Below are 115,343 nucleotides of genomic sequence, written 5' to 3'. Positions count from 1 at the left end.
CAGCTTGCGCGCCAGCTCCTCGGAGGGCTGCCAGGACGGCTCGACCGAGCGGCGCGCGGTGATGGCGGCGCGCAGGTCCTGGAGGCGGCCCGCCGTGAACAGGTCCCAGAGCGGCGCCTCCTCGGGCGGGCTCGGCTGCAGGCTGTCGAGGTCCTGCGGCTCGGTCCAGCCCGGATAGAGCCGCTTGAGGCGGGCGATCTCCGCCTTCACCCGGGCGGTCTGCTTCTGCGAGGCGTAGTAGCGGAGCGCACTCTCGTCGACCATGCCGGGGGTGCGGGAGGTCTCGGGATCGACCATGATGGCGGGCGCGCGCACGCCGTCGCCGTAGACGACCCGCGGGACCCCGGCCTCGGGTGCCTGGGCCAGCGCAGGGGCGGCCGCGAGGAGGAGGACCGCCGCGAAGGGGAGGGTGCGGCTCAGGATTTCAGGCATTGGGGAGTGCGCATCCGGGCCGCGACCAGGGCGAGGAGGTGGAGCGTCGTCGGGTAGTAGTTCTGCCCGTCCTGCACGCTGCGCAAGCTTGCGGGCAAGGGCGTGCCGTCCTGGGCGCAGGCGACAAGGGCCGGGAGCGCGGTGTAGCCGGGCTCGGTCAGCCACTCGACCGGGCGGCCGTCGCGGGTATCGACGATCGGCAGGCGCTCGCGGTCGATCCCGCCCCACAGGGTCCGGAACGGCGCGTAATCCTCGGGCCGGCCGACGCCCGCCCAGGCGAGGTAGAGCGGGATGCGGATGGCGTTGTAGGAGAAGAGCGGCGGGAAGCCGTCGGCGGGGCGAAGCGCCTCGTCCCTGGCGGAGATCCACTCGGTCGGCAGCGCGCTCGGGCCGAAGCGCGAGCGGCGCAGGATCTCGACGCCGCTGCGGATCACCGCGGCCCAGTCGTATTCCGGCGCCACGAGGCCGAGCCGCTGGAAGGCCGGGAAGACCCAGTAGGAGAGGTTGACCAGCGGCCCGTCGGCCCGGTCGCGGGCGGCGAATCCCGATACCGCCGGCAGCACCAGCGGCCCGGGGGCGGCGCGGAACAGGATCGTCTTGCGGCCGAACTCGACGGCGATGCGCCGCGCCGCGGTGCGGTAGGACGGCTCGCCCCAGGCCTCCGCCGCCTCGGTCAGCGCCCAGGCGACCAGGATGTCGCCGTCGGTGGCGTTGTTCATGTCGGCGACCGCCGGGCGGTGGTCCGGCGCCCAGCGCCAGGCCAGGAGTTCGTCGGAGCGCACCATCAGGTTGGCGCGGGTCCAGCCCCAGATCCGCTCGAAGGTGGCGCGGTCGCCCGCCGCCACCGCCAGCAGCATGCCGTAGCCCTGGCCCTCGCTGTGGCTGATGAAGCCGTTGGCGGTGTCGACGATCCGGCCCTTCTCGGTCACGAACCGAGCCCGGTAGGCGCGCCAGCCGGCATCGTCCCCGAGGCTGCCGGCGAGCGCCGACCCGGCGGCGCGGCCGGGCGCCTCGCTCGCGGGCGGGGGCAGGCTCGGCACGGCGACGGCGGGGGGCACGGCGGTCGGCCCCTCGCCCTGCGCGACCTGATCCTGCGCACCGTCGGGCGCCTGAACGGCCTGCGGCGGCTGGATGGCCTGCGGCGGCTGGGGGCCCTGCGCCCGTCCGGGCCCGGCGGCCAGCAGCAGGGACGCCGCACAGGCGAGGGCGGGGAGGCGGCTCATCGGTTCCTCCGGCCGAGCTGGCGCACGAGGCTCGTCGTGGCGAGCCCGAGGCAGAGCGCCATGACCAGCGTCATCGCCACGTAGGCACCGGGATTGAGGGAGAGCCAGGCGGCCGAGACCAGCCGCAGGTTCGCCAGGCTCCGGGTCTGCGTCTCGATCAGCCCGACGCGCTGGGGCTGCACGGTGCCGAGGCTGCCGTCCGAAGCGTCCAGGAAGGCGGCCTGGCCGGACAGGCCGGTCCAGACCGACGGATCGACGAGGCAGGAGACCGAGGCCTTGAGCATCGAGGCGTTCGGGGCGGTCACCAGCACGGTGCCGTCGGCGAGCCGGCCGCCCGCGCCTTGCGCGACGATCAGCGAGGCGCGGGGATTGAGCGGCACGGCCTCCGGCGCCGGCCCGCCGGCAAGCCGCAGCACGAGGTCGCGGGCCTCCGCCGCCCGCTGGACGAGGCCGGTCCAGCCGTTGGCGAGCACCGCCGGGACGCTGAAGCCGCGCGCCGACTCGTCCCAGCGCGCCACCAGGTCCGCCTCGCTGTCGGGGGGCGCCTCGGCGGGCTCGGGTGCCGGGGCCGGCGGGACGGCTTGCACGGAGGCCTGTTGCGATGGGGCCGGCGCCGCGGTGCGCAGAGGCGCGGTGACGGCCGGCAGGGCGCAGCGCATCGGCAGGTTGCGGCGCAGGCGGTCGAGGGTGACGACGCCCTCCGCCCCGAACGGGCCGGGGGTGGCCACGGTCTCGGCCCGGCCCTCCCAGATGCCCCGCACCCGGCCCGGATCGAGGCCGACCGCCTCGAGGGCGGCGGGGGTCAGCGCCCGGACCGGCGCGACGACGAGGTGGGCGCCGCCCCCCGCCTCGCGCTCGTCGCCCGCGACCTCGAAGTCGATCACCCGGCCGGCCGCGACGGCGAAGCGGGCCGCCAGGGTCGCGGCGGCGGAGGCCGAGTCGCGGTCGGGGGTCGGCAGGACCAGGCGCGGGCGCGGGCCGGCGGTCGAGAGATCGGGAGCCAGGAACGGCACCGCCCCGGCCTTGACCGCGGCGAGATCGGGGCTGCGCACGGCGCGGGCCAGCGCCGGGATGTCGATCCGGGTGCGGTCGAGGAACAGGAAGCGCGCGCGCTTGGCGCCCGGCGCCAGGGTGTCGCAGGCCCGGTCGGCGGCGGTGGGGAGCTGGGCGCTGATCTCGACCCGGTTCAGCCCCGGCCGCCACAGGCTCAAGGGGAGCGGGATCGCGCTGTCGGAAAACACCTCGCCGCGGCTGTAGGGCAGCGGCACGCTGGCGGCGTTGCGGCCGTTGATGTCGACGACGATCCGGGCGCTCGGTTCCAGCCCCGCCGCGTAGCCGCCGGCGAGGTGCAGCATCACCTTGCCGTAATCGGCCGGGACGAAATCGGCCGGGAACTGGACGGCGAAGCCGACCCGCAGCAACCGGCCGTTGAACTCGCGGCTCGTCACGCCGAGCTGGTCCAGGGTCAGGCTCTCGCCGCCGCGCACGGGCAGACCCCGCGCCAGCTCGGCGAGGCGCAGGCCCGCCGGCGTGCCGGTGTCGTCGCCCGACGCGGCAAGCTGGGCGATGGCCCGGCGCACGTCCGCCGCACTCGCGCCGGCGACGACGAGGATCGGGGCGCGGCCGGCCCGGGGCGCCAGCAGGGCGACCCGCGGGCCGGTGATGGGCCGAGTTCCTCCAGCCCTTCCGTGCCGCGGATCTCCGCCGCGGTGCCGACGACGAGGGTGACGCCGGCCCGGCCGGTGAGGGCCGGCCCGAAGCTCACCGCCGGCCCGGCGAGCCGCCCGACCAGGGCCAGGGCCTGCACGGCGCCGATCATCCGCTCCAGCCGCTCCGGGCTCGGCCGCTCCGTGAGCAGCACGCCGATCGGCAGCGCCCCGCTCTCGTCGGGCTCGATCGCCGCCAGGGTCTTGAGGTCGAGGTCGCCGGCCTGCGCCACGACGAGGCCGGAGCGCGACGGATCGATCTGGGTCCAGAGTTCGTAGGTGGCCTCGGTCGAGCAATCGACCCGGTGGCGCTGGCTGGCCGCGAGGGTCACCGCATTGTAGCCCGACTTGAGCAGGCCCTCGGGGATCGGCAGTTCCACCACCTTCACGGCGCCGGGCGCCTGGATCCGGGTCCAGCCGACCTTGGTGCCGTTGACGCTGCCCGACAATTCGGACGCCTCCGGCGCCACCGAGATCGCCGACAGGTAGGAAACCCGCAGCTTCGCCGTTCCCCTGGCCTGGGCCTCGGTCAGGAAGACGGGGAAGTGCAGCGCGTCCTCCTCGCCGGCCAGGCGATAGCCGCGGAAGCCGGCGGGAAACCGCCGCGCCGCCGCGACCGTCGCGGCGACCGGCATGGGGCGGCGGGCCGGGTCGGCCTCGGGGTGGGGCCCTGGGGCGCCTGGCCCTGAGGTACCTGGCTCTGGGGTACCTGGCCCTGGGGAGGCTGCGCTCCGGGCGGTCGCGGCGCCGGCCGCATGGTCTCGCCGCCGGGCGGCAGGGTCAGGCGCTCGGCCGGCCCGGTGCCGAGGAAGCTCTGGGCGAGGGCGGGGGTGGCGAGGAGGCAGGCGATCAGGAAGGCTGCGACGGCTCGAACCGCGCGCTTCTCCCCAACCAGGGGTTCCGGGTGAATCCGTGATCGGTCGAACCGATGGCAGAACCGCTCAGGAGAAGGCGCGGCTCCTCTCCTCTCCCCGTGGGCGGCAGGGCTGTCCGGGGAAAGATTGAGGCGCGAGTTTTCCCCTCTCCCCGCGGGCGGGGAGAGGCCTTCACCCCCCTCGTCGGGGGTGAAGGGAGCCCGCAGGGCGAGGGTGAGGGGGTGTCTCAGGACGAGGCTCTTCCGGAACCTTCCCCTCACCCTCGCTCCGGCTGCGCCTCCGCTCACTTCATCGACGACAAGGTCGATGAAGTCCTCTCCCCGCCCGCGGGGAGAGGAGGATTTCCCGCTCCTCTTCTTTTCCCCGGACAGCCCTGCCGCCCGCGGGGAAAGGAGAGAACCCACACCGGTCACACAGCGACGATCGACCAAGCGGCGCAGCATCATCCCGGCCTCACGCCGCATCGGTGCGTTGGGTGCGGGCGGCGAGCGCGCGGTCGTTCTCGAAATCGAGCATCAGGCGGACCCAGTCGCCCTCGGCCTCCGGCTCGGCGTGCGGGGAGGTCTGGGTCTGAGCCTGGGGTTGTGGGGGCGGGGACACGGGTGGCTGCGGCTGCACCTGAGGGTGGATTTGAGGTTGGGTCTGGACCTGGGGACGCACCGGGATCGTCGGCCGCGTCCGCGGCGCGAGGGGCGCCAGCGGCAGGTCGACCGGCGGCAATGGGGAAGCCACGGGCGCGGGCCCGTCATAGACCGGGGCCGCCTCCGGCGCCTCGACCGGGACGGAACGGGGCCCCTCGCCGGCGAACGCGTAGCGCAGGGCGCGGAACGGCTCGACGAGCCCCCACCAGACGAATTGCAGCGTGCCGGTGAACAGGTCCTTGTGGCGGCGCCGGCGCAGCTGGAACCGGCGCATCGCCTCGGCATCGCCATACATCAGGCCGGCGAGCGCGACGTAGTCCGGCGGCCGCAAAGTCCCGAAGGCGAGGCGGCAGACCGCGTCGGCCCCCGACCGGGTGACCGGGCCGAGCACCACCGGCAGGGCCCCGGCGGGGCGCGCCCCCGCCACCGGCACCACCGTGAGCGTGCCGGGAACCGGGCGGTGGCCGGCGCCGGGGGCGAGGGCGGCCGCCGGCATCCGCACCGTGCAGGCCTCCGCCGAGACCCGCTCGATCGCCACGTCCACGGCCCGGCCCGCGAGGCTGAGCTGGCCGCGGCGGGCAACCGCGAGCGAGGGCGTGCGCTCGATCTGCCGGCGCTCGGCGCAGACCCCTAGGGCCGCCCCGGCGGTGAGCAGGTTGAACAGGTTCCACAGGCCCACGACCAGCATCAGGTTGGTCACGCCGGGCTCGAACGCGTAGCGCCAGGCCGCGACGAGGCAGCCGGTGAGCAGCAGGCCGTAGACGGCGAAGAACGGCAGCGACAGCGCCGACAGGTGGTCGTGGTCGAGGGTCGCGCCCTTGTTGGTGACATTGAAGGTGGGCTTGCGCGGCGACCAGATCACCGAGACGATCGCCTTCGACAGGTACAGGCCCTGGACGTACTCGTACAATTCGGAGACGAACGGCCAGCGAAACTTGCCGTAGACGTAGTTCTGCATCATCAGGTTGATGACGATGTAGGTCGCCGTGTAGGCGATCGATTCGTCGACGCTGGCGACGAAGATCTTCAGGTCGAAGAAGATATGAAGCAGCGGCGCGAACATGAAGACGAGCCGCGGCACGGGAAAGAACCAGAACGTCATGCTCGACAGATAGGCGAGCTTCTGGATCGGCTTGAGCCCCTTCTGCAGGGCCGGGTTCTTGAGCAGCAGGATCTGGAACATGCCCTGGCACCAGCGCGAGCGCTGGCCGATGAAGTCGGCGAGCGTGTCGGGCTGGAGGCCGGCGATCAGCGGCTTGTCGACATAGGCGCTGGTCCAGCCGCGGGAATGCAGCTCGAAGGCGGTCTCGCAATCCTCCGTGATGGTGATGCCGGCAAATCCCCCGGCCTCGTCGAGGGCGGCGCGGCGCAGGAGCGCCGCCGAGCCGCAGAAGAACGAGCCGTTCCACTTGTCGAGCCCGGCCTGGGTCACCGCGTAGAACATCTCGTTCTCCGACGGCATCCGCTCAAAGGTCCTGAGGTTGCGCTCGATCGGATCGGGATTCAGGAAGGCGTGCGGGGTCTGGACCAGGAAGAGCTTCGGATCCTCGGAAAAGTAGCCGACGGTCTCGGCGAGCAGCGAACGGAACGGCACGTGGTCGGCGTCGAGCACCAGCACGAGGTCGCCGGTGGCGGCGGAAAGCCCGTTGTTGAGGTTGCCGGCCTTGGCGTGCTCGTTGCGGGCGCGGGTCAGGTAGCGCGCGTCGAGGTCACGGCAGAGCGCCTGCAGGTCGCGCCGCCGGTCCTGCGCGGCCTGCGCCTTCGCGGGATCCGGGTCGGCGCATTTCTGGTCGGTGCCGCCGTCGTCGAGGAGCCAGACGGTCAGCTTCTCGGGCGGGTAGTTCATCTGGCGCGCGGCGGCCAGCGTCATCGCCAGGATGTCGGCATCCTCGTTGTAGCTCGGCACGAAGACGTCGACGCAGGGCAGGTCGGGCGCCGGGACCGCGGCGGGCGGGCGGCGCCGCAGGGGCTCGGCGTTGATGATCAGGCTGACGAACAGGATGAAGACGCAGTAGAGTTCGCACAGCAGCAGCAGCAGGCCGAAGCCGAAGCTGACCGGATCGCCCGGCGAGGGCAGCGTGTCGGTCACCCGCCACAGGATGTAGCGGAGCACCACCAGGCTGCCGACCGCCAGGAAGACGAAGCGCGTCCGCGGCCCGTCGAGGACGAGCCAGAGCGCGGCCATCGCCACCATGGCGGCAAGGCTCATCGCGAGCTGGTTCTGGGTGCCGACGGGCTGGCTCAAGAGGGCGAGACCGGCCGCTGTCGTCCCCATCCAGGCCAGCCATCGCAACGCCCGCACCACGCTCACCTCTCCGGAATCTTCAGATCCTAGGCCATCGGATTGTGTCCATTTCTCGTTACGAAAACCTGATTTCCACCAGCAACTCAAGCCGAAATCGATCGCAAAATCATGCAAAAAAGTCGCATTTGGACACAAATTAAGAAAGTTCACTTGACGCAGATCATCCGCACGCTAGTCAAATTGCGCGAATGATTTGGTGAACAGCCTGTCGGCGCGACCGGTGGATGTGGAATGCCTTCACCTGACAACCCTGCGGAAACAGAACCGCGATTGCTTGGTCGAGCATGACGGGCGGCTGCCTGTCCGGCGCAGGTCTTCGGGTCCGACGGCGGCGCGAAACGCGCGTCGGGCGGCCCGCGCTCCGTCATGGACGGCCAGGCCTTCATGCGAGATCGTCGGGCGAATCAGGATGGGGAGGCCGATACCCTCGACCCGCATCGGCGCGCGGCGAGGCTGGATCGGCGGCGCCACGTGCATCGCGGCGATGCAGCGCGCCCTGTCGCAGAGGGCTGCTCATCCCGGAGCACGATCGCGGCATCGTCCTGCATGGATTCGACGACGCATCGATCACGCCGCCGACGGAGCGACCCCGTTCTACGGCGGTCGAGACCACGCTGTCCTCGGGACGATGGACGCGAAACGCCGCTCGTCTCGGGCGATCGCCGACGAGCCGGCACCGTTCGCGGTGCCCGCTTCCGGCATCGAGACCAGTCTGCCGGAGGCAGCCCCCAGCACCGGGGCCGGTCGGCTAGAGCACTTCACGATCGCGCTGCAATCGCGAAGCTCTCTAGGTCGTTGATTTTGCCGCATTTTCTGCGACGAACCGGTATCCACTTCGTCGGAACATGCTCGAGGCCGGCGAGCGGGAGCGATCTCGGCTTCCCGATCGACGGTCGAGCGGGGCGCAGGCGCCGGATCGTCAGAAATTCGCCCGCGCCTCGATGCTCGAATAATAGCCCGAGCCCTGGACCCGGTCCTGCACGTAGCCCGCCGCCAGCGACATCTGCACCGGCCCGAACTTCACGCCGGAGAGGTGGGCGCCGATCCGGTACTGGCGGAAGAAGTCGTCGCCGAGGAAGAGCGCCTCGGGGCCGAGATAGACCCCGTCGGCGACCATGTAGCCGACGCGCAGGCGCGAGTAATAGGCGTTGAACTTGGTCGAGTAGGAGCCGTAGGCCGACACCATGGTGCGGTCGGTCGGGTTGGCGTAGAAATTGGCGGCGACGCGCAGGCCGATGCCGGTGCCGACGACCGGGTTGCCGGGATCGACCACCGAGAGCTGGTTGCTGCGCACGTTGAAGCCGATGAAGCCGGCGAGCGCCGCATCGCGCCACACCCACTCGTAGCCGGCCATCGCCGAGCCTTCCTGCTGGTAGCCCGTCACCCGCGAGGCGACGGCCTGGCCCGGATAGGAATAGGTGCCCCGATGGCCTCGACCCGCACCCGCGGGCCGCTCTGGCTCGGCGAGCCGGCGAGCGGCGCCGTCACGGTGACCGAGCCGAAGGCCGAGCTGTTCGAGGTCACGCTGGTCGAGCCGTCGACGGCGACCGCCCAGCTGTCGTCGACCGCCTGTGCCCGCGCGCCGGTATACCAGTCCGCATCCGCGGCCGGCGCCCGGAGATCCGCCGCCCGCAGGGTCCCGGACGTGGCGAGAACGGCGAGGCCCGCGCCACAGACGAGGCGAACCGCTTTACATTGACTCGAGGCAATCAACGCCGCCTCCACACGAGAACACAGACACTCTGTGCACTGGTTTATGCGGGCGGACGGTTAAATTTGGCTTGCCTGTCCCGAGAATCGTGCCGGCAAATTTTACCGATCGGGGAGAACCCGGCTCGCGCCGCTCAGGCGGCGCGGGCGGCGAGCACGGCGGCGAGGTCCTCGCGGCGGAACGGCTTGTCGAGCTGGAGGAAGCGGCGGGCGGCGGCGGGCAATTGGCCGTGCGGGCTCGCCAGGATGACGCGCAAGGCCGGATGGCGCTCGACCACGGTGGCGGCGAGCTGGAGGCCGGTCATCACCGGCATCGCCTGGTCGGCGATCATCGCGTCGAAGGCGGCATCCTGCGCGAGCAGCGCGAGGGCGTGCTCGCCGGACGCCGCCTGGACCACGGCATGGCCGAGCTCGGCCAGGGCCTCGACGAGGCTGGCGCGCACCAGGCTGTCGCTCTCGACGAGCAGGATGCGCAACGGCGCCTGCGGCGCCGGCCCGGCAATGGCGTCGAGACGGGAATCGGCGCGGCCCGCCCCCTGGGCGCCCGCTTCCGCAGGGTGCGCCTCGGAGGGGCGCGCGTCCGCGCGCAGCCACGCCTCGGCCAGGAACGCCTCCTCGCCGCACCCATCGCTCAGGACGCGCCAGCCGCCGCCGGCGGCGCGGAGCAGCCGGCCCACGGTCTCGAGCGCCTGGAGGCCGGGCCGCGCGGCGGCGCCCGCCGGCCGGCGGCCGCTGGCGAACAGCACCCGCAGGACCGCCCCCTCCGGCATGCCGGCGACCGGCGGCGCCTCGGCCGGGTGCTCGGCCGCCCCGATCGCGAAGCCGTGCAGGCCGAGGTCGCGGACGTGGAAGGCGAGGTTGAGCAGGACGAGTTCGATCAGCCGCTCGCCGCAGGCCGCCGGCGGCAGGTCGGCGGGGATGCGGGTGACGACCGGGGCGTCGCGCAGGACGTTGGCCTGGAGGAAGGGCAGGAAGGCGGCTACGGTCGCGGCGAGGTCGGACGAGGCCAGTTCCGCCGGGGGCTGATCGGCGGCCATCTCGCCGCCGCGCACCAGGCCGAGCAGGCGCCGGGTCAGCGCCGCCCCGCGCTGGGCGCCCGCGAGCGCCGCCTCGGTGAGGGCGGCCTGCCGCGGATCGAGGCCGGTCTGGCGCCGCAGCACCCCGAGATTGATCAGCACCACCGTGAGCACGTCGTTGAAATCGTGGACGATGCCGTCGGTGACCCGGCGCAGGACGAGGTTGCGCCGCCGCTCGTTGGCGCCGGACGGCGTGTCGGCGGCCTCGCCCGCGCGGATCGTCCGGCTCAGCGCGTGGATGCGGGTCCGGCCGGCGGCGTCGCGGCCGCGCAGGAACCGCAGCAGCAGGCGCCGCTCGGACTCCGGCACCGGTCCGCGCAGGCGCATCACCACGTCGTGGGGGCCGTCGGCCCCGAGGGCCGCCGCGAGCGCGAGGTCGAGGAGCGGGCGGTCGATCGCCTCGAACCGGGCGGCGAGGTCGGAGAGCGTCGCGACGCGGTCGGCCCCGGCCAGGATTCCGGCCCCGTCGGGATCGGACCACACGACCTGCCGGGTCTCGGGGTCGATCTCCCAGCAGGTCCAGCCCGACATCGCCTCGAAGGTGTGCAGGCGGCCCCGCACCCGGTCGAGGCCGGTCCCGGCCCCGGCGAGGCGGGCGTCGAGGCTCTGGGCCCGGTCGCGGACGCTGCCGGCGATCGCCGCGATCTCGCGCACCCGCGAGACCGGCGCCGCCGCCCCGTCGCCCTCGGCCTCCTCGGCGAGGCGGCGCAGCCGCGACGAGACCCGCCCGCCGAGGCCGTAGCCGAGGGCGCCGGCACCGATCACCAGGGCGAGCCCGAGGGCGATGAGGCGCGGGTCGGGCCCGGAGGCGGGCCGGCGCGGGAGTTCGGGGGCGGAGGCGGTGACGAGCCAGCCGGGGCTGGCGATGTCGCGGCTGCCGCGGGTCGGCGCGGCCTCGTGCGGGTGGGGATCGCCGGCGGCCGGCAGCGACCCGACCAGCGCCCGCCCGTCGGCGCCCGCCACCGCGAAGCGGATCCCGTCGCCGGCGGCCAGCGCGCGGCGGACCCGCTCGCCGAGGCCGTCGAAATAGCCCGGCGCGGCCCGCAGCACGATCCGGTCCGACCGGCCGGGGAGGCCGAGCGCCAGGGTGAGGGCGAAGGGCGCGTCGGCGGAGCCGGCCGCCACCGCGACCTGGGCGTCGCGGGGCTGCGCGTTGCGGGCGAGCGCCCGGTCGCCTGGCATCCCGCCGGGCCCGCCGGCGGCGCGCAGGGTCCCGTCGGGGGCGATGAGGGTCGCGGCCCGGTAGCGCGCATTGAGGGCGAGCCAGTCCTGCAACCGGCCGGAGCGCCACGCATCGGACAGGCCGGGATCGTCGAGGCGCAGCAGCAGGGCGGCGTTGCGGGCATCGTTGATCGAGGCGCTGAGTTCCTCGTCGAGGGCGTCGGCATAGGCCCGCGCCGCCTGGCCGAGGGTCTGCGCGAGGGCCGGCCGCTCGGTCGCGGCGGGGTGCGAGGCCCCGGACAGGGCGCCGCCGAACCAGGCCAGCCCGAAGGCCGCGGCCGCCACCGAGGCGAGCTGGGCCGCGTTCAGCACCTTGAGCGAGATCCGGACCGAGTCCAGCATGAACGGGTTCCACGGCGCACACGCGGACCGGCTCGGAACCGGCACGGGCGCCCTGCAACCTGGGCCGATTCATGGTTAAGGCAGGGTTAACGGTGCGGGCCACCGCTCCCGGAACTCGTTCGACTTGCTCGACCGTGTCGACACCCTCCGCGTCATTCCGGGGCCGCGAAAGCGGAGCCCGGAATCCAGAACCGCGGATGGTTTAGGAAAAGGCGGATCGTGTTCCGCTCGATCCTGTTCCACCTGAGTTTCTGGATTTCAGGCTCCGCTGCGCGGCCCCGGAATGACGCCGTGGATTTGAAATGGAGAGGCCAATCGACCAGCCTCTCTGGCTTCGGAGATCTCACCGTTCTCTCGGATTCGTCCTCGGACTGACGTCGACCGTCGCATCGACGCACATGCGCAAGACCGCCTTGCCGGTCTCGAAACCGCCGGCACGGAACTGCTCGATCGCTTCGGTCAGCAAAGCGTCGCGGAAGTCGGCATCTCGCTCGGCACGCGCCTTGATGGTGTCCTTGACGCTGCGGGTCAGGGCCATGACCTCTCCTCGAACTCTGACATCCTGTCGGAAAACGGCCGGTCTACGCCTCCCGCTCCGCCCCATCCGCCGCCCCCAGCATGAACCACACCAGGGCCGCGGTCTTGATCGAGAACGGCGAGTCGCTGATGACGAGGAGCAGGCAGAGATAGATCGCCATGGCGCAGCGCAGACGCCAGCCGTCCGGGTTGCGGGCCGGCATCAGGGTGAACAGGCCCCAGGCCACCAGCGCGCCCGCCACCCCGATCTGGGTCAGGGCGTAGGCGTAGCCGGAATCCGCCAGGAAGAGCTTGTCGGGCAGGATGCCCCAGACGCCTGCGGGCGGCAGCGAGGTGACGAGGAGGGCGGCCCAGAGCAGGCGGCCCGCCATGTCGTTCTGCCAGGTCACCTGCATGCTCTCGAAGCCGTAGACCGCGAGCGCCAGCAGGATCGTGAAGGGCAGGGCGAACCAGAGCAGGCGCGGCAGGCGGTATCCCACCAGCATCGCCCCGGCGATCGCGACGCAGACATACGCGCCGAAGCGGGCATCGGCCAGGATGATGGTGATCGCCGCGCAGAGGAACAGCCAGGCCCGGCCCCGCATGGTGCGGCGGTAGAGCGCCCAGGAAAACAGCACCGCGCCGAAATTGCCGGCCGAGACCGGTTCGAGGAAGACCGAGGAGACCCGGTGCGGCCCGAGGAAGGGCAGGATGGTGCGCGAATCCGGCCGGATGCCGCTGGTGAACAGCGAGCCGGTCAGCTCGTTGATCTCGGAAGGAGACATGCTGCCGCGGGCAACGTAGTAGCGCACGATGTTGAAGTATTGCTGGTAGACGTCGAACAGGCCGTACTCGAACAGGCCCATCACCACCACGATGACGCCGCTCGCCAGCACCGCCCGGTCGGCGCTGCGCAGGTCGGGCGAGCGCCTCCCGAGATTGTAGAACACGACCGGGATCAGGAAGTCGCGGATGCCCTTGACGTCGGTCGAGCCGCGCAAGACCACCAGCAGCAGCCCGTAGGTCACGAGCCCGGCGAGGATCAGCCAGGGCCCGGGGCGCTCGTCGAGGGCAAAGCCAAGGGTGAGCGCGATGATCGCCACCTCGGCCCCCATGACGGTGCCGCCCGAGACCGGGAAGCCGGCGGTGTTGAGGAAGCAGAGGGCGGCGTTGAAGACCAGCGCGCCGATCAGCACGGCGAACGCGACCCGCCCCTGGTAGGGTGCGCGCCAGTCGGCGGCCGGCAGCGTGGCGGCCGGATTCAGGCCGGCCGTCACGCGGTCCGCACCCGGCCGGGCACTTGGCCGGCCACTTGGCCAGGAGCTTGGCCGGCACCTTGGCCAGCGACTTGGTTGGGGATTTGGCCGGCACCTTGGCCGGCCGCCGGCCGCGCCGGCACCTGCCGGCGCAAGGGGGAAACCCGCCGCGCCTCGACCGTGACGAGGCCGAGCAGCCCCTGCGCCCGGAAGCGGCCGGCGCCGTCGAGGGTGTCGAGCAGGCGTTCCAGGCGGGTGCGGGTCATCCGGCCGGGGGCGACGACGAGGAGGATCGCGTCCGAGGTCTCGGGGATCGACAGCCAGGCATCGCCGCGGGCGAGGTCGCGCTCCGCCACGATGAATTCGGGCCGGGTCGTCCGCTCCGTCCCGCGGGCGGGATCGAGCACCGCGAGCCGGCCGCGGACCGGCGCGTCGGTGCGCGGGCCGTCGCCGAAGCCGAGACGGGCATAGGCCTGGTCCGGCACCAGGAGGGCGGGCTCGCCGAGGCGGATCAGCAGGTCGGTCAGGATCTCCGCCGCGTTCAGGCGCTCGGGCGCGAGCCCGTCGGACGCCACCGTGACGACCACCGACTGGCCGCGGCCGGCGAATCGGGTGCGCAGCTCGCGCGCCGCGGTGACCAGGGCCTCCTCGGCGCTGGTGCCGCGGCCGGCCCGGCGCGTCCGCTGCAGGCGGGCCCAGACCGGTGCGGCGGCCCCGAAGCCGGCGACCGTGGTGATGTTGCCGCGCCAGACGTCGTAGAGGAAGCCGAGGATCAGCCCGAGCACGGCGCCGAACAGGCCGGCGGCCACCACCACGATCGGGGCGGGGGTATCCGAGGGCTTGAGCGGCGCGGTGGCGCGCGACACGATCTGCGAGTTGCTCGGGTTGATCGATTGCTGCTGCTCGAGGTCCTTCGTCCGGTCGAGGACGAGGTTGTAGGTGCGCCGGATCGCCTCCGCCTCGCTCTCGAGCTGGCGCAGGCGGATGCCCTCCTGGTTGCTGCTGGTCTGGTTCTGGATCAGCCGCTCGGCGCGGGCGCGCAGCTGGCGCAACGACTCCTCGGCCCGGCGCTGGTCCTCGTCGATGGTGCGGCGGATCCGGTCGGCCTCCGCGGCGATCAGCCGGGCGGTGGCGGCGCGCTGCGCGGCGAGCGCGATCATCTGCGGGTGGCTCGGCCCGAGGCTGCGCGACAGCGTCGCGAGTTCCTGGAGGGTCTGGGCGTACTGGGTGCGCAGGGAGACCATCACCTGCGAGGTGTCGGCCTCCGGCACCGCCTGGACCTGGCCGTCCGGCACGCGGAGCGCGCGCACCACCTCGCGCCGGGCCGACAGCCGGGACAGGTTGGTCTCGGCGGCGGTGATCTGGGTGTAGAGGTCCTTGAGCTGCTGCGACACCAGCAGCCCGGCATCGCCCGAGCCGATCAGGCCCTTCTCGGCCCGGTAGCGCTCCACCGCCACGTCGGCCCGGTTGAGCTGGGCGCGCAGGTCGCCGGCCTGGGTCAGCAGCGCCTCGTTGGCCCGGCGCACCGCCGAGACCCGGTCGCGGGCGCCGGTCTCGAAGAACTGGGCCGCGATGGTGTTGGCGATCTCGGCCGCGCGCCGCGCATCCGGATAGGCGACGGTGAGCTGGAAGTTGAACGAGTTGTCGACGCGCTTCACCACGATGCGCTTGCGCAGGGCCTCGAGCGCCACCACCTCCGGATCGGCGCCGGGCGGCATACCCTTCATCAGCACCGGATCCTCGGCGAGGCCGAGCTTGGCGATCACCGGATCGAGGAGCTTGGTCGAGAGCAGGATCAGCCCCTGGCTCTCGAGGTTGGCGAAATCGAGCGGGGCCGGGGCGTCCTGGCGCGACAGGCCGCGCCCGACGATCTGGAGCGCCTGCGGGTCGATCAGGAGCTCGACCGTGGCGCGGTAGGTCGGCACCTGCCGCAGCGCGTAGAGGCCGCCCAAGGACGCCATCACGCCGGCGCTGGCGACGATCCAGACCGCGCGCCGGCGCGCCGATCCCCACAGGTCGGCCAGCGTGCCGCCGGTCCTGCGGGTGGTGGCCGCGGCGGACTCTGCCGTCGACATCTCGTGCCCCTGCCTCATGCGACTTCCGATCGACGATCCGGAGATCAACTCCGCTCATCTGTCACGCCGGCCGGAAAGCGGGTTCCCTCGACACTCGTTCTCGGTGGGGACCGCTTTTCGACCATCCCTGATCAGGCAGGGCACGGACAGGAACTTAGTCGCAGGTCGGTTACCGATCCGGCCGCCGATCCGACCGCCGGGCCATGCCAAACTGAGACAGGTCCGGGCGTCAGCGCACCATCAGGGTCGCGCCGTCCGCCGGGACGGGCTCGGCGGCCGCGGCGAGGCGGGCGTCGTTGCGCCGGAACCAGGCGAGGGCGGGGCGCTCGACCAAGCGGTAGGTGAGGGCGGCGAGCGGCACCGTGGCCGCCACCAGGGCGGCGGCGACCGCGAGGTTGGCGGGCCCGGAGCCGAAATCGAGGAAGCGGTCGTGCCCGAGGATCACCGTGCGCGGCAGGCCGATGCGCGGCTCGGCGGCGTGCATCACGGCCGTGAAGACCTGGATCACCGGCAGGTGCAGCAGGTAGATCGAGAACGACCACCGGCCGAGGGCCTGGGGCGCCCGAGCCCGGGCGAGCCCCGACGCTGCGCCGCCCTGGTGCGAGAACAGCGCGATCGCGGCGGCGAAGACCAGGCTCGCGCCGTAGCCGAGCGGCCCTTGGGGCAGCGCCAGCACCAGGGCCGGCAACACCACGAGAGCCAGGATCTCGGCTGCGGTCGCGGCGGGGCGCGGCAGGCGGACCAGGTCGCGCAGGCGATAGGCGAGGCAGCCCAGGAACAGGTCGAACAGGCAGCGCAGGATGCCCCAGTTCTGGATCGCGAACAGCGTGCGCGGGCTCACCCACCACAGGGCGAGCGCGCTCAGGGCCGCGAGCCCGGCGAAGGCGAGGCGGGCCCGGGGGCCCACCGCCAGCACGGTCGCGGCCAGCACGATCGAGGCCCAGAACTCGACCGCGATGCTCCAGGACGGGAAGTTCCAGCTGTAATCGCCGAAGGTGCGGAAGTTCTGCAGGAACAGCAGGTTCGTGACGATCTCGATCGGGCGGTGCGCCGCGCCGAAGGGCGGCGTCGCGGCGGGCAGGCCGGGATGGTGCGACAGAACCAGGAATCGCACCGTCTCGATCACGACCAGAAGCCCCAGGGTGAGGGCGTGGAGCGGCCACAGCCGGCCGAAGCGCATCAGCACGAAGCGCAGGACCTGCCGGCCGCTCGCCAGCCGGTCGCCATAGGCGTGCAGCAGCACGAATCCCGACAGCACGAAGAAGATGTCGACGCAGACTTGCAGGTTCGGGAACCAGGCCTGGTGCTGCAGCGGATGGGCGAGCGGCATGTGGAAGAACGCCACGGCCAGCGCGCAGACGCCCCGCCCCGCATCCAGCGCCTCGAACCGCCCCGACCCAACCCGTCCGCGCATGGAAGCCACCCGTGCCGTTCTCGAACAACCTCGTCCCGTCCGGGCACGCCGCCCGGGACATCGCCCCTGTCGCCGCAGGATCGATGCCGGGCGAGACGCCGAGGGACATCCCCGGTCAGCCCGGGCGGCAATGCTGGCTGGTATTGGTCGATTCACCAGCAGCACCGATTGCGTTTGATTTCCGGCCTGTATCTGTCTAAGCAAGAGAAGCAGAGAACGAGGTCGAACGATGGCGTCCACCCAGGAAATCCGGACGATTCTGGCCCGCCACGGCAACCTCGCCCGCACCCTCGACCGGCTCTCGGACGACGCGTGCCTGTTCGACAACGGACTCGACTCGTTCGGCGCGGTCCAGGTGATGATGGACCTGGAAGAGCATTTCGGCCTCGAGTTTCCGGAACACCTGCTCAGCCGCGAGATCTTCTCGACCGTGCGCAACATCCAGAGTTTCGTGTCGGGGCAGGTGGTGCGCAAGGCGGCGTGAGCCGGCTCGACTGGCGCAACGACATCACGACATTGCCGATCGTCTCGACGCCGCGCGGCGTGGTCTAGATGACAGGGCGCACAGCGGTATCCGGAAGTTTGAAAGCAGCCAAATACTCGTGATGTCCCGAGAGCCCGTTTGGTCCAATCATCCTGTCGATCCGGCACTGACATCGCCGCTTCACTGCGTCATCCTGGGGCTCGGCGCAGCCGGGAACCAGGGATGACGGTGGAGGGTTCGAGTTCGATTACCCGATCAAACAGACCCTGAGCCGGATCGAACAGGATTTTCAGCTCAAGACTTGAGGCGGCCGAGACTGTCCTACCCTCCCACCTCATCCTGAGAGCCTGTTTGAGCAGGATTTCTACCCAATATTTGAGGCAGATGGGATCATCCTACCCGCTAACCTCATCCTGAGGTGCGAACGAAGTGAGCCTCGAAGGAGGGCTCCAGGGATCGCAGAGGCTTCTGGAGCCCTCCTTCGAGGTCAGTCGATCTGTGATCGACTAACACCTCAGGATGAGGTGGAATGGTAGGATTTCTCCTGATTTTTCTCAGTTTTTGTCAAATCACGCTGCTCAAACAGGCTCTGAGGTGCGAGCGTAGGGAGCCTCTAAGGAGGGCTCCAGAAGTCTCGCGACCCCTGGAGCCCTCCTTCGAGGTCAGTCGATTTTCAATCGACCAACACCTCAGGATGAGGTCGTGTGTGGGATCAATCAAGCAGGTTCCGAGAACGCCGAACCCAAGACCTCCGGCCTCATCCCGGGTTCTCGTCTGCGACGAGCCTCGGAACGATCGCGAGAGCATCGATTCCCCGCTCAGTTGAACTTGCCGCTCGCCGCCGCGCCGTCCGGCCCGGTGATCTGCACCACGCCCTTCGGGTTCGCGCCGAGGGCCACCTCGGCCTCGCCGGCGAGTCCGGCTGCGGACGGGACCAGGACCACGCGGGCCGGCTTGCCGCCGACGACCAGGATCGCCGTCCCCTTGAAGCCGGCCGGAGACACCGCCTTCTCCTTGGCGTCGTAGATCGTGACCTCGACCCGCCGGTCCTTGGTCACCAGTTCGATGTGATAGGGGCCGGCCTCGACCAGGCGCCCGCCATGGTGCCCGGTGCCCTCGTGGGCGCAAGCCTTGTGAGCGCAGACGGGCAGGGCGAGGGCCAGGGTGCCGGCGGTGAGAATCTTGCGGATCGGCATCGTGTCGGTCTCTCTTGCGGTGAGGGGATCAGTAGAGGTCCGCCGGCGCGGCGCCCGTCGGTGCGCCCGCCGGCACGGTCTCCCGCGCCGCCATCAGGCGCTCCAGGGGGCGGCGGCCGAAACGCAGGATCAGCACCGGCGTCAGCAGCGCGTCGAGGAGGGTGGCAGTGACGAGGCCGCCGAAGATCGTCACCGCCACCGGGTGCAGGATCTCCTTGCCGGGGCTCGCGGCATCGTAGAGGAGCGGCACCAGGGCGACACCGGCCGAGAGCGCGGTCATCAGCACCGGGGTCAGCCGCTCCAGGCTCGCGCGCACCACGAGATCCGGCCCGAACGGCACGCCCTCGTGCAGCGCGAGGTTCAGGGTGTGGCTGACCTTGAGGATGCCGTTGCGGGCCGCGATGCCGGTGAGCGTGATGAAGCCGATCATCGAGGCGACCGAGAGCGGCTGCCCGGCGAGCCACAGGGCGGCCACCGAGCCGATCAGCGCCAGCGGCACGCTGCCGAGGATGATCAGCGCCAGCCCGCCTGAGCGGTAGCGGCTGGTGAGCAGCGCGAAGATCAGCCCCAGCGAGACCAGCGACAGGGCGCCGATGGTGCGGCTCGCCTCCTCCTGCGCCTGGAAGGTGCCCTCCAGGCTGGCGAAGGCCCCCGGCGGCAGGGTCTCGGCGGCCACGACCTTGCGGATCGCCGCGATGATCGCCGCCATGTCGGTGCCGGGTACGGTGTTCGCCATCACGACGAGGCGCCGGCGCCCGTTTTCGCGCAGGATCTGGTTCGGGCCGTCGGTCTCGCGGATGTCGGCGATTTGGCGCGCCGGCACCCAGCCGGACGGCGTCTCGATCAGGAGGTCGCCGAGACCCGCCGTGGTACGCTGCGCCTCGGGCAGGCGCAGGACCACGTCGAAGCGGCGATAGCCGTCGACCACCGTCGAGACCAGGCGTCCGTTGGAGAGCCGGCTGATCTGCTCGACCACGGCCGCCGGCTGTACCCCGTAGAGCGCCGCCCGGCCGTAATCGACGCGGATCTCGAGCTGCGGGATCCGGGTCTGCTTCTCGACCTGGAGGTCGGCGAGGCCGGGGATCGCCCGCATCCGCTCCTGCAACGCGGCCGCCGCCCGGCGCAACGCATCCAGGTCCTCGCCGAAGATCTTGAGGGCGATCTCGGCCCGGACGCCGGACAGCATGTGGTCGAGCCGGTGCGAGATCGGCTGGCCGACATTGACCGAGACCGGCAGGACGGCCAGCCGCCGGCGGATCTCGGCCACCAATTCGGCCTTCGGCCGGCCGCCGCCTTTGAGCGCCACTTCGAGGTCCGAGGAATGGACGCCCTCGGCATGCTCGTCGAGCTCGGCCCGGCCGGTGCGCCGTCCGACCGCCGCGACCTCGGGGATCTCCATCAGCAGGCGCTCGGCGATGGCGCCGACCCGGCTGCTCTCGGTGAGCGAGATGCCCGGCGTGAAGGCCATGGTGACGGTGAACGAGCCCTCGTTGAACGGCGGCAGGAAGGCCCGGGGCAATTGCGAGGCGGCGATCCCGGCGCCGACCACGAGGGCGACGACGGTGCCGACGAGCAGGCGCTGGTGGCGGAAGACCACTGCCAAGGCGGCGGCGTTGGCGCGCTTCAGCGCCCGGATGAAGCGGCTCTCGTGCTCCTCCAGGCTCTTGAGGCCAGGCAGCAGCCAGGAGGCGAGGACCGGCGTGAGCGTGATCGAGACGACCAGGCTCGCCAGGATCGACACGATGTAGGCTTGGCCGAGCGGCGCGAAGAGCCGCCCCTCGATGCCCGAAAGGGCAAAGAGCGGCACGAAGACCAGCACGATGATCGCGGTCGCGTAGACGATGCCCGAGCGCACCTCGTTCGAGGCCGCCACCACCACCTCGAAGACCGAGCGCGGATGTCCGGCGGCGCGGTTCTCGCGCAACCTCCGGAAGATGTTCTCGACATCGACCACCGCGTCGTCGACGAGCTCGCCGATCGCGATGGCGAGCCCCCCGAGCGTCATGGTGTTGATCGACAGACCCAGCAGGTGGAACACCAGGGCCGTCGTCAGGATCGAGACGGGAATCGCGGTCAGCGAGATCAGGGTGGTGCGGAGGTTCAGGAGAAACAGGAACAGCACGAGCGCCACCACGGCGATCGCCTCGACCAGGACCCGCTCGACGTTGCCGATCGAGGTCTCGATGAAGTCGGCCTGCCGGAACAGGATCTTGTCGGCGGAAATGCCGGCCGGCAGCGAGGGCGCGATGTCCTCGAGCGCCGCCTCGATCGAGCGGGTCAGCGCCACCGTGTCGACGTCGGGCTGCTTCTCGACCGAGACGATCACCGCAGGCTTGCCCTGGTAGCCGCCCTCGCCGCGCTTGGCCTTGGCCGCGAAGGAGACCTCCGCCACCTGCCGCAGCCGCACCGGGGCGTTGCCGGCAGCCCCCACCACGAGGTCGCGCAGATCCTCCAGGCTCATCGTGCGGGCGATGTTGCGGATCAGGTATTCGCGCGAATACTGGTCGGTGAAGCCGCCGCCGGCATTGGTGCCGAATTGCTGCAGGGCCGCATCGAGCTGGGCATTGGTGACCCCGAGCGCCCGCATCGCCGCCGGGTTCGGGGCGACGCGGAACTGGCGCACCTCGCCGCCGATCGGGATCACCTGCGCCACCCCCGGCACGGTGAGGAGCCGCGGGCGCAGCACGAAATCCGCGGTCTCGCGCAATTCCATCGGCGAGAGTTTTTCCCCCGTCACCGCGATCAGCAGCACCTGGCCCATGATCGAGGAGACCGGGCCCATCTGCGGCGTCACCCCGCGGGGCAGCTGGTCCTGGACCAGGGCCAGGCGCTCGGCGACCTGCTGGCGGTTGCGGTAGATGTCGGTGCCCCAGGCGAACTCGACATAGACCACCGACAGGCCGACGCCGGAGACCGAGCGCAGCCGGGTCACCCCGGGCAGGCCGTTGAGCCGGGTCTCGATCGGGTAGGTCACCATCTGCTCGACCTCCGGGGGCGCGTAGCCCTCGGCCTCGGTCATGATGGTGACGGTCGGGCGGTTGAGGTCGGGAAAGACGTCGACGGGGAGCCGGGTGAGGCTGAAGGCGCCGTAGAGCACCAGCACGAGGGCCAGGGCCAGGACGAGCAGGCGGTTGCGCAGCGACTGCGTGACCAGGAAGGAGAACATCTTTTCGTGTCTCCCTACCGGACCTGGTCCAGGAGCTCGGCGCCCTGGACCACCACGCGGGTGCCAGGGCTCACCCCGGCCTCGACCAGCACCCGCGTGCCGTCGAGGGGCGCGACCCGCACCGGCTTGGCCTCGTAGCGCTCGGCGCCCGTATGGGCGTAGACCACGTCCTGGCCGTTGGCGGTGCGCACCACGCTCGCCCGCGGCAGGGCGAGGCCGTGCTGCTCGGCATCGGTGGCGGCCAGCACGGTGACGAACTGGCCGACCCGCAGGCCCTCCGTGCCGCCCTGGATCGCGAACTGCACGGGAATCGCCTGGTTGCGGTCGGCGAGCCCCGCGCCCTGGTAGGCGAGCGGCAGGGTCCGGCCGTCCGCCATCCGCGCGGTGGCGTCGGCGGCGGGCGTCAGGGCATCGAAGCTCAGGGCCTCGACCCAGAGCCGTTCGGGGTTGACGATCTGGAACACCATCTGGCCGGACGCGGCCATCTGGCCGGCCACCGCCGCGGCTTCCGCGATCACCCCGCCGACCGGGGCGGTGAGGACTTCCGGCTCCTGGCGGATGCGGTCGAGGGCAGAGCGGCGGTCCTTGAGACCCTTCAATTCGTCCTGCGCCTCGTCGAGCTGGACCTGCGAGACCGCGCCGCTCGGGCTGAGCTTCAGGTAGCGGTCGACCCGGCGCTGGACGATGGCGATCTGCTGGTCGAGCTCGCCCTGGCGCTGGCGCATGTCCGACAGGTCTACCCGCTGCACCGGCGGGGTGACCAGGGCCAGCGCCTCCCCGGCGCGGACCTTGGTGCCGAGCCGCGGGAAGGTGCCCGAGGGCGGCGGCGCCAGGCGGCCGCCGACCGAAGATTGCACCACGCCGCTGGCATTCGGGTCCGGGATGATCCGGCCGGGCAGCGACACGGTGCGCCGGAAGGCGCCCTCGGCCGCGACCTGCGTGCGCAGGGAGAGCAGGCGCTGGGTCGGTTTGGGCACGAACACCGCCCCGTCGCCGAGGCGCTGGGCGAGGTCGGCGGGCGAGGCCACGAAGGCCGCGCGGGTCTCGGGATGCCCGCCGTCATGGGCGAAGGCGGTGGCGCCGAGCACCAGGGTCGCGGCCAGCAGCAGCACGGCGAGGATGGCTGCCCGGCGCCCGGCCCGCATCAGCCCCATGGCGGCGAGCCCCAGGGCGAAGCCCCCGGCGGCGGCGAGGCCGGCGCCTGGATCGCGGGCGGCGATCCGCTCGGTCAGGCCCTCGGTGAGCCGGTGCAGCCAGCCTTCGGTCTCGTGCGCAGTCTCGCGACCGGCGTCGTGGGCGGGCTCGGCGGGTTTCGGCAGCGCGACGCTGAGCGGCAGCACGTCCACGTCGGCACCGGCCGTCACCGTGACGACGAGATCGAGGTGATCCTCCTTCGGATCGCGCGTCGCCAGCCAGGGCGCGGGCAGGCGATAGCTGCCATCGGGGGCGGGTTCGGCGGTGGCGGGGCCGGCCGGCGTCTCGACCTCCAGGGTGGCGTCGGTGATCGGTTCAGCCGTCGCGAAGCGGTCGAGATAGAGCACCAGGGCGTCGCCGCGGGGGATCGCCACCAGCTCGAAGGCGGCAGAGGAGGCCTCGCCCCGCGGCGCGATGGTCTTGGAGACCGGCGGCTGTGGCGCGCCGTGGTCGTGGCCCTCATGGGCCTGGGCGGAGAGGAACGGCAGCGCCAGGAGGGCGAGCGCCGCGGCCAGCGCACGCGGCGCGGCCGGCAACCGGAACGGGGACATGGGGTGAGTGAACCTTCGCGGACGGACGTCTGGAAGCGCCCGCGGGCAGCCGCCGTCAGGGCGGCGCGCCGGCACGGGACGCGGGCGTCAGGCGAAGGGTCGTGGCGGACGGGCGGGGGAGTCCGGAGCGATGCCGGAGGGCACGAGGTCCTCGTCGGCGATCAGGCGGCGGGCCGGGGTGAGAACCGGGAACGCCGCCAGGCTGTCGGGCAGCAGGCCGGGCACGCAGCAGGAGGCGCCCATCAGGCAGCACAGCCCGTTGCAGGGCCGGGCGGCGGGCGCCTCGTCCGGGTCGATGGCGGTCAGGCGCGGGCCTTGCGCGATGGTGCGCGCCTCGGCCAGCGTCAGCGCCACCGCGGCGGGTGCGGATCTCTCGACATGGGCGTGACCCTGGTGGGCATGACCTTGATGAGCCTGCGCCGAGGAAACCCCGACCACCGACGCGCCGACGCACGCGGCGATCAGCACGATCACCACGGCCATGAGGCGCGCGAGGGGACGGGGCAGGGTCATGGTGAAACGATACCAGATTCGGGCCCGGAAGGAAGCGGGGGGAGCGTCGGGCTTCGGCCCGGCATCGTCTCGAAGCCTGTTTGGCTGATCGGCGGATCCTCTCCCATCCGCGACCTCATCCTGAGGTGTCAGTCGATTGAAAATCGACTGACCTCGAAGGAGGGTTCCAGGGATCGCAACGGTATCTGGAGCCCTCCTTCGAGGCTCCTTTCAGTCGCACCTCAGGATGAGGTCGCGGGCGGGATGAAGATCCCTCGCGATCCCGATCTCTCGACTCGAACCGGCTCTCACCCCGGCCCCTTCGTCTTGTCCGGATACCGGCACAGGTCACTGATCGCGCAGCGCCAGCATTCGGGCTTCCGCGCCTTGCAGGTGTAGCGGCCGTGCAGGATCAGCCAGTGATGGGCGTTGAGGCGGTAGGGCTCGGGCACGATCGCCTCCAGCCCCGCCTGCACCTTGTCGGTGGTGCTGCCGGGTGCGAGCGGGATGCGGTTCGAGACCCGGAAGATGTGGGTGTCGACCGCGATGGTCGGCTCGCCGAAGGCGACGTTGAGCACGACGCTCGCGGTCTTCTTGCCGACGCCGGGCAGCACCTCCAGGTGCTCGCGCGCCCGCGGCACCGCGCCGCCATGCTCCTCGATCAGGATGCGCGAGAGGGCGATGACGTTCTTGGCCTTGGTGTTGAACAGCCCGATCGTGCGGATGTGGTGGCGCACCACCTCCTCGCCGAGCGCCAGCATCGCCGCCGGGTTGTCGGCGCGGGCAAACAGCGGCGCGGTGGCGAGGTTGACGCTCTTGTCCGTCGCCTGGGCCGACAGCACCACCGCGACGAGGAGCGTGTAGGGGTTGAGGTATTCGAGATCGGAGCGCGGCTCGGGATTGGCGGCGCTCAGTCGCGCGAAGATCTCCCGCAAGGTCGCGGCATCGACCGGCTCGGGCGTCGTCGCCCGGGCGGTGAGGGGCTTCACCAGTCCCGCCTTGGCAGAACCCGCCTTCGCGAGGCTCGGCTTGGCGAGCCCCGCCTTGGCAGGTGCGGTGATTTTGTCGGGGGCGGCCTGCTTCCGGCGAGTCATGGGTGCCTTATATTGGGCCGATGGCAAGCGGCAAGGCACCGGACGACGCAAGGACGCGGCACCCCTACGGGCGCGACCCGGACGCGATCGAGCGCCCGGTCTTCTCCGCGACCATCCGGCCGCATTGCTCGCTGTCGCGCCTCGGCTTCCGGGTCGTGATGGTCGCCTGCGGCGGCGTCGCCCTGGTGACGGGGATCGCCTTCCTGCAGATGGGGATGTGGCCGGTCACCGGCTTCTTCGGCCTCGACATCGCCGCCCTGTGGCTGGCCCTCACCCTCAACGCCCGCCGCGGCCGCTCCTTCGAGCAGGTGGTGATCAGCCAGATCGAGGTGCTGGTCGCCCGCGTCAGCCATCGCGGCGAGCGGGCCGAGTGGCGCTTCAACCCGCTCTGGACCCGGCTGCACAAGGTCGAGGACGAGGAATACGGCTTGCTGTCGCTGTCCTTCGTGTCGCGCGGGCAGCGGGTACTGGTCGCGCGGGATGCCTCGCCGACGGAGCGGCAGGCGGTGGCGGATGGGCTGACGCGGGCGCTCGCGGAGGTCAAGAAGGGGTATTAGAGAAACACTGTCGCGCTTGTGACCACCGGGCGGGTGCTCATGCTGACATGGCTACTTCTCGGCTGTTCCTGTATCTTGCTGCTCCAACTCGTCTTTCCACCGCAGACACAGGCGATGCTGCGCGAGTGGGAGACCAAGAACGGCCTGGAGATCGTCGCAGCGCAGCGCCGCAACAATCCATGGACGCTCAAATGGGGCTGGGCATCAGGGGCTCAGAAATTCGTGTCGGTGCTGGTCAGGGACACGCATACCGGCGAACGGTCGGAGATGGTTTTGTGCCTCGGGCATATGATCTTCGGATTGAGAGCAAAACGAGTGCGGATCTGCGAGATCAAACCAGTCGCGCACCCGAGCCTGCCTGCGAAGGTGGTTAGCTAAACCGTCGAGATCCACGAAGCGACATATCGGCAAGAGGCATAGCCCCGCTAATCGGGCGAGATGCTTACCCTGGGCCGTCTTCCGACCCGCCCCTTGATTGGCTGGCGCAACCACTCCGCCAGCTTCGTATATCGCGGTTTCACCCCACCCCGCACCGCGATCGCCACCGCGCGGGACTGCGCCACCAGCACCACCAGCCGCTTGCCGCGCGTCACCCCCGTATAGAGCAGGTTGCGGGCGAGCATCGTGTAGTGCTGGAGCGCCACCGGGATCACCACGGCGGGGTATTCCGAGCCTTGCGACTTGTGGATCGTGATGGCGTAGGCCGGGCTCAGGGCGTCCAGTTCCCCGAACGGCCAGGTCACCTCGCGCCCGTCGAAGCCCGCCACCAGGAGGGCCTCCTCGGGATCGACCCGCAGCACCACCCCGAGATCGCCGTTGAAGACCTCGCGGTCGTAGTCGTTCTGTCCCACCATCACCCGGTCGCCGGGGGCGAAGACCCAGCCGAAGCGCTCGACCGAGACCGGCGGGTTCGGGTTCAGCACCCGCTGGAGCGCCTGGTTGAGGTGGCGGCTCCCGAGCGCGCCGCGGGTCATCGGGCAGAGCACCTGCACGTCCTTGACCGGATCGAGGCCGAAGCGGCGCGGGATGCGGCGGGTGACGATCTCGACCAGCTTCTCGGCCCCGGCCTCGGGATCGTCGATCCCGACCACGAAGAAGTCGCCGTCCGGCGTGTCGGCGCCTTCCGGCATCCGCCCGGCATTGATCCGGTGGGCGCTCGCGACGATCCGGCTCTCGGCGGCCTGGCGGAACACCTCGGTGAGGCGTGCGACCGCAAAGCGGCCGGACTCGATCACGTCGGCGAGCACCCGGCCCGGCCCGACCGAGGGCAATTGGTCGACGTCGCCGACGAGCCAGAGGGCGGCGTGGCGCGGCAGGGCCCGGGTCAGCGCGTTCATCAGCGGCACGTCGATCATCGAGGCCTCGTCCAGCACCAGCAGGTCGCAGGAGAGGGGGCTGTGCTCGTTGCGCTGGAAGCCGCCATGCTGCGGGTCGATCTCGAGCAGGCGGTGGATGGTCCTGGCCTCGCGGCCGGTCTGCTCGCTCATCCGCTTGGCGGCACGCCCCGTCGGGGCGGCGAGCAGCACCGTGGCCTCCGCCGCGTCGAGCATCCGCAGGAGCGCGTCGAGGGTGCTGGTCTTGCCGACGCCGGGGCCGCCGGTCATCACCGCGACCTTGGCGTTCATCAGCGTCGCGGCGGCCGCGCGTTGCGAGGGCGAGAGCGGGCGGCCGGTCTCGCCCTCGACCCGCGCCAGGGCCGCGCCGGCATCGATCTCGTCCCAGGGCAGGGGCGCGTCGTCGAGGGCGACCAGCCGCTCGGCAATCGTCCGTTCCGCCGCGTGCAGGCCGCGCAGGAACAGGTGCGGCACGTCGGCAATCGTGTCCATCACCACCGACTCGCCGCCGATCTCCTCGACGAGGGCGGTGCGCAGGAGGCCCGCCTCCACCGCCAGCAATTCGGCGGCGCGGGCGATCAGGTCCGGCACCGGCAGGGCGCAATGGCCGTCATCCATCGCCGCCTGGAGCGCGTAGGCGAGGCCGGCGCGCAGGCGCTCGGGGGCGGTCGGCGGCAGGCCGAGCTTGGCCGCGATGGCATCCGCGGTGCGAAAGCCGATGCCGCGCACGTCGCGGGCCAGCCGGTAGGGATCCTCGGTCATCACCTGGACCGCATCGGTGCCGTAGGTCTTGAAGATCCTGACCGCCCGGGCGGTGCCGACGCCGTGGGCATGCAGGAAGACCATGATCTCCCGCACCACCTTGTGCTCGGCCCAGGCGGCGGTGATCCGGGCGGCGCGGGTCGGGCCGATGCCGGAGACCTCGGTCAGGCGTTCGGGCTCGGCCTCGATCACCGCGAAGGTGTCGGCCCCGAAGGCCTTGACGATGCGCTTGGCCATTTCCGGGCCGATGCCGCGCATCTGGCCCGAGGCGAGGTAGCGACTGATGCCGTCGACGCCGGTGGGAGGGGTCGCCGCCAGGGTGTCGGCACGGAATTGCAGGCCGTGCTCGCGGTCGCTGACCCAGGCCCCGGTCGCGGTCACCCACTCGCCCGCCGCCACGGCGGGAGCGTGGCCGATCACCGCCACGAGGTCGCGCCGGCCCCGCGCCTTGACCTTCAGGACGCAGAACCCGCTCTCGGCATTGTGGAAGGTGACGCGCTCGATCGACCCGGCGAGGGCGTCGGGCGAGCGGGAGGGCGGGGGAGCGAAGGCGGCCATCGGCGCCCGTGAAGATCGGAAGGGGGCGGGGAGGCTGCAAGGGTGATGGCGGGGTGCGTGTCGTCGTGACCGTTCCGAGCCGCTTACATCCTCCTCCCACCCTCAACCTCATCCTGAGGTGTTGGCCGATCGAAGATCGGCTGACCTCGAAGGAGGGCTCCAGGGATCACCGAGACTTCTGGAGCCCTCCTTCGAGGCTCCTTTCAGTCGCACCTCAGGATGAGGTCGAGGGTGGGATCGTCGAGTCGGGCAGAAGCCCGAACGATGTCGAAGCGCCTCCTCTACCCCTCCCGCTCGAAGATCAGGTTCAGCCGGGTCTGGGCGATGCGGCGGTAGCCGTGGCGGGTGAGGAGGGCGGAGAGGTCGGTCTGCCACAGGTCGGTGCCGTCCTCGACGATGAGGAGGCGCGGGTACAGGGATTCCGGCGCCTGGCGCAGGAACGGCTCGAGGATCAGGTCCTCGGCGCCCTCCACGTCGAGCTTGACCGCGTCGATCCGGGTTAGGCCCTCGCCGCGCACGAGATCGAGGAGGGAGACCGCCGGTACCCGGATCGCCGCGCCCTCGTTGGTGCCCACCACCTTCAGGCTCGATTCGCCGCGGTTGCGCGGATCGACGAACAGGGTCATCTCGCCGGTCTTGTCGGCCACCGCGCAGGCCACCGCCTTGACGCTGCCGAACGGGTTCTGGGCGATGTTGTAGGTCAGCTTGTCGAAGATGTCCGGCTGCGGCTCCACCGCCAGGATCCGCGCGCCCGGGCCGGCGGCGGCGGCCACGAACAGCGCGTAGGCGCCGATATTCGCCCCGATATCGAGGAAGACGCAATCCGGCCGCATCCGCTCGCGCAGGATCCGGCGCTCCAGCGGATCGAAGAACTGCGGGGTGAAGAGCACCTTCTTCTCGCAGTTGTTGTTGTAGGGGTGCAGCCGCATGCGGGCGCCGTAGCGCTCGACGTCGAGGGGCCGGCCGCGCAGCAGGTGGATGGCGGAGCGGCGCAGGAACAGGGCGAGGCGGCGCGCGCCCCAGTTCGCGTCGGGCAGGCGCTCGGTGCGTGAGACGATCCAGCGCACGAGCCCGGCGGGCGCGTAGCTGCCGAAGGGAGGGGTGGTCTGTGTCATCGGGCCTGTTCGACCCCGCGTGGAGGCGAGGTGGGAGTATCGTGGCGCGCCTCATGCCACCCGCAGGCGCAGCCGGCAATGATGGCACGCGGGATCAGGCCAGCGGGCCCGGGATCGCCAGTTCGGCCTCCTGGGTCAGCCGCGCCTCGTGCCGGCGCACGAACAGCCACAGGGCGATGCCGCCGAACACCACGACGGCGAGGAGCGTGAGGCCGATCGGCCCGACGACGTGCTCGATCGAGCGGCCGCACAGATAGGCCCCGAAGCCCATCAGCGAGGCCCAGGCGATGCCGCCGGCGGCGTTGAACAGGAAGAAGCGGCGGGCGTCGAACTGGTTCACCCCGGCGAGCAGGGCCGCATAGGCGCGCAGCATCGCGGTGAAGCGGCCGAAGAACACGATCTTGCCGCCGTGGCGCCGGAACAGGTACTGGCCGAGCTTGAGGCGACGGTGGTCAAGGGCGATCTTCGCCCCGTGCTTGAGCAGCAGCGGCATGCCCCAGCGCCGGCCGACCCAGTAGCCGAGATTGTCGCCGATGATGGCGGCGGCGGCCGCCGCCAGCACCACGAGGCCGATGCGCAGGTTGCCGGTGGAGCCGGCATAGACGGAGGCCGAGATCAGCGCGGTCTCGCCCGGCATCGGCACGCCGGCGCTCTCGAGGGTGACGATCAGGAAGATCGCCCAGTAGCCGTAATGGGAGATCAGGTCGGCGACCGGGAGGTCGTGGAGGAAGTGCATCGGCGTACCGTGGACGATCGAACGACGGCGGCGCCATGTCGCGCCCCGATTCCCGGAGATAAGGGCTTCGATCGTGGCACTTCCAGGGCAGGTCTCGCGGGGCAACGTCAGGGTGGCGTTCAGCAATCGTGAGGCAACATCGTCGTCGTACTGGCGACGCATTGCCGTGCGGAATGGGCTTGGCCGTGCGGAATGGGCCGGAAGGGCGCCTTGGCGGATGTCTTGCCGGGGGCGACGTGCCACAGGCGCGGGCTCGCACCGGCGGCACGACATGAGAGGCGTCGCGGGGGGCGCGGCAGGTATACCGGGCTCGGTGGGGCCAGGGTTGGTGGTGTCAGGTCCGGGTTGTCCAAAGCGATGAACGAGTTGTCTCCCATCCGGACCGACGATGCGGTCGAGGCGCCACCCCGCCGGCGCGGTCGCGGGCTCGCGTGGCTGATCGTGCTGCTGGCGCTCGCCGGCGGCGGGTACTGGGCCTGGCGCATCTACTTCCCGGACGGGTTCAAGCGCCCCGAGACGCAGCAGGCCGGAGCCGGCCGGCGCGGCGGGCGCCGCGGCGCGGGCGGGGAGGGGCCGCAGGCGGTCGGCATCGCCACCGTCCAGAAGGGCGACATGCCGGTGGTGCTGTCGGGCCTCGGCACCGTGACGCCGCTCGCCACCGTGACGATCCGCTCGCAGGTGAGCGGCTACCTCACCCAGATCGGCTTTCGCGAGGGCCAGACCGTCAAGGCCGGCGACTTCCTGGCCCAGATCGACGTGCGGCCCTACGAGGCGTTGCTGGCGCAGTACCAGGGCCAGCTCCTGCGCGACCAGGCGTTGTTGCAGAATGCCCGCCTCGACCTCGCCCGCTACCAGACGCTCAACCGGCAGGATTCGATCTCGAAGCAGAACGTCGACACGCAGGCCGCGACGGTCAAGCAGTACGAGGGCATCGTCGCCTCCGACCAGGCGCAGATCGACCAGCAGAAGCTCAACATCTCTTACGGCCGCATCACCGCGCCGGTCGAGGGCCGGGTCGGCCTGCGCCAGATCGACCAGGGCAACTACGTCACCGCCGCCTCGACCGGCATCGTCGTCGTCACCCAGCTCCATCCGATCTCGGTGCTGTTCACCCTGCCCGAGACCGTGCTGCTGCGGGTGATGGACCGCCTGCGCGCCGGGGCCACCCTGCCGGTGCGGGTCTTCGACCGGTCGGACACGACCGAGATCGCGCGGGGCAACCTCGATACCGTCGACAACCAGATCGACGTGACGACCGGCACGGTGAAGCTGCGGGCGCTGTTTCCCAACAAGGACGACCGGCTGTTTCCCAACCAGTTCGTCAATGCCCGCCTCGACGTGGATACGGTGCGCGACGCGGCGCTCGTGCCGGCGGCGGCGGTCTTGCGCGGCACGCCCGGCACCTACGTCTATCTCCTGACGGGCGAGGACAAGGTCGCGGTGCGCACCATCGAGACCGGCGAGAGCGACGGCGTGCGGACCGTGGTGACCAAGGGACTGGCGGTCGGCGACCGGGTGGTGGTGGATGGGACGGACCGGCTGAAGGACGGGGCGTCGGTGCGCGTCACGGGAGGTCGGCCGGAGAAGGCGGCCGGGCCGGAGGCGCAAGCGAAGCCGGCGGAGGGGGAGGGCGCGGCTGCCCCGGCGCGCCAGGAGGGTCAGCGCCAGGAGGGTCAGCGCCCCGAGGGCGAACGCCCGCATCGCCGCCGGCAGCAGAGCCAGAACCCGTGACCATGACTTGGCGTACCGCTCATAACCGTCCCCCCTCTGCGCTGACGTATTCACACATCTCGCTACGAGTGATTCCCCTTTGCAAGGTCGCGCGCCTCTCCTCCCCCTTGTGGGGAGGAGTTGGAGGTGGGGGTGGTGCCGGAGAAGTCTCAATGGTGCCTCCTGCACCACCCCCACCCCTAGCCCCTCCCCACAAGGGGGAGGGGAGAGCGCCAGCTGTTACAGTGAGTTGGCCTCCAAAAAAGAAGTTTGAATCCGCCAGCCCCTCTGCGGGGGTGGGAGAGGGGAACCACGCTTCCGGAGAGGTCGCGCCCTTCATGCAGGGCGCCTCCTGGATCAGTGTCGCGCTGCCCCTCTCCCGGCTCGCTCCGCTCGCCACCCTCCCCCACAGAGGGGGGAGGGTTAGGGGCGGCGCGCCCTACGCCGGAACCGCCCGATGAACCCCTCCCGCCTGTTCATCCTGCGCCCGGTCGCGACCACGCTGCTCATGCTGGCGATCCTGCTCGTCGGCATGATCTCCTATTTCAACCTGCCGCTCTCGGCGCTGCCGTCCGTCGACTACCCGACGATCCAGGTCCAGACCTTCTATCCGGGAGCGAGCCCCGAGGTGATGACCTCGGCGGTGACGGCGCCGCTGGAGCGGCAGTTCGGCCAGCTCGCCAACCTCAACCAGATGACGTCGCAGTCCTCGGCCGGCGCCTCCGTCATCACGCTCCAGTTCAACCTCGATCTCGGCATCGACATCGCGACCCAGGAGGTCCAGGCCGCGATCAACGCCGCCGGCAACCTCCTGCCCGGCGACCTGCCGGCGCCTCCCGTCTACGCCAAGGTCAACCCGGCCGACGCGCCGATCCTGACGCTGGCGCTCACCTCGAAGACCCTGGCGCTGACCCAGGTCCGCGACCTCGCCGAGACGCGGCTGGCGCAGAAGATCAGCCAGGTCTCGGGCGTCGGCCTCGTCTCGATGGCGGGCGGGATGCGGCCGGCCGTGCGGGTGCGCTTCAACGCCTCGGCGCTCGCGGCCTACGGCCTCAACATCGACGACCTGCGCACCACCATCAACAACCTCAACGTCAACACCCCGAAGGGCTCGATCGACGGGCCGACCCAGTCCTTCACCATCAACGCCAACGACCAGATCCGCGACCCCAACGCCTATCGCGACGCGGTGATCGCCTACCGCAACGGCGCGCCGGTGCGGCTCTCGGCGGTGGCCGAGGTGGTGGAGGGGGCGGAGAACACCCAGCTCGGCGCCTGGATGGACACCACCCCGGCGGTGATCCTCAACATCCAGCGCCAGCCCGGCGCCAACGTCATCGCGGTGGTGGACCGGATCAAGGCGCTGCTGCCCCAGCTCCAGGCGACCCTGCCGGCGGCGATCCAGGTGACCCCGCTCACCGACCGCACGGTGACGATCCGCGCCTCGGTCGAGGACGTGCAGTTCGAATTGCTGCTCGCCATCGCGCTCGTGGTGCTGGTGATCTTCCTGTTCCTGCGCTCGCTGCCCGCGACCCTGATCCCGAGCTTGTCGGTGCCGCTGTCGCTCGTCGGCGCGCTGTCGGTGATGGACCTGTGGGGCTTCTCCCTCGACAACCTGTCGCTGATGGCGCTCACCATCGCGACCGGCTTCGTGGTGGACGATGCGATCGTCGTCATCGAGAACATCGCCCGCCACGTCGAGGAGGGCGACAGCCCGATGGAGGCGGCGCTCAAGGGCTCGCGCGAGATCGGCTTCACCATCATCTCGCTCACCGTCTCGCTGCTCGCCGTCCTGATCCCGCTCCTGTTCATGGGCGAGGTGGTGGGGCGCCTGTTCCACGAATTCGCCATCACGCTCGCCGCCACCATCGTGATCTCGGGCGTGGTCTCGCTGACCCTGGTGCCGATGATGTGCGCGCGGCTCCTCCGCCACGAGGCCCCCCAGGCCCGCGCCGCCGGACGCCTGTCGAGCGCAGGGCGCCTGTCGAGCGCAGGGCGCCGGCTGATGGAGGGCGGCATCGCATTCTACGGCCGCACCTTGCGGGGCGTGCTCGCCCACCAGTGGCTGACGCTGCTGGTGGCAGTGGGCACCCTGGTGCTGACCGTCTACCTCTACGTCGTGATCCCGAAGGGCTTCTTCCCGGTCCAGGATACCGGCCTCATCCAGGGCATCACCCAGGCCGACCAGACGGTCTCGTACGGCGCCATGGCCGAGCGCCAGCAGCGCCTGGCGGCCGAGATCCTGAAGGACCCGGACGTGGTCAGCCTGTCGTCGTTCATCGGCGTCGACGGCCAGAACGTGACGCTCAATTCCGGCCGCTTCCTCATCAACCTGCGCCCGCGCGAGGAACGGGCGGAGAATGCGAGCGCGATCATCCGGCGGATCGCCGCCCGGGTCGGCGACGTGCCGGGCATCGCTTTGTTCATGCAGCCGGTCCAGGACCTCACCATCGACACGGCGGTGAGCGCGACGCAGTACCAGTTCATCCTGGAGAACCCGGACCCGGCCGCCTTCGACACCTGGGTCCCGCGCCTCGTCGATCGCCTCAAAGCAATCCCGGATCTCGCCGACGTGGCGAGCGACCGGCAGGCGAGCGGGCTGTCGGCCTACATCACCATCGACCGGGCCACGGCCGGCCGCTACGGCATCACCCCGGCCTCCGTCGACAACGCGCTCTACGACGCCTTCGGCCAGCGCATCATCTCGACGATCTTCACCCAGTCGAACCAGTACCGGGTGATCCTGGAGGCCGATCCGGCGCTGCATCGGACGCTCGATTCGCTGCAGCGGATCTACCTGCCGTCCTCCACCGCCACCAACGGCCAGGTGCCGCTCACCGCCATCGCCCAGGTGAGCGAGCGCCGCGCGCCGCTCCTCATCAGCCATCTCGGCCAGTTCCCGGCGACCACGATCTCATTCAACCTGGCGCCCGGCGCCTCGCTCGGGCCGGCGGTGGCGGCGATCAAGGCGGCGGAGCGGGAGATGGGGATGCCGGACAGCTTCCGGCTGATCTTCCAGGGCTCGGCGCTCGCCTTCCAGGCCTCGCTCGACAACACCCTGTTCCTGGTGCTGGCCGCCATCGTGACGGTCTACATCGTGCTCGGCGTTCTGTATGAGAGCTTCGTCCACCCGATCACGATCCTCTCCACGCTGCCGTCCGCCGGCATCGGGGCGCTGGCCGGGCTGATGGTGTTCGGGCACGACCTCGACATCATCGGCATCATCGGCATCGTTCTCCTGATCGGCATCGTGAAGAAGAACGCCATCATGATGATCGACTTCGCGCTCCAGGCCGAGCGCGAGGAGGGGATGACTCCGCGGGACGCGATCTACGAGGCCTGTATCCTGCGCTTCCGCCCGATCCTGATGACGACCTTCGCGGCGCTGTTCGCGGCGATTCCCTTGATCCTCGGCACGGGGACCGGCTCAGAGCTGCGCCAGCCCCTCGGCATCTCGATCGCCGGCGGGCTGATCGTGAGCCAGATCCTGACGCTCTACACGACCCCGGTGATCTACCTCGCCTTCGACCGGCTCGGGCGGCGGCTTTCCGGCAGGCGCGACAGCGGGCTCGCGCCCGGGGAGGCGGTGCCGTGAGGGTCGCGACGGTCGCGCGCATGAACCCTCCCCCCTCTGCGGGGGAGGGTGCCCCGCGGATGCGGGGCGGGAGAGGGGACGACGCTTCCGGAGAGGTCGCGCGTGTCCTGACAGGCGCCCTCCTCAGCATCGTCGCGCTGCCCCTCTCGGCGGGACTTCGTCCCGCTGCGCTCACTGCGTTCGCCACCCTCCCCCGCAGAGGGGGGAGGGTTCACGGCGGCGGCGCGCCCAGGGCCGCCCCGTGAACCTCTCCGCCCCCTTCATCCTGCGCCCGGTCGCCACCACGCTCCTCACCCTGGGCGTGCTGCTCGCCGGGCTGTTCGCCTTCGTGCGGCTGCCGGTGGCGCCGCTGCCGCAGATCGATTTCCCGACCATCCTGGTCCAGGCCTCGATGCCCGGCGCCAGCCCCGACACCATGGCGACGACCGTGGCCGCGCCGCTCGAACGGCGGCTGGGCCAGATCGCCGACGTCGACCAGATGACCTCGACGAGTTCCGTCGGGCAGACCCGGATCGTGCTGCAATTCGGGCTCGACCGCGACATCAACGGCGCCGCCCGCGACGTGCAGGCGGCGATCAACGCCGCCCGCGCCGACCTGCCCACCGCGCTCCGCACCAACCCGACCTACCGCAAGTTCAACCCCGCCGACGCGCCGATCCTGATCCTCGGCCTGACCTCGAAGACGCTGAGCCCCGGCGCGCTCTACGATTCCGCCGCGACGGTGCTCGCCCAGAAGCTGTCGCAGCTGGAAGGGATCGGCAACGTCGATATCGGCGGCTCGTCGCTGCCGGCGGTGCGGGTCGAGCTCGATCCCAACGCCCTGTTCCATTACGGCATCGGCCTGGAAGGCATCCGCGCGGCGCTCGCCAGCGCCAACGCCAACTCGCCCAAAGGCGCGATCGAGGCCGGCGAGCGGCGCTACCAGCTCTACGCCAACGACCAGGGCCGCAAGGCCGCCGACTACCAGGACATCGTCGTCGCCTACCGCAACGGGGCCGGCGTGCGCCTGCGCGACGTCGGCCAGGTGGTCGACGGCGTCGAGGACCGGCGCAACCTCGGCCTCGTCAACGGCCAGCGCGGCGTGCTCCTGATCGTCTACAAGCAGCCCGGCGGCAACGTCGTCGAGACGATCGACCGGTTGAAGGCGGCCCTGCCGCAGCTCAAGGCGGCGTTGCCCGGCGACACCGAGCTGATCGTCACCGGCGACCGCTCGCTCACCATCCGGGCTTCCTTGGCGGAAGCTGAGCGCACGCTGCTGATCTCGGTCGGGCTCGTCATCCTGGTGGTGTTCGGCTTCCTGCGCTCCGCCCGCGCGACGCTGATCCCGGCCGTCGCCGTGCCGATCTCGCTGGTGGGCACCTTCGCGGCGATGTGGCTGTGCGACTACAGCCTCGACAACATCTCGCTGATGGCGCTGATCATCGCCGCCGGCTTCGTCGTCGACGACGCGATCGTGGTGCTGGAGAACATCCAGCGCCACGTCGAGGACGGGCGCTCGCGGATCGAGGCGGCGTTGCTGGGTGCCCGCGAGGTCGGCTTCACGGTCCTGTCGATGAGCCTGTCGCTGATCGCGGTGTTCCTGCCGATCCTGCTGGCAGGCGGCATCATCGGGCGATTCTTCCAGGAATTCGCCGTCGTCCTGTCCCTGGCGATCCTGATCTCGCTGATCGTCTCGCTCACCACCACGCCGATGCTATGCGCCCGGTTCCTGAAGCCCGAGGTGCACGGCGCCCGGCCGGGCCTGCTGGCGCGGGGGCTGGAGGGCGCGTTCGAGGGGCTCTTGTCGGGCTACCGCGTCACCCTCGACTGGGCGCTCCGCCACGGCGTCATCGTGATGCTGGTGCTGCTCGGCGCGGTGGTGCTCAACGTCTACCTCTACGTGATCGTGCCGAAGGGGTTCTTTCCCCAGCAGGATACCGGCCAGATGATCGGCGGCATCCAGGCCGACCAGCGCATCTCGTTCCAGGCGATGAGCGCCAAGCTCCGGCGCGCCACCGCCATCGTCCAGGCCGATCCGGCGGTGGAGAGCGTGGTCGGCTTCACCGGGGGGCGCGGCACCAACTCGGCCAACGTGTTCGTCGGCCTCAAGCCCCGGGACCAGCGCGACCCGATCAGCGACGTGATGACCCGCCTGCGGCCGAAGCTCGCCGCGATTCCCGGCGCCCGGCTCTACCTGTTCCCGCGCCAGGATTTTTCGATGGGCGGGCGCCAGAGCTTCTCGCAGTACCAGTACACGCTGCAGGGCGACACCAGCGAGGAGCTGTATACCTGGACCCCCAAGTTCCTGGAGGCGCTCCAGAAGGACCCGACCTTCACCGACGTGACCTCGGACCAGCAGCAGGGCGGCCTGGAAACGCGCCTCGTCATCGACCGGCCGACCGCCTTCCGCTACGGCCTGACCCCGGACCAGATCGACAATACCCTCTACGACGCCTTCGGCCAGCGTCAGGTCTCGACAATCTACAACCCGCTCAACCAGTACCACGTCGTGATGGAGATCGCGCCGCGCTACCTCGACAACCCCGAGACGCTGAAGCTGATCTACGTCTCGACCTCGGGCGCGCGGGCCCGCGGCTCGGCCACCACCAACGCGGTCGCCGGCACGGTGGCGAGCGCCGCGACGGCCCCGACCGACGCGACGAGCGCGGCCGCCGCGGTCGCGACCGATTCGGCCCGCAACGCCGCCACCAATTCCATCGCGGCGGCCGGCCGCTCCAGCGCCTCGTCGAGTGCGGCGGTGAGCAGCAACAAGGAGACGATGGTGCCGCTCGCGGCCTTCGCCAGCTTCGAGACCGGCTCGACCCCGGTCCAGGTCAGCCACCAGGGCCTGTTCGTCGCCACCACGCTGTCGTTCAACCTGGCGCCGGGCAAGAGCCTGAGCGACGCCACCGCGGCGATCGACGGCCACATGCGCGACCTGCGCCTGCCCGCCACCATCCACGGCGAGTTCGCCGGAGCCGCCAAGAGCTTCCAGTCCTCGTCCTCGCGCCAGCCGCTGCTGATCCTGGCGGCGTTGCTGGCGGTCTACGCGGTGCTCGGCATCCTGTACGAGAGCTGGGTGCATCCGCTCACCATCCTCTCCACCCTGCCGTCGGCGGGGATCGGGGCGATCCTGGCGCTGATGCTGGCCGGCGAGGAGTTCGGGGTGATCGCGCTCATCGCCGTCATCCTGCTCATCGGCATCGTGAAGAAGAACGCCATCATGATGATCGACTTCGCCCTCGACGCCGAGCGCACCCGCGCCTTGAGCCCGCGGGAGTCGATCCGCGAAGCCTGCCTCTTGCGCTTCCGCCCGATCATGATGACAACCCTGGCCGCGCTGCTCGGCGCGCTGCCGCTGATCTTCGACGGCGGCGAGGGCTCCGAGCTGCGCCGTCCCCTCGGCATCGCCATCGTGGGCGGCCTCATCGTGAGCCAGGTCCTGACCCTCTACACCACCCCCGTCGTCTACCTGTACCTCGACCGGTTCCGGCTCTGGGTCGGCCGCCGCCGGGGCTCCGCCACGCGGGCGCTGCCGGCCGAATGACCTTCTTCCACACCTCATCCGTGCCGTTGGCCGCGGACGCGCGCCTGAACCCTCCCCCCTCTGCGGGGGAGGGTGCCCCGCGGCGCGGGGCGGGAGAGGGGACCGCGACGCTGTTCCAGGTGGCGCCCTTCATCGCTCGCGCGACCTTTCCGGAGGCGTCGTCCCCTCTCCCGACCCCTGCTGACGCAGGGGCCACCCTCCCCCGCAGAGGGGGGAGGGTCGGGTGGGCGCCTGTCCGCCTCGCGGCCACGGCCATCCTTCCCATCGCCCTCGCCGGCTGCCTCGTCGGCCCCGACTACACCCGCCCCACCGTCGAGACCCCCGCCGCCTTCAAGGAGGGCGGCGCCCGGCCGATGCCGCCGCGCAACTGGCGGCCGGTGCGGCCCCTCGACGAGGCGGAGCGGGGCGACTGGTGGCGGGTGTTTCGCGATCCCACCCTCGACCGGCTGATCCGCCTGATCGACGTCGACAACCAGAGCCTGCGCGCCCAGGTCGCCGCCTACCGGCAGGCCCGCGCCCTGGTGCAGGAGGCCCGCGCCCAGCTGTTTCCCACCGTGCTCGGCGCCCCCGCGATCAGCCGCGCCAGCACCGGCGGCATCGAGCGCACCACGCTGTCGCTGCAAGGCTCGGCGACCTGGGAGCCCGACCTGTTCGGCCGCGTCCGCCGCCTGATCGAAAGCGACGTCGCCGCCGCCCAGGCCAGCGCCGCCGACATCGCCTCGGTGCGCCTCGCGCTCCAGACGCAGCTCGCGATCGCCTATTACCAGCTGCGCTACCAGGAATCGCTCCAGAGCCTGCTCGAGCGCACGGTGCAGGCCTACCAGCGCTCGCTCACCATCGCGCAGAACCAATACAATGCCGGCGTCGCCGCCCGCTCCGACGTCATCACCGCCCAGACCCAGCTCCAGACCACCCAGGCCAACGCCATCGCGGTCGGGCTGCAGCGGGCGAACCTGGAGCACGCCATCGCGACGCTGATCGGCCGTCCACCGGCCGAGGTGTCGCTGGCCCGCGGCAGCCTGCCGTCGCGCCCGCCCAACGTGCCGGTCAGCCTGCCCTCCGACCTCCTGGAGCGCCGGCCCGACATCGCGCTCGCCGAGCGGACCGTGCAGTCGCAGAGCGCCCAGATCGGCGTCGCCGTGGCGGCGTTCTACCCGACCGTCACCCTGTCGGCGAGCGGCGGCATCGCGGGCGATCCGGCGCGCAATTTCTTCGCAGCCGCCAACACGTTCTGGTCGGTGGCGGCCTCGGGGTCTCAGGTGCTGTTCGACGGCGGCGCCCGCACGGCGGCGCTCCAGGCCGTCGAGGCGGCCTACGACGCGGCGGTCGCCAATTACCGCCAGACCGTGCTCACCGCCTTCCAGCAGGTCGAGAACGGCTTGGCCGGCCAGCGCATCCTCGCCCGCCAGCAGGGCGCGCAGGAACTAGCGGTGCAGTCCTCGCGCCGGGCGGTCGAGATCGCGCTCAACGAGTACCGCGCCGGCACCCAGAACTACACCACCGTCGTCACCGCCCAGGCGCTGGAGCTCAACAACGAGGTCACGGCGCTCCAGGTCCGGCTCAACCGCTTCACCAACGCGGTCTCGCTGATCGGCGCCATCGGCGGCGGCTGGGACACCAGCAGCCTGCCGAGCGGCGAGGCCTTGAAACAGTTCACGCCGCTGCCGATCGATCGCGGCCAGGCGCCGCGGGTGGACGAGTGAGGGACAGTCCATCTGCTGGATGATCCTAAGACCGTGCGCGACGAATCCGACACCCACCGCGTCATTCCGGGGCCGCGCAGCGGAGCCCGGAATCCAGAACCGCAGGACATTCAGAACAAAGCGGATCGCGTTCCGCTTTATCCTGTCCCAACTGAGTTTATGGATTCCGGGCTCCGCTGCGCGGCCCCGGAATGACCCTGTGGGTGTCAAATCGGTGAGGGCCAGTCGACAATCGCCAGGGTCGAGGGCAAACCGCCGAATCACCCCCGCCGCACGCCCCGGTTCCCGCCCGCCGGGGAATGCCCTAAACCGGTCCACCGGCGCCTCGCCGCCCATCCCGTGAGCCGATGACCGACCCGCTCCTCTCCGTCCAGGACCTCTCCGTCGCCTTCCGCCAGGGCGGGCGCGAGACCCGCGCCGTCGATCGCGTCTCCTTCGCCATCGCGCCGGGGGAGACCGTGGCGCTCGTCGGCGAATCGGGCTCCGGCAAGTCGGTGACGGCGCTCTCGATCCTGCGCCTCCTCGACGGCACGGTGCCGGAGGGACACATCCGGTTCAAGGGCCGCGACCTGCTGGCGCTGTCCGAGCCCGAGATGCGGGGGATCCGCGGCGCCGACATCACCATGGTGTTCCAGGAACCGATGACCTCCCTGAACCCGCTGCACCGCATCGCCGAGCAGGTCGGCGAGGTGCTGCGGCTGCACAAAGGGATGAGCGGCGAGGCGGCGCGTGCCCGCACCCTCGAACTCCTGAACCTCGTCGGCATCCGCGACGCGGACAAGCGCCTCGGCGCCTATCCGCACGAGCTCTCGGGCGGGCAGCGCCAGCGGGTGATGATCGCCATGGCGCTCGCCTGCGAGCCCGACCTGCTGGTCGCCGACGAGCCGACGACCGCGCTCGACGTCACCGTCCAGGCCCAGATCCTGTCGCTGCTGGCCGACCTGAAATCGCGGCTCGGCATGGCGATGCTGTTCATCACCCACGATCTCGGCATCGTGCGCCGGGTCGCCGACCGGGTCTGCGTGATGCTGCAGGGCCGCATCGTCGAGACCGGCCCGGTCGCCGAGGTGTTCGCCAATCCGCAGCACGAGTATACCCGCCGCCTGCTTAACGCCGAGCCGCGGGGCCGCGGCAACCCGGTGCCGGACGGGGCGCCGATCCTGGTCGAGGCCGGGCCGATCCGTGTCCATTTCCCGATCAAGACCGGCCTGCTCCGGCGCACCACCGGCCACGTCAAGGCGGTGGATGGGGTGGCCGTGAGCGTGCGCGAGGGCGAGACCGTCGGGGTGGTGGGCGAATCGGGCTCGGGCAAGACCACTTTGGGCCTCGCCATCCTGCGCCTCATCGCCTCGCAAGGGCCGGTGGTCTATCTCGGCCGGCGCATCGACGGGCTGTCGGCGGGCGCCATGCGGCCCCTGCGGCGCGAGATGCAGGTGGTGTTCCAGGACCCCTACGGCTCGCTCTCGCCCCGGATGTCGGTGGCCGAGATCGTCGCCGAGGGGCTGGAGGTGCAGGGCAAGGGCCGCACCGAGGCCGAGCGCCGGGAGATCGTCGCCCGGGCGCTGACCGATGTCGGGCTCGATCCAGCGGCGATGGACCGCTACCCCCACGAATTCTCCGGCGGCCAGCGCCAGCGCATCGCGATCGCCCGCGCCATGGCGCTCGATCCGCGCTTCGTCGTCCTCGACGAGCCGACCTCGGCGCTGGACATGTCGGTCCAGGCGCAGATCGTCGAGTTGCTGCGCGACCTGCAGGCCCGGCGCGGCCTCGGCTACCTGTTCATCAGCCACGACCTCAAGGTGGTCCGCGCGCTCGCCAACCGGGTGATGGTGATGCAGGGCGGGCAGGTGGTGGAGGAGGGCGCGGCGGAAGACATCTTCTCCCGGCCCCGCACCGACTACACCCGCGCCCTGTTCGCCGCCGCCTTCGACCTCGCGGCGGCGCCGACCGGAGCGGTGCGCGAATGAGCCGGGCGCTCCTCATCGTCCTCGATTCCGTCGGCATCGGCGGCGCGCCGGATGCCGACGCCTTCGGCGACGCGGGCGCCGACACGCTCGGCCACATCGCCGAGGCCTGCGCCCGCGGGGCCGGCGACCGGGCGGGCCTGCGCGGCGGCCCGCTGCACCTGCCGCACCTCGCCGCCCTCGGCCTCGGGCTCGCCGCGCAAGGCGCGAGCGGGCGGATCCCGCCGGGCCTCGCCCCGTCCGGGCCGGTCGGAGGCGCCTACGGCCACGCGGTCGAGAGCGCGCAGGGCAAGGATACGGTGTCGGGCCACTGGGAGATCACCGGGGTGCCGGTGGATTTCGCCTGGGGCCATTTCCCGGCGACGCGGCCGGCCTTCCCGCCCGACCTCATCCGGGCGCTGATCGCGGAGGCCGGGCTTCCGGGCATCCTGGGCGATTGCCACGCGTCGGGCACCGCGATCATCGAGGAACTGGGGGCGGAGCACGTCCGGACCGGCAAGCCGATCTGCTACACCTCCGTCGACAGCGTGTTCCAGATCGCCGCCCACGAGGAGGCGTTCGGGCTCGACCGGCTCTACGACCTCTGCACCATCGCCCGCCGGCTCTGCGACCCCTGCCGCATCGGCCGGGTGATCGCCCGGCCGTTCATCGGCGATGCGACCTCCGGCTTCACCCGCACCGCACACCGGCGCGACTACGCCGTGCCGCCGCCCGGCGACACGCTCCTCGACCGGCTCGAGGTCGCCGGCCGGCCGGTGGTGAGCGTCGGCAAGATCGGCGACATCTTCGCCCATCGGGCGACCGGCCGCGAGATCAAGCCCGGCGGCAACGACGCCTGCCTCACCGCCGCTCTTACGGCGCTCGCCGACCTGCCCGAGGGCGGTCTCGTGTTCGCCAACCTCGTCGAGTTCGACACCGAGTACGGCCACCGCCGCGACGTGCCGGGCTATGCCGCGGCCCTGGAGCGCTTCGACGCCAGGATCCCGGAAATCAGGGCGGCGCTCAGAGGCGGCGACCTCTGCCTCGTCACCGCCGATCACGGCAACGACCCGACCTGGAGCGGCACCGACCACACCCGCGAGCAGGTGCCGGTCCTGGCCTTCGGGCCGGGCATCGCGCCCGGCCCCCTCGGGCGGCTCGGCTTCTCGGCGATCGGCCGGATGGTGGCGGACCATCTCGGTCTGGCCGAGGCCAGCTTGGCGGCACTCCGGCCGCTCGCGTAATACCAACGGTCGTTGGAAACGACCTTTGGTTCCGTTCTCGAATTTTCGTCAAGCCTCTGGCTTGGGATAGACAATTCGAGATGGCTCAATGGCCCGATGCGTCAGCATCTTGGGCCATTGGTATAAGACAGGCTCGTTCGCGCCACCGGAGACCTCGCGCCTTGACCATGACGGCTCCCGGCAATCTCTCGGTCGACGCGCCTGCGCCCGGCGCCTACGCGCCGCCGGTGCCGGCCCTCGCCGAGCGGGTCGGCTGGCTCAAGCTCCTCGGCGCGTTCCGGCGCAACACCCTGGAGGCCCTGCCCCGCGCCTGCCTCGACACCCCGGCGGTGACGGTCCCGCTGCCAGGGGGCGGCCGGATCGTGCTGCTGTCGACGCCGGCCGGCGCCCGCCACGTCCTGCTCACGGCGACGGAGGATTTCCTGCGGCTGCCCGCCGGGCGGCGGGCGATCGGGCCGATCGCCGGCAACGGCCTGGTGCTGGCCGACGGCGAGGCCTGGCGCCACCAGCGCAAGGTATTGGCCCCCGCCTTCACGCCCCGCACCCTGCCGATGATGCTGCGCTTCGTCGCCCGCAGCGCGGAGGAGTCCTGCCGCCGGCTGGAATCCGGCCTCGGCGCCCCGGCCGACCTGCGCTCCGAGATGCAGCGCGTCGCCCTCGACATCGCCACCACCTCGATGTTCTCCCTGGAGACCGGAGCGCTCGGCACCGAGATCCGCGCGCTGGTCTCCGGCTATCTCGACCGGCTGGGCCGTCCGACGATCGCCGATTTCCTGCTGCCCCCCGGCTGGCCGACGCCGTCGAGCCCGCGCCGGGCGCTGTTTCGCCGCCGCTGGCTCGGGACCGTGCGGGCGGTGCTGGCGGCGCGGCGGGAGCAGGGCCCGGCCGGTGCGGCCCGGGACCTGTTCGACCTCCTCGTCGAGGCGCATGGCGACGCGCCCGGGGGGCTGCTCGCCGACGAGGTCGGCACCCTGATCGTCGCCGGCCACGAGACCACCGCCTCGACCCTGTTCTGGGCCTGCACGCTGCTCGCCCGCGAGCCGGGCCTGCAGGATGCCCTCGCGGCCGAGGCCGTCGGGCTCGACCTGTCGGAGGAGGGTGCGAGCGCGGCGCTGCCGCATCTGCGTCTCGCCAAGGCGGTGGCGCAGGAAACCCTGCGGCTCTACCCCCCGGTCTACGTCATCCCCCGCCGCGCCGCCCGGGCGAGCACGGTCGAGGGGACGACGATCCCGGCCGGCAGCATCGTGATGATCCCGACCTGGGTGCTCCACCGCAACCCGCTCTGGTGGGAGCGGCCGGAGGCCTTCCAGCCCGGCCGCTTCCTCGACGGTCCGGAGCCGGACCGCTTCGTCTACCTGCCGTTCGGCGCCGGCCCGCGGATCTGCATCGGCGCGCAGCTCGCGCTCGCCGAGGCGACCCTGGTCCTGGCGCGCCTGATGCGCGACCTTCGGCTCTCCCTCGACGGCGACCGCCCGGTGCTGCCGGTGGCGACCACGACCTTGCGGCCGGACCACGTGCCGCGCTTCCATCTCGAACGCCGCACCGGTTGAGCCTGCCGCGGGCGAAAAAATGCTCTATGGGCTGTGCAGGTGGCCGGCCCGGCCCCGCGAAGAGACACGAACACGGTGCGACCCTGGCGCAGTGACCCGTCCGACCGGCGCGGCTACCATCACGGCAACCTCAAGGAGGCCCTGATCGAGGCCGCGCGCCGCTTCATCGCGGAGCGCGGGATCGGCGGCTTCACCCTGGTCGACGCGGCCCGCCTCGTCGGCGTCTCGCCGGCGGCGCTCTACCGCCATTTCCGCGGCCGCGAGGCCCTGCTGGAAGAGGTGGCCGAGCGCGGCTTCACCGAGCTGGCCGAACGCCTGGCCCGGGCCCTGCGCGGCCCCGGCACGCCGCTGGAGCGCTTCACCCGGATGGGGGAGGCCTACCTGACCTTCGCCGAGGAGGAGCCGGGCTACTACGCGGCGATCTTCGAGGCCCGGCCCCTCGGGCCCGACGGCTGCGCTCCCGCCCAGGCGCCGCGGGACCGCGACGCCTTCGGGCTCCTGGTCGAGGCGCTGCGGAGCACCTTTCCCGATGGATTCTCGGGGAGCGTCGATCCGCGCTTCGTCGCGCTGGAAGTCTGGGCCTTGTCCCACGGCATCGCGACGCTCGCCGCCGCCGGCCGGCTGCCGACCGGGCCGGGCCTGCCGACCAAGTACGACCTCCTGCGGGCCGGGGTGGTCGCCATGGTGCATGGCGCGACGGCGCGGGCGGGGTAGGGGCTTGGGCAGGGTCCCCTTCGGCGTCCTCGACGGAATTCATACCCACAGGGTCATCCCGGGGCCGCGCAGCGGAACCCGGGATCCATAACCGCTGACGATGCAGGGTGAAGCGGAGCGGATCCCGCTTTTTTCGTCTCCGTCGCGGTTATGGATCCCGGGTTCTCGTCTTCGACGAGCCCCGGGATGACATGGAGGGTTTCAACTCCGTGATGAGCGACCAATCAGCCGCTCAATGCCCCGACGCCAGCGCCGCCCCCGGCTTGTCGTGGGTGCCGAGCTTCTCGACCAGCGTCGCCGAGGCGGCGTTGAGGCCGACGATCTCCACCGGCACCGCGTGGTGGCGGAACTTCAGCACCACCCGGTCAAGCGCATTGACGGCGGTCAGGTCCCAGAAATGGGCCTGCGTCAGGTCGATCACCACGCGCTCCAGATCCTCCTCGCGGAAGTCGAAGCCGGCATGGAAGGCTTCCGCCGTGGCAAAGAAGATCTGGCCCGTCACCCGGTAGGTGCGGGTCCGGCCCTCGCGCGAGGAGGCGACGGCGAAGAACCGCGTGACCTTGTGGGCGAAGAACAGCCCGCTCAACACCACGCCGAACAGCACGCCCTTGGCGAGGTCGTGGGTGGCGACCACCACCGCGACGGTGCCGAGCATCACGATGCTCGACGTGGTCGGGTGGGTGACGAGCGTACGGATCGAGCGCCACTGGAAGGTGTTGATCGACACCATGATCATCACGGCGACGAGCGCCGCCATCGGAATCTGCGCCACGTAGGGACCGAGCACCACGATCAGGAACAGCAGGAAGGCGCCGGCCCACAGGGTCGAGAGCCGGCCGCGGCCGCCCGACGAGACGTTGATGACCGACTGGCCGATCATCGCGCAGCCGGCCATGCCGCCGAACAGGCCGGCGGTGACATTGGCGAGCCCCTGGCCGGCACATTCGCGGTTCTTGTTCGAGGTGGTGTCGGTGCGCTCATCCACGATCGCCGCGGTCATCAGGCTCTCGAGCAGGCCGACCATGGCCAGCGTCAGCGCGTAGGGCAGGATGATCCGCAGGGTCTCGAAGGTCAGCGGCACCTGTGGCAGGGCAAAGCTCGGCAACTCGCTCGGCAGGGCGCCCATGTCGCCGACGGTGCGGATGCCGAGGCCGAGGCTCATCGACAGGGCGGTGAACAGCACGATCGTCACCAGCGCCGAGGGCACGGCCTTCGTCAGGTAGGGCAGGCCGTAGATCAGCGCGAGCCCGGCCGCGGTCATGGCGTAGACGACAGGCCCGCGGCCGATCAGCTCCGGCATCTGGGCCATGAAGATCAGGATGGCGAGCGCGTTGACGAAGCCGGTGACGACCGAGCGCGAGACGAAGCGCATCAGGTTGCCGAGCTTGAACGCGCCCGCGGCGAGCTGGATCAAGCCGGTCAGGATCGTCGCCGCGAAGAGGTAGCCGAGGCCGTGATCCTTCACCAGCGTCGTCATCACCAACGCCATCGCGCCGGTGGCGGCCGAGATCATCGCCGGGCGCCCGCCGGCAATGGCCGTGACCACCGCGATGCAGAACGAGGCGTAGAGCCCGACCTTCGGGTCGACCCCGGCGATGATCGAGAAGGCGATCGCCTCCGGGATGAGGGCGAGGGCGACGACGGTGCCGGCCAGAATTTCGCGCGTGACGTCGGGCGCCCATTCGCGCCGCAGGCGGACGAGGTTCATGGAATCTGAGCTTTCGGATGGAGGCGCGACGGCGCGCGCGAGGACGATCCGCCGCGCGAGGCGGACGGGCAAGACGGACAGGCGTGGAAAGAGGACGCGGGAGAGCGGGGCGCTACGGCGGCGTGGGCCGCGAGACCTGAATGGCTCGATCCTGCATCATGGATCCGTGCGTACACGGGTCTTCGCTGCGGTGCAACCGGGCGAGGGGATTAAAGTCGCGACGGCTGGGCGCAGGGTTATCGGGAACCAACCAAGACGAGGATGGCGCGGGTTTCACCCTCCCCCCTCTGCGGGGGAGGGTGCCCCCACGGAGTGGGGCGGGAGAGGGGACACCGCTTCCGGAGAGGTCGTGACCGTCATGAAGGGCGCCCGCTGGAGCAGCGTCGCGCTGCCCCTCTCCCGGCTCGCATCCGCTCGCTACCCTCCCCCGCAGAGGGGGGAGGGTTCGGGCGTCGTGCCATCAAGAAAAAAGCCCGCCCCTCGGCGGAGGGGCGGGCCTTGTCATTGCGGAGCGTCGTCCGACACTCAGGCCGGGATCAACGGGTCCTTTCGCGCCGCATTCTCCGGCACCCCGTCCTTCGCCTTCTGCTTAGGCGGCGGGCCGAGGAAGGCCGGGACGATGAAGAAGGCGGCCACCAGGGTGAAGAACAGCGACAGGGCGAGGAGCTTGCCCATGCTGGCGGTGCCCGGATGGCTCGACAGGACCAGCGAGCCGAAGGCGGTGCCGGTGGTGAGCGCCGAGAAGAAGATCGCCCGGGTCAGGCTCGAGGCCAGCATGTCGGCGACGCCGGCCCGCCAGGCGATCACGTAGTAGATGTGGAAGGCCACGCCCACCGCCAGCATCAAGGGCAGCGCGATGATGTTGGCGAAGTTCAGCGGCATGCCGATGAGGTAGAGCGCCTCCAGCGTCCACAGCGTGGCGAGCACCAGCGGCCCGAGCGCCATGGCGACGTCCCAGGGGCGGCGCAGGGCCACCGACAGGATGATGAAGATCGAGAGCAGCGCCAGCAGGCCCGCCTCGATGAAGGCGCCGAGGATGGTGTGGCTCGACAGGGTGGTGGCGACCGGCGCGCCGGTGGCGTGGGGGGCGACGGTCAGGACTTCCTTGGCGAAGCGGCGCTGCACCAGGTTGTCGTTCGAGTTGCCCTTCGGCTGCACCTCGATCCGGGCCTTGCCGTCGGCGGCGATCCACTCCGAGCGGATCTGCTTGGGCAGGTTCTCGAGCGTGACCTTCTCCGGCGCGAGCAGGCCGCGCAGGCGGGTGAGCAGGACCTTCAGGTTCGGCACCACCGCGGCGGCGGCGGCCTCGCGCACGGGGGGCTCGGCATTGGCCAGGCGGTCGAGGGTGTCGGTGAAGCCCTGGATGGTGGCGAGCGGGCCGGAGGCGGCCGCTCCCTGGTCCTTCGACCCTTGCGCGATGCCGCGCAACGCCGTGACCGCGTTGCGGATCGCCGTCACCACCTCGCGGTCGGTCGGCGGGGGAGCGACGCGGGGCGGGTTGAGGACGGGCCCGAGCACCTGCGCGGCGTCCTCGATCGTCGCGAGCTTCTGGTCCTGGTCGGCGGGCACGAAGGTGTTGATGTCGATGACCCCGGCGACCCCCGGCAGGGCCGTCAGCTTCTTGACCATCGGGTCGATGGCGTCGCGGTTGGGCACCACCACGTCGATCGAGTTCGGGCTGGTCTTCGGGTCCTTGGCGAGGTCGAGATAGGTCGCGACCGATTCCACCTTCGCGCTGCGCAGGTGCATCGGGTTCGAATCGAAGGGCAGCCAGTAGAGCAGGGGCAGGCCCGCCACCGTGACGACGCCGGTGAGCACCAGGACCAGCTTGCGGTGCTCGAGGATCCAGTGATCGACCGAGGCCATGCTGGCGGTGCCGACCTCCTGCTTCTCGCCCGGCGGCCGCAGCACGGCGATCAGCGCCGGCAGCATGGTGAGGGAGAACAGGTAGGCGACGATCATGCCGACGCCGGCGATCAGGCCGAGCTCCGACACCCCGCGGAAGTCGGTCGGCAGGAACGAGAAGAAGCCGGCGAGCAGCGACACCGCGGCCAGCGTCAGCGACCAGCCGACGCCGCGGGCGGCCGAGCGGATCGCCCGTTCGAGATCGCCCTCGGAGAAGCGGTCGGCGCGGTAGCGCACGGCGAACTGGATGCCGAAATCGATGCCGAGACCGACGAACAGGGCCGCGAAGGCGACCGAGATCGGGTTCAATTCGCCGACCATCAGGAGGCCGAGCGCCGCCGTGACGATGAGGCCGGCGAAGGTGGTGACGAGCACCGCGACGACGAGGCTGCCCGAGCGGAGCGCCAGCCACAGGAACAGCACGATGGCGCCGCCGGTGACCGAGTAGTTCAGCGCCGCGTCGTCGGCCAGCGTCGCGAACTCGTCGTCCGCCACCGCGACCTGACCGGTGAGGCGCACCCGCACCCCGTTGGCCTCGGTCAGGCCGAGGCTGCGGGCGGTCTCGCGGATGAGCTGGCTCGCCTTCTCGCCGGGCTGGAGGGCGTCGTAGTCGAGCACCGGCTGTGCGATGACGAAGCGGCGCAGGTCGCTCGGCTCCGCCTTGCCGCCGGCGAGCAGCAACTGCCAGGAAAGCTGGGCCCGCTCGCCCTTGAGCACCCGGTCGAAGACCTCCTTCATCTGGCCCATCGGGCCGACGAGATCCTCGGGCTTGGCCTGGCCGGCCTTCACCCCCTGGGCGCCCATCACCATGGCCTGCATGATGCCGCGCAGGGACGGGTCGGCGGCGAGCGGCCCGAGCAGGCCCTGCTGCTGGATCAGCCGCTCCGTGGTCTGGTCCAATTCCTTCTGGGGCATCAGCAGGAGGCCGTTCTTCTCGAAGAACGGCCCGCCATCGGGCCGGTAGACGATCGGTAGCAGGTCCTTGTGGGTCGAGAGGGCCTGGGTCAGGCGGGTCGCCGCCTCCTCGGCCTGTTCCGGCGTCTGCCCGTCGACCACCATGACGAGCAGGCTGCTGCGCTGCGGAAAGATCTTCTCGAACTGGATCTCGTCCTGGCGCCACGGCACGTCCGAGGTGATCAGGCGCTCGACGTCGGTGTTGATGCGGAAGAGATGCGCCGCCGTGACGGCGCTCGCGACGGTGAGCAGCAGCGCGGCCACGAGGACGAGCCAGCGCCGGTGTACGGAAAACGCCACGAGCCGTTCGATCACGATGCGAAGCCTGCCTCTAGCTCGCGGGCCCTGCGGCGGCCCGGTGGAATCCTGACGATCGGCCCGACGGCCCTGCCACGGCGATCTCCCGTGCAAGGCGCCCCTTGCCGAGGCTTCCCTTGCAGAAGCGATCCTGCAAGGACCGCACCGGCCGGGACCAACATAGCGCGCGGGGTGGCGACGGCCATGGTCACGGGGTGCATCGGCGTCACGGCAACGCTCCGGGGAACGTCCGTGGCGCGCTAGGTAATGACCCGCAGGCCCGATTGCAACGCATTGGCGCGAAACGGATCCCCGATCCGGCCGGCCCGCGCCGGCCCCGTCCCCCGAGCAGGCTCGGCTTTACGCCGCCGCCGGCCGCACCGTAGATCTCGCGACCGGAAGGGCCCGGCCCGGCAGGGACGGGGCCCGAGGGCGTCGTCGCGAGGGGAACGGGTGGCGGCAGAGCGGGAAACCGGGATCGACCTCGTGCTGGCCCAGCCGCGGGGCTTCTGCGCCGGGGTGGTGCGGGCGGTCGACATCGTCGAGCGGGTGCTCGCCCGCGGCGATCCCGCGGTCCATGTCCGCCACGCGATCGTCCATAACGGCCGCGTCGTCGCCGATCTCGAGGCTAAGGGCGCCCGCTTCGTCGAGAGCCTCGACGCGGTGCCCGACGGCGCCACCACGATCTTCTCGGCCCACGGCGTCTCGCGGGCCGTCGAGGCGGAGGCCGCCCGCCGGGGGCTGGCCGTCGTCGACGCGACCTGCCCGCTCGTCGCCAAGGTCCACGCCCAGGGCCGCCGCTACGCCGCGCAGGGGCGCACGGTGATCCTGGTGGGACATGCGGGCCATGCCGAGGTCGAGGGGACGCTCGGGCAGATCGACGGCACGGTCCATCTCGTCGGCAGCGTGGCGGACGCCGAAGGCCTCGACCTGCCCGCCGGCACGCCGCTCGCCTACGTCACCCAGACGACGCTCGGCGTCGACGACACCCGGGCGATCATCGCGGTCCTGCACAGGCGCTTTCCCGACCTCGTCGGGCCCGAGACCCGGGACATCTGCTACGCGACCCAGAACCGCCAGGCCGCCGTGCGGGCGCTCGCCGAGGTCGCCGACGCGATCCTGGTGGTCGGCGCGAGGAACTCCTCGAACTGCAACCGCCTGCGCGAGATCGCCGCCGAGACCGGCCGGCCGAGCCACCTCGTCGAGGGGGCGGAGGATCTGGAGCGCCTCACCCTAGACGGCGTGCGCACGCTGGGCCTGACCGCCGGCGCCTCGACCCCCGAGGTGGTGATCGCCGAGGTGATTGCTGCGCTGCAGCGTCGCACCCCCGTGCGGATTTCCACGCTTCCGGGCGTTATCGAGAGCGCGAGCTTCCCGCTCCCGTCGAGTTTGGGCCACAGTTAGGCCGATACGCACCCAGCCTGGACTCTTTCGAACCTAGCTTGCTGGAAATCCGCCACTTTTCGGGCTAATCAGCCCGCTTGGCACAGCACTCGACACGAACCACGACACAAGGAGCCTTGGTCTTGGGCATTCCTCTCCGGTACGTCGCGAAGATCGGCGGCTACATCCTCAAGCAGCACCTCACCGGCCGCAAGCGCTACCCGCTTGTCATGATGATGGAGCCGTTGTTCCGGTGCAATCTCGCCTGCGCAGGCTGCGGCAAGATCGACTATCCGGACGAGATCCTCAACAAGCGCCTTCCGGTCGACGAAGCTCTCGAGTCGGTCCGCGAGTGCGGCGCACCCGTGGTGGTCATCGCCGGCGGCGAGCCGCTGCTGCACAAGGACCTGCCGCAGATCGTCGAGGGCATCATCGCCCAGAAGAAGTTCGCGATCGTCTGCACCAACGCGCTGCTCCTCGAGAAGAAGATCGCGCAGTACAAGCCGAGCCCGTATTTCACCTGGTCGATCCATCTCGATGGCGACAAGGAGATGCACGACCAGTCGGTGTGCCAGCGCGGCGTCTACGACAAGGCGGTGGCGGCGATCCAGAAGGCCAAGGAGATGGGCTTCCGGGTCACGATCAACTGCACCTTCTTCAACAACTCCTCGGCCGACAAGATCGCGGACTTCTTCGACAGCGTGACCCGGATGGGCATCGACGGCATCACCGTCTCCCCCGGCTACGCCTACGAGCGCGCCCCCGACCAGCAGCACTTCCTCAACCGCCGGGCCACCAAGGACCTGTTCCGCGGCGTGTTCCGCCTCGGCAAGGAGAAGGGCCGCGAGAAGTGGACCTTCCAGCAGTCGGGCCTGTTCCTCGACTTCCTGGCCGGCAACCAGACCTACCACTGCACGCCGTGGGGCAACCCGACCCGGACGGTCTTCGGCTGGCAGAAGCCGTGCTACCTGCTCGGCGAAGGCTACGCCAAGACCTTCAAGGAGCTGATGGAGACCACGGACTGGGATTCCTACGGCACCGGCAACTACGAGAAGTGCGCCGACTGCATGGTGCATTCGGGCTACGAGGCGTCCTCGGTGGTCGACTCGGTGAAGAAGCCGTGGAAGCCGGTGATCTATGCGCTCCGCGGGATCAAGACCGAGGGCGAGATGGCTCCCGAGATCTCCCTCGAGAACCAGCGCCCGGCCGAGTTCGTGTTCTCACGCAACGTCGCGCAGAAGCTGTCCGAGATCCGGGACGCCAAGGCCGACGCCAAGAAGCGCGCGACAGCGGCCTAACGAGGCGAAGGCCGCCGACGAGTCGCGGGCGAGGCGCACCAGCCCGCCCACGCTCGCCGACCGGCGCGCCAGAGCCGACAGGACGGCGAGGATATCGGGCTCGCCGTCCGGCTTGAGGGCCTTGGCGATCGCCGCCGGCAGGGCGCGGTCGGCCGGGTCGCACACCACCCTGACGGCGCAGAACGGCAGGCCGTGGAACTCCGCGAAGGCCGCCGCGACCTGCGACTCCATGTCGACCGCGGCAGCCCCGGTCTCGGCATGCAGGACCGCCTTGGCATGCGGCGACAGCACCGCCGCCTCCACCCCCGCGACATCCGCCTGGATCACCCGCCCCGGCGCGTCCGCCAGCCGGCGGGCGAGCGCCGCGACCACCTCCGCATGCGCCGCGAAGCGCCGCCCGGCCGAGACGACCCCAGTCGCCACCACGACGTCGCCGGGCACCAGGGCCGGATCGAGCCCGCCGGCGATGCCGATGCTCATCACCGCCCGGCAGCCCGGGCCGCTGCGCCCCTTCAGCACGTCCCGCAACCGCTCCGGATTGCCCCCGGCCCCCACCGTCGCCACGCCCGGCCCGGCGGCCAGCCGCGCCTCGCGGGCCAGGCCGGTCACGGCCAGGACGGGATGAGGCCCGTTCGGACCGGTGGTGTCCTCGACGACGATCATGCGGGGTCCTGAACTCTCGATGGGGGCAGGAAATGGGGGCATGCGGTGGAGCATCCCTCATACCAGAGCGGATGAGGCGGTCCTGTGGCGCCGTCGACACGGGCGCGGCTTCCGGCCGGTGCCGTGCCCGATGGGACTGGGCGGTCGCGGGTGGGGAAGCGGCGCGGCGGCAGGCATGGCGCCGGCGGGCGATCGCCCGGCCTGCCCGATTGCGTGCAGGATCGTGCCATCCCGCGATCGACAGGGCACGATTGTGCTTGTCGGGCCGGGCCCGCCTCGGCTATGACCCCGACCGGACAGAAAAAAGGCCGCCCTTGCGAGGCGGCCCGAAGTCTAGGGAGGAAACGCCCAAAGAGGGCTGCACCGCCGCGACGCCATCGCTGCGGTACGACTCCGTTCTCTCATGCTGCAGCGCACAAAGCAATCGGTTTGCAGCGCAAAACGGCCATGCTCGAAGCACATGGGTGAGGCTACGCCGCGGGGCCGGCCCGATCAGCGCCGGATGTCCATCTTCCGCAGCCCCCGGACGGTCAGCAGGACGGCCATGACGGCGAAGGGCGCCGCCCCGATCACGGCCGCGATCGGCTCCGACCCGAGCAGCGCGGCGAGCCCCTTCACCAGGGCCATCAGCAGCAGGAACCCGCTGACGCAGGCAAAGAGCAGGATCGCGCCGCCCCACAGGGTCCAGCCCGAGACGACGCGGATGATCCGGTCGACCTCGTCGGAGAACAGCGTGATCTCCTTGACCGCCAGGCTGCTCGCGAGGCGCATGGCCTCGACGACCAGCCTGATCGTGCTCACCTGCCGGTCGGCCCGCAAAGCTCACGCTCCCGCCTCGCCGCGACCGGGCATCGGTTGCGGCGAGCGAAAACGCCCGAGCTTGAGCGTCGTTCCCGGATCACCGTCCGGGAGAGGGCGCGGGATCAGGCGGGCTTGAGCGGGCAGCTCTGCCGGGCCAGCAGCCGCCAGTCGCCATCCTTCAGCCAGACCTGCATCACCGCGATGTAGGAGCGGCCGGTCTCGCCGTTGGGCAGGATGTCGGCGCCGTCCCAGACGTGGCGGACCGTGGCGGTGTCGCCGACGATCTGGAACCACGGCTCCGAGAAGGTCAGCGACTTGTAGTTGGTCTTGCCGGCGAGGCTGGCGATGAACTGGGGCCTGGTCTCGATCTTGCGCCCGCTCGAATGACCGTAGCTGAGCTGCGGGTGGGTGAGGGCATCGAGCGCCTTGGCGTCGCCATCCACGATCGCGACCCGCAGGGCCTCGAGTTTTTGGGCCACCGCCTCGGTCCCGTCCGCGGCCCGGGCCGCGCCCGATCCGAGTATCGGGGCCGCCATCGCCCCCATCGTCATGCCGGCCAGCAGGACGCGCCGCGAGCAGGTCTCGGTCCGTTCCATGGTCTTCCTCCCGTCCGTGCGGTCACCGGACGGGTTGATCCCGGCGGCGCCGCAGGCGAGGGAGCTTAGCGCGGTGTCCCGGTTCAGGCCACCGGGCCGGCACGGTCAGGAAATTGAGCTTCGTTTCGAGAAAACGAAATCGCCCAGGCTCTGCGCGATCGAACCCGACAGACATCGGACCCACCGAGTCATTCCGGGGCCGCGAAAGCGGAGCCCGGAATCCGGAACCGCTGAGAGTTCAGAAGAAGGCGGATCCGATTCAGCTTGATCCTGTCTCACCCGAGTGTCTGGATTCCGGGCTCCGCTTTCGCGGCCCCGGAATGACGAGGAGGGGTCAAGACTGTCGATCAGGTCGAACAAACGCTCAGTAACCCTGCCGCGGGGCGCCGCCCGCGTCGCGGCCCGACGCGGCACTGGCGGCATCCAGCTCGCCCTGGCAGGGCGGGCTGACGCTGGCATAGTTGCGGCGCAGGCAGCGCTCGATGCGCCGCGTGTTGGGAACGTCGGCGGCGCACAGCGTCATGGCGTCGGTCATGCAGGCCAGGCGCTGCCGCTCGGTCCCCTGAGCACTCGCGCCGGTGGGCGCGAGGAGCAGGACGGCTCCCGCCAGGGCGGCGGCGCAGATCAACGGCAACGACATTCGACCTCTCCGGCTCTTCCAGGCGGGTCAACACCGAACCCGGCATTCCGGTTCGCGGCAAAGCTGGGTTGCGTTGCCGGAAGGGCAGAGGCGAGGTTAGGTGTGGATCACCCGCCCATAGGCGTCGAGCACGCTCTCGTGCATCATCTCCGAGAGCGTCGGATGCGGGAAGACCGTGTGCATCAGCTCTTCCTCGGTGGTCTCGAGGGTCATCGCCACGACGTAGCCCTGGATCAGCTCGGTCACCTCGGCCCCGACCATGTGGGCGCCGAGCAGCTGGCCGGTCTTGCGGTCGAAGATCGTCTTCACCAGGCCGTCGGGCTCGCCGAGCGCGATTGCCTTGCCGTTGCCCGCGAAGGGGAAGCGGCCGACCCGGACATCGAAACCCTGCTCCTTGGCCTTGGCCTCGGTGAGGCCGACGGACGCGATCTGCGGCTGGCAGTAGGTGCAGCCCGGGATCTTGCCCTTGTCCATCGGGTGGGTGTGCAGGCCCTTGATGGTCTCGACGCAGAGCACGCCCTCGTGCTCGGCCTTGTGGGCCAGCATCGGCGGGCCGGCGACGTCGCCGATGGCGTAGATCCCCGGCACGCCGGTGCGCCCGAGCCCGTCGGTGGCGACGATGCCGCGCTCGATGGTCACGCCGAGCTTCTCCAGGCCGAGATTCTCGATGTTGCCGACGACGCCGACCGCCGAGATCAGGATCTCGGCCGTGATGCCTTGCGTCTTCCCACCCTCGGTCTCGACCGTGGCGGTGATCGCGTCGGCGCCCTTCTCGACCTTGGTCACCTTGGCGCCGGTGAGGATCTTAATGCCCTGCTTCTCGAAGCGCTTGCGGGCGTGGGCGGCGATCTCGTGGTCCTCCACCGGCAGGATCTGCGGCAGCAACTCCACCACCGTCACCTCGACGCCCATGGTGCGGTAGAACGAGGCGAACTCGATGCCGATCGCGCCCGAGCCCATCACCAGCAGGCTCTTGGGCATCTTTTCCGGGACCATCGCCTCGTAATAGGTCCAGATCTGGCGTCTGTCCGGCTCGATGCCCGGGATCGCCCGCGGCCGGGCGCCGGTCGCCACGATGATGTGCTTGGCTCCGTAGGTGCCCGCGGCCTTGGCGCCCTTCGGGGCCTCGGCGCGCTTCGTCTCCTTGACCACGACCCGGCCGGCTTCGTTGCCCTTCGGCGCTGCCTCGATCGTCGCCTCGCCCCAGATCACGTCGACCTTGTTCTTCTTCAGCAGCATGCCGACGCCGCCGTTGAGCCGGCTCGACACGCCGCGCGAGCGCTTGACGATCGCCGAGATGTCGAACCCGACATTGTCGGCTGAGAGGCCGTAATCCTTGGCGTGCTGCATGTAGTGGTAGATCTCGGCCGAGCGCAGCAGCGCCTTGGTGGGGATGCAGCCCCAGTTGAGGCAGATGCCGCCTAAGTGCTCGCGGTCCACCACCGCCGTCTTGAAGCCGAGCTGGGCTGCCCGGATCGCCGCCACGTAGCCGCCGGGACCGGCGCCGATGATGAGGACGTCGTAGGTGTCGGACATTCAGGTCTCCGGGGAGGGCGGGGCAGCCAAAGCAGCGATGATCGTGTCGAGGGTGTTGTCGATCGCGCGAATGACATCCGCATTCGAGAAGCGCAGAACCCGGAAGCCTCGCGCTTCGAGGGCGGCCGTGCGCGCGGCATCATAGGTTTGCTGATTGTGAAAGCCGTGCTGGCCGCCATCGACTTCGACGATCAGCCGGGCTCCGAGACAGCAGAAATCGGCGATGTATGGTCCGAGCGCGACCTGCCGGCGGAAGTGCGATCCCTCGACCGGCAACCGGTGGCGCAGATGCCACCACAGCCGCTTCTCGGCTGGCGTAAGGGCATGCCGCATGACCTTGGCGTTCGCTTTTGCCCGCGGTGATGCCGACTGATCGGGCGATCCGTTCCAGGGCATGGAGCAATCACTTCCGCTGATCGGGACGAAAGTAGAACGCCTTCCCCTCCCCCTTGTGGGGAGGGGCTAGGGGTGGGGGTGGTGCCGGAGAAAGCTCAGCGGTGCCTTCTGCACCACCCCCACCCCTGCCCCCTCCCCACAAGGGGGAGGGGAAAGTGCTACACCAACATACCCATCGGGTTCTCGATCAACCCCTTGAAGGCCGCGAGCAATTCGGCGCCGAGCGCCCCGTCGACCACCTGGTGGTCGCAGGAGAGCGTCACCGTCATCGCCTGGACCACCGCGGGGGCGCCGTTCTTCGCCACCACCCGGGCCTCGCCGGCGCCGACCGCCAGGATGGTGCCGTGGGGCGGGTTGATGACCGCGCCGAACGACTTGATGCCGAACATACCGAGATTCGACACCGCGGTGGTGCCGCCCTGGTACTCCTCGGGCTTGAGCTTCTTGGTGCGGGCGCGAGCGGCGAGATCCTTCATCTCGGCCGAGATGGTCGAGAGGGTCTTCTGCTCGGCGCGGCGGATCACCGGGGTGAACAGCCCGCCGTCGATCGCCACTGCGACGCCGACATCGGAGTGGCGGAAGCGCAGGATGCGGTCCTCGGCCCAGACGGCATTGGCCGCCGGCACCCGCTGGAGCGCCAGCGCGAGCGCCTTGATGACGAAGTCGTTGACCGAGAGCTTGAAGGCCGGCTTGCCGTCCTTGTCCTTGGAGGCCCCGGCATTGACCTGCTCGCGCAAGGCCAGGAGCGCGTCGAGCTCGACGTCGAGGGAGAGGTAGAAATGCGGGACGGTCTGCTTCGACTCGACCAGGCGCTTGGCGATGGTCTTGCGCATGCCGTCGAGGGGGACTTCCTCGAAGGAGCCCGGCTCGAACATCCCCATCACCTGCTTGGCGGTCATGCCGGAGGGCGGGGCGGCGGGCTTCGGGGCTGGTGCGGGCTCGGGCTTGGCGGCGGGGGCCTCCTGGGCGGCGGCTTGCGGGGCGGGCTTGGCCGTCCCACCGGCCGTCCCTTGGCCCGTTTCCTTGGCCGTCCCGGCCTCGATGGCGGCGCGCACGTCGCGCTCGATGATCCGGCCGTGCGGGCCCGAACCCGTCACCGCACCGAGGTCGAGGCCCTCCTGCTTGGCGATGCGGCGGGCGAGCGGTGAGGCGAACAGGCGCCCGCCCTCCTGCTTGCCGGCCGCTGCCGGTCGCGCGCCCTCCGGCGCGGTGTCGACCCGCTCGTACGACATCGTGCCGCCGCCGGGCGTCTCGTTGCCGGCGGGCGCCCGGGGCTTTCCGCCCTCGGCCTTGCCGCCCTCCGTGTTGCCGGCCGGCGGCGTCTCGGCCTTCGCCGCCTTGTCCTGCCCGTTGCCCCCGGCCGTCACGCTTTTGGGGTCCTCGCCCTCCTCGGCGATGAGGGCGATCAGGTCGTTGACCGGCACGTCGGCGGTGCCCTCCGGCACCACGATCTTGGCGAGCACGCCCTCGTCGACCGCCTCGACCTCCATGGTCGCCTTGTCGGTCTCGATCTCGGCCAGGATGTCGCCCGACTTGACGGTGTCGCCCTCCTTCTTGAGCCACTTGGCGAGGTTGCCCTTCTCCATGGTCGGCGAGAGGGCGGGCATCAGGACGTTGATCGGCATGGATTCAGGTCTCGGCGTGAGGAGGGGCGGCCGGATCGTCAGGAGGCGAAGCCTCAATGGGGAAGAGATCGTCGAGCGGAAACGGGGCGGCATCGAAGGGCGGCAGCACGACGTCCCCACCCCGCGCCACGGTGCCGAGGAGCAACCAATGGTCACCCACGAGCGCAAAGCCTTCGAGGACACCGTTGGCGGGATCGAGCAGCCAGAGGTGACCGACGCCGAACTCGGCATAGATCCGCCGCTTCGGCCCGCGGTCGAGCCGAGTGGTGGACGGGGACAGGATCTCGCAGACCCAGTCGGGCGGAGTCTCGATGAAGGCGGTCTTCGGAATGGCCGGCAAGCGTTCGAGGTGCCAGCCAGCCAGATCGGGCACGACCACATGAGGCCCGAGGTGAAGCTCGGGCTCGATCATGAAGATCCAGCCGCCGGGGCCACCGCGCCCCGGGAGAACGGGCGATCCAGTTCACCCGACAGCCGCGCCGACGCGATGCTGTGCAGCGGCCGCGGCCGCGGATGGGTCTCCAGCACCCCATCGACGATCTCGGCCACGAGGTGGTCCGGCACCGCCTCGAGGTCGGCATAGGTGGCCCAACGCGGCGCGGCCTCGGCCATGGGGAGCCTCAGTTGAAGCTCTCGGGATCGAGGCTCTCGGCCTCCATCCCGGCGCGGATGCGCGCGAAGGCCTCCTCCTCGGACATCTCGGTCTCGCGGGCATAGACCACGGCCGCCTGGCGGGCGAGGTCGATGAACAGGCGCCCCCAGGTCGCCGGGTCGTCGAAGGAGCGGCGCAGCGCGATGCTCACCGCCCCGTCGACCACGGCGGCGCGCAACACCTCGATCCCGCCCTGCTCAAGGGCGTCGGGCGGGATGTCGAGGGCCTCGAAGCGGGGCGCGTCGTCGGTCATGTCGCTCACCGGTAGCAGACGGCCTTGGCCGCCTCGATCACCTCGGCGACGTTCGGCAGGGCGAGCTTTTCGAGATTCGCCGCGTAGGGCATCGGCACGTCCTTGCCGGTGATGCGCAGGACCGGGGCGTCGAGATAGTCGAAGGCATCGACCATCAGGCGCGCGGCGATCTCGGCGCCGACGCCGGATTGCGGGAAGCCTTCCTCCACGGTGATGCAGCGGCCGGTCTTCTTCACCGAGGCGACCACGGTCTCCGAATCCATCGGCCGGATGGTGCGCAGGTCGATCACCTCGGCCTCGATTCCGGCTTCCGCGAGTTCGTGCGCGGCCTTCAGCGCATAGGTCATGCCGATGCCGAACGAGACGATCGTCACGTCCTTGCCCTCCCGATGCACCTTCGCCTTGCCGATCGGCACCGTGAAGTCGTCGAGCTTCGGCACCGGGAACGACTGGCCGTACAGGATCTCGTTCTCGAGGAAGACCACCGGGTTCGGGTCGCGGATCGCGCTCTTCAGGAGGCCCTTCGCGTCGGAGGCGGTGTAGGGCATCACGACCTTCAGGCCCGGCACGTTGGAGTACCAGGCGGCGTAGTCGTGGCTGTGCTGGGCGCCGACCCGGGCCGCCGCGCCGTTGGGACCGCGGAACACGATCGGGCAGCCGAGCTGGCCGCCGGACATGTACAGGGTCTTGGCCGCCGAGTTGATGATCTGGTCGATCGCCTGCATGGCGAAGTTGAAGGTCATGAACTCGACGATCGGCCGCAGGCCCGTGAACGCCGCGCCGACGCCGACGCCGGCGAAGCCATGCTCGGTAATCGGAGTGTCGACGACGCGCTTCGCGCCGAATTCCTGCAACAGCCCTTGCGTGATCTTGTAGGCGCCCTGGTACTCGGCGACCTCCTCGCCCATCACGAAGACCTTGTCGTCGCGGCGCATCTCCTCGGCCATCGCGTCGCGCAGGGCCTCGCGGACGGTCTGGGTCACCATCTCGGTGCCCTCCGGGATCTCGGCCATCGCCGGATCCTGGCCGCGATTGGTGATGACGGCCGGCGAAGCCGGTGTCTCGACCGGCTTGTCGTCCTCGGTCTTGGCGGCCGGGGCGGGGCGCTCGGCCTGGCCCTCGGCGTGCATGTCGGGGGCAGGCGCCTTCTGGCCCTCCTGCCCGCCCTTGCCGTTCGGCTTCGAACCGCCCGCCTGGACACCCTTGGGGTCCTCGCCCTCCTCGGCGAGCACCGCGATCGGGGTGTTGACCGCGACGTTGTCGGTCCCGTCGGCGACCAGGATCTTGGCGAGCACGCCCTCGTCGACCGCCTCGACCTCCATGGTCGCCTTGTCGGTCTCGATCTCGGCCAGGATGTCGCCGGCCTTGACCGGGTCACCCTCCTTCTTGAGCCACTTCGCGAGCTTGCCCTGCTCCATCGTCGGCGAGAGGGCGGGCATCAGGATGTCGGTCGGCATGGGGGACTCTGTCGATCCGGGAGAGGGGCGCGCCGGGTCGGGCGCCGGCCAGGGACGAAGCCGTCCGCGCAGGGGCGGGCGGCCGGGGGCGTCGGAGCGGCGCGGTCAGAGCAGGATGTCGGTCCAGAGCTCGGACGGATCCGGCTCGGGATCGCTGGTGGCGAAATCCGCCGACTCGTTCACGATCTCCCGCACCTTGGCGTCGACCGCCTTGATCTCGTCCTCCGCCACCTTGTGGGCTCCGAGCAGGCGCTTGCGGACCTGCTCGATCGGGTCGGATTCCTCGCGCATCCGGGCGACCTCGTCCTTGGTCCGGTACTTGGCCGGATCGGACATCGAGTGGCCGCGGTAGCGGTAGGTCTGCATCTCGAGGATGTAGGGGCCTTCCCCGTCGCGGGCATGCGCGATGGCCCGGGTCGCCGCCTCGCGCACGGCGCGCACGTCCATGCCGTCGACCTGCTCGCCCGGGATGCCGAAGGAGACGCCGCGCTTGGAAAAATCGGTCTGGGCCGAGGCCCGCGAGACCGAGGTGCCCATGGCGTAGCGGTTGTTCTCGATCACGTAGACCACGGGCAGCTTCCACAGCTGCGCCATGTTGAAGCTCTCGTAGACCTGGCCCTGGTTGGCCGCGCCGTCGCCCATGTAGGTGAGGCTCACCGCCCCGTCGCCGCGGTACTTGTTGGCAAAGCCGATGCCGGTGCCGAGCGAGACCTGCGCGCCGACGATGCCGTGGCCGCCATAAAAGTTCTTCTCGCGGGAGAACATGTGCATCGAGCCGCCCTTGCCGCGGGAGTAGCCTCCCTTGCGGCCGGTCAGCTCGGCCATCACGCCCTTCGGCTCCATGCCGCAGGCCAGCATGTGGCCGTGGTCGCGGTAGCCGGTGATGACCTGGTCGCCGTCCTTCGAGGCCATCTGGACCCCGATCACCACGGCTTCCTGGCCGATATAGAGGTGGCAGAAGCCGCCGATCAGGCCCATGCCGTAGAGCTGGCCGGCCTTCTCCTCGAAGCGGCGGATCAGCAGCATCTCGCGATAGGCGTGCAGGTCCTCGTCCCGGCTGAAGGCCGGCACGTTCGAGGCCGTGGGCGGCGGGGCCGCCTTCTCGCGGGTCTTGTCGCTCCCGCGGCGGGCCTCTTTCGCGGCATCCATCGGCACCCTCCCGGCTGCTACCCTGTTGGGAGCGTTTCTAGGGCAGGTGGCCGCGCAAATCGAGCGGTTCGGGACGGAAAGCCGCTTCCCAGCGCGGTCTCTCCGCAGGCTTTGCGCCTCACGGGTTGATGATGACCACGTCGTTGGGGTGGACGCGGCCGAGCACGACCCGGGCCCGCTCCTCCAGGAGGTCGCGGTCGATCTGGTCGCTGCGCAGCAGGGCGACGCGCCGCTCCCACTCGGCCCGGTCGGCCTTGGTGGCGTCGAGCTCCTGCTGGAGGTTGTAGGCCTGGATCTTCAAGGCCCGCTTGGCTTCGAGGCCGCGATTTCCATTCTCGGCCTCGTGCAGAAAGTAGCCGACCACGAGGATCGACACGGCGTAGAGGCCGAGCGGCAACAGGACGGCACGGGCGCGACGACGGACTACCATGCGGGAGAGCATGGGGCGGGAGGGTTAAGGAAGGCGTAAAGGGCTTTCGGTCGACAGGTCTCTTGTGAGGCAGGTTTGTCCCCGAACACGTTCGGGAAAAGAATGATGCGCGGGATCCCCTCTCCCGAGTGGGAGAGGGGTAGGGGCGATCGAAGATCGCGCAGGGTGGCTCGGGTTCAGGATGAAGCACGGAGCGTCAAGCTGCGCAGCTCGACGGCTCAGGGTCGTTTCGGAAGCCGAGCCACCCTCACCCCCGGCCCCTCTCCCAAACGGGAGAGGGGAGACCTGCGCCTCTTCTTCCAACGAATCGAATATCGTCGAAGGAGGTGTGACGATGCCGCTGGAGACCCTTCCGCACGATACGGCGGAGCATCTGAGAACCGACGAGGACGTCGCCCTGTACATCGAGGCCGTCCTCGAGGACGGCGACCCGGCGCTGATCCGCGACGCCATCGGGATCGTTGCCCGGGCCCGCGGGATGAGCCAGATCGCCCGCGAGGCGGGCCTGAGCCGAGAGAGCCTGTACAAAGCGCTCTCGCAGACCGGCAATCCGAGCTTCGAGACCGTGCGGGCGGTGTTGCAGGCGCTGGGCCTCCAGCTCAGCGTCAAGCGGGCCGACAAGCCGGCGGCGTAACGCGGGACATCACCGTAGAGGCTCACGCAGCCCCCCGCCACGCCGCCGGCGTGAGGCCGGTCGCCTGGGCGAAGCGGCGGGTGAAGTGGCTCTGCGAGGCGAAGCCGCAGGCGAGTGCGATCCCGGCGAGGCTCGTCCGGCCCTCCGCCAGCAAATCCTTGGCCCGGGCGATCCGCCGCTCGGTCACGTAGCGGTGCGGCGGCACGCCGAAGCTCGCCTTGAACATCTTGGCGAAGTGGAAGGTGCTGAGACCCGCCTCGTCGGCCAGCACCTCGAGGCTCAGGGCTTCGGCGAGACGCGCCTCGATCAGTTCCGCGATGCGGCGGCGGATCGCGGGCGCCAGGCCGCCCGTCACCGCCCGCGCGTCGCCTCCGGCATGGCGCCGCAGCAGGGCGTGGAGCAGGAGGTGGCAGGCGCTGCCGAGCGCCATCCGGTCGGCGCCCGCCGCCCAGTCGAGGGGCAGGACCGCGCCGCGCATCAGCATCGCGGTGGCGGGATCCTCGGCGAAGGTCAATTCGCGCAAGGAGACAGTGCGGGGATCGACGTCCAGCGCGCTCACCGCCTGGTAGGCCAGGGTCTCGGGCGCGACGTAGAGGTGCAGCATCCGCAAGCGACCGCCGATCAGCCAGCGGCTCTCGTGGCCGGCCGGCAGCAGGCAGAGCTTGTCCGGCCCGCCGCCCGACAGGGCGCCGTCCTCCCGCACCACGCCCTCGCCGCCTTCGAGGTAGAGGCTCAGGGTGTGATGGTCCGGCCGGTCGTAGCGGGCGCGGTTGTCGCGGTTCTGCCACTCGGCCAGCGACAGCCCGCGCCCGATCTCGGCCGTGCGCAGGAGCGCCGCGCCGGTGCGGGACAGGGCATCGTGGACGTCGGGATTCGGCTCGGTCACTTTGTGGGCCAGGAAGACATCGCGAAAAAACCGTAGGGGCGGGCTGCGGTGTCCGGCAACGGGGCAGGCCCCATGACGGGCGGAAAGACCGCAAGAATCGGCAACGCCGCCACCGGAAACGGGAAGCCGGCGGGCGTGAACCCGGCCTATGCCGGCACATCCCAGCCCACCGGAACCCGCTACGCCGTGACCGCCTTCCTCTACGCCCTGACCGTGCTCGTCTGGGGCACGACCTGGATCGCCATCAAGCACCAGCTCGGCGCCGTCGCCTTCGAGGCCTCGATCGCCTATCGCTTCGCGCTCGCCGGCGCGGTGCTGGTCTGTGCCCTGGCCCTCGCCGGGCGGCTCAAACCCATCCCGTGGCGCCACCAGCCCTTCATGCTGTTGCAGGCGCTCTGCCTGTTCTCGTGCAACTTCGCCTGCTTCTACCTCGCCACGCGCTCGGTCCCGAGCGGAATCGTCTCGGTGGTGTTCTCCGCCGCCACCGTGTTCAACGTCGCCAACGCCTATCTCTTCCACCGCCGCCGCCCGGCGCCGCGGGTGCTCGCCGGGGCGGTGATCGGGCTTGTCGGCATCGCCTGCCTGTTCCGGGACACGCTGGTGAGCACCGCCCTCGACCGGGACACCGCGATCGGGCTGGGCCTGGCGCTGCTCGGCACCTGGTTCTTCTCGGCCGGCAACCTCGTCTCGGCCCGCAACCAGCGCCACGGGCTGCCCGTCGCCACGGTGAACGCCTACGGGATGCTGTATGGCGCCGCGCTCGTGGCGACGATCGCGGCCTTGCGCGGGGTGCCGTTCGGCTTCGATCCGTCGCCCGCTTACGTCGGGGCGCTCCTCTACCTCGCCATCCCGGGCTCGGTGATCGGCTTCACCGCCTACCTGACGGTGGTGCACCGGATCGGCCCCGAGAAGGCCGCCTACATGACCGTGCTGTTTCCGGTCGTGGCGCTCACGATCTCGGTCTTCGCGGAAGGCTACCGGGTGACGCCGCTCGCGGGCCTGGGTTTCGCCCTGGTGCTCGCCGGCAACGCCGTGGTGTTCGCCCCCCTGCAGGCCGTGCGCGCGCAACGAAAAGGCCGCCCGGAGGCGGCCTGCAAGGCATGATCCTGTCATGAGCGGGGAGGGGCCTTCGACGCCCCTCCCCTTGAAACAGATCAGCCGATCTTCAGCGCGCCGCGGCCGAGGTAGCGAGCCTGGGTGCCCAGGCCTTCCTCGATGCGGATGAGCTGGTTGTACTTGGCCAGTCTGTCCGAGCGGGCGAGCGAACCGGTCTTGATCTGCCCGCAATTGGTCGCAACGGCGAGGTCGGCGATGGTCGCGTCCTCGGTCTCGCCGGAGCGGTGCGACATCACCGCGGTGTAGCCGGCGCGGTGGGCCATGTCGACGGCGGCGAGCGTCTCGGTGAGCGAGCCGATCTGGTTGACCTTGACGAGGATCGAGTTCGCCGTGCCCTTGGCGATGCCCTCCGACAGGCGGGTGACGTTGGTCACGAACAGGTCGTCGCCGACGAGCTGGCAGCGGTCGCCGACCTTGTCGGTGAGCGCCTTCCAGCCGGCCCAGTCGTCCTCGGACATGCCGTCCTCGATCGACAGGATCGGGTAGGAATCGACGAGCTTCGCCAGGTAGGTGGCCTGGGCCTCCGGATCGCGGGTCTGGCCCTCGCCCTCGTAGACGTACGCGCCGTTCTTGAAGAACTCGGTGGCGGCGCAGTCCAGCGCCAGCACGATGTCGCGGCCCGGCTCGAAGCCGGCGGCGCGGATCGAGTCCATCACGAAGTCGAGGGCGGCTTCCGCCGAGGGCAGGTTGGGGGCGAAGCCGCCCTCGTCGCCGACATTGGTGTTGTGGCCGGCCTTCTTCAGGGCGCCCTTGAGGGTGTGGAACACCTCGGCGCCCCAGCGCACCGCCTCGGCGAGCGAGTCGGCGCCCACCGGCATGATCATGAATTCCTGGAAGTCGATCGGGTTGTCGGCATGCGCGCCACCGTTGATGATGTTCATCATCGGCACCGGCAGGATCCGGGCCTGGGTGCCGCCGACATAGCGGTAGAGCGGCAGGCCGGAGGCCTCGGCGGCGGCCTTGGCGACGGCGAGCGAGACGCCCAGGATCGCGTTGGCGCCCAGCCGCGCCTTGTTCGGCGTGCCGTCGAGCTCGATCATCGCCTCGTCGATCGCGGCCTGCTCCTCGGCATCCATGCCGCCGATGGCGTCCAGGATCTCGCCGTTGACCGCCTCGAGGGCCTTGAGCACGCCCTTGCCGCCGTAGCGGGACTTGTCGCCGTCGCGCAGCTCCACCGCCTCGTGGGCGCCGGTCGAGGCGCCGGAGGGGACGGCGGCGCGGCCGAAGGAGCCGTCCTCCAGGAGGACGTCGACCTCGACGGTGGGGTTGCCCCGGCTGTCGAGGATCTGGCGGGCGGCGATGTTGGTGATCGCGGTCATGAGAGGATCTCTCGGGCAGGCTTTACGGCGTTCGCGCGGCTTATCGGCCAAGATGCCGCCTGCGGCAAGCCGCCCATGGGTGGGGACGACGGCATGATGCCCACGGGGCATGCAGGCGGGAGCGAAGCCCGGGGTGATCCGCGCGCGGTTTCGCGCCGGCCCGCGCGGGTCTATAGGGCAGCCATGACCCAAGATATGTCACACCACGCCCGCCAGCTCGGGCAGCTCAGCGCCCAGCCGCGCTCGCCGGAAGAGGCCCAGCTCGACCGCGTGCCGAACCCGCACCCGGATACCGATTACTGCGCCCGCTTCACCGCGCCGGAATTCACCTCGCTCTGCCCGGTGACCGGCCAGCCCGACTTCGCCATCCTGGTGATCGACTACGTGCCGGACCAGTGGCTGGTCGAGTCGAAGTCGCTGAAGCTGTACCTGCACAGCTTCCGCGATCATGGCGCCTTCCACGAGGATTGCACCGTCGGCATCGGCCGCCGTCTGACTGCGCTCCTGGAGCCGCGCTACCTGCGCATCGGCGGCTACTGGTACCCGCGCGGCGGCATCCCGATCGACGTGTTCTGGCAGACCGGCACCCCGCCGGCCTCGGTCTGGCTGCCCGACCAGGGCGTGCCGCCCTACCGCGCCCGCGGCTGACAACGAGAAGGGCGGCCGGGTCACCCCGGCCGCCCTCTTTCAGCTCACGGTCGCGTCAGGCCTCAGTAGCCGTACCCGTAGGCCGGGGCCGGGGCGCCGTAATAGCCGTAGCCGTTGCGGCGGGCCGCGTCGGCCGCAGCCGCCGCGCCGATCGCCCCCACGGCGGCGCCGGCGATGCCGAGGCCGACCGCGGCGCCCGGCGAGATGCCGCGGCGGCGGCCGCCATAGGCGTAGGGCCGGCCGGCATAGCCGCGGCCATAGCCGTAGCCGTGGTGGTGGCCGTAGCCGTGGCCGCGCCAGCCCTGGGCCTGCGCCGGCGAGGGCGCGACGGTGGACATGGCGCCGAGGGCGACGGCGAGGGCCGGAATGATCGCCAGCTTGCGCATCGTTGATCTCCTGCTTTCGTTCAAGCCATATGACCCCGATAACGAGCGTGACCGGCAAAGGTTCCCGCAATCAAGCGTTCCCGCAATCGTCTGCGTCCGGGGCCGCCCGCCTGCGCTGCGCTGGACCGGGATCCGGCTGTCGCACCAGGGGACGTGACTGTCGCTGATCCTGCCGGGCGCCGCCTGAACTCAGCCTGAACTTCGATCGTGGCCGGATCGTCAGCCGGCGCGGGCGAGGCGCCGGGCGGTGGCGAGCCCGAGGACCAGGATCGCGACGGCGCAGAGGCTCAGCGCCGGCAACTGGCCGAGGGCGTCGAGGCCGACCCCCATCACGGCGACGCCGAGCGCCTGGCCGCAGAAGAACGAGAAGGCGTGGAGCGCCACCGCCGAGGCCCGGGCCTCCGGCGCCACCTCGGTCACCTGCACCTGGAAGGTGTTGTGCAGCATGTAGAAGCCGAGGCCGAGCGCCACGAGCGCCGCCGCATCCGCCTGCCAGGAGCCGGCGAGGCCGACGACGAGGAGCGCTCCGCCCGAGACCGCGCCGCCCGCCATCAGCATCCGGGTCTGGCCGAGGAAGCGCAGCAGCAGCCCGACGGTGAGCGAGTAGGCCAGCCCCCCGGCGGCAAAGCCCGCGAGCACCAGGCCGGCCTCCTTCGGGCCGCCCTCGCCGCGGGCCTCGATCAGGTGGGCGAGGTGCGGGAAGATGCCGAACACCGCGATCGCCTCGACGAAGACGGCGCCGAACAGCACCCGGGCGCGGGGATTGCGCAGGATGGCGCGGTAGCGCGACAAGGCCGGGGCGAGGGCGAACCGGCCGCCGGGGGCGCGCAGGCGCCGGGCGAAGCCGAGGGCGACGCCGAGAAGACCCAGGGCCCCGACCCCGGCGGCGAGGCCGAACACCCCGCGCCAGCCGATCGCGCCCTCGATCAGCCCGGCGATGGTCGAGCCGGAGAGCTGGCCGAGGATCACCGCGACGAGGAAGCGGCCGATCGCCACCTGGCGCTGCGCGATCGGGATGCGGTCGCCCATCATGGCGAGCGAGAGCGGGATCACCCGCCCGCCGCCGCCCCGGCGAGCATCCGCAGGCCGAACAGGGTGCCGATGTCACCGGCGACGATGCAGGCCCCGAGCGCCAGGGTGAGCACGAACAGGCAGGCCACCACCACCCGCTCCTTGCCGAGCGCGTCGCCGACCGGCCCGAGCACCGGCTGGATCAGCGCGTAGGGCAGGGCGAAGGCGGTGGAGAGGAGCGCCACGGTGGCGGGCGGGCTCGCGAGGTCGCGGGCCAGCACGCCGACCAGCGGCTCGACGACGCGGCCGGCGAAGGTGCTGGCGAAGCCCCCGGCGGCCAGGACCGCGATCAGGCGCGAGGGCGAATCGGGCTGCGAAGCCACGGCCCGAGGCATCTTGGCCTGAGGCGTCTCTGCGGCCTGCACCGCCGCCGCCTCGTCAGCCGCCGACCCCTTCCGATCCCCGCGCTTTGGCCAACCGGTCGAAGGCCTGGAGCTCGGCGAGCAAAGCCGGCATCTGGCGCAGGGGCACCATGTTGGGCCCGTCGGAGGGCGCCCGGTCGGGATCGGGATGGGTCTCGATGAACACGCCCGCGACCCCCACCGCCACCGCGGCCCGGGCCAGCACCGGCACGAATTCCCGCTGGCCGCCGGAGGTGGCGCCCTGGCCGCCGGGCTGCTGCACCGAGTGGGTGGCGTCGAACACCACCGGCAGGCCGCCGCTCACCCCCGCCATGATCGGCAGGGCGCGCATGTCCGAGACCAGCGTGTTGTAGCCGAAGGAGGCGCCGCGCTCGGTGAGCAGCACGTTGGGATTGCCGGCCCCGGTGATCTTGGCCGCGACATGGGCCATGTCCCAGGGGGCGAGGAACTGCCCCTTCTTGACGTTGACCACCCGCCCGGTGGCGGCGGCCGCCAGCAGCAGGTCGGTCTGCCGGCACAGGAAGGCCGGAATCTGCAGGATGTCGACGGCCTGCGCGGCCTCGGCGCAGTGGCCGGGCTCGTGCACGTCGGTGACGACCGGCAACCCCAGGGTCTCCCGGATCTCCGCGAAGATCGGCAGCGCCTGGTCGAGACCGAGGCCGCGGCTCGACCCGGCCGAGGTGCGGTTGGCCTTGTCGAACGACGACTTGAAGACGAGGCCGATCCCGAGCCGCGCCGCCATCTCCTTGAGGGCGCCCGCGACCTCGAGGGCGTGGCTCCGGCTCTCCAGGGCGCAGGGCCCGGCGATCAGGCTCAGCGGCAGGTGGTTGCCGAACCGGACGGAGCCGGCGGCGACGGTGACGGGCGAGGCGGCGGGCGCGGAGGATTGGGTCGGCATGATGGGTTGAGGCGTAGCGGGTTTCGGCGGGCGCGGGAAGGTGGTGGGGTGGAGTCGTGCCTGCGCCTCGCGGGTGGGTGCTTTGCCGAACGCGAGGGATGCGGCACCGGGTCTTCGATCATGCCGGCTCATCTCAGCGTGATCGTTCCGGCCCATCCCCACGCCTGGGGCGGGGCTCTCGGGGGAAACGAATGGCGCAGGGATCCCCCTCTCCCCGCGAGCGCAGGGCTGTCCGGGGAAAGACGAGGCGCAGGAAATTCCCTCTCCCCGCGGGCGGGGAGAGGCTTTCGTCCCCCTTGTCGGGGACGAAAGGAGCGGAGGCGAAAGCCGCAGCGAGGGTGAGGGGGTGTTTCCGAAGGAGCCACATCCGTTGACACCCCCCTCACCCTCGCCCTGCGGGCTTCCTGAGCCCCTTCGGAGCTCAGGCCTCTCCCCGCCCGCGGGGAGAGGGGAAACCCGCGCTTTTTTCCCCGGACAGCCCTGCCGCGAGCGGGGAGAGGGCCTGAACTCCGAAGGGGCTCACCCTCGCCCCGGGGAACGCACCGCGCTCCTCTCGCCGCGAAAGCCTCCCGGACAGCCCTGCGCCTACGGGAACGCGTCTTCTGGAAGCCGTCGATCCGCGTCACGGTTTACGACGGCGAAGTGCGCACCGACGAGCACGGTCCATTGCCGGCCGGGCGCGAGGCCTACCGAAACCGGTCCGGACCAGACGTCGCGGGTTTCCGGTCACGCGAAAAGTCACCCCGAAAGCGGCCCCGGCCATGGCACGCCCTCGTTTCATGAATTTGACAATCGTCCATCATAGGAGACAATCGGACCCAGACAGGAGCCATGCCATGCCGTCCCGACCCATCCTCCCACCCCCGGGAGCCGCCCGATGACCGGCGCGGCTCTCCTCTGCCTCGTCGCCGGGGCGGCCCTGGTGGTGCAGAATGCCCTGATGGGCGCGATCGTGGCGCGGGGCACCGGGCTGACCGGGGCGCTGCTGTGCAACTCTCTCGTCGGGCTGTCGCTGCTCGGGCTGGTCGAGGTCTGGCGCAGCGGTCCGGCCTTTCCGCTGCGGCTGGCCGAGCGGGCGGAGCCCTGGTTCCTGGTGCCGGGGCTCCTCGGCACCCTGGTCGTGGCCGCGAGCCTCTACGGCTACCGGCAGCAGGGCGCGACCGTCACGGTGGCTCTGGTGGTGGCGGGCCAGCTCACGGCGGGGATCGCCGGCGATGCGATGGGGCTCACCGGCCGCAAGGGCGGCCTCGGGCCGGAGACCTGGATCGGGGCGGCCTTGCTGGTCGGCGGCGCGGTCCTGATCCTGCGCGGGCGGGGGCCGGCCTGAAGGCCCCCTCGCGTCAGCCCCGGCCGCCCCGGGGCGCCTCGGCGGAGACGGCCGAGACGAGGCCGTCCGGCGCAGCCCCGGGCCGAGCAGGTTGACGGCCACGTGGAGGCCGATGGCCGGTCCGAAGACCAGGGCCAGCATGAGAAGAAGGACCACCACGACGCTGCGGTCGCGGGTGGCGGCGGCGCCGGAGCGGGCGCCCGTCGTCATCAGGGTCATGGCTCACCTCGTTCGACCGGCCGCATCGGCGCCGGTCGCGGGCGAGCCCGATCAGCGATCAGGCGCGTGTCACGCGAGGCGGTACCGAGGCGGCGCGGTCCGTCGACTACTGTCGCTGGGCATGGGGGATGAAGGATTCCGGTGATGCCGCGCACGGCCGAGTCGTCGGCCGCCCACGGACGAGGGCCACATGCGTGCGAACCCCCGCCGCGTCAAGGGGCAGGGCGCGGTTTTCCCCCGCCGTGGAGGCAGGGTCACGCCGGGCGCGAGGCGCGCGCGTTTCCGGGGCGCCGGCCGCACGGGACGATTGAACCCTTTGTCCTCGCCGCATTTGTTTGTCACAAGCCGGACGATCCCCGCCCCTCGTGCCGCGATGCCGGCACCGAACCCGAAAAGACCAGCCCGCCCTCCATGACCGATCCCGTGACGACCCCCACCGACGACGCCGCCCCGGTCCCGACCGGCGTGCCGGGCTTCGACAGCATCCTGGAGGGGGGATACGCGGCCAACCGCGCCCACCTGGTCGAGGGGCGGCCGGGCTCCGGCAAGACCACGCTGGCGCTGCAATTCCTCCGCGACGGGGCGCGGCTCGGCGAGCGCTGCCTCTACATCACCCTGTCGGAGAGCCGCCGCGAGCTGATCTCGGTCGCCGCGCGCCACGGCTGGTCGCTCGACGGAATCGAGATCTTCGAGCTGGTGCCGCCCGAACTGAGCCTCGATCCGCGCCAGCAGCAGAGCCTTGTCCATTCCTCCGATCTCGAACTCGGCGAGACCGTGCGGCTCGCCATCGCGGAGATCGACCGGGTCAAGCCGCAGCGGGTGGTGTTCGACAGCCTGTCGGAGATCCGCCTGCTCTCGCAGGGCTCGCTGCGCTACCGCCGGCAGGTGCTGGCGCTCCGCAGCTACCTGCTGATCCACGACACCACCGCGCTCCTCCTCGACGACCTCACCGCCGAGCAGGACGACCTCAACCTGCACAGCCTCTGCCACGCGGTGATCCAGCTCGAGCAGCTCGCCCCGCTCTATGGCGGCGAGCGCCGGCGCCTGCGGGTGATCAAGATGCGGGGCACGCATTTCCGCGGCGGCTACCACGACTACGTCATCCGCCGCGGCGGCCTCGTGGTGTTCCCGCGCCTGATCGCGGCCGAGCATCACCACGCCTACGACATCGACCGTCTCGGCAGCGACAATGCCGGCCTCGACGCGCTGCTCGGCGGCGGCCTCGACCGGGGCACCAGCACGATGCTGCTCGGGCCCTCGGGCGTCGGCAAGTCCTCGACCGCGCTCGCCTACCTGACGGCGGCCCTGGCGCGGGGGGAACGCGGGCTGATCCTGAGCTTCGACGAGCCGACCGGGATCCTGGTGCGCCGGGCCGCCGGCCTTGGGATGGACGTGACCGGGGCGATGGCGGACGGGTCGCTGCGGGTCGAGCAGATCGACCCGGCGGAGGTCTCGCCGGGCGAGCTCGCCGCGATGGTGCGCGAGGCCGTCGAGCGCGAGGACGTGCGCGTCGTCGTGATCGACTCGCTCACCGGCTACCAGAACGCGATGCCGGGCGAGCAGTACCTGATGCTGCAGATGCACGAACTGCTGACCTACCTGAACCAGCAGGGCGTGACGACGCTGCTCGTGCTCGCCCAGCACGGGCTCGTCGGACAGATGTCGACGACGGTCGATCTCACCTACCTCAGCGACACCGTGATGCTGTTTCGCTTCTTCGAGGCGGATGGGCGCTTGCGCCGGGCGGTGTCGGTGGTCAAGAAGAGGGTGGGGCCGCACGAGGACACCATCCGGGAACTTCGGATCGACGGCGACGGTTTGCGGGTCGGCGAGCCGCTGGCAGGGTTCCGGGGCATCCTGACGGGCGTGCCGAGCTACCACGGCGCGCTGGGCCGCCTGCTGGCCGAGAGCGAGACTTCCCCTGGGGATCGGCCGGGCCGGGACAGCGATGAGAGAGAGTGATCCCCCGGTCCTGATCCTCGCCCCCGCCGGGCGCGACGCCGCGGTGGCGGCCAGCATCCTGGACGAGGCCGGCCTGCGGGCGGAGGTCTGCCCCGACCTGCCGGAGCTGGTCGCCCGGCTCGACGAGGGCAGCTGCGCCGTCCTCACCGAGGAGGCCCTGCGCGCCTCCGACCGGCACGGGCTCGCCGCCTACCTCGCCGGGCAGGAGCCGTGGTCGGATTATCCCTTCGTGCTGCTCACCTTGCGCGGCACGCCGCCGGATGCCCGGCTGATGGAGTCGCTGGGCAACGTCACCCTGCTGGAGCGGCCGTTCCACCCCGCCACCCTGGTCACCGCGGCGCGCTTCGCCGTGCGGGCGCGGCGGCGCCAGCGCGAGGCGGCGGCCTTCCTGCACGAGCGCCAGCAGACCGCCGAGCGCCAGGCCCTGCTGATCCGCGAGCTGCACCACCGGGTGAAGAACACGCTCGCCACCGTGCAGGCGCTGCTCGGCGCCTCGGCGCGGGGCGCCACCAGCGTCGACGAGTTCTACCAGGGCTTCTCGGCCCGGGTGATCTCGCTCGCCAAGACCCACAACCTCCTGACGGAGGATTACTGGCAGATGGCCTCGCTCCAGGAGATGCTGGAGAACGAGCTCGGCCCCTACAACGACGAGGCCGGCAAGCGCATCACGCTGAAAGGCCCGCTCGTCGAACTCACCGCCGACCTCGCGGTGCCGACCGGCATGGCGATCCACGAACTGACCACCAACGCCGCCAAGCACGGCGCGCTCTCGGTGCCCGAGGGGCGCATCACCGTGACCTGGGCCGTCGACCAGGCCGAGGCCGGCCGGCGCCTGCGCCTCGACTGGACCGAGCGCGGCGGCCCGCGTACCGCCGAACCGACCCGCAAGGGCTTCGGCTCGACCCTGCTGCAACGGGTGCTCACCATGCAGTGCGGCGCCGACATCCGCTTCGACTTCAAGCCGACCGGCTTGCATTTCCGCATGGAGGCGCCGCTGGTCGAACACCGGACGGTACCGCATTATTGAAAGACGGCTCGATCGACTGTTCCAGTCGATCCGGCGCATCCGCCGACACCTCTCCCCATCATCCCGGGGCCGCGAAAGCGGAACCCGGGATCCATAACCGTTGACGATGCAGGACGACGCGGGACGCTGCCAGCCTTTTCAGGACTCGTTGGCGGTCATGGATCCCGGGTTCTGCTACGCAGCCCCGGGATTGTCTGTTGGTTCGGTTGTAGAGTGATCCCGTTCCGCCTCGGCGGGATGCCCGGTCCGGATGGCCATCCGGACCGGGCGCGGATCGGTCGAGCGTCCCGGGATGGGGCTCGCGCCCGTCGTCATCTGGCTCGCCGGTCCGCATTCCTCGCCACGCTTGATGAGTTGCCTGGGCCTCTCCTCGACGCCCGCAGACAATCCCAAGCGGCCTCAGGATAGACCCGGATGACCCAACCCGCCACCTCACCCACCCGCTTCATCGGAGCCGATGTCGGCAAAGCCGAGATCGTCCTCCACGACAGCCGCGGCAACGCTCGTCACACCATCCCCAACAAGCCCAAGGACCTCGCCGCCTTCGCCGCCAAAGCGGACCTCGATGCGACCTGCCTCGTCATCTGCGAAGCCACCGGCGGCTACGAGGATGCTCTGCTGGCCGCTCTCCTCGCCGTCGGATGCCCCGCCCACCGCGCCGACGCCCGCAAGGTCAAGGCGTTCATCCACTCCTACGGCACCCTCGCCAAGACCGACGCCCTCGACGCCAAGGCCCTGGCGGCTTACGGCCGGGAGCGCCACACCTCCCTGGCCCGCTGGCAAGCCCCTGATCCCGATCAGGAAAACCTCCAGAGCCTGGTGCTCACCCGCGCCGACTTCGTGGCTCAGCGCACCGCCAACCGCAATCGTCTGGCCGCGCCGGGATCTGGACCCGTCCAGGCTTATCTGGAAACCCTCATCACCGCCCTGTCCGAGCAGATCGAGGCGATCGAGGAGGCGATGGCCGAGACCCTGCGCAAGGCCGCCGCGCTCAGCCGGGCCAAGAAGGCGCTGACCTCGATCAAGGGCATCGGCGACACCTCTGCCATCATCCTGCTCGCCCTGATGCCCGAGCTCGGCCGTATCGACCGGCGCCAGGCGACGTCCCTGGCCGGACTCGCCCCGCATCCCAACCAGAGCGGGACCACCGAGCGCTACCGACGCACAAAGGGCGGACGGCCCGAGATCAAGCAGGCTCTGTTCCTCCCCGCCCTGACCGCTACCCGCTTCAACCCCGTGCTCAAAGACACCTACCAGCGCCTCATCGCAGCGGGCAAAAAGCCCATCGTGGCGATCGTCGCCATCATGCGACGCCTCCTCGTCATCGCCAACGCACGCCTGCGCGATGCCTACGCCGAGGAGCAAAAAATCGCGCTCGCAACCGAAGCCAACTGAGTTGATGACGACGGAGGGTTCGAGTTCGGTCCGTCCGATCCAACCGTTCCGGCCGTCACCCCGCGCCAGGCAGGAGCGCCGCCGCCACCGCCTCGGGCGTCGCGAACAGATGGGCCGGCCCCGCGCTGGCGAGCGCTTCCGCCCGCGTATAGCCCCAGGTCACCGCCCCGAAGGCGAGGCCCGCCTGCGTCGCGGCGGCGTGGTCGCGCAATTCGTCGCCGAGGCACAAGACGTCGGTGGGGGAGACGCCGCTGGCCCGCAGAATGGCCCGGAACCGCCGCGCCTTGCCGAACAGCGCCGCGCCGCAGGCGTAACGGTCGATCAGGCCGGCGCTCTCCGGTCCGAGCACCCGGCGCACCACGTCCTCGCGGTTCGAGCTGACGAGGACCAGGGCGACGCCGCCGGCCCGCAAATCCGCGAGCAGGCCGGGCATGCCGGGGAAGAGCGACAGGTCGCCGGCGTCGCGGGCGGCGAGGCGGCGCATGTGGCGGGCGATCAGCGGCAGCTTCCAGGCCGGCACGCCCAGATGCCGCAGCACCGCCCGCGCCTCCAGGGTCCGCAGGGTCTCGACCTCGTGCGCGGCCGGCCGGCGGAAGCCGTAGCGGTCGGCGACGCCGGGGAGCACCCGGGAGAACCACGGGAAGGTGTCGGCGAGGGTGCCGTCGAAATCGAGGATGACGAGCCGGTAGGGCGGACCGGTCCGGTCCGCCCTCGAGGGAGGAGGGCCGGTCCGGTCCGTTACCAGCACACGCGGGGCAGCCGGCGCTTCCAGCGCTGGCCGATGCGCAGGTCCTCGTCGCCGGTGCGGCGCTTCACCCGCGGGCGGGTCTCGCCGTCCTCGGGGCCTTGCGGCGCCGCCTCGGTCTTCGGCAGTTCGATCCTCTCCGGGCGCCGGGCGGCGGCCGGGACGGTGATCGGCGCGGGCGTCTGGATCGGGGCCTCGTCGGGCCAGTCCTCGGGCCACACGAAGGCCGGGCGCGGGCCGGCAGTACGGCGGGGCGCCGGCTCCGCGGTGCGGTAGCGGCGGACGCGGGGGAGCTTCGGCTCGGGCTCGGGCGCGACCTCCGGCTCGGGCTCGGGCTCCGGCGGGGCGATCAGGCTCGGCAGGACGCGCTTGGGTGAAGCGGCAGTCTTCGACGAGGCCGAATCCTTGGTGGCGAAGATCTTGTCGGCAAGATTCTTGTCGGCTTGCGTCTCGGCGGGGGCCTTGCCGAAGATCGGCGGCTCCGGCGGGTCGAAGCGGCCGGACTGGGTGGCCGCGGCGGCCTCCTCGAAGAGGCCGGTGCCGGCCCAGAGGTTGCGGCTGGGGAGGAGGGCCGGGTCTCGGGCTCGCTCGGGCCGGGCGCGCTCGCCGCCGGCTTGGGGGCGCCCAGCGGCTTGGCGGCGGCAGGCTTGACCGCGGCAGGGGGCTTGGCGGCGCCTTGCGGCTTGAAGAGGGCCTCCGCCGGGTTCGAGAAGCCCGTCGAGGGCTTTCCGGCGGGGCGCTCGCTCTGGGGCCGCTCGCCGTCGGGCAGGGGGGAGGTGCGGCTGCGCTTGATCTCGACCGTGAATGACGGTCTCGCGCGGTGGCGCGTCATTGAATGTCCTGAAGCGATCTGTTCGGAATCAGTCGCCCGCGGCCATGCACGCGGGCACGATCCTCACTTAGGATGGGTGACAGGGATTGTCCATGCCAAGAATTGATAAAGTCTCAACGGAGGTCACAGTGACGGCATCGCGATGCACTCACGCCGGCATTGTTCTGGCGGGCGCGAGCTTTGACACAATCGTGTCCCAGTCGTCGGCCGAATCGCGCACCCCACGGGAGGACCGCCGGTGAACCTCTTCGTCCTCACCGGAGCCGGCATCTCGGCCGAGAGCGGGCTCGGCACCTTCCGGGATCCGGGTGGGCTGTGGCGGCGCTTCGACCCGATGCGGCTCGCCACGCCCGAGGCCTTCGCCGCCGAGCCGGACGAGGTCCACGCCTTCTACAACCTGCGGCGCCGGGGCGTGCGGGAGGCCGCGCCCAACGCCGCCCACGCGGCGCTCGTGCGCCTGGAGGCGGGCCTCGCCGCCCGCGGCGGCCACCTCTTCCTCTGCACCCAGAACGTCGACGACCTGCACGAGCGCGCCGGCGCCCGGGCGGTCACCCACATGCACGGCGAGCTGATGCGGGTGCGCTGCACCGCCTGCGGCGAGGGCCGCCCCTGGCCCGAGGACCTGTCGGTCGAGACCGCCTGCCCGTCCTGCGGGCGGCGGGGCGGGATGCGCCCGGACGTGGTCTGGTTCGGCGAGGTGCCGCTCCATCTCGACGCCATCGCGGACGCCCTCGACGAGGCCGACCTGTTCGTCGCCATCGGCACCTCCGGGGCGGTCTATCCGGCGGCGGGGTTCGTGGCGCGGGTGAGGGGCGCCGGGATCCCGACCCACGAGATCAACCTCGCCCCCTCCGACACCGCCGGCCTGTTCGATGCCGCCACCTACGGCCCGGCCACGCGGGCGGTGCCGGCCTTCGTCGACGGCCTCCTGCGCGAGACCGGCGGATCGACGCCGTGAACCGGTACCGTGCCCTGTCCGAATGGACGACCGGCCACCGGTCGTCTCCAGCCCCTTCGCAAATCCTGCCCTTCGCCATTCCCGACGATCGTCGTCAGGCTTTCGACGCAGGCGCGAGATGCGCCTGGGCAAACAGGACAGAGCGTTCCAATCATCTTGCGGGGCGTCTCAAATCACGACGGCTCTCGTGCTTGTTGCCGCCGAGCCATATCGGCCCGGAAGGTCTCGTCATAGTCACATCGCATCGACACTCATGCGGGATCGCGCATGCCTCTCCGCATCCGCGACGATGATGGGAGACGGCTCAGCAATCCACCGATCTAGGACTTGAAGGATGTCTCGACTCGCTCTGGCGCTGTTCCTGTCGGCCGTCGGCCTCGGGGCGGCGCGGGCGGCACCGGCCGGTCCGGTGGCCGAGCCCCTGCCGGCGGATGTCTGCGGCGCCCTGCACAAGGACTTCGCCGCCGCCCTCCGCTTCCCGCTCAAGGCCGGTCTCGGGGCGCCGGCCACGGTGATCGACGATACGCCCGCCGGGACGGCCTGCACGTTCTCCGGCCAGGCCACGGGGCTGACGCACCGCTTCGACGATGCCCTCAAGCGCCTGCAGAAGCACGTGGAGGGCTGGGAAGCGATCCCGGATTTCGCGGCCGACGGGCCGGGCTCGACCGTGGAGGGATATCGCAGGGGCGACCGGCGCATCGTCTTCGCACTCACCGTCGAGCCGCCGGCCGGAGCATGCGACAACGCGGTCCAGGCCTCCTGCAAGGTACCGCGGACGCGCTGGCCATGGACGTTCAGGGCCGTCGCCTACCGGCAATAGAGCCGGTCGCGCCGGCGCTCAGGGCGCGTAGGCGCTGGCGGCCGCCGGCAGGGCGGTGGGCAGAACCGTGCGGGCGGCGAGCGGCCGCAGGCTCGGGCGCAGCCACGGCCCCTCGACGGCGAAGCTCCCGCCCGCCCGCCCGTCGGGCCCGGGCTCGATCCGGGCCTCGGCGCCGAGCCGCCGCTCGGACAGGAAGATCCGGCCGCCGAGGCTCGCGGCGAGGGACGCGCCGCGGAGCTGGCCCTGGCCGATCTCGGCGATGCCGTCGCTCACCGTCAGGCTGACCCGGGCGCGCTCGAAATGGGTCCGGCCGCCCCGGCGCAGGGCGGTGGCGGCGGAATCGGGGCGCTGGGCGAGGTCGGCGAGGTTCACCCCGAGGATCTCCCCGCCCTCGACCGTGGCGACGGCCCGGCCCGCGAGGCGCCGGACGAGGTCGGCGGGGCTCGATCCGGCCCCGTCGAGGGCGACCGAGGCTTGCGCCCGGCCGAGGATCCAGCGCGGCCAGCCGAGATCGGCGAAGAGGCCGCCGAGATCGACCCGGTCGGCGCTGCCCTGGAGGCGGGCGTCGAGGCCGGACGGCAGGGCGGCCAGCGCCGCCCGCCCCTTGACCGTGCCGCCCTGCACCGTGGCCCGTCCCAGCGTCGCCTCCACGGTGCCGTCGCGCACCAGCAGGCCGGCGGCGACGTCCTGGGCCTCCAGCGGGCCGAGGCGGGCGGAGGCCGCGGAGAGGCGCAGGTCGAGGTCGCCGCCGGTGAACCCGTCGAGGGCCAGCGGCGCCCGACTCCAGGCGCCCTCGGGCATCGCCTCGGGGATCAGGCCCGAGAGGTCGATCCGCTCCGCCGCCAGGGTGCCGGTGAGGCCGAGCCGCCCCCCCGCCAGGACGGCGGCGCCCGCGCCCTCGAGCCGGTTGTCGCCGACCCGCACCCGGATCTCGGGCCATTCGACGGCGCCGGGGCGGGCGAGGAAGCGCCCGTCGAGGCTCACCGGGCCGGCGAGCACGGCGGGGCCGGGCGCGATTCCGAGCCAGGCCAGGGTGCCGGGCAGGGCGGCGGTGACGAAGCGGCCCTGGCCGGACAGGCGCGGGCCCGCGCCGGCGGACGTTTCCTTTGCCGTTTCCCTGGCTGTTTCCTTGGCCGTCTCCCCGGCCCAGACCAGGCTGCCCTCGATCTCGGCGCTGCCCTCGGCGACCCGTGAATCGGCGGCGATCGAATCGGTCGCGGCGAGCGGATCGGCGCCCGCGCGCGCGCCGTTCCAGGTGAGGGCGACGACGACCGGGGTCTCGACGCCGGCCGCGAGCTCGCGCGGGCGCAGGCCCGACAGGGCCAGGGTCGCCGCGACGCCGCGCCAGGTGAAGGCGGCGGAGAGTTCGAGGCCGGCGGTCGGGCGCGGCCAGTTCGCCACCAGGTTGAGGCCGGTCACCGTCTCGGGGGTGCCGGTGCGGGGATCGCGCCCGGTCACGGTCGCGTCGACGAGGACGAGGCGGCGCAGGTGCCGGCCCTTCCCGGCGGCGACCCGTCCGGCGAGCCGCGCCGCCGGCTCGGCCCAGTCGCCGGCGCCCGACGGCAGGGCGATCCGGGCCCGTTCGAGGACGAGGCCGGTGATCTCGGCCCGTCCGGCGAGGAGGCCGGCGAGGCCGAGCTGGACCTGGAGCCCGTCGCTCGCGACGAGGTCGTGGCCGCCGCGGCTGAGCCGCACCCCGGCGAAGGTCAGGCGCGGGGCGGGCAGCAGCGTCAGGGTGGCGGGGCCGGCGACCGCGAGGCCGAGGCCGTAGCGCCGCGCCAGGTCCCGTTCCGCGAAGGCGGCCGCCCGCGGGGCCGCGATCGTCCAGGACAGGGAGGCGGCCGCGACCGCGAGCGCCGTGACGGCGGCGGCGCTGAGGGCCAGGGTGGTTCGGCGCGACATCGCTCTCCGGCTGCCGGACTGGACGAGAACTCGTGCGCCCCCCGGGCCACCGTTCCGGCGGCTTCTTCGCGAGCCTGCCGGCGGCATACGCCTTCCCTCCCCCCTATAGTCCCTCGCGCGCGGCTTGTCTCCCCGGCACGGTTTGCCGCGTGGCGTGCACCGCTCGCGCGGCGGGACATTTTCCTCCCACCGCCCGGTGGTGCGGCAGCGCAACGATGCTAAACAGGGCGGCGAGGCGCCGCATCCGTGCGGGAACGAGGGCATCCGAGCCCCGGCGGCACCAGAATGGATTGGGGAAACGAGGGATGAAGAAGGTATACCCCGACGCCACCGCCGCCCTGGCGGGCGTCCTGCGGGACGGCATGACGATCATGGCCGGCGGCTTCGGCCTGTGCGGCATTCCCGACGTCCTCATCGACGCGGTGCGGGAGAGCGGCGCCAAGGACCTCACGGTCATCTCGAACAATGCCGGCATCGACGGCGTCGGCCTCGGCGTGCTGCTCGAGACGCGCCAGATCAAGAAGATGATCTCGTCCTATGTCGGCGAGAACAAGACCTTCGCCAAGCAGTACCTCGCCGGCGAGCTCGAGATCGAGTTCAATCCCCAGGGCACGCTGGCCGAGCGCATCCGCGCCGGCGGCGCCGGCGTCCCGGCCTTCTTCACCAAGACCGGCGTCGGCACCCTGATCGCCGAGGGCAAGGAGACCCGGGAGTTCGACGGCGAGACCTACGTGATGGAGCGCGGCCTGTTCGCCGACGTCTCGCTGGTCCATGCCTGGAAGGGCGACCACGAGGGCAACCTCGTCTACCGGAAGACCGCCCGCAACTTCAACCCGATGATGGCCACCGCCTCGCGCATGACCATCGCCCAGGTCGAGCACCTGGTGAAGCCGGGCGAGATCGACCCCGACCACATCATCACGCCCGGCGTGTTCGTGAAGCGGATGATCCACGTCCCCAACGCGGAGAAGCGCATCGAGCAGCGCACCACCCGCAAGCGGCAAGAATCAAGCACTGGGGCCGCCCCCAACGCCGAGCCCGCGCCCGCCCCGACGGGCGGCGGCGCCATCTGAACGAGCGAGAGAGGAGACCACCATGGCTTGGACCCGCGACCAGATGGCGGCCCGCGCCGCCCGCGAGCTTCAGGACGGCTTCTACGTCAATCTCGGCATCGGCATCCCGACGCTGGTGTCGAACTACATCCCCGACGGCATGTCGGTGCAGCTCCAGTCCGAGAACGGGATGCTGGGCATGGGCCCGTTCCCGTACGAGGGCGAGGAGGATCCCGACCTCATCAACGCCGGCAAGCAGACCATTACGGAGCTGCCGACCACGAGCTACTTCTCGTCGTCGGATTCCTTCGGCATGATCCGCGGCGGGCACATCGACCTGTCGATCCTCGGCGCGATGCAGGTGGCCCAGAACGGCGATCTGGCCAACTGGATGATCCCCGGCAAGATGGTGAAGGGGATGGGCGGCGCGATGGACCTCGTCGCCGGCGTCAAGAAGGTCGTCGTGGTGATGGAGCACGTCGCCAAGGCCAAGGACGGCTCGGAATCCCCGAAGCTGCTCGAGGCCTGCGACCTGCCCCTCACCGGCACCCATGTCGTCGACATGGTGATCACCGATCTCGGCGTCTTCACCATCGACAAGAAGGGTGACGGCGGCATGAGCCTGGTGGAACTCGCCGACGGGGTGACCGAGGACGAGGTGCGGGCGAAGACGCAGGGGCAGTATCGCGTGGCGCTGAAGAACAGCTGAGGACGAACTGCCTGCACGAGCAGGCAGGACGACCAACACCGTCGGCACCACACTGTGTCATCCCGGGGCTCGACGAAGTCGAGAACCCGGGATCCATAACCGCCGACCTTTGAGAATGAGGCGGCGCCAGTCCCGCTTCATCCTGCATCGTCAGCGTTTATGGATCCCGGGCTCCGCTGCGCGGCCCCGGGATGACGCGGAGGATGCGAAAACCTTTTTCGAAAAAATTATATTCTCAATGCTGCCCCGGATACGCCGCGTCCAGCACGAACGGATACGGCCCGTCGAAGCTCTCGACATAGACCATGTGGCTCACGATCCCCGTCTCCGGCGTGTAGCGGTGGAGCAGGTAGGCCGGCGGCTCGAAGACCAGGGCGCCCGCGTGCTCCGGGTCCAGATCGAAGGCGACCTGATGGGTGACGCTCGGGGCGATCTGGGCGATCGTGCCGGCGTAGCGGGTCACGATCGGCCGGTGGTGGTGGCCGCACAGGATCCGCTCGATGCAAGTCTGAGCCCCGATCAGCCGCCGGAATTGCGCCTCGCCGTCGAGGAGCCGAATATTGTCCATGTGGACCAAGCCGCACTCGAAGGGCGGGTGGTGCATGAAGACCAGGGTCGGGCGGCCGTCACCGCCGGCGAGCGCGCGCTCGAGGAAGCCGAGGCGCTCGGTGCAGAGCGCGCCGTGGCTCGCGCCCGGGACCAGCGTGTCGAGGGCGATCAGGCGGACGGGGTGATCCTCGATCGTGTACTGGATGAAGCCGCTCCTCGCGCCGGGCATCCAGGCCGCCGGCAGGACCTCGCGCAAGGCTTCGCGCCGGTCGTGGTTGCCGGGGATGACATGGACCGGCATCGGCAGGCGCGCGAGCAGGCCGCGCAGTTCCTCGTATTCTTCCGCCAGGCCGCAATCGGTCAGGTCGCCGGAGATCAGCACCAGGTCGGGCCGGGGATCGAGGGCGATGAGATGGGCGACCGCGCGGGCGACCATCCGGTTGGTCTCGGAGACCCGATAGGCCGGCAGCCCGCGGGGGCGCACGTGCAGGTCGGTGATCTGGGCGATGAGCATGGGATTCGTCCGGCACGGGGGCAATGGGCCCTGTCCCGGACGACGCCCGGGACAGGGGGGATGCGTTTCAGCGCGAGGCGATCACTCGGCGCCCGGCAGGCGGAGCGCAGTGTCCTCGACGTAGGGACGCATCAGGGCGTCGGCGGCCTTCTGGGCGGCGGCGAGCGCCTCCTTCGGCTGGCGCTTGCCCGCGAGCACGGCCTGCAATTCGTCCTCGATCGCCTTGCGCACCGGCACGGTGCGGTAGGTGGCAAACCACGGCTGGGCGTTGGCGAGCTGGTCCACCGCGATCCTGGCGTCGGGGTTCTTCTCCAGGAAGGCCTTCATCTCAGCTAAGTCGTAGGCCGCCTTGTTGGGGGCGAAGTAGCCCGTGGCTCGGCTCCACCAGCCCGACTTCTCGGGCGAGGTCAGCCACTGGATCAGGGTCCAGCCGGCGGCGCGCTTCTCGGGCGACAGGCCGGTCGGCTGCACCAGCGAGGCGCCGCCGATCGGCACCGCCTGGCGCACGTTCATCGGCACGAAGGCGACCTTGAACGGGAACTTGGCGGTGTCGCGGATGAAGGTGAGCGAGCCGGTCGAGATGATCATCATCGAGGCCTGGCCGGCCAGGAACGCGCCGGTCACCGCCGGGCCCTTCTGCTCGCCGGACGGATGCACCTTAGCCTTGTGGACGAGGTCCGACCAGAAGGTGAGGGCGCCGAGCATCGTCGGGGTGTCGTAATAGACCTCGCCGCCGTAATCGCGGTTGTAGTATTGCCCGCCGTTGGACATCGTCAGGGCTTCGAGGATCCAGCCGCCGTAATCGTAGTTCGAAGGCATCATCAGGCCCCAGCGGGTGGTGCGGTCACCCTCGCGCTTCGTCAGCTTGCGGGCGGCGTCGGACAGCTCGGCCCAGGTCCGCGGCGGCTTGTCGGGGTCGAGGCCGACCTCCCTGAAGTGGTCGGCGTTGATGTAGAGCAGAGGCGTGGAGTTGTGGAACGGCACGCCGTAGACCTTGCGGTCGATGACGGAATTGGGAAGGAGCGCCGGGAAGAACTGGCCCGTGAAGGCGTCCTGGCTCTTGCCGTCCTTGGCGATCAGGTCGTCCATCGGCGCGATCTCGTGCTCGATCGCCAGATCGGTGAGGAAGTTCGCCGACATGATGACCGCGGCCGGCGGCTTGCCGGCCTTGATCGCCGCGCGGGTCTTCAGGAGCGTGTCGTCGTAGGAGCCGGTGAAGACCGGAACCGCCTTGATGTCGGGATGGGAGTCGTTGAACTCCTTGATCAGCCCCGACATGTTGCGGGCGAGCGCCCCGTCCACGGGGACCGGGAAGAACAACTCGATGTCGGTCGCGAGCGCGGGGCGCGGCGCGGCGAGGCCGGCCGCCGCCACGAGGGCAAGCGCAGCGCCCTTCCACCAGGAAATCATCTGTATTTGTCCTCTACTTGATGCCGGAGGCGAGGAAGCTGTTCACGAACCGGCGCTGGAAGATCAGGAAGGCGGCGAGCAGCGGCAGGCTGACCAGGAAGGTGCCGGCCGCGATCAGCCCCCAGGCCTGCATGCCCTCGGCGCTGAGCGTGAAGCTCGCGAGACCCAGGGTCAGGGGCCGCCTGTCGGGGGAGTTGATGACCATCAGCGGCCACAGGAACTCGTTCCAGTGGCTGGTGACCGAGACGATCGAGAAGGCGACCAAAGCCGGCTTCGTCAGCGGCAGGTAGATCAGGCGGATGCGCGCCCACCAGCCGGCGCCGTCGATCATCGCGGCGTCCTCCAGCTCGCGCGGCACCTCGCGAAAGCTCTGGCGCATCAGGAAGGTGCCGAAGGCGGTGGCGCAATAGGGCGCCATCACGCCCGGCAGGGTGTCGTAGAGGCCGAGAGCCGCGATCGTCTTCAGGTTCGGCACCAGCAGCACCACCGGCACCAGCATCAGCTGGACCAGGAACAGGGCGAACAGGATGCCGCGGCCGGGGAATTCGAGGCGCGCGAAGACGTAGCCGGCGAGCGAGGCGGTGACGAGCTGCACCGCCAGGATGCCGGCGCAGATCACCAGCGAGTTGAGGAAGTAGAGCGGGAAATCGGCCGAGGCCCAGGCCTCGGCGAAGTTGACGAGCGTCGGCGTCAGGGAGGGCAGGAGCGAGGCATCCGCGCCCGATCCCGCCGGCCGGAACGCCGCCACCAGCATCCACCAGAACGGCACCGCCCAGACCAGCGCGAGGCCGGCGACGATCCAGCGGGCGATGTGCGGGGTGACCTCGCGGGTCACCGGGCCGGAGGAGACGGCGCTCATCGGGCCGCCTCCGGGCCCTGGCCGCGGGCGAGCGACAGGCCGGTCAGCGCAGCCAGCAGGCCCAACGTCACCACGGTCGCCGCGGCGGCGCGGCCGGCATCGTAGCGCTCGGCGGCCTGCTCGTAGATGTAGAACAGCAGCAGCTTCGTCGCGTCCGAGGGCCCGCCCTTGGTCAGCACGAAGACGTGGTCGACCTGCGTCACGGCGTTCAAGAGCGCGATCACCCCCACGAAGGCGAAGGTCGGGCGAAGCGCCGGCAGGGTGACGTAGCGCAGGCGCTGCCACGGGCCGGCGCCGTCGAGGAGGGCGGCCTCCTTCGCCTCGTCGGGGATCGCCTGGAGGCCGGCCAGGATGAACAGCATGTAGTAGCCGGCATTCTTCCACACGGTGAGCACCGTGATGGCGGCGAGCGCGAGGTCGGGATCGCCGAGCCAGTTGGCCCCTCTAAGCCCGAGCCGGGCGAGGTGGTGGTCGATCAGCCCGATCCCGGGCAGGAACAGGAACAGGAAGAGCGCGGCCGCGGCCACCAGCGGGATCATCACCGGCAGGAAGAACAAAGCCCGCATCGCGGCGCGCACCCGGCCGGCGCCGTTGAGCGCGAGCGCGAAGGCGAGGGCCAGGACCAGGCTCGGCACCACCGTGCAGACCGCGTAGAGGGCGTTGTTGAGGAGGGCGCGCTGGAAGGTCGGATCGGCGAAGAGGGCGGCGAAGTTGGCCAAACCCACGAAGCGGGTGCCCCGGCGCGTCACCTCGTGGGTCGCATCCCACACGACCTCGACCACCGGCCAGTAGGTGAACAGGGCGAGGAAGATCAGCGAGGGGCTGAGGAGCGCGAGCGGCAGGGCCAGGGCGGCCAGGGGCCGGCGCGCCGCATCGGGCGCGGCGACAGGCACCTGCCGGGCCGCTGGAATCATGTCGAGGGCGTGGGTCACGGGTTTCCGCCGGGGGTGTCGGGACCGGCGCGTCATCGGGCCGTTTCGTGACAGGCGGATGAAATCGGGATCGCATCCAGCCGCGCTCCCGGCATGGCCGGCCCGATGTCGGCGGTCGTCGTCCCGCTTCGCTGCCTATCCGGTCACCCGAAGACCTGTCCTGCGCGCGGGTCCAGCGTCTCTCGACAGCGAGCCATGATGGCATGACTTGAGCGGGATCATGACGGATCTTGCCGAATCGCCCGCTCGGCGCCGCGAAACCGGAACAATGATGACACAGGCGCGCGGCCGGGCTGGCCGGCACGCCGCCGGGACGGGACGCTCAGCCTGTGAGCCTGTTTGATCTGATCAACAGTCTTCATACCCTGCATGTCATTCCGGGGCCGCGCAGCGGAGCCCGGAATCCAGAAACTCAGGTGGTGGAAGATGAAGCGGAACAAGAGACGCTTTGTCCTGAACCATCCGCGGTTCTGGATTCCGGGCTCCGCTGCGCGGCCCCGGAATGACGCAGCGGACGTCAGATCTGTGGCGCCCCATCAAACCGCCTCTGAAACATCCCACTGAGCGAATCATGACGGACCACGGATACCGCGCCTTCCTGGAGGAGATGCTGGCGCCCCTCGGCAGCGTCTCGATCCGCCGGATGTTCGGCGGGCTCGGGCTGTTTCGCGATGGCCTGATGTTCGGGCTAGCCGTGCGCGACGTGCTGTACCTGAAGGTCACGCCCGACGAGACCGCGTCCTTCGCGGCCGAGGGCAGCGCACCGTTCTCCTATGCCGGGAAAGGCGGCCGGGTAACCGTCATCGCCAGCTACTGGCAGGCGCCGGACCGGCTCAGCGACGACCCCGAGGAATTCGTGGCATGGGCGCGGCGGGCCTGCACGGCGGCGGAGCGGGCGCAGATAGGGGGGGGGGGGGGGGGGGGGGGTTGAGGCGCGGCATAACCTCACGCCACGCGGCATCGTCGCTGGTATGTCCGAGGAATTCGGGGCCCATGTCGGCGTGCGGACAGCCTTCAAGGCCTTCGGTCTCTCTGCTCAGGCGCGGCGGTAAACCTGCTGCCGACGAGGTGAGGCGACGTTCATACCGGGCCAGCCTCGCCGCGCAGCCACCCGTCCAGCCGGCGCAGGAATCGTCCGCGCCCGGTGCCGTCCGGCGTCCGCAGCGCGTGGTCGCCGCCTTCGACCAGATCGAGGGTGAGGTCCACCCGTGGATTGCGCGCGAGGAGACGGTCGCGCCCCTGGATCGCCGCGGTTACGGGCATGCTGCGGTCGGCAGTGCCATGCACCATCAGGATCGGGATCTTGAGCGCGGCGAGGAAAGGGCCCGCATCGGCGCGCAGCCAGGACGCCCAGTAGCGAGAACTGTGGCCGCGCCAGATCCGCGTCGCATCGTCCGGCTCCGCTAGGATGCGGGCCGTCTCACCGTCGAGGTCGTCCCAGCCCTGAGCCTCGGCGATCAGCCGCAGGCTGTCCCGGCCCGGGATCGCCCCTGCGCCGATCACGACGAGATGGGTCATGCCCGGCACATGGGCGGCAACCGACGGTGCGATGGCCCCGCCCTCCGACACGCCGATCAGCACCCGGCGGGGAGCGCTCGCAAGATGGGCGCCCGCATCACGGGCGACGGCCCAGCAGACGAAGGCGGCGGCATCCTCGGTGAGCGTCTGGTAATCGGTGTGCCGCCGGTAAATATCGGAGCATCCGGCCATGCCGGTATCGCGCGGCTGCACGCCGCGTTTCTCCATGCCGACGACGCGCCAGTTCCCCGGCATGTCTTCGAACCATTCGCGAAGGTGCCAAGCAAGGGAGAGACAACCCGACCCGCTCAGGAAGACCAGGGTGCCGTCCCGGCCGCTCCCGTCACCGAGCATGGCCGTGTAGACGATGCGTTCACCAAGGCCCGGGATGTCGACCCGCGCCTCGGCCGGAGGCCGGGAGAGGGCGCCCAACGCATAGGATGCGTAGCCGCCGAGGGAAGGGGCGCAGCCCGAAACTACGGTGCCCAAGGCCATGAGCACCGACATCCGTTTGAGCACGAGAGCCCCTGATTGGATGACGCTAGGTCAACAATGTATGGGACAAGGTCGGCGGAGGCAACCTACCACCGACAGAGCGCCTAGAATTCCGGCTCGTTCAGAACCCGGGTGCCGATCCGGCTCTGGAGGTCGATCGGCGCGCCGGTCTGCTGGCCGGCGGCATCGACCTCGATCACCGGGATGCCGGCGCCGCGCATCTGCTCGCGCAGGCGCTCCGACATCATCCGGAAGGCGCCGCCGGTGTCGCGGGGCGGCATGTGGAGCAGCACCGCGGCCGGACGCGGCATCATCGCCAGCACGTCGTCCGCCGCCTCCAGGGAGGCGGTGACGCTGGCATAGCCCAGCTCGGCCAGTTCGGCGGAAAGGGCCCGATCGATGGCGCGGTGGCCATCGTCGACGACGAGAACTTTTTGCAGCGCACCCATGTCAAAGCGTTAGCCGATCGCGCGCCTCTCGTGAAGGCACCGGGGCTGTAACGCCGTGAGCCGACGAAGGTTCAATTCCGTCGCAGAAGCGGGACCGCCGGACGACCCCGGGCGGGCCTCGGCGACGGCCCGTCAAACCATTGGAACAACGAGCGTTTCGGCCCGAGAAGCGGTACCCGGCACCCTGCCGGTGCGCTATGGCATTGCCGAGACCGCGGTGGCGACCCCGGCGAAGAGCGAGGCCTGGAAGCGCGAGGCCATCCATCCGTCCGGATTTTCGTCCCCGGTGATGCCGCGGCGCAACATGACGGCTGTGCAGGCGGGACCACGGAAGCTCAGGCGCCCGTCCGGATCGCGGCGCAGCTGGATCAGGCCGCCCCGGTCGGTGCCCAGGGCGGCCCGCTCCGGGGCCGCCAGGACGAGGCCGACATCCTGGGCGTCGCGCCGGCCGCAGAGCAGGGCGACCTCGTCGAAGGCGACGATGTCGACGACGCCGGAGCGACCGGGCAGCCGGGTGCTGAGGCGGCAGGGCGCCCGGTGGACGTAGGCCAGGGTGCGCAGGCGGCCCGGCACAGTGGTGCGGGAGAACCCCGCCTCCATCCAGGCGGGCGCGACGAGGTGGGTCGGCACCGGCTGGTCGAGGGCGGCGGAGAGGGCGCCGGCATCGAAGACCGGGTGGCATTCCAGGGTGGCGCCGGCGAGCAGGGCGGCGGCGAGCCCGGTGGCGAGGCCCTTCAGGTCGCTCGGCGGCAGGAGGCTGAGGATCCGCTCGCCCGGCTCGACCCGCAGGGGCACCAGGCAGCCGGCGGCAGCGGCCGTCAGCGCCTCGGCCTCGCGCCGCACCGGCACGGGCGTACCCTCGGGTTCCGGCTGGGGGCCGGGGCGGGCCGGCGAGACGCCCGGAAGCGCGAAGGTGACGAGGCCGGCGGCCGGCCCGGTGCCGAGGGCGGCGGCGTCGCCGCGATGGTCGAGCACGACCTGGTCGAGGCTGATCACCCCGTCCGGCACGTGCGGCCCGAAGGCGGCGACGAAGCGCAGGGGGAAGTAGCGCATGGCGACCCGGCAGATCGTCTCCGCCGGCCGCTCGGCCCCGAGCACCCCCTGGGTCAGGATGGCGAGGACCTGCGCCGCCTCGACGGCCTGGAGCAGACGGTCCTCGTCCCAGGTGACCGGCAGCGGGCAGGGGACGTGCCCGGCCTGCTCGATCGCCAGGAAGGCGAGATGCGCCTCGGCCATGCCGGCCATGCACAGGCCGATGGGGCTCCTGGGCGGCAGCCGCCATTGCTGCAGGCCCTCGGCCAGGCGCGCGACGATCTCGCGGGCGGCGGCATAGGTCCAGGCGATGGCCGGGCGGCCGCACCAGGCGGGCTTGCTCGCCTGGTCGACGAGGGCGATGCGGGCGGGATGCCGGTCGGCGATGGCAGCGAGGAGGGCGCCCAAGCCCATGGTGGAGCCCATCGGAGCGGGGGCGGGCCCCCGGCCCCGGGCGGGGGAATACCGGCAGAGATGCCGGATCCAGCAGGGACGACGCGTCGTCTCGTCTCATCGTCGCCTGAGCCGCCACCACCGTCACCCCGTCCGCCTGCCGCGCCCGCCATCCTGCCCACGCATGGTTAATGCCGTTTTAAGCCTGCCAGCCCCCTCGCGGTCCGCGGTGGGATCGGTTAAGGCCCCCACACGGTCGGCGGCCGAGGCCTTGCCTTCGCCTCAATCCGGGGGAAAGCAGGCGCCCCGGAGGCCGGGCGGAGCCCTTCGGCCGCGCTCCGCTTGCTGCCGGCGACCCGCATCCAGCGGGTTTCGCGCGCAAAGGCCACCGACGTCCTGCCGTTTGAGGGGTCCACTCCTGATGTTCTTCGCGAATCGTCCCGCGCGCCCGAACCAGGCCGCCATTGCCTTCGCCCTGGCCGGCCTCGGGCTCGGTCTCGCGGCCGCTCCGGCGCTCGCCCAGCCCAAGAAGCCCGCCGCTCCCGCCCCGGCTCCGGCCCAGCAGGCGGCCCCGGCCGCGCAGGCCCAGCAGACCGGCCCGATGGTCGTGCAGGTGAAGCCCGAGCCGTCCCAGACCGACTGGACCAAGGTCTGCGGCAAGGACCAGGGCAGCGGCAGCGAGGTCTGCTACACCACCCGCGACTTCGTCTCCGACCAGGGCCAGGCGGTTCTGGCCGTGGCGGTTTACGACATGAAGGGCCCGCAGGGCACCAAGGTCGTGCGCTTCCTGATGCCGCTCGGCCTGCTGCTGCAGCCCGGCATCCGCTTCACGGTCGACAACGGCCAGCCGACCCCCGGCCGCTACGCCGTCTGCTTCCCGAACGGCTGCTTCGCCGAGGCCCCGGGCCTGAAGGACGAGGTCGTCGCCGCGATGAAGAAGGGGACCACCCTTCACGTCAGCGTCCAGAACCAGATGCAGCGCGAGGTCACCTTCGCGGTGCCGCTGGCCGGCTTCGGCAAGGCCTTCGACGGCGCCCCGATCGACCCGAAGGTGCTCGAGGAGCAGCAGAAGAAGCTCCAGGCCGAGCTGGAGAAGCGCTCCGAGGAGATGCGCAAGCAGCTCGAGCAGAAGGGCGCGGCCGCCCCGGCGGCGGCCCCGGCCAAGTAGGCGCCCTTAGAAAGCTTTGACCGGCATCGCGCCGCGGGTTCGCCCGCGGCCGGATCGAAGAAGGGCCGGGCGGCGACGCCCGGCCCTTTCTCGTGCGGATTGCAGGCGCGATCGTCGAAGACCGTGGCGCTTCCCTCGTGAGAGGGAGGCGGGCCTAATTCGCCGCGTCGATCCGCATGCGGTAGCCGCCCGCGGCGTCGCGCTCGAACATCTCGGCGATGCGGGCGTGGCGCAGGGGCTCGCCCGAGCCGTCCGGCACCAGGTTCTGCTCCGAGACGTAGGCGACGTACTCGGTCTCCTGGTTCTCGGCGAGCAGGTGGTAGAACGGCTGGTCCTTGGACGGCCGCACCTCCTCGGGGATCGCCTGCCACCATTCCTCGGTGTTGGCGAAGACCGGGTCGACATCGAAGATGACGCCGCGGAACGGGTAGATCCGGTGGCGCACGACGTCGCCGATGTTGAACTTGGCGAGGCGGATGACCGCGCCGGACGGTGCGGCGTCGGGCTGCGGGGCGGGCATGGCGGAGAGGGTCTGTCCGAAGGGCATGGGCGTCAACATAGGATGACGGGGGCGGGTTTGCACCGGCGCAGGCCTGCACCCAGGGCAGGGCCCGCCCCCGAGGGCTCACGATACCGGGAGGATCATCACTCCAGGCCGTAGGCGCGGGCGAGGTCGGGATCCTTGGCGGCGACGAGCCGGGCGAGGTTCACGATCACGCTGGCCTGCTTCCAGGTGGCGTCGTCCTGCATCTTGCCGTCGAGCATCACCGCCCCGGTGCCGTCGGGCATCGCCTCCAGGATGCGCTTGGCGAAGGCGACCTCGGCGGGATCGGGCGCGAACACGCTCTTGGCGATCGCCACTTGGCTCGGATGCAGGGTCCAGGCCCCGGCGCAGCCCATCAGGAAGGCGTTGCGGAACTGCGCCTCGCAGGCGGCGCCGTCGGAGAAGTCGCCGAACGGGCCGTAGAACGCCTTGATGCCGTTGGCCTGGCAGGCATCGACCATCCGGGCGATGGTGTAGTGCCAGAGATCCTGCTGGGCGCTCGACCGCTCGGACGAGCCGGGGGTGGGGTCGGCGATGACCTTGTAATCCGGGTGGCCGCCGCCGACCCGGGTGGTCTTCATGCCGCGGGACGCCGCGAGATCGGCGGGCCCCAGGCTCATCCCGTGCATGCGCGGCGAGGCGCAGGCGATGGCATCGACGTTGGCCACGCCCTCCGCCGTCTCCAGGATGGCGTGGACGAGGATCGGCTTCTTCACCCCGGCGCGGGCCTCGAGCTGGGCCAGCAGCTGGTCGACGTAGTGGATGTCCCACGGCCCCTCGACCTTCGGCACCATCACGACGTCGAGCTTGTCCCCGACCTCGGCCACGATCTCGATCAGGTCGTCGAGCAGCCAGGGGCTGTTGAGGGCGTTGACGCGGGTCCACAGGCCGGTGCCGTGGGCGGAGAAGTCGGTGTCCCGCGCCATGGCGATGAAGCCCTTGCGGGCATTCAGCTTCTGGTCGGCCGGGACCGCGTCCTCGAGGTTGCCCAGCACCACGTCGACCTGGGTCGCCAGTTCCGGCACCCGGGCCCGGACCTTGTCGTTGTGCGGCGGCACGAAGTGGATCATGCGCTCCAGGCGCACCGGCAGCTCGCGGAACGGCGCCGGGGCCCCGGAGGCCAGGGGCTGGAAGAAGCGGCGCGGCAGTTTCATGGGCGTGTCTCCAACCTTCCGGTGCGATCGGTCTCCCGCATCGCGAAAAAAATCCCGGCCGTGACGGAGGGGTAGTGCAGGGGCGGCGCGGCCGTAAAGGGGGGCGCCTCTCGGCAGATGGTCGTGCCGAGGACCGTCATCCGCCCTTCGCCCTCGGCGGGTGCGAGCCTCATGCCTTCGGGGGACGCTCCGGCCGGGCTCCCCCGGATGCGCGCGACGCCCTGTCTTCAAGGCGCCGTCGCAAGTCGTCCGATGTCGAGTTGCGGGCCGCGGATTGAGGATTATCCTTGCACGACCGCAATGAGGCCAGCAGAGGCAGGGCGGATCGGCTTCCGGACTGGCCGCGACCCGGATCTCCCGCCTCATGATCTGACGGATCGAGCACAAGAGATCTGCGCGCACGTGTTCTTTCGCACATGCGGCAGGGAACGCGAGCCTCACCGTGGCGTTCACCGGACGAGGCGGGCGGCGGAGGACAGACGACCATGTCCCGAGACTGGAATCGGCGCGGGTTTGCCGTCGCCGCAACGACGATGCTCGCCCTGGGCCTCGCGCTCCCGGCCGAGGCCGGCACGGTGGCGGACCGGCAGCGCTCGACCGTGCGGGCGAGCTTCACGGCGGGGGACCTCGCGGCGGCGCGGCCCGAGGGGCTGCCGGCCTCCGTGCGGCTGCCGGGCGACGACCCGGCGGCGTTCCGGGCCTTCCTCGCCGGTGCCGCCATGGCCTCGCGCGCGCCCTGGCTCGCCTTGTCCGGCGGCGGCGAGAACGGCGCCTTCGCCGCCGGCCTCCTGAAGGGCTGGAGCCGGGCCGGCACCCGGCCGGATTTCGGCATCGTCACCGGCGTCTCGACCGGCGCGCTCATCGCCCCCTTCGCCTTCCTCGGCGCCTCGCAGGACGCGGCCCTGGAGAAGGCCTATACCGAGACCTCCGCCGCGGACGTGTTCGAGTTCGGCGGCGGCTCCGAGAGCCTCACCGATACCTGGCCGCTCAAGCGCGGCATCGAGCGCAGCGTCACGCCCACGCTCCTGGAGGCGGTGGCGGCGGAGCACCGCAAGGGGCGGCGCCTCCTCGTCGTCACCACCGAGCTCGATTCCCTGCGCCCGACCCTGTGGGACATGGGCGCCATCGCGGCGGCTGGCGGGCCCGCCGGGCTCAAGCTCTTCCGGGAGGTGATGCTGGCCTCGGCGGCGATCCCCGGCATCTTCCCGCCGGTGATGATCGAGTCGACCGGTCCCGGGGGCAAGCGCTTCCAGGAGATGCATGCCGATGGCGGCGCCACGGCGCCGTTCTTCGTCGCCCCCGGCCGCACGATGCTGGATCAGGTGGAGGGGACGCCTCCCGCGGACGGCCGACTGCCGGCGCCCGAGATCTACGTCGTCGTCAACACCTCGCTGGCGCCGGACTTCCAGGTCGCGCAGCGCTCGATGCTGAGCATCCTCGGCCGTTCGCTCTCGGCGATGATCAAGGCCCAGACCGCCGGCGCCGTCGCGGTGACGAAGGCGTTCGCCGCGCGCACGGGCATGCCGGTCCACATCGCCACCATCGACCAGCGCTTCTCCCAGACCTCGCAGGCGCCGTTCGAGCAGGGCTACATGCGGGCCCTGTTCGCCCATGGCGAGCGGCTGGGGAAAGCCGGCACCGCCTTCGACTGGTCGGCCGACACCATGGTCACCAGCGCAACGGGGCGCAGCGCCAGCAACGCGCCGTAGGGAGCGCGTCAGACGCAGGTTTCCGCTCGACCGATCTGACGTCCTCCATGTCATTCCGGGGCTGCGAGAGTCGAGCCCGGAACCCAGACACTCAGTCGGCTCAAGACGAAACGGGCAGCGTTCCGCTCCCTCCCGACCATCCTGCGGTTCTGGATTCCGGGCTCCGCTTTCGCGGCCCCGGAATGACCAGGAGGGTGTGAGCTTCGTCGAGCAACCTCGTCACCCCCGCATCAGGCTCGGTGTCCCCAGGCGCGGGGTCACGCCCTCGCGCATCACCAGGCGGCGCAAAGGCGCGATGGTCGAGAGGGCCAGGAGCCCTGCGCCGCGGGCAAAATCGCTCGGCAGGAAGGCGGTGAGCAGGCTGCGGTTGAGGGTATCGACCGCGCCGGTGCGCAACCGGGCATCGAGAGCCCGGCCGCGGGCAAAGCCCGACAGCACCGACTCGGCCCCGGCATCCCGCGACCCCGCCACCGCGTCGCGGAGCGCCGCGGCGTCGCGCAGGCCGAGATTCAGCCCCTGCGCGCCGATCGGCGGGAAGACGTGGGCCGCCTCGCCGACCAGCGCCAGCCGCGGCCCGACCGGGCGCGGCACCGACAGGCCGCGCATCGGCACCAGGCCCCGCGGCCCGTCGATCCGCATCTGCCCCAGCATCGACTGGGCCTGCCGCTCGATGGCGCGGGCCAGCGCGTCGTCGTCGAGGGCGGAGAGCGCCTCCGCCCGCGCCTCGGCCGAGACCCAGACCAGGCTGGACCGGCGCCCGCCCGGCAGCGGCACCAGGGTGAAGGGCCCCTCGCGGGTGTGGAACTCGGTCGAGACCTCGCGATGGTCGCTCGTATGGGCGAGGATCGTGGTGAGCGCCTTCTGCGGATAGGTCCAGCGTCGCGCCGTCAGCCCCGCCGCCTCGCGCAACGGCGAACCTCCGCCATCGGCCGCGACGACGAGGCGGGCCGCGACGCTCCCGCCGCCGTCGAGCGCCAGCAAGGCCCGGTCCTTGGCCACGGTGCAACCGGCGGAATCGTGCTCGATCAGCGTCAGGTCCGGGACCTCGCGGGCGCGGGCGCGCAGGGCCTCGACCAAGCGACTGTTCTCGATGTTCCAGCCGAAGGCGTCGAGGCCGATCTCGCGGGCGACGAAGCGGGCCGGCGGCGGACGGAACAGGCTGCCGGTGTCGTCGATCAGGTGCATCTCGGTGAGCGGCGCCGCCTGGGGCTCCAGCGCCTCCCAGGCACCGAGGGCGCGGAGCAGCCGCACCGAGCCGTCGAGGAGCGCCACGGTCCGCCCGTCGGCCACGGGGGCATGGCGGCCGACGAGCGCGGTGCGCAGGCCGTCGCGGGCGAGCGCCAGGGCCGAGGCCAGGCCGACCGCGCCGGCACCGACCACCGCCACGTCGTAGAGGGGGGTTTGAGAGTTCGGCTCGGCTGTCTGGCTCACGGAACGGATCCTCGAACGATCATCGTGCCTGATCTGGGTCATGCAGGGCCGGTCCGCCATCCCGGCCATTGCCGCAGGCGCCCCGGCACCTATGATCCCGCCCGAACGACGAGACCCGAGGCGGGAGCGAACCAATGCCCAAGGCGATCCGGATTCACGAATACGGCGGCCCCGAGGTGATGCGCTACGAGGAGGTCGCGGTCGGCGATCCCGGGCCGGGCCAGATCCGGGTGCGCCAGAGCGCGATCGGCGTCAACTTCATCGACATCTACTTCCGTTCCGGCCTGTACAAGGCGCCCCAGCTGCCCTTCACCCCCGGCAACGAGGGCGCCGGCACCGTGGTGTCGGTCGGCGAGGGCGTGACCGGCTTCCGGCCCGGCGAGCGGGTCGCCTACGGCTCGGCCGCCGGCACCTATGCCGATGAGGTGGTGATCGACGCCAAATCCGTGGTGCGCCTGCCCGACGGCATCGACGACGACACCGGCGCCGCGATGATGCTGAAGGGCCTCACCACCCAGTACCTGCTGCGGCGCACCTACAAGGTCCAGCCCGGCGACACGATCCTGTTCCACGCCGCCGCCGGCGGCGTCGGGCTGATCGCGACGCAATGGGCCAAGCACCTCGGCGCCACGGTGATCGGCACCGTCGGCTCGGAGGACAAGGTCGCGCTTGCCCGCGAGCATGGCTGCGACCACGTCATCCTGTACCGGACCGAGGATTTCGCCGCCCGGGTCAAGGAGATCACCGGCGGCAAGGGCTGCCAGGTCGTCTATGACGGCGTCGGCCAGGCGACCTTCCCGGCCTCGCTCGATTGCCTCCGGCCCTTCGGCTATTTCGTGAATTTCGGCAGCGCCTCGGGCCCGGTGACGCAGTTCGACATCAACCTGCTGGCCCAGAAGGGCTCGCTCTACGCCACGCGGCCGACCCTGTTCACCCACACCGCCGACCGGGCGGTGCTGGACGAGATGGCCGCCGACCTGTTCGAGGTGGTGGAGAGCGGCGCGGTGAAGATCCCGGTCCATACAAGGGCGAAGCTCGCCGACGCCCCGAAGGTCCATGCCGACCTCGCCGGGCGCCAGACGACCGGTGCGACGGTGATGCATCCCTGATAGGCTGTTTGATCGATCGGGGGACTCATTCCCACCCTCGACCTCATCCTGAGGTGTTAGTCGATTGAAAATCGACTGACCTCGAAGGAGGGCTCCAGCCCTCGCTGAGATTCCTGGAGCCCTCCTTCGAGGTTAGTCCATCTTCGATGGACTAACACCTCAGGATGAGGTCGAGGGTTGGGCTAGAAGAATTCGTCACGATGGTATCCTGGCAAGTCGAATTGGCTCTGATAGGATACCACCGAATCATCTGACCGCGAATCAGATTTTGCAATACTGATTTCCAGTCCCGCAACGATCTTCGGTAGCACGGATCAAATCCAGGCGGGCCAGTCCCTGGTCCGCCGCCACGGTTATGCTTAAAATCCCCTGCGGCATCCGGGCCGAATCACTCCCGAATGGCCGCGCGGAGATCATGACGCGATGACTTCCTACGCCCTGCGCGCGACCGAGACCGATTGCCTCCTCGTCATCGACGTCCAGCCCGATTTCCTGCCCGGCGGCGCCCTCGCGGTGCCGGACGGGGATGCGGTGATCGCGCCGATCAACGCGCTCGGGCGCCTGTTCCGGCACGTCGTCCTGACCCAGGACTGGCACCCGGCCGGCCACGCCTCCTTCGTCACCAGCCATCCCGGCAAGAAGCCCTTCGAGACCACGGCGCTGGCTTACGGCGAGCAGGTCCTGTGGCCGGAGCACTGCATTCAGGGCACCCCCGGCGCGGACCTGTCGCCGAAGCTGGAGCTGCCCCATGCCGAACTGATCATCCGCAAGGGCTACCGGCCGGGAATCGACAGCTACTCGGCCTTCCGCGAGGCCGACCGCACCACCCCGACGGGGCTCGCCGGCTACCTGCGCGAGCGCGGCTTCACCCGGGTCTTCCTGTGCGGCGTCGCCACCGATTACTGCGTCGGCTGGAGCGCCATCGATGCGCGGGAGGCGGGGTTCGAGGCGGTGGTGGTCGAGGATGCCTGCCGGGCGATCGACCTCGACGGCTCGCTGGAACGGGCCTGGGGCGACATGGCGGCGGCGGGGGTCGAGCGGGAGAGAAGCGGGGCGATCGGGGGATGAAGCCCGGGTGGTTCGGGCGGCGGCCCCGACACCCTCGATGTCATCCCGGGGCCGCGCAGCGGAGCCCGGGATCCATAAACGCCGACGCTCCCGGATGAAGTGGAACGCTGTCCGCCTCTTGGAGAATCGTCAGAGGTTATGGATCCCGGGCTCTCGTCTTCGACGAGCCCCGGGATGACGTGGAGATGTTGGAAGCGACGACTCTGACTAGCTACGGCTACACCGCCACCCCGTGCAGATCATACGCATCCGCCGACTCGATCTTCACCGTCACGATGTCCCCGACACGGACCGGCCGGCGGAAGGCGACGTGGACGTTGCCGTCGATCTCCGGCGCATCATACTTCGAGCGGCCCTTGGCGACGGTCGGGCCGGCGGCGTCGATGATGACCGGCAGGCGCTTGCCGACCTTGGCTTTCTGGAGCCTCAAGGACACCGCCTGCTGCGTCTCCATGAACCGGCGCTGGCGCTCGGCCTTGACCGCGTCCGGCACGGCGTCCGCCACTGCGTTGGCCGGGGCGCCGCGGACCGGCTCGTACTGGAAGCAGCCGACGCGCTCGAGCTTGGCTTCCTTGAGCCAGGTCAGCAGCTCCTCGAACTCCTCCTCGGTCTCGCCCGGGAAACCGACGATGAAGGTCGAGCGGATGGCGAGATCCGGGCAGGTGGTGCGCCAGGAGCGGATGCGCTCCAGCATCTTCTCCTGGTTGCCGGGGCGGCGCATGCGCTTGAGCACCGTCGGGCTCGCATGCTGGAGCGGCATGTCGAGGTAGGGCAGCACCTTGCCCTCGGCCATCAGCGGGATGACCTCGTCGACGTGCGGGTAGGGGTAGACGTAGTGCAGGCGCACCCAGGCGCCGAGCTCGCCGAGTTCCTTGGCGAGGTCGTAGAAGCGCGCCCGCACCTCGCGGTCGCGCCAGGGGCTGGTGGCGTAACGGGTGTCGATGCCGTAGGCGCTGGTATCCTGCGAGACGACCAGCAGTTCCTTGACGCCGGCCTTCACCAGCTTCTCGGCCTCGCGCAGGACATCCGCCGCCGGTCGGCTGACGAGATCGCCGCGCAATTGCGGGATGATGCAGAACGTGCAGCGGTTGTTGCAGCCTTCCGAGATCTTCAGATAGGCGTAGTGCCGCGGCGTCAGCTTGACGCCCTGGGGCGGGACGAGATCGAGGAACGGGTCGTGGGCCGGGGGAACCGCCTCGTGGACCGCCGCCACCACCGATTCGTAGGCCTGCGGCCCGGTGACCGCGAGCAGGTTCGGGTATTTCTCGCGGATCTCCTCGGGCTGCGCGCCCATGCAGCCGGTGACGATCACCCGGCCGTTCTCCGCCATGGCGTCGCCGATCGCCTGGAGCGACTCGGCCTTCGCCGAATCGAGGAAGCCGCAGGTGTTGACGATCACCACGTCGGCGCCGTCGTGCTTGCGGGCGAGCTCGTAACCCTCGGCCCGCAGGTGGGTGAGGATGCGCTCGGAATCGACCAGGGCCTTGGGACAGCCGAGCGACACGAAGGAGATCTTGGGGGCGGGTGCGTTCATGGCGGGGGCGTGATGGGACACCGGCCCACGGCCAAGCCGGCGCGAGCGGGATCAAGGATTTAGGGAAGGGTGCTGGGGCAGGCCATAGCACGGGGGAGGGCGGGCGTCACGGGGCGCTCCTCTCCGGGCCCTGCACCGGCATCGTGGCTGGTATCCGGTCGGCATCTTGTTCCGGTCGGCATCTTGGCCCGACGGCCGGCTTCCGCTGCGGCCCCCGCCTCCGCTATCACGGCGCCATGTGGAGCCGCCTCGTCACCCCCCTCGATCCCGCCGCCGCCGCCGCCCGCCTGCGCGGCCGACAATCCGGGCTCGCGCTCCTCGACAGCGCGATGCGGCACGACACCCTCGGGCGCCACTCCTACCTCGCCGCCGACCCGTTCGGGCGCTTCCGGGTGCGCGGCGGCCGGGCGTTCTGGAACGGCGTCCCGGTGCCGGGCGCCCCTCTCGACGCGTTGCGCGCCGTGCTGGCGCCGTACCGCACCGAACCGGATCCCGGCCTGCCGCCGTTCCAGGGCGGGGCGATCGGCTACCTCTCCTATGATTTCGGCGCCTGCCTGGAGCGGGTGACGCCTCCCCTCCGCCGGGCCGGCCTCGCCGACGACCTCGCGGTCAACCTCTACGCCTCGGTCGTCGCCTTCGACCACCGGGCCGGCACCTGCGTGCTGATCGCCACCGGCTTCCCCGAGACCGACCCTGCCGCCCGCGCGGCAAAGGCCGCCGCCGATCTCGATGCCCTGGAGGCCGCGCTCGCCGAGCCAGAGCCGGCGGGCGAGGCCGGCCCGGTGCCTCCCCTCGACTGGCGCTCGAACTTCACGCCCGACACCTACGCAAGGGCGGTCGACCGGGTGCGGGACTACATCCGGGCCGGCGACATCTACCAGGCCAACATCGCCCAGCGCTTCGAGGCGGCTTTGCCGCCGGGCTTCGACGCCTTCGCGTTCTACCGCCGCCTGCGGGCGCGCAACCCGGCGCCGTTCGCGGCCTTTCTCGAAATCGATGGCCTCACCCTTGCGTCCTCCTCGCCCGAGCGCTTCCTGCGCCTCGACGGCCGCGCGGTCGAGACCCGGCCGATCAAGGGCACGGCGCCGCGCTCCCCCGACCCGGCCGAGGACCGGGCCCGGGCCGAGGCGCTGGTCGCCCACCCCAAGGAGCGGGCCGAGAACGTGATGATCGTCGACCTCCTGCGCAACGACCTGTCGCGGATCTGCGCCCCCCACAGCGTCGCGGTGCCCACCCTCTGCGGGCTCGAGACCTATGCCGGGGTCCACCACCTCGTCTCGGCGGTGACCGGCACGCTCAAGGACGGGGCGGACGGGCTCGATCTCCTCGCCGCGACCTTCCCGGGCGGCTCGATCACCGGGGCGCCGAAGCTGCGCGCCATGGACATCATCACGGAGATCGAGGGCGATGCCCGCGAGGCCTATTGCGGGGCGATCGGCTGGATCGGGTTTACCGGCAGCCTGGACACCAGCATCGCCATCCGCACGGTGATGCTCGACGAGAGCCGGGCCGTGCTCCAGGCCGGGGGCGGGGTCACGCTGCTGTCGGACCCGGAGGCCGAGTACCACGAGACCCTGACCAAGGCCGAGCGGGTCTTCGCCGCCTTCGCGGCCGGGGAGGGCGCATGATCCTCGTCATCGACAACTACGATTCCTTCGTCTTCAACGTCGTGCGCTACATCGAGGAACTGGGCGCCCCGGTCCGGGTCGCGCGCAACGACGCCCTCGACGTGGCGGGCATCCGGGCGCTGGCGCCGGAGGCGGTGGTGATCTCGCCCGGGCCGTGCAGCCCGGCGGAGGCCGGGGTGTCGCTGGCGGCGATCCGCGACTTGTCCGGCGCGGTGCCGCTGCTCGGGGTCTGCCTCGGGCACCAATGCCTCGGCGCGGCCTTCGGCGGCCGGGTCGCGCGGGCCCGGCAGCCGCTCCACGGCCATGCCACGCCGATCGACCATGGCGGGCAGGGGCTGTTTCGCGGCCTGCCGGCGCCGCTCACGGTCGGGCGCTACCACTCGCTGATCGTCGAGCCGACGCCCGCCATGGCGGAGCACCTGAGCGTCGAGGCGGTCTCGGCCGAGGGCGAGGTGATGGCGCTGTCGCATCGCCGCCACCCGACCTACGGCGTGCAGTTCCACCCGGAATCGGTGCTGACCGAGCACGGCCACGCCCTGTTCGGCAATTTTCTAAGCCTCGCCCGGCGCTGGCACGAGGCGGGAGGGGCGCACCGTGCTGTGGCGTGACGGGCGCTTGCAGGAGGGAACGGTCGCCCCGTTCGACCTCGCCGATCGCGGCCTGCTGCTCGGCGACGGGGTGTTCGACACCGCCATGGCGCTGGGCGGCCGGGTGGTGGCGGAGGCGGCGCACCTGACGCGGCTCGGCCGCGCCGCCGCCGCCCTCGGCTTCGCGCTCGACGAGACGGAGGCCCGCACCGCGATGCGGGCCGTGGCGGCCGGATACGAGCGGGCGGCGATCCGCACCACCGTGACCCGTGGCTCCGGCCCGCGGGGCCTGCGCCCGCCGGCCGAAGCCCGCCCGGTCCTGTGGGCCAGCGCTGCGCCTTTGCGGCCCGGCACGGCCTTCTCGGAGATGTCCCTCGGCTGGAGCGCGATCCGCCGCAACGAAACCTCGCCGGCCTCGCGCCACAAGACGCTCGGCTATCTCGACGCGGTCCTCGCCGCGGAAGCAGCGGCACGGGACGGCCACGACGAGGCCCTGTTCCTCACCATGCAGGGCCGGGTGGCCTGCGCCGGCATCGGCAACGTGTTCGCGGTGTTCGGGCGCACGATCGTCACGCCGCCCCTCGACGACGGAGTGCTCGCCGGGATCGTGCGGGCGCAGGTGCTCGCCCTGGCCCCGGGCCTCGGCCTCGCGCCGGCCGAGGGATCGATGACGCCCGCGGGTCTGGCGGAGGCCGAGGCGGTGTTCCTCACCAACTCCCTGCGGCTGCTCGCGCCGGTGCGGCGGATCGGGGCGCGGGATTATGCCAGCGCCCGGCATCCGGCGCTGCAGTCCCTGCGGAAGGCCCTGTCCCGGGAGATCGCCGAGGCCTGCGGGATGGCCGTGGAGGGGTGAGAGCGCCGCCGCCCAACCCTCCCCCGCAGAGGGGGGAGGGTTCGGATGCGAGGCCCCGCCTGTGCGTCCCATTCGCCAAGGCCTTGCGGACAAGCGCGGAAACCCGCCAGAAGTGGCGACGGCCGGGCACCCGCCCGCGAGACCTGGAGAGCAGAGCATGAAGCGCGCGTCCCTGGCGGTGGTTCTCGGTGCCGCGACCGCCCTGGCGGCAAGCCTGCCGGCCGGCGCCAAGACGCTGGTCTACTGCTCCGAGGGCAGCCCGGAGAACTTCTATCCGGCGGTGAACACCACCGGCACCTCGTTCGACGCCAGCTCCCAGATCTACTCCAACATCGTCAATTTCGAGCGCGGCACCACCAACGTGGTACCGGACCTCGCCGAGAAGTGGGACGTGTCCGAGGACGGCAAGACCTACACCTTCCACTTGCGCAAGGGCGTGAAGTGGCATTCCAACAAGGCCTTCAAGCCGACCCGTGACTTCAACGCCGACGACGTGATCTTCTCGTTCGAGCGGCAGTGGAAGGAGAGCCACCCGTTCTTCCGGGTGACCAGCTCCAACCACACCTATTTCAACGATATGGGGCTGCCCAAGCTCCTCGCCTCGCTCGACAAGGTGGATGATTACACGGTCCGCTTCACCCTGACCCAGCCCGAGGCGCCGTTCCTCGCCGATCTCGCGATGCCCTTCGCGGCGATCCAGTCGAAGGAATACGCCGACGCGATGATGAAGGCCGGCACGCCGGACAAGCTCGACCAGGAGCCGATCGGCACCGGCCCGTTCTACCTGCTGCAATACCAGAAGGACGCGATCGTCCGCTACCGCGCCTTCCCGCAATACTATGCCGGGAAGGCCGCCCTCGACGACCTGGTCTTCGCCATCACGCCGGATGCGTCGGTGCGCTGGGCCAAGCTCCAGAAGGGCGAGTGCCACGTCATGCCGTACCCGAACCCGGCCGACATCGACGCGATGCGCAAGGACGCGAACGTCCAGGTGCTCGAGCAGCCCGGCCTCAACATCGGGTACCTCGCCTACAACACCAAGAAGAAGCCGTTCGACGACGTGCGGGTGCGCAAGGCGTTGAACATGGCGATCGACAAGAAGGCGATCATCGACGCGGTCTACCTCTCGACCGGCGTCGCGGCCAAGAACCCGATCCCGCCGACCCTGTGGTCGTACAACGACGCGGTGAAGGACGATCCCTTCGATCCGGCCGCGGCCAAGAAGCTCCTGACGGAGGCGGGCCTCGGCGACGGCTTCGCGATGGACCTGTGGGCGATGCCGGTCCAGCGGCCCTACAACCCGAATGCCCGCCGCATCGCCGAGCTGATGCAGGCCGACCTCGCCAAGATCGGGGTCAAGGCCGAGATCAAGTCCTACGAGTGGGGCGAGTACCGCAAGCGCATCCAGGACGGCGAGCACCAGACCGCGATGTTCGGCTGGACCGGCGACAACGGCGATCCCGACAACTTCCTCCACACCCTGCTCGGCTGCGCCGCGGCGGAGAAGGGCGGCGGCAACGCCGCCAAGTGGTGCGACAAGACCTACGACGACCTCGTCACCAAGGCCAAGACCGTCAGCGACAAGGCCGAGCGCACCAAGCTCTACGAGCAGGCGCAGGTGGTGTTCAAGCAGCAGGCGCCGTGGTTCACCATCGCGCATGCGGTGCAGCTAAAGCCGGTCCGCAAGGAGGTGGTGGACTTCAAGCTGTCGCCGTTCGGCCGCCACACCTTCTACGGCGTGAGCCTGAAGTAGATCCGGTCGGCACGAGTCTGCCTCACTCCACAAGACTGATACCCTCCGAGTCATCCCGGGGCCGCGACAGCGGAGCCCGGGATCCAGAACCGCAGGACGTTCAGGATGAGGCGGGACGCGATCAGCCTGCGTCGGAGCCATCCGAGGGTCTGGATTCCGGGATCCACTTTCGCGGCCCCGGAATGACCCGGAGGGTGGGCATCCTGTCGGAGCGATTCCACAAATCCCGATGCCAGCACGCATTGCCAGCGTTCGCCGATGCGTAGCATTCTGAGCCGTTCACAGAGGGCGCCCGCGTGCTCCGCTTCCTCCTGACCCGCGCGTCCCTGGTGATCCCGACCTTCCTGGGGATCACCCTGGTGGCGTTCTTCCTGATCCGCCTGGTGCCCGGCGACCCGATCGAGACGATGGCGGGGGAGCGGGGCATCGATCCGGCGCGGCACGCGGCGCTCCGCGCCGAGTACGGCTTCGACAAGCCCCTGCTCGTGCAATACGGCATCTATCTCGAGCGGCTGGCGCACGGCGATCTCGGCCGCTCGATCAGCACCAAGGAGCCGGTGATCGCGGAATTCGCCAGCCTGTTTCCGGCGACGATCGAGCTCGGGGTCTGCGCGATCCTGTTCGCGCTCCTCGTCGGCCTGCCGGCCGGCATCCTGGCGGCGCTGAAACGGAACTCGGTCTTCGACCACGGGGTGATGGGGCTGTCGCTCACCGGCTACTCGATGCCGATCTTCTGGTGGGGCCTGCTGCTGATCCTGCTGTTCTCGGTGCAGCTCGGCTGGACACCGGTCTCGGGCCGCATCGACGTGCAGTACTTCATCGAGCCGGTGACCGGCTTCCTGCTGATCGACACGCTTCTGTCGGACGAATCCGGCGCCTTCCGATCGGCCCTCGGCCACCTGATCCTGCCGGCGGTGGTGCTGGGCACGGTGCCGCTCGCGGTCATCGCCCGCATGACCCGCTCGGCGATGCTGGAGGTGCTCGGCGAGGATTACATACGCACCGCCCGGGCCAAGGGCCTGCCGTCCTGGCGCATCGTCGGGCTGCACGCCTTGCGCAACGCGCTCATCCCGGTCGTCACGGTGATCGGGCTGCAGGTCGGCGTGCTGTTCACCGGCGCGATCCTGACCGAGACGATCTTCTCCTGGCCCGGCATCGGCAAGTGGCTGATCGAGGCGATCGGCCGGCGCGACTATCCCGTCCTCCAGGGCGGCATCCTGCTGATCGGCGCGGTGGTGATGGCGGTGAACCTCCTCGTCGACCTCGCCTACGGCCTCGTGAACCCCCGCATCCGGCACGCCCGATGAGCGCCGAACTCCTCGATACTCCCGCCGCCTCGGCTTCCCCCGCCGGCCCGCCGCACCCGCTCGCCGAGTTCTGGACGAGCTTCTGCGCCAATACGGGCGCGGTGATCGGGCTCGCGATCATCGTCGCGGTGCTGCTGATGGCGGTCTTCGCCGATCTCATCGCCCCGCACCCGCCGAACCTCACCAACGCCGCGGCCTTCCTCAAGCCGCCGTTCTGGCAGGAGGGCGGCACGCTCACCTATCCGCTGGGCACCGACGCGATCGGCCGCGACATCCTCTCGCGCCTGATCCACGGCGCCCGGCTGTCGCTGTCGATCGGCCTTGCCGTCGTGACGGTGTCGATCCTCGTCGGCACGATGCTGGGGCTGGTCGCGGGCTTCGTCGGCGGCGCCGTCGGCATCGTCATCATGCGGGTGATGGACATCATCCTGACCCTGCCGTCGCTGCTACTGGCCATCGTCATCGTGGCGATCCTCGGCCCCGGGCTGATGAACGCGATGCTGGCGGTCGCCGTGGTGGTGCTGCCGCATTACGTCCGCATCGCCCGCGCGGCGGTGATCGCGGAAAAGTCGAAGGACTACGTGACGGCGGCCCGGGTCGGCGGGGCCGGCCCCCTGCGGCTGATGGTGGGCGAGGTGCTGCCGAACTGCGCCGCCCCCCTCATCGTCCAGGCCTCCCTCGGCGTCTCGACCGCGATCCTCGACGCGGCGGCTCTGGGCTTCCTGGGCCTCGGTGCCCAGCCGCCCGCGCCGGAATGGGGCACGATGCTGGCGGATGCCCGCGAATTCGTGCTCCGCGCCTGGTGGGTGGTGACCTTCCCGGGCCTGATCATCCTGATCACCGTGCTCGCCTTCAACCTCGTCGGCGACGGTCTTCGCGACGCCCTCGACCCCAAGCTGAAGCGGTGAGGCGACCCATGCCGCTCCTCGAGATCACCAACCTCTCCGTCGAATTCCCCTCCGCCGGCGGCACGCTCCAGGCCGTCGACGGCGTCAGCCTGACCCTGGAGGAGGGGGAGGTGCTCGGCGTCGTCGGCGAATCGGGCTCGGGCAAGAGCGTGACCATGATGGCGCTGATGGGCCTCGTCGCCTATCCGGGCCGGGTCTCCGCCGACCGCCTCGCCTTCGCCGGGCGCGACCTGCTCGGCATGCCGGCGCGCGAGCGCCGCCGCCTCACCGGCCGCGACGTGGCGATGATCTTCCAGGAGCCGACCACCAGCCTCAACCCCTGCTTCACGATCGGCTTCCAGATCACCGAGAGCTTGCGCCAGCATCTCGGCCTCGACCGCAAGGCGGCGAGGAAGCGGGCGATCGAGCTCCTGGAGCAGGTCGGCATCCCGGCGGCCGAGAGCCGGCTGTCGTCCTACCCGCACCAGCTCTCCGGCGGCATGAACCAGCGGGTGATGATCGCCATGGCGATCGCCTGCAACCCGAAGCTCCTCATCGCCGACGAGCCGACGACCGCCCTCGACGTCACCATCCAGGCCCAGATCCTCGACCTGCTGCTCTCGCTCCAGCGCGAGCGCGGCATGGCGCTCGTTCTCATCACCCACAACATGGGCGTGGTCGCCGAGACCGCCGACCGGATGATGGTGATGTATGCCGGCCAGGTGATGGAGGAGAGGCGCGCCGACGCGCTCTTCGCCTCGCCCCAGCACCCCTACACCGCGGCCCTGCTGGCGGCTTTGCCCGAGCGCAGCGAGGGCGGGCGGCTCGCCACCATCCCGGGCGTGGTGCCGGGCCTCTACGACCGCCCGCGCGGCTGCCTGTTCTCGCCGCGCTGCACCTACGCCACCGATCATTCGCGGGAACAGCGCCCGGCGCTGCGGCCGTGGCAGGACGGTTTCGTGCGCTGCCACTATCCGCTCGACGATCCGTCGCGCGAGGCCCGCATCCGCCAGGACCATCCCGTCGGCGCCAGCGCGGAGGCCGTCCGTTGAGCCCCCCCGTCGTCGTCGCCGACGATCTCCGCCAGACCTACGAGATCCGCCGCGGGCTGTTTCGTCGGCCGGCCCGGCTCCAGGCGGTCGGCGGCATCTCGTTCTCGATCGAGCCCGGCCGGACCCTGGCGGTGGTCGGCGAATCCGGCTGCGGCAAGTCGACCCTCGCCCGGATGGTGACGCTGATCGAGCCGCCCTCCGACGGCGACCTCATCCTCGACGGGATCGACGCCGTCGACACGCCGTCGTCGGAGCGCCGCCGCCTGCGCCGCACCGTGCAGCTGGTGTTCCAGAATCCCTACGGCTCGCTCAATCCGCGCAAGCGCGTCGGCGCAATCCTGGAGCAGCCGCTCGCGATCAATACCGGATTGTCGGGAGCCGAGCGCCGCGAGCGGGTGCAGGCGATGATGGCCAAGGTGGGCCTGCGCCCCGAGCACGATGCGCGCTACCCGCACATGTTCTCCGGCGGCCAGCGCCAGCGCATCGCCATCGCCCGGGCGCTGATGCTGTCGCCCAAGCTCGTCGTCGCCGACGAGCCGGTCTCGGCCCTCGACGTGTCGATCCAGGCCCAGGTGCTGAACCTGCTCGCCGACCTGCAAGCGGAGCTGGGGCTGGCCTACCTGTTCATCTCCCACGATCTCGGCGTGGTGCGCCACATCGCCCACGACGTGCTGGTGATGTATCTCGGGCTGGCCATGGAGCAGGGGCCCAAGGAGGCGATCTATGCCCGCCCCCTCCACCCCTACACCCGGGCCCTGATGGCGGCGACGCCGGGCGTCGGGCCGCGGACCCGCGAGCGGATCGTGCTGCGGGGCGAATTGCCGTCGCCGCTCGCTCCCCCGGCCGGCTGCGTGTTCTCGACCCGCTGCCCCCATGCCACGGCGCGCTGCCGCGAGGAGCGCCCAGAGCCGCGGCCCGTCGCCGGCCGGGCGGTGGCCTGCCATTATGCCGAGGATCTGTCGGAGGGGGTTCCGGCCGCCGGACGCGCGCTCGCGGGCTGAGGGGGCCCCCGCATCACGGTCAATTCAACGCCCGGGGGCTTCGCTGCGCCGCCGCATGCCCTACCATCATGGGGAAGAGCGGGAGCCTGGCGACCTGATCCGTGAGTGAGCCCATCGCGGCGGCCGAGCCGCCGCCCCTGTCCGAGCCGAAGGCCTCGGGCCTCGCCCGAACGAGCCTCGCCCGCATGCTCGCCTTCCGCACCAGCCTGCGGGTCGCGCGCCTGCGCCACTGGCTCGCCGGAAAGCTGCCGCCCCGGGCCCGCGGGCGGCTGGCCGAGAACGTGCGCGCCGCCGAGCTCGCCGGCCTCGCCTTCGCGTTCCGGGCCCGCGCCGTCGCCATCCTGGTGGTGTCGCTGTGGCTCCTGATCCTCGTGCCCTGGCCGCGCAACCTGTACTACCTCGCCGTCGCCGGCCTGTTCTTCCTCCTCGGCTACGTGCCCTACCGGCTCCGCCGCCACCGATGGGCGGGGCCGATCAAGCTCGGCTTCACACTCCTCGACATCGCGCTGATGACCACGGCGATCATCATGCCGCCGCCGGCCGGGCTCGGGGTCGACTGGCCGATTCAGACCCGCCTGCGCACCCCGGAATTCCTCTACGTGCTGCTGCTGCTGGGCGAGGCGGCGCTGACCTACTGGCCGGTCGCGGTGCTCTGGACCGGCACCTGGATCGTGGCGATCTGGTCGTCCGGCGTCTGGCTGGTCTACGGCCGCGCGGATACCGTGCGCTTCGCCGACACCGTCCACGACGGGTCGTTGAGCGCCGAGGCGGCGTTGCGGGTCTTCCTCGACCCGGCCTATGTCGGCCTGACCCCGCTATGGACGCAAGCCATCGTCACCGGCCTGTTCACCCTGCTGCTCGCCATCGCGGTGTGGCGGGGCCGGGGCACGATGCTGGCGCAGGTACGCGCCGAGGTGGTGCGGTCCGACCTCGCCCGCTACGTCTCGCCCGACGTCGCCGACGCCCTGGCGGCCCGGGCCCATGCGGGCTTCGGTACGCCGCAGACCCGGGTGGTGGCGGTGTTGTTCGCCGACATGGTCGGCTTCACCGGGTTGAGCGAGGACCTGGAGCCGGAGCGCGCCTTCGCGCTGCTGCGCGGCTTTCGCGAGCGCAGCTGCAAGGTGGTGTTCCGCCATGCCGGAACCCTCGACAAGTTCCTCGGCGACGGCTTCATGGCGACCTTCGGCGGCCTCGACGGGCGCGGCGACGGGGCCGCCCGGGCGGTGGCCTGCGCGGTCGACCTCCAGCGCGAGATCGACGCCTGGACCGCCAAGCGCGCGGCCCGCGGGGCGCCGCCGATCCGGGTCGCGGTCGGCGTGCATTGCGGCCCGGTGGTGATCGGCAACATCGGCGCCGACCAGCGGATCGAGTTCACGGTGATCGGCGACGTCGTCAACGTCGCGAGCCGCCTGCAGGCCGCCACCCGCGAGGTCGGCGGCCGCATCCTCGCCTCCGAATGCTGCCTCGCGGCGGCCGGGCCGGAGGTGGCGGCCCGCTTCACCCGCTCGCTGCCCCTGACCCTGCGCGGCCGCACCCAGCCGATCGTGGTCCACGTCGCCGAGTAATACCAACGGTCGTCGGAAACGACCTTTGGTTCCGTTCTCGAATTTTCGTCAAGCCTCTGGCTTGGCATAGACAATTCGAGATGGCTCAGTGGCCCGATGCGTCAGCATCTTGGGCCATTGGTATAAGGTTCGGGACCGGCCCGGGCGGAGGCGGGGTCAGCCGCGCTGCAGCACCTCGATGCGCACGCCGTCCGGTCCCTCGAAGAAGGCGATCCGCAGGCCCGGCTTCACGTCGGTGATGCCCGAGACCAGGGGGATGCCGCGGGCGGCGAGATCCGCCACCGTCGCCTCGATGTCCTCGACGCGAAGCCCGATATGCTCGATGCCGCGATGCGGCGGCACGGCGGCCGGCCCGGTGCCCTCGGGCGCCTGCTCGATGAACATCCGCATCCCGCCGAGATCCAGGATGATCCGGCTCGGGCTCTCGCCGCCCTCGCGCCCGGTCTCCCGGGCGCCCAGCACCTCGCCGTAGAACCGCGCCGCCGCCACCGCGTCCCGGCTGCGCAGGTGGAGATGGTCGTACACGTAGCCCATGCGGGTCTCCCTCCGGCGCGGCGCGCCGCTCGTCCCGGCCCGCACCGTACGTCGCCGCCGCGCCGTGCGATAGGCGGACCGGCCCCGGTTGACGCAATCCCGCGCCGCGCCCTACAGAAGAGGCCCGGGCCAGAGGCGCCCGCGGCGGGTTCGCAAGCGCCCGCAGCCGGTTCGGAAGGGTGGCCGAGTGGTTTAAGGCAGCGGTCTTGAAAACCGCCGTGGGGGCAACTCCACCGTGGGTTCGAATCCCACCCCTTCCGCCAGAAATTTCAATGACTTAGGTGAGATTGACCGACGCGAACTTCGTCGGACTCCGCCGTGTCTGTGCCCAGGCTTGTGCCGAGCTTTGCCATTGCGCGGTGGAGGTGATCGGTCACGAGATGCGAGTAGCGCATCGTCATGGTCACGGTTCGATGGCCGAGGATCGCCTGAAGAGCGGCAAGGTCGCCGGTTTTCATCAGGAAGACCGAGGCGAACCGGTGGCGGAGATCGTGACAGCGCCACGGCACGCCCGCACGCCTCGCGATATTACGGTACTGACTGGCAAAATGCGTGTAGCGGCGGCCGTCGCCGTTCCAGAAAACGTGGTGCCGGGTAATGTGCCGAGGGGTTCCGACTAGGACGGTCAGGGCTTCGTCGCTCAGCGGCACAACGCGCGGGCTCGAGGTCTTGGTTTTCGTAAGGCGGATCTCGCGCCGCTCGATCGAGACCTGCGACCATTCCAGGGAAACGGCCTCCTCCTGGCGCATGCCCGTGGCGGCCAAGAACCGGATGATCCGCCCGACCATTGGTGAAGCGTGTGCGACGAGACGCTCGACCTCAGCCTTACTCGGGAAGGAAGTCCGCGGCGGCGCTTCCCTGATGTGCCGCTTATCGAAAGCTTTAACGGGGTTGAGGTCGATGTAGTCCCAAGCTACTGCGCAGGAGCAAACGCCGCTCAAGGTGGCGAGGTCACGCCTGATAGTTGCCCCCATAGCTCCGCCACGTCGCCGCGCGGTCACGTAGTCGCTCAGGCGGGTCTTGTTGATCTCGTCGAGGTAGCAGTCACCGAAGTGAGGTTCGAGTAGCCGCAAACTGGACCGATAGCGACGTTGGGTCGCGGGTCGGAGGGTGGGCATGAACTCGAGCGCGAACCTCTCAAGCGCTTCCTTGTAGCTCCGGCGTGGACGACCACCGCGATCGAGGCGGCGGTGCTCCTCTAGCACCTGCGCGAGGTACTGTTGGGCGACGGCCTTGGAAGCCGTTCTTGCCGAACGTCGAACTTCTCGACTGCGCCATTGGAACCGGATCCAATAGGTCTGCCCCCGCTTGTAAACCGACGCCACTCATCCCCTCCTGCTGAAGCTCAGCAAACGAGGGTCGCACGATCGCGAAATCCGGCAACTATTTTCGATCCCCCGCTGGGTCGAAAGCGTTATTCTGATGAGAAGCGGCAGGGAGGGGGACAGTGGCAGGCAGACCATCACTTTCAGCTATCGTGCAGAAACGGCAGCACACCTTTCTATAATTCGTACACGAAGTACCTAAACGAGCATCGCCTTGGACCTAGGAGCACTGCGGGCAGAGTCCGGCAACCGACAATTTACGCGGCTTTTAAAGTTCGCATATTACAAATACTTGGCAGGTATTTTTTCCGCCGTGCGGACATAACAATCACGTAAGTATCTACTTAGAAAAATATTAACCGCCATAGTTTCGTATATGAATTACTGAAAATCGATTATATATAATTATTTAGGAATAATATTAATATACTGTTTATTTATTGCCTACATCGACAAAATACTTCATATCTCAGGCTCGAGTCAGAATCAAAAGTACGAGCGAAAATTTCATAATATCTGCTCCCAGAAAATTCGCGCTCGTAGCAATATTACTCAGATTCACGCCGGTACTTTCATGATTTAAGCAAATGACGATGTTGACTAACTCAAATCGCACCTTTCAAACCCCTCACGTATTCAGCGTTTCTTGACAAAAGGTTGCATATGCCTAAGCTGGCGCCAACTTACGTTGGATTCGGCCAATCATGACATATGACAAAAAAACTGTTAAGGGATTCGCTGACGCCGCTCAGTCGTTGAAACTATATAGGCGGGCCGAATTAGTCGATCAGAAGGACCGACCGCTGATTGAGCAGCTTTACGTCGATCCCTTACCTAACAACGCGACTCTGGAAACTATTCTTCGATCAAATACAACATTTTTAGTGGGCAGAAAAGGAACGGGTAAGTCAACGATTTTCCAGCGGGCGCAGCATGAAATCAGAAAGCAGAAACGT

91 protein-coding genes, 1 tRNA gene and 3 pseudogenes (2 of these 95 running past the window's edge) are annotated in these 115,343 nt (G+C 70.6%); 40 read left to right on the top strand and 55 right to left on the bottom strand.

Translation table 11 applies throughout. The features are described from left to right. The 11 genes and pseudogenes from F1D61_RS13795 to F1D61_RS13750 all read right to left on the bottom strand — a co-directional run. On the bottom strand, positions 1-432 hold the 5' end (the start) of the coding sequence (locus F1D61_RS13795) for a hypothetical protein (RefSeq protein WP_203158503.1). It extends 1,518 nt beyond the left edge of the window; only the first 432 of its 1,950 coding nucleotides appear in the window; the start codon lies at positions 430-432; its stop codon lies off the left edge, out of view. Further along, positions 417-1,655, bottom strand: coding sequence for a glycosyl hydrolase family 8 (locus F1D61_RS13790; RefSeq protein WP_203158502.1), 1,239 nt, complete (start codon positions 1,653-1,655; stop codon positions 417-419). Before F1D61_RS13790 ends, F1D61_RS13795 begins: the two co-directional genes overlap by 16 nt. Continuing rightward, complete coding sequence (locus tag F1D61_RS13785; RefSeq protein WP_246775874.1) at positions 1,652-3,658, bottom strand: cellulose biosynthesis cyclic di-GMP-binding regulatory protein BcsB; 2,007 nt, start codon at positions 3,656-3,658, stop codon at positions 1,652-1,654. Before F1D61_RS13785 ends, F1D61_RS13790 begins: the two co-directional genes overlap by 4 nt. Then, positions 3,541-3,996, bottom strand: a pseudogene (locus F1D61_RS34190) (cellulose biosynthesis cyclic di-GMP-binding regulatory protein BcsB); the annotation flags it as partial. The gene F1D61_RS13785 and the pseudogene F1D61_RS34190, both read right to left, overlap by 118 nt. A gap of 693 nt (positions 3,997-4,689) precedes the next feature. Further along, entirely contained in the window at positions 4,690-7,152 is a 2,463-nt protein-coding gene (bcsA, locus tag F1D61_RS13780; protein ID WP_246775873.1) for a UDP-forming cellulose synthase catalytic subunit, read from the bottom strand. 949 nt (positions 7,153-8,101) lie between these two features. Then, positions 8,102-8,817, bottom strand: a pseudogene (gene bcsS / locus F1D61_RS13775) (cellulose biosynthesis protein BcsS). Between the two features lie 209 nt (positions 8,818-9,026). Further along, the gene (locus F1D61_RS13770) at positions 9,027-11,531 is read right to left on the bottom strand and encodes a response regulator (RefSeq protein ID WP_203158500.1); all 2,505 of its coding nucleotides are present in this window, start codon (positions 11,529-11,531) and stop codon (positions 9,027-9,029) included. Positions 11,532-11,874: 343 nt separating this feature from the next. Further along, positions 11,875-12,069, bottom strand: a complete 195-nt coding sequence (locus F1D61_RS13765; RefSeq protein WP_246775872.1) for a hypothetical protein — start codon at positions 12,067-12,069, stop codon at positions 11,875-11,877. Between the two features lie 43 nt (positions 12,070-12,112). Next, a complete protein-coding gene (locus F1D61_RS13760) occupies positions 12,113-13,324 on the bottom strand; it encodes a hypothetical protein (protein ID WP_203158499.1) in 1,212 nt (403 codons plus the stop codon). Further along, positions 13,321-15,378 (bottom strand): GumC family protein, encoded by a 2,058-nt coding sequence (locus F1D61_RS13755; RefSeq protein WP_203158498.1) that lies wholly within the window; start codon positions 15,376-15,378, stop codon positions 13,321-13,323. Before F1D61_RS13755 ends, F1D61_RS13760 begins: the two co-directional genes overlap by 4 nt. A gap of 229 nt (positions 15,379-15,607) precedes the next feature. Beyond that, positions 15,608-16,792, bottom strand: a complete 1,185-nt coding sequence (locus tag F1D61_RS13750) for an acyltransferase family protein (RefSeq protein WP_203158497.1) — start codon at positions 16,790-16,792, stop codon at positions 15,608-15,610. 229 nt (positions 16,793-17,021) lie between these two features. On the opposite strand from F1D61_RS13750, the gene F1D61_RS13745 reads away from it, so the two are divergent. Further along, the gene (locus F1D61_RS13745) at positions 17,022-17,276 is read left to right on the top strand and encodes an acyl carrier protein (protein WP_203158496.1); all 255 of its coding nucleotides are present in this window, start codon (positions 17,022-17,024) and stop codon (positions 17,274-17,276) included. Between the two features lie 818 nt (positions 17,277-18,094). Here the strand turns inward: F1D61_RS13745 and F1D61_RS13740 are convergent. The 5 genes from F1D61_RS13740 to nth form a co-directional block, all read right to left on the bottom strand. Beyond that, positions 18,095-18,472, bottom strand: a complete 378-nt coding sequence (locus F1D61_RS13740) for a hypothetical protein (RefSeq protein WP_203158495.1) — start codon at positions 18,470-18,472, stop codon at positions 18,095-18,097. Positions 18,473-18,500: 28 nt separating this feature from the next. Then, complete coding sequence (locus tag F1D61_RS13735; RefSeq protein WP_203158494.1) at positions 18,501-21,638, bottom strand: efflux RND transporter permease subunit; 3,138 nt, start codon at positions 21,636-21,638, stop codon at positions 18,501-18,503. Positions 21,639-21,652: 14 nt separating this feature from the next. Then, entirely contained in the window at positions 21,653-23,383 is a 1,731-nt protein-coding gene (locus F1D61_RS13730) for an efflux RND transporter periplasmic adaptor subunit (protein WP_203158493.1), read from the bottom strand. 87 nt (positions 23,384-23,470) lie between these two features. Next, positions 23,471-23,896 carry a hypothetical protein gene (locus tag F1D61_RS13725; RefSeq protein ID WP_203158492.1) on the bottom strand — a complete coding sequence of 142 codons (426 nt, stop codon included), beginning with the start codon at positions 23,894-23,896 and terminating at the stop codon, positions 23,471-23,473. A 287-nt stretch (positions 23,897-24,183) separates the two neighbouring features. Next, a complete protein-coding gene (nth, locus tag F1D61_RS13720) occupies positions 24,184-24,969 on the bottom strand; it encodes an endonuclease III (protein WP_246775871.1) in 786 nt (261 codons plus the stop codon). Between the two features lie 20 nt (positions 24,970-24,989). Here nth and F1D61_RS13715 point away from each other — a divergent pair, with 20 nt between their 5' ends. Further along, a complete protein-coding gene (locus tag F1D61_RS13715) occupies positions 24,990-25,526 on the top strand; it encodes a DUF2244 domain-containing protein (RefSeq protein WP_203158491.1) in 537 nt (178 codons plus the stop codon). A 114-nt stretch (positions 25,527-25,640) separates the two neighbouring features. Further along, the gene (locus F1D61_RS13710; protein ID WP_203158490.1) at positions 25,641-25,904 is read left to right on the top strand and encodes a hypothetical protein; all 264 of its coding nucleotides are present in this window, start codon (positions 25,641-25,643) and stop codon (positions 25,902-25,904) included. A gap of 47 nt (positions 25,905-25,951) precedes the next feature. Here F1D61_RS13710 and recD2 read toward each other — a convergent pair whose 3' ends face one another. The 3 genes from recD2 to F1D61_RS13695 form a co-directional block, all read right to left on the bottom strand. Next, positions 25,952-28,180 carry an SF1B family DNA helicase RecD2 gene (gene recD2 / locus F1D61_RS13705; RefSeq protein WP_203158489.1) on the bottom strand — a complete coding sequence of 743 codons (2,229 nt, stop codon included), beginning with the start codon at positions 28,178-28,180 and terminating at the stop codon, positions 25,952-25,954. A 281-nt stretch (positions 28,181-28,461) separates the two neighbouring features. Continuing rightward, the gene (locus F1D61_RS13700; RefSeq protein WP_203158488.1) at positions 28,462-29,295 is read right to left on the bottom strand and encodes an FkbM family methyltransferase; all 834 of its coding nucleotides are present in this window, start codon (positions 29,293-29,295) and stop codon (positions 28,462-28,464) included. A 94-nt stretch (positions 29,296-29,389) separates the two neighbouring features. Then, positions 29,390-30,031 carry a DedA family protein gene (locus F1D61_RS13695; RefSeq protein WP_203158487.1) on the bottom strand — a complete coding sequence of 214 codons (642 nt, stop codon included), beginning with the start codon at positions 30,029-30,031 and terminating at the stop codon, positions 29,390-29,392. 357 nt (positions 30,032-30,388) lie between these two features. Here F1D61_RS13695 and F1D61_RS13690 point away from each other — a divergent pair, with 357 nt between their 5' ends. The 8 genes from F1D61_RS13690 (at position 30,389) to F1D61_RS13655 (ending at position 46,016) form a co-directional block, all read left to right on the top strand. Further along, complete coding sequence (locus F1D61_RS13690) at positions 30,389-31,762, top strand: MdtA/MuxA family multidrug efflux RND transporter periplasmic adaptor subunit (RefSeq protein WP_203158486.1); 1,374 nt, start codon at positions 30,389-30,391, stop codon at positions 31,760-31,762. Positions 31,763-32,198: 436 nt separating this feature from the next. Beyond that, positions 32,199-35,336, top strand: a complete 3,138-nt coding sequence (locus F1D61_RS13685; protein ID WP_203158485.1) for an MdtB/MuxB family multidrug efflux RND transporter permease subunit — start codon at positions 32,199-32,201, stop codon at positions 35,334-35,336. Positions 35,337-35,577: 241 nt separating this feature from the next. Beyond that, entirely contained in the window at positions 35,578-38,862 is a 3,285-nt protein-coding gene (locus tag F1D61_RS13680; protein ID WP_203158484.1) for an efflux RND transporter permease subunit, read from the top strand. Between the two features lie 254 nt (positions 38,863-39,116). Further along, positions 39,117-40,565 carry an efflux transporter outer membrane subunit gene (locus F1D61_RS13675; RefSeq protein ID WP_203159062.1) on the top strand — a complete coding sequence of 483 codons (1,449 nt, stop codon included), beginning with the start codon at positions 39,117-39,119 and terminating at the stop codon, positions 40,563-40,565. 347 nt (positions 40,566-40,912) lie between these two features. After that, positions 40,913-42,532: an ABC transporter ATP-binding protein gene (locus F1D61_RS13670; protein ID WP_203158483.1), complete on the top strand. Its 1,620-nt coding sequence runs from the start codon at positions 40,913-40,915 to the stop codon at positions 42,530-42,532. Next, entirely contained in the window at positions 42,529-43,752 is a 1,224-nt protein-coding gene (locus F1D61_RS13665) for a phosphopentomutase (protein ID WP_203158482.1), read from the top strand. Before F1D61_RS13670 ends, F1D61_RS13665 begins: the two co-directional genes overlap by 4 nt. 167 nt (positions 43,753-43,919) lie before the next feature. Then, on the top strand, positions 43,920-45,302 hold the full coding sequence (locus F1D61_RS13660; protein WP_203159061.1) for a cytochrome P450: 1,383 nt from the start codon (positions 43,920-43,922) through the stop codon (positions 45,300-45,302). Between the two features lie 75 nt (positions 45,303-45,377). Then, the gene (locus tag F1D61_RS13655; RefSeq protein WP_203158481.1) at positions 45,378-46,016 is read left to right on the top strand and encodes a TetR/AcrR family transcriptional regulator; all 639 of its coding nucleotides are present in this window, start codon (positions 45,378-45,380) and stop codon (positions 46,014-46,016) included. A gap of 232 nt (positions 46,017-46,248) precedes the next feature. Here F1D61_RS13655 and F1D61_RS13650 read toward each other — a convergent pair whose 3' ends face one another. Beyond that, positions 46,249-47,724: a SulP family inorganic anion transporter gene (locus F1D61_RS13650; protein WP_203158480.1), complete on the bottom strand. Its 1,476-nt coding sequence runs from the start codon at positions 47,722-47,724 to the stop codon at positions 46,249-46,251. 525 nt (positions 47,725-48,249) lie between these two features. Continuing rightward, positions 48,250-50,898: an MMPL family transporter gene (locus F1D61_RS13645; protein ID WP_203158479.1), complete on the bottom strand. Its 2,649-nt coding sequence runs from the start codon at positions 50,896-50,898 to the stop codon at positions 48,250-48,252. Between the two features lie 435 nt (positions 50,899-51,333). Here F1D61_RS13645 and ispH point away from each other — a divergent pair, with 435 nt between their 5' ends. Both ispH and hpnH read left to right on the top strand, forming a co-directional pair. Further along, positions 51,334-52,284 carry a 4-hydroxy-3-methylbut-2-enyl diphosphate reductase gene (gene ispH, locus F1D61_RS13640; RefSeq protein ID WP_246775870.1) on the top strand — a complete coding sequence of 317 codons (951 nt, stop codon included), beginning with the start codon at positions 51,334-51,336 and terminating at the stop codon, positions 52,282-52,284. 122 nt (positions 52,285-52,406) lie between these two features. Further along, positions 52,407-53,561: an adenosyl-hopene transferase HpnH gene (hpnH, locus tag F1D61_RS13635; RefSeq protein WP_048428969.1), complete on the top strand. Its 1,155-nt coding sequence runs from the start codon at positions 52,407-52,409 to the stop codon at positions 53,559-53,561. Here hpnH and F1D61_RS13630 read toward each other — a convergent pair. The 13 genes from F1D61_RS13630 to F1D61_RS13575 all read right to left on the bottom strand — a co-directional run bounded on the left by F1D61_RS13630 (position 53,484) and on the right by F1D61_RS13575 (position 63,759). Then, entirely contained in the window at positions 53,484-54,224 is a 741-nt protein-coding gene (locus F1D61_RS13630; RefSeq protein ID WP_203158477.1) for a phosphorylase, read from the bottom strand. The two genes, hpnH and F1D61_RS13630, sit on opposite strands and share 78 nt — an antisense overlap. A gap of 492 nt (positions 54,225-54,716) precedes the next feature. Further along, positions 54,717-55,025: a phage holin family protein gene (locus F1D61_RS13625; RefSeq protein WP_203158476.1), complete on the bottom strand. Its 309-nt coding sequence runs from the start codon at positions 55,023-55,025 to the stop codon at positions 54,717-54,719. A 122-nt stretch (positions 55,026-55,147) separates the two neighbouring features. Continuing rightward, on the bottom strand, positions 55,148-55,621 hold the full coding sequence (locus tag F1D61_RS13620) for a nuclear transport factor 2 family protein (RefSeq protein ID WP_203158475.1): 474 nt from the start codon (positions 55,619-55,621) through the stop codon (positions 55,148-55,150). 364 nt (positions 55,622-55,985) lie between these two features. Continuing rightward, positions 55,986-56,261: a hypothetical protein gene (locus tag F1D61_RS13615; RefSeq protein WP_203158474.1), complete on the bottom strand. Its 276-nt coding sequence runs from the start codon at positions 56,259-56,261 to the stop codon at positions 55,986-55,988. 96 nt (positions 56,262-56,357) lie between these two features. Continuing rightward, positions 56,358-57,797: a dihydrolipoyl dehydrogenase gene (gene lpdA / locus F1D61_RS13610; protein WP_203158473.1), complete on the bottom strand. Its 1,440-nt coding sequence runs from the start codon at positions 57,795-57,797 to the stop codon at positions 56,358-56,360. After that, a complete protein-coding gene (locus F1D61_RS13605) occupies positions 57,798-58,193 on the bottom strand; it encodes an endonuclease domain-containing protein (RefSeq protein ID WP_203158472.1) in 396 nt (131 codons plus the stop codon). Positions 58,194-58,351: 158 nt separating this feature from the next. Continuing rightward, positions 58,352-59,818, bottom strand: a complete 1,467-nt coding sequence (locus F1D61_RS13600; protein WP_203158471.1) for a pyruvate dehydrogenase complex dihydrolipoamide acetyltransferase — start codon at positions 59,816-59,818, stop codon at positions 58,352-58,354. A 4-nt stretch (positions 59,819-59,822) separates the two neighbouring features. Next, positions 59,823-60,230: a Uma2 family endonuclease gene (locus F1D61_RS13595; RefSeq protein WP_246775869.1), complete on the bottom strand. Its 408-nt coding sequence runs from the start codon at positions 60,228-60,230 to the stop codon at positions 59,823-59,825. Further along, positions 60,227-60,430, bottom strand: a complete 204-nt coding sequence (locus tag F1D61_RS34185; RefSeq protein ID WP_246775868.1) for a hypothetical protein — start codon at positions 60,428-60,430, stop codon at positions 60,227-60,229. Before F1D61_RS34185 ends, F1D61_RS13595 begins: the two co-directional genes overlap by 4 nt. An 8-nt stretch (positions 60,431-60,438) precedes the next feature. Next, on the bottom strand, positions 60,439-60,723 hold the full coding sequence (locus F1D61_RS13590) for a DUF5076 domain-containing protein (protein WP_064504246.1): 285 nt from the start codon (positions 60,721-60,723) through the stop codon (positions 60,439-60,441). Between the two features lie 5 nt (positions 60,724-60,728). Next, positions 60,729-62,180, bottom strand: a complete 1,452-nt coding sequence (locus F1D61_RS13585; RefSeq protein ID WP_203158470.1) for a pyruvate dehydrogenase complex E1 component subunit beta — start codon at positions 62,178-62,180, stop codon at positions 60,729-60,731. Positions 62,181-62,285: 105 nt separating this feature from the next. Next, entirely contained in the window at positions 62,286-63,329 is a 1,044-nt protein-coding gene (gene pdhA, locus F1D61_RS13580) for a pyruvate dehydrogenase (acetyl-transferring) E1 component subunit alpha (RefSeq protein ID WP_203158469.1), read from the bottom strand. A 118-nt stretch (positions 63,330-63,447) separates the two neighbouring features. Next, positions 63,448-63,759, bottom strand: coding sequence for an FtsB family cell division protein (locus F1D61_RS13575; protein WP_203158468.1), 312 nt, complete (start codon positions 63,757-63,759; stop codon positions 63,448-63,450). Between the two features lie 334 nt (positions 63,760-64,093). Here F1D61_RS13575 and F1D61_RS13570 point away from each other — a divergent pair, with 334 nt between their 5' ends. Further along, entirely contained in the window at positions 64,094-64,393 is a 300-nt protein-coding gene (locus F1D61_RS13570; RefSeq protein WP_203158467.1) for an addiction module antidote protein, read from the top strand. A 22-nt stretch (positions 64,394-64,415) separates the two neighbouring features. Here F1D61_RS13570 and F1D61_RS13565 read toward each other — a convergent pair whose 3' ends face one another. Further along, entirely contained in the window at positions 64,416-65,279 is an 864-nt protein-coding gene (locus F1D61_RS13565; protein ID WP_246775867.1) for a helix-turn-helix domain-containing protein, read from the bottom strand. Between the two features lie 186 nt (positions 65,280-65,465). Between F1D61_RS13565 and F1D61_RS13560 the strand changes: the two genes are divergently transcribed. Next, positions 65,466-66,383 carry a DMT family transporter gene (locus tag F1D61_RS13560; protein WP_203159059.1) on the top strand — a complete coding sequence of 306 codons (918 nt, stop codon included), beginning with the start codon at positions 65,466-65,468 and terminating at the stop codon, positions 66,381-66,383. A 50-nt stretch (positions 66,384-66,433) separates the two neighbouring features. Here F1D61_RS13560 and eno read toward each other — a convergent pair whose 3' ends face one another. Beyond that, complete coding sequence (eno, locus tag F1D61_RS13555; RefSeq protein ID WP_203158466.1) at positions 66,434-67,714, bottom strand: phosphopyruvate hydratase; 1,281 nt, start codon at positions 67,712-67,714, stop codon at positions 66,434-66,436. 195 nt (positions 67,715-67,909) lie between these two features. Between eno and queF the strand changes: the two genes are divergently transcribed. Next, complete coding sequence (gene queF / locus F1D61_RS13550) at positions 67,910-68,362, top strand: preQ(1) synthase (RefSeq protein ID WP_203158465.1); 453 nt, start codon at positions 67,910-67,912, stop codon at positions 68,360-68,362. A gap of 62 nt (positions 68,363-68,424) precedes the next feature. On the opposite strand, the gene F1D61_RS13545 is transcribed toward queF, so the two are convergent. From F1D61_RS13545 to kdsA, 3 genes and pseudogenes are all read right to left on the bottom strand, one after another. Next, positions 68,425-68,748: a hypothetical protein gene (locus F1D61_RS13545; protein ID WP_203158464.1), complete on the bottom strand. Its 324-nt coding sequence runs from the start codon at positions 68,746-68,748 to the stop codon at positions 68,425-68,427. A 219-nt stretch (positions 68,749-68,967) separates the two neighbouring features. Continuing rightward, positions 68,968-70,154, bottom strand: a pseudogene (locus tag F1D61_RS13540) (MFS transporter). A 43-nt stretch (positions 70,155-70,197) separates the two neighbouring features. Beyond that, positions 70,198-71,079, bottom strand: coding sequence for a 3-deoxy-8-phosphooctulonate synthase (kdsA, locus tag F1D61_RS13535; protein WP_203158463.1), 882 nt, complete (start codon positions 71,077-71,079; stop codon positions 70,198-70,200). 877 nt (positions 71,080-71,956) lie between these two features. On the opposite strand from kdsA, the gene F1D61_RS13530 reads away from it, so the two are divergent. The 4 genes from F1D61_RS13530 (at position 71,957) to F1D61_RS13515 (ending at position 77,009) form a co-directional block, all read left to right on the top strand. After that, complete coding sequence (locus F1D61_RS13530) at positions 71,957-72,406, top strand: DMT family transporter (RefSeq protein ID WP_203158462.1); 450 nt, start codon at positions 71,957-71,959, stop codon at positions 72,404-72,406. A 630-nt stretch (positions 72,407-73,036) separates the two neighbouring features. Then, positions 73,037-74,587: an ATPase domain-containing protein gene (locus tag F1D61_RS13525; RefSeq protein WP_203158461.1), complete on the top strand. Its 1,551-nt coding sequence runs from the start codon at positions 73,037-73,039 to the stop codon at positions 74,585-74,587. Further along, entirely contained in the window at positions 74,574-75,614 is a 1,041-nt protein-coding gene (locus tag F1D61_RS13520; protein WP_203158460.1) for a sensor histidine kinase, read from the top strand. Before F1D61_RS13525 ends, F1D61_RS13520 begins: the two co-directional genes overlap by 14 nt. Positions 75,615-76,028: 414 nt before the next feature. Then, complete coding sequence (locus F1D61_RS13515) at positions 76,029-77,009, top strand: IS110 family transposase (RefSeq protein ID WP_203153548.1); 981 nt, start codon at positions 76,029-76,031, stop codon at positions 77,007-77,009. A 55-nt stretch (positions 77,010-77,064) separates the two neighbouring features. On the opposite strand, the gene F1D61_RS13510 is transcribed toward F1D61_RS13515, so the two are convergent. After that, entirely contained in the window at positions 77,065-77,757 is a 693-nt protein-coding gene (locus F1D61_RS13510) for an HAD hydrolase-like protein (RefSeq protein WP_246775866.1), read from the bottom strand. Beyond that, a complete protein-coding gene (locus tag F1D61_RS13505) occupies positions 77,748-77,975 on the bottom strand; it encodes a hypothetical protein (protein WP_203158459.1) in 228 nt (75 codons plus the stop codon). The genes F1D61_RS13510 and F1D61_RS13505 overlap by 10 nt, the downstream gene beginning before the upstream one ends. An 849-nt stretch (positions 77,976-78,824) precedes the next feature. Between F1D61_RS13505 and F1D61_RS13500 the strand changes: the two genes are divergently transcribed. Continuing rightward, positions 78,825-79,544 carry an NAD-dependent deacylase gene (locus F1D61_RS13500; RefSeq protein WP_203158458.1) on the top strand — a complete coding sequence of 240 codons (720 nt, stop codon included), beginning with the start codon at positions 78,825-78,827 and terminating at the stop codon, positions 79,542-79,544. Positions 79,545-79,878: 334 nt separating this feature from the next. Then, positions 79,879-80,364 (top strand): hypothetical protein, encoded by a 486-nt coding sequence (locus F1D61_RS13495; protein ID WP_203158457.1) that lies wholly within the window; start codon positions 79,879-79,881, stop codon positions 80,362-80,364. A gap of 18 nt (positions 80,365-80,382) precedes the next feature. On the opposite strand, the gene F1D61_RS13490 is transcribed toward F1D61_RS13495, so the two are convergent. Continuing rightward, positions 80,383-82,266 carry an AsmA family protein gene (locus F1D61_RS13490; protein ID WP_203158456.1) on the bottom strand — a complete coding sequence of 628 codons (1,884 nt, stop codon included), beginning with the start codon at positions 82,264-82,266 and terminating at the stop codon, positions 80,383-80,385. A gap of 305 nt (positions 82,267-82,571) precedes the next feature. On the opposite strand from F1D61_RS13490, the gene F1D61_RS13485 reads away from it, so the two are divergent. Both F1D61_RS13485 and F1D61_RS13480 read left to right on the top strand, forming a co-directional pair. Then, positions 82,572-83,339 carry a CoA transferase subunit A gene (locus F1D61_RS13485; RefSeq protein WP_203158455.1) on the top strand — a complete coding sequence of 256 codons (768 nt, stop codon included), beginning with the start codon at positions 82,572-82,574 and terminating at the stop codon, positions 83,337-83,339. Between the two features lie 22 nt (positions 83,340-83,361). Continuing rightward, on the top strand, positions 83,362-84,027 hold the full coding sequence (locus F1D61_RS13480) for a 3-oxoacid CoA-transferase subunit B (protein WP_203158454.1): 666 nt from the start codon (positions 83,362-83,364) through the stop codon (positions 84,025-84,027). Positions 84,028-84,262: 235 nt separating this feature from the next. Here the strand turns inward: F1D61_RS13480 and F1D61_RS13475 are convergent, their stop codons facing one another. The 4 genes from F1D61_RS13475 to F1D61_RS13460 form a co-directional block, all read right to left on the bottom strand. Continuing rightward, positions 84,263-85,090, bottom strand: a complete 828-nt coding sequence (locus F1D61_RS13475; RefSeq protein WP_203158453.1) for a phosphodiesterase — start codon at positions 85,088-85,090, stop codon at positions 84,263-84,265. An 81-nt stretch (positions 85,091-85,171) separates the two neighbouring features. Next, the gene (locus tag F1D61_RS13470) at positions 85,172-86,500 is read right to left on the bottom strand and encodes an ABC transporter substrate-binding protein (protein WP_203158452.1); all 1,329 of its coding nucleotides are present in this window, start codon (positions 86,498-86,500) and stop codon (positions 85,172-85,174) included. A gap of 13 nt (positions 86,501-86,513) precedes the next feature. Next, positions 86,514-87,359, bottom strand: a complete 846-nt coding sequence (locus F1D61_RS13465) for a carbohydrate ABC transporter permease (RefSeq protein WP_203158451.1) — start codon at positions 87,357-87,359, stop codon at positions 86,514-86,516. Further along, positions 87,356-88,273 (bottom strand): carbohydrate ABC transporter permease, encoded by a 918-nt coding sequence (locus tag F1D61_RS13460; protein ID WP_203159057.1) that lies wholly within the window; start codon positions 88,271-88,273, stop codon positions 87,356-87,358. The genes F1D61_RS13465 and F1D61_RS13460 overlap by 4 nt, the downstream gene beginning before the upstream one ends. Positions 88,274-88,862: 589 nt before the next feature. Between F1D61_RS13460 and F1D61_RS13455 the strand changes: the two genes are divergently transcribed. After that, entirely contained in the window at positions 88,863-89,222 is a 360-nt protein-coding gene (locus F1D61_RS13455) for a TfoX/Sxy family protein (protein WP_203158450.1), read from the top strand. A 149-nt stretch (positions 89,223-89,371) separates the two neighbouring features. Here F1D61_RS13455 and F1D61_RS13450 read toward each other — a convergent pair whose 3' ends face one another. From F1D61_RS13450 to F1D61_RS13440, 3 genes are all read right to left on the bottom strand, one after another. Next, positions 89,372-90,304 carry an alpha/beta hydrolase family protein gene (locus F1D61_RS13450; protein ID WP_203158449.1) on the bottom strand — a complete coding sequence of 311 codons (933 nt, stop codon included), beginning with the start codon at positions 90,302-90,304 and terminating at the stop codon, positions 89,372-89,374. A 104-nt stretch (positions 90,305-90,408) separates the two neighbouring features. After that, on the bottom strand, positions 90,409-90,753 hold the full coding sequence (locus F1D61_RS13445; protein ID WP_203158448.1) for a hypothetical protein: 345 nt from the start codon (positions 90,751-90,753) through the stop codon (positions 90,409-90,411). A gap of 195 nt (positions 90,754-90,948) precedes the next feature. After that, on the bottom strand, positions 90,949-92,211 hold the full coding sequence (locus tag F1D61_RS13440) for an AMP-binding protein (protein WP_203158447.1): 1,263 nt from the start codon (positions 92,209-92,211) through the stop codon (positions 90,949-90,951). 388 nt (positions 92,212-92,599) lie between these two features. Here F1D61_RS13440 and F1D61_RS13435 point away from each other — a divergent pair, with 388 nt between their 5' ends. Continuing rightward, positions 92,600-93,346, top strand: a complete 747-nt coding sequence (locus F1D61_RS13435) for an invasion associated locus B family protein (protein WP_203158446.1) — start codon at positions 92,600-92,602, stop codon at positions 93,344-93,346. Positions 93,347-93,500: 154 nt separating this feature from the next. On the opposite strand, the gene hspQ is transcribed toward F1D61_RS13435, so the two are convergent. After that, a complete protein-coding gene (gene hspQ, locus F1D61_RS13430; protein WP_203159056.1) occupies positions 93,501-93,866 on the bottom strand; it encodes a heat shock protein HspQ in 366 nt (121 codons plus the stop codon). Between the two features lie 125 nt (positions 93,867-93,991). Continuing rightward, positions 93,992-95,044, bottom strand: a complete 1,053-nt coding sequence (locus F1D61_RS13425) for an HpcH/HpaI aldolase/citrate lyase family protein (protein WP_203158445.1) — start codon at positions 95,042-95,044, stop codon at positions 93,992-93,994. A 485-nt stretch (positions 95,045-95,529) separates the two neighbouring features. On the opposite strand from F1D61_RS13425, the gene F1D61_RS13420 reads away from it, so the two are divergent. Next, positions 95,530-96,753 (top strand): patatin-like phospholipase family protein, encoded by a 1,224-nt coding sequence (locus F1D61_RS13420; RefSeq protein ID WP_203158444.1) that lies wholly within the window; start codon positions 95,530-95,532, stop codon positions 96,751-96,753. 219 nt (positions 96,754-96,972) lie between these two features. On the opposite strand, the gene F1D61_RS13415 is transcribed toward F1D61_RS13420, so the two are convergent. Next, complete coding sequence (locus F1D61_RS13415) at positions 96,973-98,184, bottom strand: UbiH/UbiF family hydroxylase (RefSeq protein WP_246775864.1); 1,212 nt, start codon at positions 98,182-98,184, stop codon at positions 96,973-96,975. A 134-nt stretch (positions 98,185-98,318) separates the two neighbouring features. Here F1D61_RS13415 and F1D61_RS13410 point away from each other — a divergent pair, with 134 nt between their 5' ends. Together F1D61_RS13410 and pncA are read left to right on the top strand one after the other, a co-directional pair. Continuing rightward, positions 98,319-99,293, top strand: a complete 975-nt coding sequence (locus F1D61_RS13410) for a quinone oxidoreductase family protein (protein WP_203158442.1) — start codon at positions 98,319-98,321, stop codon at positions 99,291-99,293. Positions 99,294-99,716: 423 nt separating this feature from the next. Beyond that, positions 99,717-100,361, top strand: coding sequence for a bifunctional nicotinamidase/pyrazinamidase (pncA, locus tag F1D61_RS13405; protein ID WP_203158441.1), 645 nt, complete (start codon positions 99,717-99,719; stop codon positions 100,359-100,361). 217 nt (positions 100,362-100,578) lie between these two features. Here the strand turns inward: pncA and rimO are convergent, their stop codons facing one another. Beyond that, positions 100,579-101,895 (bottom strand): 30S ribosomal protein S12 methylthiotransferase RimO, encoded by a 1,317-nt coding sequence (gene rimO, locus F1D61_RS13400; protein ID WP_203158440.1) that lies wholly within the window; start codon positions 101,893-101,895, stop codon positions 100,579-100,581. A gap of 236 nt (positions 101,896-102,131) precedes the next feature. Here rimO and pabB point away from each other — a divergent pair, with 236 nt between their 5' ends. The 9 genes from pabB (at position 102,132) to F1D61_RS13355 (ending at position 112,528) form a co-directional block, all read left to right on the top strand. Further along, positions 102,132-103,523 (top strand): aminodeoxychorismate synthase component I, encoded by a 1,392-nt coding sequence (pabB, locus tag F1D61_RS13395; RefSeq protein ID WP_203158439.1) that lies wholly within the window; start codon positions 102,132-102,134, stop codon positions 103,521-103,523. Beyond that, complete coding sequence (locus tag F1D61_RS13390; protein WP_203158438.1) at positions 103,520-104,131, top strand: anthranilate synthase component II; 612 nt, start codon at positions 103,520-103,522, stop codon at positions 104,129-104,131. The genes pabB and F1D61_RS13390 overlap by 4 nt, the downstream gene beginning before the upstream one ends. After that, entirely contained in the window at positions 104,118-104,963 is an 846-nt protein-coding gene (locus F1D61_RS13385) for an aminotransferase class IV (protein ID WP_203158437.1), read from the top strand. Before F1D61_RS13390 ends, F1D61_RS13385 begins: the two co-directional genes overlap by 14 nt. A gap of 157 nt (positions 104,964-105,120) precedes the next feature. Beyond that, positions 105,121-106,716 carry an ABC transporter substrate-binding protein gene (locus tag F1D61_RS13380; protein WP_203158436.1) on the top strand — a complete coding sequence of 532 codons (1,596 nt, stop codon included), beginning with the start codon at positions 105,121-105,123 and terminating at the stop codon, positions 106,714-106,716. A 296-nt stretch (positions 106,717-107,012) separates the two neighbouring features. After that, on the top strand, positions 107,013-108,023 hold the full coding sequence (locus tag F1D61_RS13375) for an ABC transporter permease subunit (RefSeq protein ID WP_203158435.1): 1,011 nt from the start codon (positions 107,013-107,015) through the stop codon (positions 108,021-108,023). After that, positions 108,020-108,931: an ABC transporter permease subunit gene (locus F1D61_RS13370; protein ID WP_203158434.1), complete on the top strand. Its 912-nt coding sequence runs from the start codon at positions 108,020-108,022 to the stop codon at positions 108,929-108,931. Before F1D61_RS13375 ends, F1D61_RS13370 begins: the two co-directional genes overlap by 4 nt. An 8-nt stretch (positions 108,932-108,939) precedes the next feature. After that, positions 108,940-109,962 (top strand): ABC transporter ATP-binding protein, encoded by a 1,023-nt coding sequence (locus tag F1D61_RS13365; protein ID WP_203158433.1) that lies wholly within the window; start codon positions 108,940-108,942, stop codon positions 109,960-109,962. After that, complete coding sequence (locus F1D61_RS13360) at positions 109,959-110,963, top strand: peptide ABC transporter ATP-binding protein (RefSeq protein WP_203158432.1); 1,005 nt, start codon at positions 109,959-109,961, stop codon at positions 110,961-110,963. Before F1D61_RS13365 ends, F1D61_RS13360 begins: the two co-directional genes overlap by 4 nt. A gap of 101 nt (positions 110,964-111,064) precedes the next feature. Then, entirely contained in the window at positions 111,065-112,528 is a 1,464-nt protein-coding gene (locus tag F1D61_RS13355; protein WP_246775863.1) for an adenylate/guanylate cyclase domain-containing protein, read from the top strand. A 156-nt stretch (positions 112,529-112,684) separates the two neighbouring features. Here F1D61_RS13355 and F1D61_RS13350 read toward each other — a convergent pair whose 3' ends face one another. Further along, positions 112,685-113,062 carry a VOC family protein gene (locus F1D61_RS13350; protein WP_203158431.1) on the bottom strand — a complete coding sequence of 126 codons (378 nt, stop codon included), beginning with the start codon at positions 113,060-113,062 and terminating at the stop codon, positions 112,685-112,687. Between the two features lie 173 nt (positions 113,063-113,235). On the opposite strand from F1D61_RS13350, the gene F1D61_RS13345 reads away from it, so the two are divergent. Further along, positions 113,236-113,325: transfer RNA gene (locus tag F1D61_RS13345), tRNA-Ser, on the top strand. Positions 113,326-113,331: 6 nt separating this feature from the next. Here F1D61_RS13345 and F1D61_RS13340 read toward each other — a convergent pair. Then, positions 113,332-114,387 (bottom strand): tyrosine-type recombinase/integrase, encoded by a 1,056-nt coding sequence (locus tag F1D61_RS13340; protein ID WP_203158430.1) that lies wholly within the window; start codon positions 114,385-114,387, stop codon positions 113,332-113,334. 704 nt (positions 114,388-115,091) lie between these two features. Between F1D61_RS13340 and F1D61_RS13335 the strand changes: the two genes are divergently transcribed. Further along, positions 115,092-115,343: the start of a helix-turn-helix domain-containing protein gene (locus F1D61_RS13335; RefSeq protein WP_203158429.1), read on the top strand. The gene runs 1,884 nt beyond the window's last position; only the first 252 of its 2,136 coding nucleotides appear in the window; it begins with the start codon at positions 115,092-115,094; the stop codon falls past the right edge of the window.

Origin of the sequence: Methylobacterium aquaticum, assembly GCF_016804325.1 — a bacterium.
GTDB lineage: Bacteria > Pseudomonadota > Alphaproteobacteria > Rhizobiales > Beijerinckiaceae > Methylobacterium > Methylobacterium aquaticum_C.
This window is presented reverse-complemented; position numbering and strand designations above follow the sequence as displayed.

Coding starts and splice junctions, on each gene's coding strand:
- F1D61_RS13790 (WP_203158502.1), bottom strand. CDS start 1,655: ATGAGCCGCCTCCCCGCCCTCGCCTGTGCGGCGTCCCTGCTGCTGGCC.
- bcsA (WP_246775873.1), bottom strand. CDS start 7,152: ATGGGGACGACAGCGGCCGGTCTCGCCCTCTTGAGCCAGCCCGTCGGC.
- F1D61_RS13770 (WP_203158500.1), bottom strand. CDS start 11,531: ATGCTGGACTCGGTCCGGATCTCGCTCAAGGTGCTGAACGCGGCCCAG.
- F1D61_RS13765 (WP_246775872.1), bottom strand. CDS start 12,069: ATGGCCCTGACCCGCAGCGTCAAGGACACCATCAAGGCGCGTGCCGAG.
- F1D61_RS13755 (WP_203158498.1), bottom strand. CDS start 15,378: ATGTCGACGGCAGAGTCCGCCGCGGCCACCACCCGCAGGACCGGCGGC.
- F1D61_RS13750 (WP_203158497.1), bottom strand. CDS start 16,792: ATGCGCGGACGGGTTGGGTCGGGGCGGTTCGAGGCGCTGGATGCGGGG.
- F1D61_RS13745 (WP_203158496.1), top strand. CDS start 17,022: ATGGCGTCCACCCAGGAAATCCGGACGATTCTGGCCCGCCACGGCAAC.
- F1D61_RS13740 (WP_203158495.1), bottom strand. CDS start 18,472: ATGCCGATCCGCAAGATTCTCACCGCCGGCACCCTGGCCCTCGCCCTG.
- F1D61_RS13735 (WP_203158494.1), bottom strand. CDS start 21,638: ATGTTCTCCTTCCTGGTCACGCAGTCGCTGCGCAACCGCCTGCTCGTC.
- F1D61_RS13730 (WP_203158493.1), bottom strand. CDS start 23,383: ATGTCCCCGTTCCGGTTGCCGGCCGCGCCGCGTGCGCTGGCCGCGGCG.
- F1D61_RS13725 (WP_203158492.1), bottom strand. CDS start 23,896: ATGACCCTGCCCCGTCCCCTCGCGCGCCTCATGGCCGTGGTGATCGTG.
- nth (WP_246775871.1), bottom strand. CDS start 24,969: ATGACTCGCCGGAAGCAGGCCGCCCCCGACAAAATCACCGCACCTGCC.
- F1D61_RS13715 (WP_203158491.1), top strand. CDS start 24,990: ATGGCAAGCGGCAAGGCACCGGACGACGCAAGGACGCGGCACCCCTAC.
- F1D61_RS13710 (WP_203158490.1), top strand. CDS start 25,641: ATGCTGCGCGAGTGGGAGACCAAGAACGGCCTGGAGATCGTCGCAGCG.
- recD2 (WP_203158489.1), bottom strand. CDS start 28,180: ATGGCCGCCTTCGCTCCCCCGCCCTCCCGCTCGCCCGACGCCCTCGCC.
- F1D61_RS13700 (WP_203158488.1), bottom strand. CDS start 29,295: ATGACACAGACCACCCCTCCCTTCGGCAGCTACGCGCCCGCCGGGCTC.
- F1D61_RS13695 (WP_203158487.1), bottom strand. CDS start 30,031: ATGCACTTCCTCCACGACCTCCCGGTCGCCGACCTGATCTCCCATTAC.
- F1D61_RS13690 (WP_203158486.1), top strand. CDS start 30,389: ATGAACGAGTTGTCTCCCATCCGGACCGACGATGCGGTCGAGGCGCCA.
- F1D61_RS13685 (WP_203158485.1), top strand. CDS start 32,199: ATGAACCCCTCCCGCCTGTTCATCCTGCGCCCGGTCGCGACCACGCTG.
- F1D61_RS13670 (WP_203158483.1), top strand. CDS start 40,913: ATGACCGACCCGCTCCTCTCCGTCCAGGACCTCTCCGTCGCCTTCCGC.
- F1D61_RS13665 (WP_203158482.1), top strand. CDS start 42,529: ATGAGCCGGGCGCTCCTCATCGTCCTCGATTCCGTCGGCATCGGCGGC.
- F1D61_RS13660 (WP_203159061.1), top strand. CDS start 43,920: ATGACGGCTCCCGGCAATCTCTCGGTCGACGCGCCTGCGCCCGGCGCC.
- F1D61_RS13650 (WP_203158480.1), bottom strand. CDS start 47,724: ATGAACCTCGTCCGCCTGCGGCGCGAATGGGCGCCCGACGTCACGCGC.
- F1D61_RS13630 (WP_203158477.1), bottom strand. CDS start 54,224: ATGATCGTCGTCGAGGACACCACCGGTCCGAACGGGCCTCATCCCGTC.
- F1D61_RS13620 (WP_203158475.1), bottom strand. CDS start 55,621: ATGGAACGGACCGAGACCTGCTCGCGGCGCGTCCTGCTGGCCGGCATG.
- F1D61_RS13615 (WP_203158474.1), bottom strand. CDS start 56,261: ATGTCGTTGCCGTTGATCTGCGCCGCCGCCCTGGCGGGAGCCGTCCTG.
- lpdA (WP_203158473.1), bottom strand. CDS start 57,797: ATGTCCGACACCTACGACGTCCTCATCATCGGCGCCGGTCCCGGCGGC.
- F1D61_RS13605 (WP_203158472.1), bottom strand. CDS start 58,193: ATGCCCTGGAACGGATCGCCCGATCAGTCGGCATCACCGCGGGCAAAA.
- F1D61_RS13600 (WP_203158471.1), bottom strand. CDS start 59,818: ATGCCGATCAACGTCCTGATGCCCGCCCTCTCGCCGACCATGGAGAAG.
- F1D61_RS13595 (WP_246775869.1), bottom strand. CDS start 60,230: ATGATCGAGCCCGAGCTTCACCTCGGGCCTCATGTGGTCGTGCCCGAT.
- F1D61_RS34185 (WP_246775868.1), bottom strand. CDS start 60,430: ATGGCCGAGGCCGCGCCGCGTTGGGCCACCTATGCCGACCTCGAGGCG.
- F1D61_RS13590 (WP_064504246.1), bottom strand. CDS start 60,723: ATGACCGACGACGCGCCCCGCTTCGAGGCCCTCGACATCCCGCCCGAC.
- F1D61_RS13585 (WP_203158470.1), bottom strand. CDS start 62,180: ATGCCGACCGACATCCTGATGCCCGCCCTCTCGCCGACGATGGAGCAG.
- pdhA (WP_203158469.1), bottom strand. CDS start 63,329: ATGGATGCCGCGAAAGAGGCCCGCCGCGGGAGCGACAAGACCCGCGAG.
- F1D61_RS13575 (WP_203158468.1), bottom strand. CDS start 63,759: ATGGTAGTCCGTCGTCGCGCCCGTGCCGTCCTGTTGCCGCTCGGCCTC.
- F1D61_RS13570 (WP_203158467.1), top strand. CDS start 64,094: ATGCCGCTGGAGACCCTTCCGCACGATACGGCGGAGCATCTGAGAACC.
- eno (WP_203158466.1), bottom strand. CDS start 67,714: ATGACCGCGATCACCAACATCGCCGCCCGCCAGATCCTCGACAGCCGG.
- queF (WP_203158465.1), top strand. CDS start 67,910: ATGTCACACCACGCCCGCCAGCTCGGGCAGCTCAGCGCCCAGCCGCGC.
- F1D61_RS13545 (WP_203158464.1), bottom strand. CDS start 68,748: ATGCGCAAGCTGGCGATCATTCCGGCCCTCGCCGTCGCCCTCGGCGCC.
- kdsA (WP_203158463.1), bottom strand. CDS start 71,079: ATGCCGACCCAATCCTCCGCGCCCGCCGCCTCGCCCGTCACCGTCGCC.
- F1D61_RS13530 (WP_203158462.1), top strand. CDS start 71,957: ATGACCGGCGCGGCTCTCCTCTGCCTCGTCGCCGGGGCGGCCCTGGTG.
- F1D61_RS13525 (WP_203158461.1), top strand. CDS start 73,037: ATGACCGATCCCGTGACGACCCCCACCGACGACGCCGCCCCGGTCCCG.
- F1D61_RS13520 (WP_203158460.1), top strand. CDS start 74,574: ATGAGAGAGAGTGATCCCCCGGTCCTGATCCTCGCCCCCGCCGGGCGC.
- F1D61_RS13515 (WP_203153548.1), top strand. CDS start 76,029: ATGACCCAACCCGCCACCTCACCCACCCGCTTCATCGGAGCCGATGTC.
- F1D61_RS13495 (WP_203158457.1), top strand. CDS start 79,879: ATGTCTCGACTCGCTCTGGCGCTGTTCCTGTCGGCCGTCGGCCTCGGG.
- F1D61_RS13490 (WP_203158456.1), bottom strand. CDS start 82,266: ATGTCGCGCCGAACCACCCTGGCCCTCAGCGCCGCCGCCGTCACGGCG.
- F1D61_RS13485 (WP_203158455.1), top strand. CDS start 82,572: ATGAAGAAGGTATACCCCGACGCCACCGCCGCCCTGGCGGGCGTCCTG.
- F1D61_RS13480 (WP_203158454.1), top strand. CDS start 83,362: ATGGCTTGGACCCGCGACCAGATGGCGGCCCGCGCCGCCCGCGAGCTT.
- F1D61_RS13475 (WP_203158453.1), bottom strand. CDS start 85,090: ATGCTCATCGCCCAGATCACCGACCTGCACGTGCGCCCCCGCGGGCTG.
- F1D61_RS13470 (WP_203158452.1), bottom strand. CDS start 86,500: ATGATTTCCTGGTGGAAGGGCGCTGCGCTTGCCCTCGTGGCGGCGGCC.
- F1D61_RS13465 (WP_203158451.1), bottom strand. CDS start 87,359: ATGAGCGCCGTCTCCTCCGGCCCGGTGACCCGCGAGGTCACCCCGCAC.
- F1D61_RS13460 (WP_203159057.1), bottom strand. CDS start 88,273: ATGATTCCAGCGGCCCGGCAGGTGCCTGTCGCCGCGCCCGATGCGGCG.
- F1D61_RS13455 (WP_203158450.1), top strand. CDS start 88,863: ATGACGGACCACGGATACCGCGCCTTCCTGGAGGAGATGCTGGCGCCC.
- F1D61_RS13450 (WP_203158449.1), bottom strand. CDS start 90,304: ATGGCCTTGGGCACCGTAGTTTCGGGCTGCGCCCCTTCCCTCGGCGGC.
- F1D61_RS13445 (WP_203158448.1), bottom strand. CDS start 90,753: ATGGGTGCGCTGCAAAAAGTTCTCGTCGTCGACGATGGCCACCGCGCC.
- F1D61_RS13440 (WP_203158447.1), bottom strand. CDS start 92,211: ATGGGCTCCACCATGGGCTTGGGCGCCCTCCTCGCTGCCATCGCCGAC.
- F1D61_RS13435 (WP_203158446.1), top strand. CDS start 92,600: ATGTTCTTCGCGAATCGTCCCGCGCGCCCGAACCAGGCCGCCATTGCC.
- hspQ (WP_203159056.1), bottom strand. CDS start 93,866: ATGCCCGCCCCGCAGCCCGACGCCGCACCGTCCGGCGCGGTCATCCGC.
- F1D61_RS13425 (WP_203158445.1), bottom strand. CDS start 95,044: ATGAAACTGCCGCGCCGCTTCTTCCAGCCCCTGGCCTCCGGGGCCCCG.
- F1D61_RS13420 (WP_203158444.1), top strand. CDS start 95,530: ATGTCCCGAGACTGGAATCGGCGCGGGTTTGCCGTCGCCGCAACGACG.
- F1D61_RS13410 (WP_203158442.1), top strand. CDS start 98,319: ATGCCCAAGGCGATCCGGATTCACGAATACGGCGGCCCCGAGGTGATG.
- pncA (WP_203158441.1), top strand. CDS start 99,717: ATGACTTCCTACGCCCTGCGCGCGACCGAGACCGATTGCCTCCTCGTC.
- rimO (WP_203158440.1), bottom strand. CDS start 101,895: ATGAACGCACCCGCCCCCAAGATCTCCTTCGTGTCGCTCGGCTGTCCC.
- pabB (WP_203158439.1), top strand. CDS start 102,132: ATGTGGAGCCGCCTCGTCACCCCCCTCGATCCCGCCGCCGCCGCCGCC.
- F1D61_RS13390 (WP_203158438.1), top strand. CDS start 103,520: ATGATCCTCGTCATCGACAACTACGATTCCTTCGTCTTCAACGTCGTG.
- F1D61_RS13380 (WP_203158436.1), top strand. CDS start 105,121: ATGAAGCGCGCGTCCCTGGCGGTGGTTCTCGGTGCCGCGACCGCCCTG.
- F1D61_RS13370 (WP_203158434.1), top strand. CDS start 108,020: ATGAGCGCCGAACTCCTCGATACTCCCGCCGCCTCGGCTTCCCCCGCC.
- F1D61_RS13365 (WP_203158433.1), top strand. CDS start 108,940: ATGCCGCTCCTCGAGATCACCAACCTCTCCGTCGAATTCCCCTCCGCC.
- F1D61_RS13350 (WP_203158431.1), bottom strand. CDS start 113,062: ATGGGCTACGTGTACGACCATCTCCACCTGCGCAGCCGGGACGCGGTG.